General features: G+C 68.4%; 76 protein-coding genes, 2 tRNA genes and 3 pseudogenes. 40 read left to right on the top strand and 41 right to left on the bottom strand.

What is annotated here, in order from left to right; translation table 11 throughout:
* On the top strand, positions 1–1,122 hold a 1,122-nt coding region (locus tag VLJ82_RS07945; protein ID WP_408662791.1), incomplete at its 5' end, for a PQQ-binding-like beta-propeller repeat protein.
* A 3-nt stretch (positions 1,123–1,125) separates the two neighbouring features.
* Here the strand turns inward: VLJ82_RS07945 and VLJ82_RS07940 are convergent.
* From VLJ82_RS07940 to pdhA, 3 genes are read right to left on the bottom strand one after another with little or no spacing between them, the layout of a single operon-like run.
* Positions 1,126–2,451, bottom strand: a complete 1,326-nt coding sequence (locus VLJ82_RS07940; RefSeq protein WP_408662790.1) for a dihydrolipoamide acetyltransferase family protein — start codon at positions 2,449–2,451, stop codon at positions 1,126–1,128.
* Entirely contained in the window at positions 2,444–3,490 is a 1,047-nt protein-coding gene (locus VLJ82_RS07935; RefSeq protein ID WP_408662789.1) for an alpha-ketoacid dehydrogenase subunit beta, read from the bottom strand. Before VLJ82_RS07935 ends, VLJ82_RS07940 begins: the two co-directional genes overlap by 8 nt.
* A complete protein-coding gene (pdhA, locus tag VLJ82_RS07930; RefSeq protein ID WP_408662788.1) occupies positions 3,487–4,578 on the bottom strand; it encodes a pyruvate dehydrogenase (acetyl-transferring) E1 component subunit alpha in 1,092 nt (363 codons plus the stop codon). The genes VLJ82_RS07935 and pdhA overlap by 4 nt, the downstream gene beginning before the upstream one ends.
* 89 nt (positions 4,579–4,667) lie before the next feature.
* Here pdhA and VLJ82_RS07925 point away from each other — a divergent pair, with 89 nt between their 5' ends.
* Complete coding sequence (locus tag VLJ82_RS07925) at positions 4,668–5,159, top strand: Lrp/AsnC family transcriptional regulator (protein WP_408662787.1); 492 nt, start codon at positions 4,668–4,670, stop codon at positions 5,157–5,159.
* A 374-nt stretch (positions 5,160–5,533) separates the two neighbouring features.
* Complete coding sequence (locus tag VLJ82_RS07920; RefSeq protein WP_408662786.1) at positions 5,534–6,364, top strand: aldo/keto reductase; 831 nt, start codon at positions 5,534–5,536, stop codon at positions 6,362–6,364.
* Between the two features lie 114 nt (positions 6,365–6,478).
* Here VLJ82_RS07920 and pgm read toward each other — a convergent pair whose 3' ends face one another.
* Entirely contained in the window at positions 6,479–8,137 is a 1,659-nt protein-coding gene (gene pgm, locus VLJ82_RS07915) for a phosphoglucomutase (alpha-D-glucose-1,6-bisphosphate-dependent) (protein WP_408662785.1), read from the bottom strand.
* Between the two features lie 110 nt (positions 8,138–8,247).
* Here pgm and xylA point away from each other — a divergent pair, with 110 nt between their 5' ends.
* From xylA to VLJ82_RS07900, 3 genes are read left to right on the top strand one after another with little or no spacing between them, the layout of a single operon-like run.
* Positions 8,248–9,465: a xylose isomerase gene (xylA, locus tag VLJ82_RS07910; RefSeq protein WP_408662784.1), complete on the top strand. Its 1,218-nt coding sequence runs from the start codon at positions 8,248–8,250 to the stop codon at positions 9,463–9,465.
* A gap of 10 nt (positions 9,466–9,475) precedes the next feature.
* Positions 9,476–10,906 (top strand): xylulokinase, encoded by a 1,431-nt coding sequence (gene xylB, locus VLJ82_RS07905; RefSeq protein ID WP_408662783.1) that lies wholly within the window; start codon positions 9,476–9,478, stop codon positions 10,904–10,906.
* A complete protein-coding gene (locus tag VLJ82_RS07900) occupies positions 10,903–12,111 on the top strand; it encodes an ROK family protein (RefSeq protein WP_408662782.1) in 1,209 nt (402 codons plus the stop codon). The genes xylB and VLJ82_RS07900 overlap by 4 nt, the downstream gene beginning before the upstream one ends.
* Here the strand turns inward: VLJ82_RS07900 and VLJ82_RS07895 are convergent.
* Positions 12,050–12,700 carry a siderophore-interacting protein gene (locus VLJ82_RS07895; protein ID WP_408662781.1) on the bottom strand — a complete coding sequence of 217 codons (651 nt, stop codon included), beginning with the start codon at positions 12,698–12,700 and terminating at the stop codon, positions 12,050–12,052. The genes VLJ82_RS07900 and VLJ82_RS07895 overlap by 62 nt on opposite strands.
* Before the next feature lie 100 nt (positions 12,701–12,800).
* Here VLJ82_RS07895 and VLJ82_RS07890 point away from each other — a divergent pair, with 100 nt between their 5' ends.
* Both VLJ82_RS07890 and VLJ82_RS07885 read left to right on the top strand, forming a co-directional pair.
* Entirely contained in the window at positions 12,801–13,223 is a 423-nt protein-coding gene (locus tag VLJ82_RS07890; protein WP_408662780.1) for an organic hydroperoxide resistance protein, read from the top strand.
* Positions 13,224–13,297: 74 nt separating this feature from the next.
* A complete protein-coding gene (locus VLJ82_RS07885; protein WP_408662779.1) occupies positions 13,298–14,701 on the top strand; it encodes an L-serine ammonia-lyase in 1,404 nt (467 codons plus the stop codon).
* 67 nt (positions 14,702–14,768) lie between these two features.
* Here the strand turns inward: VLJ82_RS07885 and VLJ82_RS07880 are convergent, their stop codons facing one another.
* Together VLJ82_RS07880 and VLJ82_RS07875 are read right to left on the bottom strand one after the other, a co-directional pair.
* Entirely contained in the window at positions 14,769–17,471 is a 2,703-nt protein-coding gene (locus tag VLJ82_RS07880; RefSeq protein ID WP_408662778.1) for a carboxypeptidase regulatory-like domain-containing protein, read from the bottom strand.
* Between the two features lie 380 nt (positions 17,472–17,851).
* Complete coding sequence (locus tag VLJ82_RS07875) at positions 17,852–19,453, bottom strand: DHA2 family efflux MFS transporter permease subunit (RefSeq protein ID WP_408662777.1); 1,602 nt, start codon at positions 19,451–19,453, stop codon at positions 17,852–17,854.
* Positions 19,454–19,714: 261 nt separating this feature from the next.
* Between VLJ82_RS07875 and VLJ82_RS07870 the strand changes: the two genes are divergently transcribed.
* The 5 genes and pseudogenes from VLJ82_RS07870 to VLJ82_RS07850 form a co-directional block, all read left to right on the top strand.
* Complete coding sequence (locus VLJ82_RS07870) at positions 19,715–20,353, top strand: TetR/AcrR family transcriptional regulator (RefSeq protein WP_408662776.1); 639 nt, start codon at positions 19,715–19,717, stop codon at positions 20,351–20,353.
* Positions 20,354–20,508: 155 nt separating this feature from the next.
* Positions 20,509–20,598, top strand: a tRNA-Ser gene (locus VLJ82_RS07865).
* Positions 20,599–20,796: 198 nt separating this feature from the next.
* Positions 20,797–20,869, top strand: a tRNA-Arg gene (locus tag VLJ82_RS07860).
* A 49-nt stretch (positions 20,870–20,918) separates the two neighbouring features.
* The gene (locus VLJ82_RS07855; protein ID WP_408662775.1) at positions 20,919–21,329 is read left to right on the top strand and encodes a hypothetical protein; all 411 of its coding nucleotides are present in this window, start codon (positions 20,919–20,921) and stop codon (positions 21,327–21,329) included.
* A gap of 2,631 nt (positions 21,330–23,960) precedes the next feature.
* Positions 23,961–24,110, top strand: a pseudogene (locus VLJ82_RS07850) (IS5/IS1182 family transposase); the annotation flags it as partial.
* A gap of 23 nt (positions 24,111–24,133) precedes the next feature.
* On the opposite strand, the gene VLJ82_RS07845 reads toward VLJ82_RS07850, so the two are convergent.
* Positions 24,134–25,045, bottom strand: a complete 912-nt coding sequence (locus VLJ82_RS07845; RefSeq protein ID WP_408662774.1) for a hypothetical protein — start codon at positions 25,043–25,045, stop codon at positions 24,134–24,136.
* 163 nt (positions 25,046–25,208) lie between these two features.
* On the opposite strand from VLJ82_RS07845, the gene VLJ82_RS07840 reads away from it, so the two are divergent.
* The 5 genes and pseudogenes from VLJ82_RS07840 to VLJ82_RS07820 all read left to right on the top strand — a co-directional run bounded on the left by VLJ82_RS07840 (position 25,209) and on the right by VLJ82_RS07820 (position 28,970).
* A complete protein-coding gene (locus VLJ82_RS07840) occupies positions 25,209–25,553 on the top strand; it encodes an effector-associated constant component EACC1 (RefSeq protein ID WP_408662773.1) in 345 nt (114 codons plus the stop codon).
* Positions 25,550–26,200, top strand: a pseudogene (locus VLJ82_RS07835) (caspase family protein); the annotation flags it as partial. The gene VLJ82_RS07840 and the pseudogene VLJ82_RS07835, both read left to right, overlap by 4 nt.
* A 483-nt stretch (positions 26,201–26,683) precedes the next feature.
* Positions 26,684–27,553 (top strand): YncE family protein, encoded by an 870-nt coding sequence (locus VLJ82_RS07830; protein ID WP_408662796.1) that lies wholly within the window; start codon positions 26,684–26,686, stop codon positions 27,551–27,553.
* A 324-nt stretch (positions 27,554–27,877) separates the two neighbouring features.
* Entirely contained in the window at positions 27,878–28,252 is a 375-nt protein-coding gene (locus tag VLJ82_RS07825; RefSeq protein WP_408662772.1) for a hypothetical protein, read from the top strand.
* A 409-nt stretch (positions 28,253–28,661) separates the two neighbouring features.
* A complete protein-coding gene (locus VLJ82_RS07820) occupies positions 28,662–28,970 on the top strand; it encodes a hypothetical protein (protein ID WP_408662771.1) in 309 nt (102 codons plus the stop codon).
* A gap of 43 nt (positions 28,971–29,013) precedes the next feature.
* Here VLJ82_RS07820 and VLJ82_RS07815 read toward each other — a convergent pair whose 3' ends face one another.
* The 4 genes and pseudogenes from VLJ82_RS07815 to VLJ82_RS07800 all read right to left on the bottom strand — a co-directional run.
* Positions 29,014–29,277, bottom strand: a complete 264-nt coding sequence (locus tag VLJ82_RS07815; RefSeq protein WP_408662770.1) for a hypothetical protein — start codon at positions 29,275–29,277, stop codon at positions 29,014–29,016.
* Positions 29,278–29,436: 159 nt separating this feature from the next.
* Positions 29,437–30,288: a hypothetical protein gene (locus tag VLJ82_RS07810; RefSeq protein WP_408662769.1), complete on the bottom strand. Its 852-nt coding sequence runs from the start codon at positions 30,286–30,288 to the stop codon at positions 29,437–29,439.
* A 59-nt stretch (positions 30,289–30,347) separates the two neighbouring features.
* Complete coding sequence (locus VLJ82_RS07805; RefSeq protein ID WP_408662795.1) at positions 30,348–30,812, bottom strand: hypothetical protein; 465 nt, start codon at positions 30,810–30,812, stop codon at positions 30,348–30,350.
* A gap of 105 nt (positions 30,813–30,917) precedes the next feature.
* A pseudogene (locus VLJ82_RS07800) lies at positions 30,918–31,124 on the bottom strand (helix-turn-helix domain-containing protein); the annotation flags it as partial.
* Positions 31,125–31,691: 567 nt separating this feature from the next.
* On the opposite strand from VLJ82_RS07800, the gene VLJ82_RS07795 reads away from it, so the two are divergent.
* Positions 31,692–31,988, top strand: a complete 297-nt coding sequence (locus VLJ82_RS07795) for a hypothetical protein (RefSeq protein WP_408662768.1) — start codon at positions 31,692–31,694, stop codon at positions 31,986–31,988.
* Positions 31,989–32,042: 54 nt separating this feature from the next.
* On the opposite strand, the gene VLJ82_RS07790 is transcribed toward VLJ82_RS07795, so the two are convergent.
* Entirely contained in the window at positions 32,043–32,645 is a 603-nt protein-coding gene (locus tag VLJ82_RS07790) for a hypothetical protein (protein WP_408662767.1), read from the bottom strand.
* Positions 32,646–33,818: 1,173 nt separating this feature from the next.
* Here VLJ82_RS07790 and VLJ82_RS07785 point away from each other — a divergent pair.
* Both VLJ82_RS07785 and VLJ82_RS07780 read left to right on the top strand, forming a co-directional pair.
* Positions 33,819–34,205 carry a lasso peptide biosynthesis B2 protein gene (locus VLJ82_RS07785; RefSeq protein ID WP_408662794.1) on the top strand — a complete coding sequence of 129 codons (387 nt, stop codon included), beginning with the start codon at positions 33,819–33,821 and terminating at the stop codon, positions 34,203–34,205.
* Between the two features lie 254 nt (positions 34,206–34,459).
* Positions 34,460–35,917: an asparagine synthase-related protein gene (locus VLJ82_RS07780; protein ID WP_408662766.1), complete on the top strand. Its 1,458-nt coding sequence runs from the start codon at positions 34,460–34,462 to the stop codon at positions 35,915–35,917.
* On the opposite strand, the gene VLJ82_RS07775 is transcribed toward VLJ82_RS07780, so the two are convergent.
* Positions 35,876–36,739, bottom strand: coding sequence for a putative RNA methyltransferase (locus VLJ82_RS07775; protein WP_408662765.1), 864 nt, complete (start codon positions 36,737–36,739; stop codon positions 35,876–35,878). The genes VLJ82_RS07780 and VLJ82_RS07775 overlap by 42 nt on opposite strands.
* A gap of 323 nt (positions 36,740–37,062) precedes the next feature.
* Complete coding sequence (locus VLJ82_RS07770; RefSeq protein ID WP_408662764.1) at positions 37,063–40,014, bottom strand: TrlF family AAA-like ATPase; 2,952 nt, start codon at positions 40,012–40,014, stop codon at positions 37,063–37,065.
* 138 nt (positions 40,015–40,152) lie between these two features.
* Here VLJ82_RS07770 and VLJ82_RS07765 point away from each other — a divergent pair, with 138 nt between their 5' ends.
* Both VLJ82_RS07765 and VLJ82_RS07760 read left to right on the top strand, forming a co-directional pair.
* Positions 40,153–40,467 (top strand): DEAD/DEAH box helicase family protein, encoded by a 315-nt coding sequence (locus VLJ82_RS07765; RefSeq protein WP_408662763.1) that lies wholly within the window; start codon positions 40,153–40,155, stop codon positions 40,465–40,467.
* A 247-nt stretch (positions 40,468–40,714) separates the two neighbouring features.
* Entirely contained in the window at positions 40,715–42,223 is a 1,509-nt protein-coding gene (locus VLJ82_RS07760; protein WP_408662762.1) for a helicase C-terminal domain-containing protein, read from the top strand.
* Between the two features lie 120 nt (positions 42,224–42,343).
* Here the strand turns inward: VLJ82_RS07760 and VLJ82_RS07755 are convergent, their stop codons facing one another.
* From VLJ82_RS07755 to VLJ82_RS07725, 7 genes are all read right to left on the bottom strand, one after another.
* Positions 42,344–43,246, bottom strand: a complete 903-nt coding sequence (locus VLJ82_RS07755; RefSeq protein ID WP_408662761.1) for a DUF6615 family protein — start codon at positions 43,244–43,246, stop codon at positions 42,344–42,346.
* A gap of 117 nt (positions 43,247–43,363) precedes the next feature.
* Positions 43,364–44,203: an AbiV family abortive infection protein gene (locus VLJ82_RS07750; protein ID WP_408662760.1), complete on the bottom strand. Its 840-nt coding sequence runs from the start codon at positions 44,201–44,203 to the stop codon at positions 43,364–43,366.
* Between the two features lie 105 nt (positions 44,204–44,308).
* Positions 44,309–44,575 carry a hypothetical protein gene (locus VLJ82_RS07745; RefSeq protein WP_408662759.1) on the bottom strand — a complete coding sequence of 89 codons (267 nt, stop codon included), beginning with the start codon at positions 44,573–44,575 and terminating at the stop codon, positions 44,309–44,311.
* A gap of 16 nt (positions 44,576–44,591) precedes the next feature.
* Positions 44,592–46,130 (bottom strand): hypothetical protein, encoded by a 1,539-nt coding sequence (locus tag VLJ82_RS07740; protein WP_408662758.1) that lies wholly within the window; start codon positions 46,128–46,130, stop codon positions 44,592–44,594.
* A 58-nt stretch (positions 46,131–46,188) separates the two neighbouring features.
* On the bottom strand, positions 46,189–46,698 hold the full coding sequence (locus tag VLJ82_RS07735; RefSeq protein WP_408662757.1) for a hypothetical protein: 510 nt from the start codon (positions 46,696–46,698) through the stop codon (positions 46,189–46,191).
* A 172-nt stretch (positions 46,699–46,870) separates the two neighbouring features.
* On the bottom strand, positions 46,871–47,134 hold the full coding sequence (locus VLJ82_RS07730) for a hypothetical protein (RefSeq protein ID WP_408662756.1): 264 nt from the start codon (positions 47,132–47,134) through the stop codon (positions 46,871–46,873).
* A gap of 482 nt (positions 47,135–47,616) precedes the next feature.
* Positions 47,617–48,225 (bottom strand): sulfotransferase family protein, encoded by a 609-nt coding sequence (locus tag VLJ82_RS07725; protein ID WP_408662755.1) that lies wholly within the window; start codon positions 48,223–48,225, stop codon positions 47,617–47,619.
* 74 nt (positions 48,226–48,299) lie between these two features.
* On the opposite strand from VLJ82_RS07725, the gene VLJ82_RS07720 reads away from it, so the two are divergent.
* Positions 48,300–48,851, top strand: a complete 552-nt coding sequence (locus VLJ82_RS07720; RefSeq protein ID WP_408662754.1) for a dihydrofolate reductase family protein — start codon at positions 48,300–48,302, stop codon at positions 48,849–48,851.
* Positions 48,852–48,861: 10 nt separating this feature from the next.
* Here VLJ82_RS07720 and VLJ82_RS07715 read toward each other — a convergent pair whose 3' ends face one another.
* Together VLJ82_RS07715 and VLJ82_RS07710 are read right to left on the bottom strand one after the other, a co-directional pair.
* Entirely contained in the window at positions 48,862–49,470 is a 609-nt protein-coding gene (locus VLJ82_RS07715) for an NUDIX hydrolase (protein ID WP_408662753.1), read from the bottom strand.
* A 95-nt stretch (positions 49,471–49,565) separates the two neighbouring features.
* Positions 49,566–50,111, bottom strand: coding sequence for a deoxycytidylate deaminase (locus VLJ82_RS07710; RefSeq protein WP_408662752.1), 546 nt, complete (start codon positions 50,109–50,111; stop codon positions 49,566–49,568).
* A 450-nt stretch (positions 50,112–50,561) separates the two neighbouring features.
* Between VLJ82_RS07710 and VLJ82_RS07705 the strand changes: the two genes are divergently transcribed.
* Genes VLJ82_RS07705 through VLJ82_RS07695 form a run of 3 tightly spaced genes read left to right on the top strand, consistent with a single transcriptional unit; the run spans position 50,562 to position 61,432 of the window.
* Positions 50,562–56,297, top strand: coding sequence for a LamG-like jellyroll fold domain-containing protein (locus VLJ82_RS07705; protein ID WP_408662751.1), 5,736 nt, complete (start codon positions 50,562–50,564; stop codon positions 56,295–56,297).
* 42 nt (positions 56,298–56,339) lie between these two features.
* Positions 56,340–60,977, top strand: coding sequence for an RHS repeat-associated core domain-containing protein (locus VLJ82_RS07700; RefSeq protein ID WP_408662750.1), 4,638 nt, complete (start codon positions 56,340–56,342; stop codon positions 60,975–60,977).
* Positions 60,977–61,432: a hypothetical protein gene (locus VLJ82_RS07695; protein WP_408662749.1), complete on the top strand. Its 456-nt coding sequence runs from the start codon at positions 60,977–60,979 to the stop codon at positions 61,430–61,432. Before VLJ82_RS07700 ends, VLJ82_RS07695 begins: the two co-directional genes overlap by 1 nt.
* 44 nt (positions 61,433–61,476) lie before the next feature.
* Here VLJ82_RS07695 and VLJ82_RS07690 read toward each other — a convergent pair whose 3' ends face one another.
* The 3 genes from VLJ82_RS07690 to VLJ82_RS07680 all read right to left on the bottom strand — a co-directional run bounded on the left by VLJ82_RS07690 (position 61,477) and on the right by VLJ82_RS07680 (position 64,690).
* Positions 61,477–62,238: a class I SAM-dependent methyltransferase gene (locus tag VLJ82_RS07690; RefSeq protein WP_408662748.1), complete on the bottom strand. Its 762-nt coding sequence runs from the start codon at positions 62,236–62,238 to the stop codon at positions 61,477–61,479.
* Between the two features lie 70 nt (positions 62,239–62,308).
* Positions 62,309–62,914 carry a DivIVA domain-containing protein gene (locus VLJ82_RS07685; RefSeq protein WP_408662747.1) on the bottom strand — a complete coding sequence of 202 codons (606 nt, stop codon included), beginning with the start codon at positions 62,912–62,914 and terminating at the stop codon, positions 62,309–62,311.
* Between the two features lie 102 nt (positions 62,915–63,016).
* Positions 63,017–64,690, bottom strand: coding sequence for a M28 family peptidase (locus tag VLJ82_RS07680; RefSeq protein ID WP_408662746.1), 1,674 nt, complete (start codon positions 64,688–64,690; stop codon positions 63,017–63,019).
* Positions 64,691–64,884: 194 nt separating this feature from the next.
* On the opposite strand from VLJ82_RS07680, the gene VLJ82_RS07675 reads away from it, so the two are divergent.
* On the top strand, positions 64,885–65,649 hold the full coding sequence (locus tag VLJ82_RS07675; protein ID WP_408662745.1) for a hypothetical protein: 765 nt from the start codon (positions 64,885–64,887) through the stop codon (positions 65,647–65,649).
* 361 nt (positions 65,650–66,010) lie between these two features.
* Here the strand turns inward: VLJ82_RS07675 and VLJ82_RS07670 are convergent, their stop codons facing one another.
* Together VLJ82_RS07670 and VLJ82_RS07665 are read right to left on the bottom strand one after the other, a co-directional pair.
* Entirely contained in the window at positions 66,011–66,604 is a 594-nt protein-coding gene (locus tag VLJ82_RS07670) for a helix-turn-helix transcriptional regulator (protein ID WP_408662744.1), read from the bottom strand.
* Positions 66,605–66,787: 183 nt separating this feature from the next.
* Positions 66,788–69,124, bottom strand: coding sequence for a lantibiotic dehydratase (locus VLJ82_RS07665; RefSeq protein ID WP_408662743.1), 2,337 nt, complete (start codon positions 69,122–69,124; stop codon positions 66,788–66,790).
* Positions 69,125–69,232: 108 nt separating this feature from the next.
* Here VLJ82_RS07665 and VLJ82_RS07660 point away from each other — a divergent pair, with 108 nt between their 5' ends.
* Together VLJ82_RS07660 and VLJ82_RS07655 are read left to right on the top strand one after the other, a co-directional pair.
* Entirely contained in the window at positions 69,233–70,027 is a 795-nt protein-coding gene (locus VLJ82_RS07660) for a SpcZ (protein ID WP_408662742.1), read from the top strand.
* Between the two features lie 182 nt (positions 70,028–70,209).
* On the top strand, positions 70,210–72,213 hold the full coding sequence (locus VLJ82_RS07655) for a carbamoyltransferase family protein (protein ID WP_408662741.1): 2,004 nt from the start codon (positions 70,210–70,212) through the stop codon (positions 72,211–72,213).
* 924 nt (positions 72,214–73,137) lie between these two features.
* Here the strand turns inward: VLJ82_RS07655 and VLJ82_RS07650 are convergent.
* The 9 genes from VLJ82_RS07650 to VLJ82_RS07610 all read right to left on the bottom strand — a co-directional run bounded on the left by VLJ82_RS07650 (position 73,138) and on the right by VLJ82_RS07610 (position 100,477).
* Positions 73,138–74,055, bottom strand: a complete 918-nt coding sequence (locus tag VLJ82_RS07650) for a methylenetetrahydrofolate reductase (protein WP_408662740.1) — start codon at positions 74,053–74,055, stop codon at positions 73,138–73,140.
* A gap of 29 nt (positions 74,056–74,084) precedes the next feature.
* Complete coding sequence (locus VLJ82_RS07645; RefSeq protein ID WP_408662739.1) at positions 74,085–74,960, bottom strand: TauD/TfdA dioxygenase family protein; 876 nt, start codon at positions 74,958–74,960, stop codon at positions 74,085–74,087.
* Positions 74,961–75,000: 40 nt separating this feature from the next.
* Entirely contained in the window at positions 75,001–75,741 is a 741-nt protein-coding gene (locus tag VLJ82_RS07640) for a hypothetical protein (protein ID WP_408662793.1), read from the bottom strand.
* Positions 75,704–76,762 carry a GSCFA domain-containing protein gene (locus VLJ82_RS07635; protein WP_408662738.1) on the bottom strand — a complete coding sequence of 353 codons (1,059 nt, stop codon included), beginning with the start codon at positions 76,760–76,762 and terminating at the stop codon, positions 75,704–75,706. Before VLJ82_RS07635 ends, VLJ82_RS07640 begins: the two co-directional genes overlap by 38 nt.
* Positions 76,759–77,529, bottom strand: coding sequence for a thioesterase II family protein (locus tag VLJ82_RS07630; RefSeq protein WP_408662737.1), 771 nt, complete (start codon positions 77,527–77,529; stop codon positions 76,759–76,761). Before VLJ82_RS07630 ends, VLJ82_RS07635 begins: the two co-directional genes overlap by 4 nt.
* Positions 77,530–77,556: 27 nt before the next feature.
* Positions 77,557–87,003 carry an amino acid adenylation domain-containing protein gene (locus tag VLJ82_RS07625; protein WP_408662736.1) on the bottom strand — a complete coding sequence of 3,149 codons (9,447 nt, stop codon included), beginning with the start codon at positions 87,001–87,003 and terminating at the stop codon, positions 77,557–77,559.
* Positions 87,000–91,115, bottom strand: coding sequence for an amino acid adenylation domain-containing protein (locus VLJ82_RS07620; protein ID WP_408662735.1), 4,116 nt, complete (start codon positions 91,113–91,115; stop codon positions 87,000–87,002). The genes VLJ82_RS07625 and VLJ82_RS07620 overlap by 4 nt, the downstream gene beginning before the upstream one ends.
* Entirely contained in the window at positions 91,112–100,153 is a 9,042-nt protein-coding gene (locus VLJ82_RS07615) for an amino acid adenylation domain-containing protein (protein WP_408662734.1), read from the bottom strand. Before VLJ82_RS07615 ends, VLJ82_RS07620 begins: the two co-directional genes overlap by 4 nt.
* Positions 100,154–100,264: 111 nt before the next feature.
* Positions 100,265–100,477 carry an MbtH family protein gene (locus tag VLJ82_RS07610; protein ID WP_408662733.1) on the bottom strand — a complete coding sequence of 71 codons (213 nt, stop codon included), beginning with the start codon at positions 100,475–100,477 and terminating at the stop codon, positions 100,265–100,267.
* A 306-nt stretch (positions 100,478–100,783) separates the two neighbouring features.
* Here VLJ82_RS07610 and VLJ82_RS07605 point away from each other — a divergent pair, with 306 nt between their 5' ends.
* From VLJ82_RS07605 to VLJ82_RS07565, 9 genes are all read left to right on the top strand, one after another.
* On the top strand, positions 100,784–102,031 hold the full coding sequence (locus VLJ82_RS07605) for a cytochrome P450 (RefSeq protein WP_408662732.1): 1,248 nt from the start codon (positions 100,784–100,786) through the stop codon (positions 102,029–102,031).
* Between the two features lie 160 nt (positions 102,032–102,191).
* A complete protein-coding gene (locus tag VLJ82_RS07600) occupies positions 102,192–103,070 on the top strand; it encodes a sulfotransferase family protein (protein ID WP_408662731.1) in 879 nt (292 codons plus the stop codon).
* The gene (locus VLJ82_RS07595) at positions 103,070–104,014 is read left to right on the top strand and encodes a glycosyltransferase (protein ID WP_408662730.1); all 945 of its coding nucleotides are present in this window, start codon (positions 103,070–103,072) and stop codon (positions 104,012–104,014) included. The genes VLJ82_RS07600 and VLJ82_RS07595 overlap by 1 nt, the downstream gene beginning before the upstream one ends.
* 147 nt (positions 104,015–104,161) lie before the next feature.
* Positions 104,162–104,422 (top strand): phosphopantetheine-binding protein, encoded by a 261-nt coding sequence (locus VLJ82_RS07590; protein ID WP_408662729.1) that lies wholly within the window; start codon positions 104,162–104,164, stop codon positions 104,420–104,422.
* 48 nt (positions 104,423–104,470) lie between these two features.
* Positions 104,471–105,799: a beta-ketoacyl-[acyl-carrier-protein] synthase family protein gene (locus VLJ82_RS07585; RefSeq protein ID WP_408662792.1), complete on the top strand. Its 1,329-nt coding sequence runs from the start codon at positions 104,471–104,473 to the stop codon at positions 105,797–105,799.
* Positions 105,799–106,764 carry a thiamine pyrophosphate-dependent dehydrogenase E1 component subunit alpha gene (locus VLJ82_RS07580; protein ID WP_408662728.1) on the top strand — a complete coding sequence of 322 codons (966 nt, stop codon included), beginning with the start codon at positions 105,799–105,801 and terminating at the stop codon, positions 106,762–106,764. The genes VLJ82_RS07585 and VLJ82_RS07580 overlap by 1 nt, the downstream gene beginning before the upstream one ends.
* Positions 106,764–107,735: an alpha-ketoacid dehydrogenase subunit beta gene (locus VLJ82_RS07575; protein ID WP_408662727.1), complete on the top strand. Its 972-nt coding sequence runs from the start codon at positions 106,764–106,766 to the stop codon at positions 107,733–107,735. The genes VLJ82_RS07580 and VLJ82_RS07575 overlap by 1 nt, the downstream gene beginning before the upstream one ends.
* A 125-nt stretch (positions 107,736–107,860) precedes the next feature.
* Complete coding sequence (locus tag VLJ82_RS07570; protein ID WP_408662726.1) at positions 107,861–109,252, top strand: condensation domain-containing protein; 1,392 nt, start codon at positions 107,861–107,863, stop codon at positions 109,250–109,252.
* An 87-nt stretch (positions 109,253–109,339) separates the two neighbouring features.
* On the top strand, positions 109,340–110,716 hold the full coding sequence (locus VLJ82_RS07565) for a condensation domain-containing protein (RefSeq protein WP_408662725.1): 1,377 nt from the start codon (positions 109,340–109,342) through the stop codon (positions 110,714–110,716).
* 17 nt (positions 110,717–110,733) lie between these two features.
* Here the strand turns inward: VLJ82_RS07565 and VLJ82_RS07560 are convergent, their stop codons facing one another.
* The gene (locus tag VLJ82_RS07560) at positions 110,734–111,033 is read right to left on the bottom strand and encodes a hypothetical protein (RefSeq protein WP_408662724.1); all 300 of its coding nucleotides are present in this window, start codon (positions 111,031–111,033) and stop codon (positions 110,734–110,736) included.
* On the bottom strand, positions 111,030–111,590 hold the full coding sequence (locus tag VLJ82_RS07555) for a Panacea domain-containing protein (RefSeq protein WP_408662723.1): 561 nt from the start codon (positions 111,588–111,590) through the stop codon (positions 111,030–111,032). The genes VLJ82_RS07560 and VLJ82_RS07555 overlap by 4 nt, the downstream gene beginning before the upstream one ends.
* 236 nt (positions 111,591–111,826) lie before the next feature.
* On the opposite strand from VLJ82_RS07555, the gene VLJ82_RS07550 reads away from it, so the two are divergent.
* Positions 111,827–113,002 (top strand): cytochrome P450, encoded by a 1,176-nt coding sequence (locus VLJ82_RS07550; RefSeq protein WP_408662722.1) that lies wholly within the window; start codon positions 111,827–111,829, stop codon positions 113,000–113,002.
* Between the two features lie 360 nt (positions 113,003–113,362).
* Here the strand turns inward: VLJ82_RS07550 and VLJ82_RS07545 are convergent.
* A partial coding sequence (locus VLJ82_RS07545; protein ID WP_408662721.1) for a TauD/TfdA dioxygenase family protein occupies positions 113,363–113,976 on the bottom strand: 614 nt, incomplete at its 5' end.

Below are 113,976 nucleotides of genomic sequence, written 5' to 3'. Positions count from 1 at the left end.
CCCGAGCTGCGGTTGCGTGCCCCGGTGCTGAAGGTGCTGGAACCGAACTTCGCCGACAACGTGTCCGTCGACCAGGACCTGGCCGTGCGCTGGAGCGTCGACCTCAAGGGCTCGGGCTACACCAGGGCCAGCGTGCTCGGCGCCGGCAATCGCGTGTACACCGCGTCCAACGGCCACCTCTTCGAGGTGGACGCGCTCACCGGCAGGGTGCGCAACTCCCTGCTGGTCACCGGTGACCTGGCCGAGCTGGGCAGCTACGAGACCCGGCTGGCCATCGCCGGCAACCTGGTGTTCGCCGGCGTGCACGGGCGGGTCTACGCGGTGCCGGTAGGCGGTGGGCGGTTCGACAGCGTCTGGAAAACCACCCTGCCCGGTGCCAACGGAACCGTCGTCGAGGTGCTGGCCGTTCACGGCAGGGTGTTCGCCGGCGCCCACGGCTACCTCTACGAGATCGACCCGCACGACGGCGCCGTCCTGCGCTCGGTACAGCTCGGCAGCAGGTTCGGCCAGGGCGACTACACCATGCGGCTGGCGGTGGCCGGCCCGACGCTGGTCGCCGGCACGCACGGTCGGGTGTACGGAATCGCCCTGGCCGACTTCAGCACGGCGTGGGAGCTCGGCCTGCCGGACGCCGGCTACCAGCGGGTCGACGTGCTGGCCGGCGCCGGGCGGCTCTTCGCCGCCAGCAACGGGCTGGCCTACCGGATCGATCCGGCCACCGGCGCGCTGCGGAACCAGCTGCGGGTCGCCGGGCTGCTCGGCACCGGGGACTACACCACCTCGCTGGCGGCCAACGCCCGGCAGCTGTTCGTGGGCACCCACGGCCACGTCTACGCGATCGACCTCACCGACTGGGCGCAGCCGGCCTGGACGGCCGAGCTGGCCGGCGACCGGCACTCGCTGCCCAGCCTGGTGGCCACCGACGACCAGCTGCTGGCGGGCTCCTACGGTCACGTGTTCCGGATCGATCCGGCCACCGGCGTGGTCCAGCGTTCGACCATGGTGACCCCGGGCGTGGGGGTCGGCGACTACGAGACCCGGCTGGCGTTCGACACCGCCGCCGACGAGGTGTACGCCGGAACGCACGGGTACGCCTACAAGCTGGCCTCGGTCAGCGTCTGATCCTCACAGCTCGCCGAGCGCGGTCACCGGGTTCTCGATGCAGTCGGCCACGAATCGCAGGAACCCACCGGCCACCCCGCCGTCGCAGGCGCGGTGGTCGAAGGACAGGGTGAGCTGGCTGACCTGCCGGACGGTGAGCGTGCCGTCGTGCACCCAGGGCCGGTCGATGATCCGGCCCAGGCCCAGGATGGCCACCTCGGGATGGTTGATGATGGCGGCCGAGCCGTCCACCCCGAACACGCCGTAGTTGTTCACGGTGAAGGTGCCGCCGGTCAGCTCGGCCGGGGTCAGCGAGCCGCCCCGGGCCGCGTCGGTGCGGGCGGTCAGCGCCGCCGACAGCTGCCGGGTGGTCAGGGCCTGTGCCTTCGGCACCACCGGCACCACCAGCCCGCGCGGGGTCTGGGCGGCGAACCCGAGGTTGACGTCGGGCAGGATCTCCACGGCGTCCTCGCCGATCCGGCTGTTCAGCTCGCGGTAGCGCTGCAGGCCCAGCACGCAGAACCGCGCCACCAGCGCCAGCACGCTCACCGGCTCGTCCGGCCGGGCGGCGTTGAGCGCCTGCCGGGCCTCCAGCAGGCCGGTCGCGTCCACGTCGACCCAGACCGTCGCCTCGGGGATCTCGCGGCGGGACCGGCTCAGCTTGTCGGCCATCGCCTTACGCAGGCCCGCCAGCGGCACCCGTTCGATGCCGGCCGCGGCGGGCCGGACAGCTGCTTCGGCCGGTTCCCGCGAAACCGCGGCGGGTGCTTGCACGGGCGAGAATTCCTCGACGTCGCAACGGCGAATGACGCCGGACGGGTCCGACGGCCGAACCGCGGCCAGGTCGATGCCGCGGTCCCGGGCGAGCTTGCGCACCACCGGCGAGATCACCGAGGTGGCCACCGGACCGGAGCCGTTGGACGCCGATGCCGCAGCACCGGGGCGGCGCAACCGGCCGCGGCGGCGGGCCGGCGCCGAGGAGGTGCCGTAACCCACCAGGACGTTGCCGGAGTACTCCGACGATTCGGCGGCTGCCTCGGATGCCGCGGGAGCCGCGGGTGCCTCGGTGGCAGCGGGCTTCGAGCCGGCTGCGCTGCGGGCTCGATCAGCCGCGCCGGCCTCGTCGACCGTGATCAACGGCGAGCCGACCAGGACCCGCTCACCGGGATTGCCGAACAGCGCCGAGACCCGTCCGGCGAACGGGATCGGCACCTCGACCGAGGCTTTGGCGGTCTCGACTTCGACCACCGGCTGGTCGACGCGTACCTCGTCGCCGACCTCGACCAGCCAGGTCAGGATCTCGGCGTCGGTCAGGCCCTCGCCCAGGTCGGGCAGCAGGAAGTCAGGCATCGTTGCCCGGCCCGTCCGGCAGCACCACGGTGTCGTCGAACTGCAGCCGGTCCACCGCGTCCAGGATCCGGTCGACCGAGGGCAGGTGGTACTTCTCCAGCATCGGTGGCGGGTACGGGATGTCGAAGCCGGTGACCCGGCCGATCGGCGCGTGCAACTGGTGGAAGCACTGCTCGGTGAGCCGGGCGGCCACCTCGGCGCCGAAGCCGGCGAACCCGCTGGCCTCGTGCACCACCACGGCCCGCCCGGTCCGGCGCACCGAGGCGACCACCGTCCGGTCGTCGAACGGGCTGAGCGAGCGCAGGTCGACCACCTCGGCCGAGATGCCCTCCTCGGCGGCCGCGTCGGCTGCCTCCAGCAGCGTCGGCACCATCGAGCCGTAGCCGATCAGGGTCACGTCGGTGCCGGTCCGGCGCACCAGCGCCTGGAAGAACGGCGCCGCGGGCTCGGCCGAGATCTCCTCCTTGGCCCAGTACCGCCGCTTGGGTTCGAAGAACAGCACCGGGTCGTCGCTGGCGATCGCCTGGCGCAGCAGCCAGTAGGCGTCCGACGCGGTGCCGGGCGTCACCACCCGCAGGCCCGGAGTGGACACCCAGTACGCCTCGGAGGAGTCGGAGTGGTGCTCCACCCCGCCGATGCCGCCGCCGTACGGAATCCGGATCACCACCGGCAGCCGGACCCGGCCGCGGGTGCGGTTGTGCAGCTTGGCCAGGTGCGAGGTGATCTGCTCGAAGGCCGGGTAGGAGAAGGCATCGAACTGCATCTCGACCACCGGGCGCAGCCCGTGCATGGCCATGCCGATCGCGGTGCCGACGATGCCGGCCTCGGCCAGCGGCGAGTCGAACACCCGCTGCTCGCCGAACTCGGCGGCCAGGCCGTCGGTTACCCGGAAGACGCCGCCGAGCGTGCCGACGTCCTCGCCGTAGACCAGCACCCGCTCGTCGGCGCGCAGCTCGTCGGCCAGTGCCCGGTTCAGGGCACCGGCCATGGTCAGGCTGCCGAGCTGTGCGCCGGCGGCACTGTCGACCAAGGCGGTCATGACTCCTCCGCAAGCTCGTCGGCGAGGCCGGCAGCCTGCTTGCGCAGCGCGGCGGTCGGCTCGGTGTAGACGTGCGTGAACAGCTCCGCCGGGTCGGTGACCGGGTCGGCGTTCATCGCCGCCCGCAGCCGGTCGGCCCGCTCCTCGCCCTCCTGGCCGATCGCGGCGACGGCGGCCTCGTCCAGCACGCCGGCCTCGGTCAGGTAGGTCTGCAACCGGCTGATCGGGTCGCGGGCCAGCCAGCTGGCCACCTCGGCGTCCTGCCGGTAGCGGGTGGCGTCGTCGGCGTTGGTGTGCGCCTCGATCCGGTAGGTCAGCGCCTCGATCAGGGTCGGGCCGCCGCCGGACCGGGCCCGCTCGATCGCCTCGGTCACCGCCACGTGCACCATGGCCGCGTCGTTGCCGTCGATCAGCACCCCCGGCATGCCGTAGCCGATGCCCTTGTGGGCCAGCGACGGGGCGTGGGTCTGCTTGGCCAGCGGCACCGAGATCGCGTAGCCGTTGTTCTGCACCAGGAACACCACCGGGGCCTGCCAGACCGCGGCGATGTTGAACGCCTCGTGGGTGTCGCCCTCGCTGGTGGCCCCGTCGCCCAGCATCACCACGGCCACCGTGTCCTCGCCGGCGAGCTTGGCCGCGTGCGCCAGGCCCACCCCGTGCAGGGTGTTGGTGGCCAGCGGCGTGCACTGCGGTGCGGTGCGGTGCAGGTAGGGGTCGTAGCCGCAGTGCCAGTCACCGCGCAGCAGGGTCAGCGCCTCGACCGGGTTGATGCCGCGGCTGACCAGCGCCATGGTGTCCCGGTAGGTCGGGAACAGCCAGTCCCGCTCGGCCATGGCGGCCACCGCACCCACCTGGCAGGCTTCCTGGCCGCGGGCCGAGGGGTAGACCGCCAGCCGGCCCTGCTTGGTGAGCGCGGTGGCCTGGCTGTCGAAGCGCCGGCCCAGCGACATCAGCCGGAACAGCTCGAGCAGCACCTCGGAGCCGGGGAGCGCCGCCGGGTCGGCCGGGTTCGGCCTCCCGTCGGCATCGATCAGGTAGCGCGGCGCCGCGGCGGGCAGCAGCGCGTCGGACGGAGTGACCACGGTCATGGGCCAAGTGTGGTCTGTCCAGAGCCGTTGATCCAGAAAACGGGTGCAGATTCAGACGATCGGCTAGCTCAGTCTTGATATCGTGCAGTATGTCGAATTCAAGGCGCCCACAGGCGGTCGACGTCAGACAACCGGTCCAGCTTGACGACACCGACCGGGCGATCGTCGCCGAGTTGCGCGAGGACGGCCGGCTGTCGATGCGAGCCCTCGCCGAGAAGCTGCACATCTCCCGCGCCAGCGCCTACACCCGGGTCGAACGGCTGGTGTCGGAAGGCGTGATCACCGGCTACACCGCCACCATCGACCCGGAACGCTACGGCTTCGGGATCTCGGCCTACGTCTATCTCAAGATCAGCCAGCATTCCTGGAAGGCGGTCCGCCGGCAGGTGCTGCAGATTCCCGAGGTCTGGCACGGCGCGCTGGTCTCCGGCGAGAACGACCTGGTGCTCCTGGTCCGCACCTCGGATGCTGCCAGCATGCGCGAGCTGGTGCTCAACACGTTCCAGACCATGCCGGACGTGCTGGCCACCCAGACCGTGCTGATCCTGGACGAGCTGAGCGGCCCGGAGAAGAGCCTGTAGCGCGCGGCGATTGTTGCGGATCCTGGGGGAGGTTTGCGATCATGTGGGGGCAGGCCCCGGCCTCCTTCCAGGGCCTGCCCCGAGTGGGCCGGTTACCGTCCCGCAAGGGTCCGGATCAGTTCAGCAGTGGCCAGGATCGTCGGTGCGATCGTCGCAAGCGCAACGCACCAGATCCTGGCTTTCTGCTTCCCTGACATCTTCGGCATTCCATCTCACCTCCTCCTCCAGCAGGGCCGCGTACCGGATTGCCGCGGTCCTGCCGAAGGAGCAGGCCCCGACGATCCTGGCAGGCCCCACCGCCGCGTCAGCTGGTTGTCCACAGGCCGTGCGTAAACGTTTCCGCATGGTTCACCGGGTTGCCTAGACTCGACGGCATGACGGTTCCCGCTCTGACTCTGAACAATGGCGTGCAGATTCCCCAGCTGGGCTTCGGGGTGTTCCTGGTGCCCGACACCGAGACCCAGGCCGCCGTCCGCGCGGCGCTGCAAGCCGGTTACCGGCACATCGACACCGCCAAGCTGTACCAGAACGAGGCCGGCGTCGGTGCGGCCATCGCCGAGGCGGGCATCCCCCGCGACGAGCTGTTCGTGACCACCAAGGTGTGGAACTCCGAGCAGGGCTTCGACCCGGCGATCGCGTCCTTCGAGGCCTCGATGGAGCGCCTCGGCCTGGACGTGCTGGACCTGCTGCTGATCCACTGGCCGGCTCCCGACCTCGACCGCTACGTCGACACCTGGCGCGCCTTCGAGAAGCTCTACGCCGACGGGCGGGTGCGCGCCATCGGGGTGTCTAACTTCCAGCCCGCCCACCTGCAACGGTTGCTCGACGAGACCGACGTGGTGCCGGCGATCAACCAGATCGAGCTGCACCCGCTGCTGCCGCAGAACGAACTGCGGGCCTTCCACGCCGAGCACGGCATCCTCACCGAGGCGTGGTCGCCGCTGGCCCGCGGCGGTTCGGTGCTCACCGACCCGGTGATCACCTCGATCGCCGGCCGGGTCGGCAGGACGCCGGCCCAGGTGATCCTGCGCTGGCATCTGGAGCTCGGCAACGTGGTGATCCCCAAGTCGGTGACGCCGGCCCGGATCGCCGAGAACATCGACGTCTTCGACTTCAGCCTCACCTCCGATGACCACCAGGCCATCGCCGGCCTGGAGACCGGCGAACGGATCGGTCCGGATCCGGACACCTTCAGCCGCGGCTGAGCAGGTAGCCGGCCGGCCTGACTCCCGGTTTCGTATCCGATTCGTGCGCCAGGGCATGCGAAACGGATACGAAACCGGTGGGATGCCGGCCTGCCGCTGAGGCCGCCGGGGGTCTCAGGACGCCAGCGCGGCGGCCACGATCTGGCGGGCCTCGTCCTGGATCCGGGCCAGGTGGCCGGGCCCGTCGAAGGACTCGGCGTAGAGCTTGTAGACGTCCTCGGTGCCGGACGGCCGGGCGGCGAACCAGCCGCGCTCGGTGGTCACCTTCAGCCCGCCGATCGGGGCCCCGTTGCCCGGTGCGGTGGTCAGCCGGTCGGTGATCGGGTCGCCGGCCAGCGTGTCGGCCGTCACCTGCGCCGGCGACAGCTTGCCCAGCACCGCCTTCTGCTCCCGGGTGGCCGGCGAGTCGATCCGGGCGTAGGCCGGATCGCCGAACCGGGCGGTCAGCTCCCGGTATTGCTCGGACGGGGACGTGCCGGTCACCGCCAGCATCTCCGAGGCGAGCAGGCACAGGATGATGCCGTCCTTGTCGGTGGTCCAGACGCTGCCGTCGCGCTGCAGGAATGACGCACCGGCCGACTCCTCGCCGCCGAAACCGACCGAGCCGTCCAGGAGGCCGGGCACGAACCATTTGAACCCGACCGGCACCTCGATCAGCTTGCGTCCGAGGTCGGCGGCCACCCGGTCGATCATCGACGAGCTGACCAGGGTCTTGCCCACCGCGGCATCGGCGCGCCAGCCGGGCCGGTGCGAGTAGAGATAGGCAATCGCTGCCGACAGGAAGTGGTTCGGGTTCATCAGGCCGTCCGGGGTGACGATGCCGTGCCGGTCGGAGTCGGTGTCGTTGCCGGTGGCGATGTCAAAACGGGTGGCGCCGCTCGAGTCGCGCTGCATCCGGCCGATCAGCGAGGCCATCGCCGACGGCGACGAGCAGTCCATCCGGATCTTGCCGTCCCAGTCCAGGGTCATGAAGCCGAACTGCGGGTCCACCTCGGGATTCACCACGGTCAGGTCCAGGCCGTAGCGCGAGCCGATCTCACCCCAGTAGGCCACCGACGCACCGCCGAGCGGGTCGGCACCGATCCGGACGCCGGCCGAGCGGATCGCGTCCAGGTCGAGCACGCCGGCCAGCGCGCTGACGTATTCATCTAGGAAGTCGAAGCCCTGCACGTAGTCCGAGCTCACCGCGCGCTCGTAGGGAATGCGCTTGACCGTGGCCACCCCGTCGGCCAGCAGCTCGTTGGCCCGGTTCTGGATCCAGCCGGTGATCTCGGTGCCGGCCGGGCCGCCGTCCGGCGGGTTGTACTTGAAGCCGCCGTCGGCCGGCGGGTTGTGCGACGGGGTGACCACCACGCCGTCGGCCCGGCCGGAGCCGCGGCCGGCGTTGTGAGCAATGATGGCGCGCGACACCGCCGGGGTCGGGGTGAGGCCCTGCCGGGAGTCGACCAGGGTGGTCACCTCGTGCGCGGCGAGCACCTCCAGCGCGGTGCGGGTCGCGGGCTCGGACAGCGCGTGGCTGTCGGCGCCGAGATAGAGCGGCCCGTCGATGCCCTGCGCGGCCCGGTACTCGCAGATCGCCTGGCTGGTAGCCGCGATGTGGTCTTCATTGAAGGTGGTGTGCAGCGAGGAGCCGCGGTGCCCGGAGGTGCCGAAGCTGACCCGTTGCTCGGCAACCGAGACGTCCGGGTGCAGCTGGTAGTAGGCCTCGACCAGGCGACCGACGTCGACGAGGTCTTCGGCGGTGGCAGGCGTTCCGGCGCGGGGATTCGACATCTTCCGATCAAACCACTTCCGGGGCCGGGCGAGCAGGGGTGCGGCAGCGGGCCTGAGCGGGTATCGTGACCGAATAAGTTCAACTACTGAACAAATGGCGGGACGAGACCATGACGCTTACCTCCACCACGCTCACCCCGACGAAGGCCGACCGGTTCTCCTTCGGCCTCTGGACCATCGGCTGGCAGGCCCGCGACCAGTTCGGCGACGCCAGCCGCGCGCCGCTGGACCCGATCGAGGCGGTGCACCGGCTGGCCGAGCTGGGCGCCTACGGCATCACCTTCCACGACGACGACCTGGTGCCGTTCGGCGCCTCGCCCGCCGACCGCGACAAGCGGCTGGCCGAGTTCCGGCAGGCGCTGGACGAGACCGGCCTGGTGGTGCCGATGGTGACCACCAACCTGTTCACCCACCCGGTGTTCAAGGACGGCGGCTTCACCAGCAACGACCGCTCGGTGCGCCGGTACGCGCTGCGCAAGGTGCTGCGCAATCTCGAGCTCGCCGCCGAGCTCGGCGCGCAGACCTTCGTGCTGTGGGGCGGCCGCGAGGGCAGCGAGTACGACAGCGCCAAGGACGTCCGGGCCGCGCTGGACCGCTACCGCGAGGCGATGAACCTGCTGACCGGGTTCGTCACCGACCGGGGCTACGGCATCCGGTTCGCGCTGGAGCCCAAGCCCAACGAGCCGCGCGGCGACATCCTGCTGCCCACGGTCGGCAACGCGCTGGCCTTCATCGCCACCCTGGACCGTCCCGACCTGGTCGGCGTCAACCCCGAGGTCGGCCACGAGCAGATGGCCGGGCTGAACTTCGTGCACAGCGTCGCCCAGGCGCTCTGGCACGGCAAGCTGTTCCACATCGACCTCAACGGCCAGCGCAGCATCAAGTTCGACCAGGACCTGGTGTTCGGCCACGGCGACCTGCTCAACGCCTTCGGGCTGGTGGACCTGCTGGAGTTCGGCGGTCCCGCCGGTTCTGACGGCGTTGCCGGTCCCGCTTACACCGGGCCGCGGCACTTCGACTACAAGCCGTCCCGGACCGAGGACTATGACGGCGTCTGGGACTCGGTGCGCGCCAACATGCGCACCTACCTGATCCTCAAGGAGCGGGCCGCGGCGTTCCGCGCCGACCCGGAGGTGCGGCAGGCGCTGGCCGACGCCCGGGTGGCCGAGCTCTCCCGGCCCACCCTGGCCGACGGCGAGGGCCATGCCGAGCTGCTGGCCGACCGGAGCGCGTTCGAGGACTTCGACGCCGGCCAGGTCGCCGAGCGCGGCTACGGCTTCGTCCGGCTCAACCAGCTCGCGCTGGAACACCTGACCGGCGCCCGCTGATCGGGCTGACATGAGTAGTGCGCTGGTCGCCGGGGTGGATTCCTCCACCCAGTCGTGCAAGGTGGTGATCCGCGACGCCACGACCGGCCGGTTGGTGCGTTCCGGCCGGGCCGATCACCCGGACGGCACCGAGGTGCACCCGGACGCCTGGTGGCAGGCGCTGACCACCGCGCTGGCCCGGGCCGGCGGCCTGGACGACGTCCGGGCGTTGAGCGTGGCCGGCCAGCAGCACGGCATGGTCTGCCTGGACGAGACGGGCCGGGTGGTCCGTCCGGCGCTGTTGTGGAACGACACCCGCTCGGCGGCCGCGGCGGCCGGCCTGGTCGCCGAGCTCGGCGCGCCGTACTGGGCCGCGGCGGTCGGCAGCGTCCCGGTGGCCTCCTTCACGGTCAGCAAGCTGCGCTGGCTGGCCGAGCACGAGCCGGACAACGCCGCCCGGACCGCCGCGGTGTGCCTGCCGCACGACTGGCTGAGCTGGCGGCTGGCCGGCGCCGACCGCGGGCCGGACCCGCTCGCCCGGCTGGTCACCGACCGCTCGGACGCCTCGGGCACTGGTTACTTCGACGGCCGCAGCGATTCCTACCGCACCGATCTGCTGGTCCGGGCGCTGGGCCACCAGCCGGCACTGCCCCGGGTGGCCGGGCCGGCCGAGGCAACGGCCGAACTGGATGGCGCAGATGCGCTGCTCGGCCCCGGCGCCGGTGACAACGCGGCCGCCGCGCTCGGCACCCAGCTGGGCCCGAATGTGCTGGTCTCGCTGGGGACGTCCGGAGTGGCCTGTGCCCGCAGCGAGATCCCGCCGGCCGACGAGAGCGGGCTGGTGGCCGGCTTCTGCGACGCGACGGGGGAGTTCCTGCCGCTGGCCTGCACCCTGAACGCGGCCCGGGTGCTGGACGCGGCGGCCGGCCTGCTCGGGGTGAGCCTGGCCGAGCTGAGCGCGCTGGCGCTGTCCGCCGAACCCGGGGCCGGCGGGGTGACCGTGGTGCCGTACCTGGAAGGCGAGCGCACCCCCAACCTGCCGGACGCCACCGGCGCGGTGCACGGGCTGACGCTGGCCAACGCGCAGCCGGCCAACCTGGCCCGGGCGGCGGTGGAGGGCATGCTGTGCGGGTTGGCCGCCGGCCTGGACGCCCTGGTCGCCCAGGGGGTGTCGGTGGCCGGCGTGCACCTGGTCGGCGGCGCCGCCCGGTCCGAGGCGGTGCGGCGGATCGCGCCGGCGGTGTTCGGAGTGCCGGTGACGGTGCCCGAGCCCGGCGAGTACGTGGCCGACGGGGCGGCCCGGCAGGCTGCCTGGGTGCTGGCCGGCTCCGCCGAGCCGCCGGTCTGGGAGCTGGGCCGGCCGGTGGTCTTCGAGGCGGCTGCCACGCCGGGACTGCGGGAGCGCTACGCCGAGGCGGCCGACCGGTACCTGGACCGGCAAGCAGGGTTCCCGGACCGATGACCGCGCCGGGCGGCCCGGCCGGCCAGCAGACCGTCCGGCGGCACAACCTGGGCCTGATCAGTACGGCGCTGGCCGCCGGCCCCAGCTCCCGGGCCGAGCTGGCGCAGCGCACCGGGCTGACCAAGGCCACCGTGTCTAGCCTGGTGGACCAGCTGATCGCCCGCCGGATCGTGGTCGAGGGGGAGCCCGCCGCCACCGGGGTGGGCCGGCCGGCGCGGCCGGTGCAGCTCGATCCGGACGGGCCGGTGGCACTCGGCGTGGAGATCAACGTCGACTACCTGGCCGCCTGCGTGCTGGACCTGACCGGTGCGCTGCGCTGCTACCGGCACCGGACGGTGGCCAACCGGAGTGCAGCCCCGGCCGGCATCCTGGCGCAGGTGGTGGCGCTGGCCGAGGAGGTGGCCGACGAGCTCGGCCAGCCGCTGCTCGGCGGCGGGTTGGCGCTGCCCGGGGTGGTGGGCGCCGACGGCACGGTGCTGCGGGCGCCGAACCTGCCGAGCCTGACCGGCACGATGCCCGGCCGGGAGCTGGCCGCCGCGCTCGGCCTGCCGGAGCTGCTGGTCGACAACGAGGCCAACCTGGGGGCGCTGGCGAGCCTGCGTACGGAGCCCGCGGTGGGCCCGGACTTCGTCTATGTCTCCGGCGAGATCGGGGTGGGCGCCGGCCTGGTGGTGGCCGGTGAGCTGTTCCGCGGGGTGCACGGCTTCGCCGGCGAGCTCGGCCACGTGGTGGTCACCCGGGACGGGCCGGCCTGCGGGTGCGGCGGCCAGGGCTGCGTGGAGCAGTACGCCGGCCAGGAGGTGCTGCTGCGCGCTGCTGGGCAGCCGGACCTGGAACGGCTGGAGGCCGCGGTGGCGGCCGGTGACCCGGCGGCGCTGGCCGCGGTCGAGCAGGCCGGCAGCGCCCTGGGGGTGGGCCTGGCCTCGCTGCTCAACGTGCTGGACCTGCCCACCGTGGTGCTCGGCGGCGGCTACGCCCGGCTGTTCGACGCCATCACCCCGGCCCTGGCCGAGCAGCTGGACCGGCGGGCGCTGGCGCCGCGCGGCGCCGGGCGGCTGAGCCGGTCCCCGCTGGGCACCGACGCGGCGGTCCGCGGAGCGGCCGGCGCGGTGCTGGACCGCGCGCTGCGCGATCCGGCCGGCCTCACCGGGTCGGGCGCGAGTTCAGGTTCCAGTACCCCTTGGCGTACACCTCGGACCGGCTGAGCCCGAGCCGGGCCAGCGCGTCGCGCACCGCGACGATCACCCGGGACTCGCCCAGCAGGTAGCCGAAGCCGGCACCGGTGCCAGGCTGCACCCCGTCGAGCGCCCCGATCAGCAGGTCCGGCCGGCCGGCCGGCTGGCCGTCGCGGGTCAGCCAGCGCACCTCGGCGTTGCCGGGCAGCGGGTAGCGCTCGCCGTCGTCGGCGATCTCGGCCAGCACCCGCAGCCGCCGACCGGCCGCCTCGGCCGCTTCAGCCAGTGCGCCGATCGCCGGCAGGCCGGACTCGTCGGTGAGCGCCAGCAGCCAGTCCGCCGGCGGCAGCGGCAGCTCACCGCGCGGCCCGAAGAAGGTCACCTGCTCGCCGGCCCGCAGCGAGGCCGCCCAGCTGGAACCGGGGCCGTGCCCGTGCAGCAGCGCGTCCAGCACCAGCCGGTCGCCGTCGGAGGACCGGACGGTGTAGCGCCGCCGCACCTCCCGGCCGTCCGGGCCGGCCAGCACCACCGCGATGTCGCAGCCCAGCGGCCAGTCCCGCTCGGCGATCTCCGGCGCGGTCAGCACGATCCGGCGCATATGGGGCGAGAGGGAGCCCACCTCGGCGACTGTGGTGAGGAATTGACCGGTACGCGTTATGTGTTGGACCCCAGGCATAGTGGTTTCAGGATGCCATTGCGGCACGTCGAGAAGGAGTTCCATGCCCACCGAACTGACCAAGGTCACCTACGTCACCTCGGCCACCGCGACCGGCGGCCGGGCCGGCCACGTCACCAGCACCGACGGCCTCGTCGACTTCGACCTCGCCCAGCCGGGCAGCACGCCCGAGCCCGCGGTCAATCCCGAGACGCTGTTCGCCGCCGGCTACGCCGCCTGCTTCCAGGGGGCGCTGGCCAACCGGGCCAAGACCAAGGGCGTCGACACCTCCGACTCCAAGGTGACCGCGCACGTCTCGTTCGGGCCGTCGGAGGACGGCGGGTTCGGCCTGGCGGTCGAGCTGGAGGTGAGCATCCCCGGCGTGGAGCAGGCGCAGGCCCAGGAGCTGCTGGAGCTGGCGCATCAGTTCTGCCCGTACTCCAAGGCCACCCGCGGCAACATCGTGGTCACCCTGACGGCGGTCTGAGCCGCCTTCTCCGGCGGCTCGCTGCTAGGCACGATCCGGTCCGGCGGCCGTGCTCCGGGGTGCAGAATGGTCCTATGGCCATCAGCGTGTTCGACCTCTTCTCGATCGGGATCGGACCGTCCTCCTCGCACACGGTGGGCCCGATGCGGGCCGCCCGGACGTTCGCGCTGGGCCTGGAGGCCGACGGGCTGCTGGACAAGGTCGCCCGGGTGCGGGTCGAGCTGTTCGGCTCGCTCGGCGCCACTGGACGCGGGCACGGCTCGGACCGGGCGGTGGTGCTGGGCCTGGAGGGCGAGACTCCCGAGGAGGTCGACACCGACTCGGTGCTCGACCGGGTCGCCGAGGTGCGCCGGACCGAGACGGTGCGGCTGCTGGGCCGCCACCCGGTGCAGCTGACTGCCACCGACCTGGTGCTGCACCGGCGCTCGACGCTGCCGTTCCATCCCAACGGAATGCGGTTCACCGCCTACGCCGAGCCGGCACCGGCAGTGAGCGCCGAGGGGCCGGAGGCCGACCCGCCGCTGCGCGAGCGGACCTACTACTCGGTCGGCGGCGGGTTCGTGGTCGACGAGGACGCCACCGGCGCCGACCGGATCAAGCCGGACGACATCGTGCTGCCCTATCCGTTCACCACCGCCGCCGAGCTGTGCGCGCACGCCGCGGCCAGCGGGCTGCCGATCTCGGATGTGATGCTGGCCAACGAGTGCGTCTGGCGTCCGGAGGCCGAGGTGCGGGCCGGCCTGCTGCGGATCTGGCAGGCGATGCAGGACTGCGTGACGGCCGGCTGCGGGCACGGCGGGGTGCTGCCGGGTGGGCTGAAGGTGCGCCGGCGGGCGCCGGAGCTGTACCAGAAGCTGAACTCCGACCCGTTCTCCACCGACCCGCTGCGAGTGATGGACTGGGTGAACCTGTTCGCGCTGGCGGTCAACGAGGAGAACGCGGCCGGCGGCCGGGTGGTCACCGCCCCGACCAACGGCGCGGCCGGCATCATCCCGGCCGTGCTGCTCTACTACCGGCGGTTCGTGCCGGGCGCCTCCGACGACGGGGTGGTCCGGTTCCTGCTGACCGCGGGGGCCATCGGGGTGCTGTACAAGGAGAACGCCTCGATCTCCGGCGCCGAGGTGGGCTGCCAGGGCGAGGTCGGCTCGGCCTGCTCGATGGCTGCCGGGGCGCTGTGCGAGGTGCTCGGCGGCACCCCGCTGCAGGCGGAGAACGCCGCCGAGATCGGCATGGAGCACAACCTGGGACTGACCTGCGACCCGATCGGCGGCCTGGTCCAGGTGCCGTGCATCGAGCGCAACGCGATGGCCGCGGTGAAGGCGATCAACGCCGCCCGGATCGCGATGCAGGGCGACGGCCAGCACATCGTCAGCCTGGACAAGGTGATCCGGACGATGCGCCAGACCGGGGCCGACATGCAGGTCAAGTACAAGGAGACCTCGCGCGGGGGCCTCGCGGTCAACATCATCGAATGCTGAGCCGCTGCGGCCAGAGCCTGACGGGGCACCCGGCCGTCGGGTTGTCCGGCCGCTGAGCCGCTGACGGTCAGGCCGGCGGCGGGTCGGTGAGTTCGGCGTCGATGCCGGTTTGTACCTCACCGGCGGTGGTGTCGACCGGATTGGCGGTGCTCCTGTCCGGCTTGTTGTCGTAGCACTCGTGCAGGTAGCCCGCCTGGAAGCACACCACCACGGCGGCGGCCGGCAGGCGGTTGATCTGGTAGTGGCCGGTGTCGTCGGCTTGGTCGCTACCGAGGTATGAGCCGTCGACCCCCGTGGCTTCGGCGAAGGCGTATGGGATGCCGTTGCCCGCCGTGTCGGTGATCTGGCCGCTGATGCCGGCGCCGTCGGCGAGTTGGGCGTCGATGCCGGTCCGCATCTGTCCGGCGGTGGTGTCGACCGGGTTTGCGGTGTTCATGTCCGGCTTGTTGTCGTAGCACTCGTACGGGTAGCCGGTGTCGTTGGGGCCTGCGTAGCTGTCGAAGCAGAGCACCGCCGCGGTCGCCGGCAGGCCGGTGAGCTGGTAGCGGCCCGTGTCGTCGGTGAAGCCGCCACTGGCGAGGTACGAGCCGTCGACCCGGTAGACCTCTACGGAGATGGACGGGAGCCCGTGGCCGGCCGAGTCGGTGACCCGGCCGCTGATGCCGGCGCCCACGGCGAGTTCGGCGTCGATGCCGGTGGTCACCGTGCCGCCGGTTACGTGTACCAGGGCGTAGCTGTTGTTGTCGTAACACTCGTTGACATATCCGGTGGGGGCCGGTTGACGGACGTTCACCGCGTCGAAGCAGACGGCGTAGTCGCCCGGCGCCAGTCCGGGCAGCCGGTAGCTGCCGTCGGAGTAGTCGGAGCTGGCGCCGGTGGCGTACTGGCCGGACTCGGGATCGAAGGCGTAGATGTAGACACCGCCGAGCGCGGCGCCGTCGGAGCCGGTGATCCGGCCGGTGATGGCGGCGCCCGCCCGCAGCACCGCGTTCACCGTGACGGAGCCGGCGGCCCCCACCGTAACCGGGTCCGCGGTGTCCATCGAGGGCTGGTTGTCGTAGCACTGCATGGCGTAGCCACCGGCAGCCGGACCTTGGGCGTAGGAGGGGTCGAAGCAGACCCGGTAGTCATCGGCGGCCAGGCCGCTCAGGGTGTAGTTGCCGGACTCGTCGGTCTGGGAGAAGTAGCCCTCCCAGGTGTTCCAGCTGTAGGCGCTGACCAGAACGCCGCTGATCGGGGCGCCCGAGGCATCGGTGATGGTGCCGGTGATCGAGGCGCCCTTCGACAGTTGCACGTCGGCGGTGCTCAGCTGCCCGGCGGTCACGGCGATCGGCGAGCCGGTGCCGTCGGCCTGGGCTCCGTAGCAGGTGCGCCGGTAGCCGCCGGCGGTGTAGGTCGGGTCGAAGCAGACCGTCACGTCGCCGGGCGCCACGCCGTTGAACAGGTAACGGCCGGACTCGTCGGTGTTGGTCGAGTTCAGCTGGTTGCCCGAGCTGTCGAACACGCTCACCCAGACACCGGGCACCGGACCGCTGTCGCCGGTGACGGTGCCACCGACCCCGCCGGCCTTCTCGACGGTCCCGTTCACCGTGGTGGCCTGGCCCGCCTCCACGTCCACGTTCAGCCAGTGGTCACCGGCGCAACTGTTGGTGTAGCCGTAGGGCGCGGCGTCCGAGACGGTGTACGAGCCGTCGAAGCACAGGGTGTAGTTGCCGGTCGGCAACCCGGTGAGTGCGTAGGCGCCGGTGCTGTCGCTGAAGCCATAAGAGCCGTAGTCAGCGCTGAATGCTGAAGCCGAGATGGCCGGCAGCAGGACGCCGCTGGTGTCGGTGATGTGGCCGGTGATCGCGCCGCCGGTGGCTAGCGCCGCGTCGATGCCCGAGCTGGTGTGCCCGAGGGTCACCGGGACGGGGGTGCCGGAGTTGTACGGCGGCTGGTCGTCGTAACACTCGTCGAGGTAGCCGGTGGTCGATGCTCCGGTGGCGCCCTGGCTGGAGAAGCACACCTGGTACGAGCCGGCGGGCAGGCCGGTCACGGTGTAGCTGCCGTCAGAGCGGGTGACGGCGCCGGAGCTGTACTGGCTGGGATCGTCGAGGTCGTACACGGACACCGACACGTCGGAGATGGCGCGATTGGCGGAATCGGTGACCCGGCCGGAAATCGCCCCGGCGACCAGCAGGTAGTCGACCAGACCGGAGGTCATCTTGCCGGCGCGCACGGTCACCGGCGTGCCGATGTTGCCGTAGCCGTAGGGCTGCTGGCGGTAGCAGCCGGGCAGGTACCCGGTGACGGAGTGGCCGGTGGTCTCGTTGTTGGCATGGAAGCAGAGCAGATAGGAGCCCGAGGCCAGCCCGGTGACCGAGAACTGGCCGTTGGTTGCGGTGGCCGTACCTGCCACGTAGTCGCCGGAACCCGCCACGCGGATCTCGACCGCCGCCTGGACGATGGGGTGACCCTGCTGGTCGGTCAGCTGGCCGCGCAGGCCCGTTGCGGTGCTGGTCGAGCGGGTCGCGGTGGTCAGGGTTGCAGCGACCCCGACGTTGCGACTCTTGTCCCGGGGGAACACCGCGTAGCTGTAGGTACTGGTGCCGGTGAGGTGCTTGTCGGTGAATGCCGTCTTACGGCCGTCCAGGGCCGCGACCAGCGTGCCCTCCGAGGCGGTGACCGGCGGGGTGTCGCTCGCCGCTCGCCGGATCAGCACTCCGGCGAAGTCCGGATCGGTGGGATTGGTCCAGGTCAGGCTGATCGAGCGGACGTCGTTGCCGGCCATCCGGAGGTCAGTGACCGGTGCGGGTGGGGTGCTGTCCCGAGGCGGCTTGAGGGCCGGGCCCGGGTGAGGTGACCCGGGGCCGACCGGGCCGGGGGTCGGCCCGGTGGCATAGGACGGCGAGCTGGTCGCCAATCCCGCTGCCAGTGACCCCGCGACGAGCAGAACAAGGACAGACCGACGTGCGGTCATATTAACCCCCCGTTAAGGCACAACCGGGGCGACCCTAGCCCTCGCGGGACCAATTAGTCCAGCAAAACGGGCGGAAATGTCTCCATGGGGGTCAAGTGGCCTCAAGCCGGCAGCGTGAGCCAACGGCAAGGGCCGCCCGATCCCGGTGGATCGAGCGGCCCTGTGCCATATGTCGCGATACCCAAGAGGCGTTAGTGGACGCCCACCGTGGCCGGGTCGATCTCGGCTACCTCGTCCTTGCCGGTGGTGATCATGGTGGCGGTGACGATCACGCCCACCACGGCGAACAGCGCCGCGGCGAAGAAGCCCCGGGACGAGCCGTGCGCCAGCACCTCGTGGTAGGCACGGACCGCGGTGGCGTCCTGCAGCGCCTCGGCTGACGCGCGCAGCGCGCCGGAGGCCTGCTGGGCGATCTCGCCGAAGTGCTGCAGCACGGTCGGCTTGGCCTGGCCGCTCTGCACCAGCCCGCCGAGTACCTCGCCCTGGTGCTTGCCCTCGTTCTTGGCGGCGGTGGCGAACACCGTGGTCAGCACCGACAGGCCGATCGAGCCGCCGACCTGCTGGCCGACGTTCAGCAGCGCGGACGCCAGACCCGCCTCGTGCGGCGCGACGCCGGCCACCGCGACCGTAGTCAGCGGCACGAAGATGCAGCCGATGCCGAAGGCCATCACCAGCAGCGAGGGCAGCAGGTGCCCGGCGTAGCTGGAGTCGGCGGAGATGGTGGACAGCCAGAACAGGCCGCCGGACATCACCACGGAGCCGAACAGGATCAGGTTGCGCGGGCCGATCCGCGGCAGCAGCTTCGCCGACAGCTGCGCGGCGATGCCGATCGTGAAGGCCACCGGCAGGAACGCCAGGCCCGCCTGCAGCGAGGAGTAGCCCAGCACCAGCTGCACGAAGTAGGTGACGAAGAAGAACATGCCGAACATGGCCGCGCCGATGATCAGCATGACGATGTAGGCGCCGGAGCGGTTCTTGTCGCGCAGGGTGCGCAGCGGCATCATCGCGTACGACAGCCTTGCCTGGAGTGCGACGAAGCTCGCCAGCAGCACCACGGCGATCACGAACGCGGCGATGGTGGTGCCGTCCCGCCAGCCCTTGGACGCGGCGTGGATGAAGCCGTACACCAGCGAGGCCATGCCGACGGTGGACAGCGCCCCGCCAAGCCAGTCGAAGCGTCCGGTGAGCCGGTCGGACTCGTGCACGAAGATGTAGGCGCCGGCGATCAGGGCGATACCGATCGGGACATTGACGAACAGCACCCAGCGCCAGGTGAGGTACTCGGTCAGCAGGCCGCCGAGCAGCAGGCCGAGGGCGGCGCCAGCGCCGGCCACCGCGGCGAACACCGCGAAGGCCCTTGTCCGTTCGGGGCCTTCGTCGAACTCGGTGGTGATCAGCGACAGGGCGGTGGGCGAGGAGATCGCGCCGCCGACGCCCTGGATGATCCGGCCGATGATCAGGAACTCGAAGCTGTGGGCCAGGCCGCCCAGGAAGCTGCCGAGGGTGAACAGGGCCAGGCCCACCATGAACATCCGGCGGCGGCCGAGGATGTCGCCGGCCCGGCCGCCGAGCAGCAGCAGGCCGCCGAAGGCGAGGGTGTAGGCGTTGATCGCCCAGGTCATGTCGGTCTGGTTCTTGCCGAAGTACTCGCCCATCTTGGGCAGCGCGATGTTCACGATGGTGCCATCGAGAACGATCATCAGCTGCGCGCCGGCGATGATCAGCAGGGTGAGGCCGGGGTGCTTGGCCTTGCCGTGCCTTTCGGCAGCGGCCGGCTGGTTCGTCGTGGTCACGACTCTCCTCGAATGCTGGAGCTGATGCCGGGCGGTCTGCCGCGCGGCGGTTTCAGTGTGGCCGGGCTGGTGCGGGTACGGCCTCGGCGGTTTCTCGGGTGTTGCCCGCTTCACATCGTGATAAGGAACGTCGGCGTTTCTTGGGGTAGGCTAGCGGGTACCAGATAAGAAACGCAAACGTGCACTACGGCGAGTTTCGTCGGTTCGCTCACAGCTCAATCGCCTCCCCCGGCCCACGATCAGGAAGAAAGCGTCCCCACCATGACCTCGGCAGCGACCTCGGCACCGGACTCCTCGGTAGAGGAGCCCGGACGGCAGCGTAAGCGTGGCGCGGAGCTCGAGCGAGCGATTAAGGACGCCACCATCGCCGAACTCGCCGACGGCGGCTACGGCAGCGTCACCATCGAGTCGGTGGCCGCCCGGGCCCAGACCGGCAAGGCTTCGATCTACCGCCGCTGGCCCACCAAGCAGGAACTGGTGCTGGACGCGCTGGGGGACCTGCTGGCCGGCCCGCTGCTGGGCGCGGTGGAGATGCAGCTGGACGACAAGATCAGCACCCGGGACGCGCTGCTGACCCTGGTCCGCCGGATCACCCGGCTGATGACCGGCATGGGCGGGGACGCGATGCGCTCGATCATGGGCGAGTCGCTGCGGGACGCGACGTTCTGCGGGACGTTCGAGTGCGACTTCTTCGATCCGCGCAAGCAGGTGCTGCTCGGCCTGCTGGAGCGTGGCGTGCGCCGGGGCGAGGTGCGCCCGGAGGCGGTGTCGGTGCTGGTGCCCGAGATGCTGGCCGGCACCCTGATCCACCGGGTGGTGGTCCGCCGCCGGCCGATCAGCGACGCCGAGCTGGTGGAGCTGGTGGACGAGTTCGTGATGCCGGCCATCAGCCCGCGCTGAGGTCGGCTGCTCGTAGCTGGTTGCCGGGTGTGCCCGGGTCGCGTTGGTGCGGGTCGCATTGGGCCGTGTTGCACGGGGCTGGGTCGCGTTGGCCCGGCTGCGGGCGGCCCAGTAAGGTGTGCGGCTGTACGGTCGTGCTCGTCCAGGCGGCCGAGGGAGGCTTCGCCTAGTCCGGTCTATGGCGCCGCACTGCTAATGCGGTTTGGGTTAATCACCCATCCGGGGTTCAAATCCCCGAGCCTCCGCCCTCGTTCGTAGCCCCGTCCCTCGTGGCGGGGCTTCGTGCTGTCCGGAGGCGTGAGCTGTCCGAATCGGGCGTGGGCCTGTTCGGTGCCGGCAGTCCTGGGTGTCGCCGGCTGGTGTCCCTCGCTGCGGGTTGCGCGGTCCGATACCGCTTTGGTCGCCCTCCCGGCCACCCGCTAGACTCGACCCTCGGTTCCAACGCGCCCGTAGCTCAACGGATAGAGCACTTGACTACGGATCAAGAGGTTAGGGGTTCGAATCCCTTCGGGCGCACCTGAGAGAGCGGCTTTCAAACGTAACGCCTCTCTTACAGCGGGCCCTGGTGGTAGCCAGCGAAGCTCGTGATTCCGCGGCCAGCCGGATTAAGGTCCAAGATCAGGTTCAGTTTCGACCCAACCGCAAGCTCCAGCCCACCGAGGTCGCCGCCTTGGTGAAGTCCTATCGCGCCGGCATCGCGATCAAGGCGCTGAGCCGCCAGTTCGGACTGCATGAGCAGACGGTGCGCGCTCACTTGGAACGGGCAGCAGTCGAGCTACGACCGCAGCAGGTCCTCACAGCGGCGCAAGCGGCCGAGATCGCGGAGCTCTACCGAGCTGGGGTCTCCCTGCGGCAGCTGGGGCTGCAGTACAACGTCGCCGACAACAGCATCAGGAACTACTTGCTTCGGGCTAACGTGGAGCTGCGGGCGGCACGGAGGTTGCCTCGTCAGTACGGATATTCGAGAAGCGTGTGATGGTGGGGTCGCGGGTCGAGCGTGCAACTCCCGTCCAGCTTTCCACTACGCTCCACCGCATCCATACCATCCGGTGACGGCTAAGCCTGGATCAAGCCGGCGGCCTCGGCGAATCGCAAATGCGTTGACGCGCTCTACGTAACCAGGCGGGGTCATTAGCCCTGGTAAGGATGATGCATACGACGTCTAAGTACCGGGCATAATTGATCTTGCTGTGTTCGAACACACTTGCCGCGGTACAGCACAGCTCGTATGCGTCGGTCGGAGCGAGACGGTCTAGTAATACTGCGGTGTCAAGCTTGGCAGCCACCGCCTGTTCGAGGAGGTGGTTGTGTTGACGTATCACATGGTATTCACGAATCATCGCGGTTCCATCTGAGCGGGTTTGGAATGCCCATAAACTGTTCGCGTCGAGGAATCTGGTCCATATCGCGGCTTGCACGATCTCATTCAATAGAGGCTCGCCGGTTTGTGCCGCATGAACAGTCTCGTGGACCTGCTGCATAAAGCAATAGAAGTCAACAGGCGCTCCCGAACCGTAAGTTGCAATAAGCCTACGACGACGTTCATCAGGCAGGCGATCCCAATATGTAGCCCCCCGAAACACCGGCGGGCGTGGATAGAACACGGAGGCATCGAAAATATCCCTCCAGGTCAGCTCCCGGACATCCGGTATGCGGGTAACCGAGCCGACCAGGCCTACTCGATAGCACTGCGCTAACCAGAGGCTACGGAGCTCGTCGTATAAGTCCCCCACGCCGGTCGCCATACTCGGAATCGGCATCCATCCGCCAAGCGCAGTGCTGGGTAACAGATACCGGCGCAGATACTCATCGCGTGTCCGGCCCAACGCGCGTCGGTTAAACTTCGGAGGTCTCGGACGGTATCCGAATCTTTCTATAGGCTTCGCGAGCCAAAACGCGTAACGATCTATGAAATATCCGGGTATTGAGCGGGGCAGCCATCGGTCATGGTGAAATTTGGGAGCGTGCAAGTTCCACCACCAGGCCGCAGTTAATCGCCGGCTCATAATGCGCTGGGTCGAACGAGACCGAATAGGTGTGTCGGAAGTCATCGCGAGCGCTCACGTAGAGCGCAAGCATCGCGAACTGCTACCCGCGACCTGCTACCGGTAGCGTCGATTTCGGCGCCACCGGAAGTGATCAGCATGCGAAGTGCCTCTATCAGCAGAGGATCCTCCCATTGGACGGGCTTAGCGATGGTGCACCCGTAGTCAGCTAACTGGCTGACTAGGTCAGTCACCGAGAGCCGTCGGATACCGCGCCACTCGGCCGGTGTACCTGCCCGAGAGCGCAGGAACAGTCGGGCAGCCAACTCCACGAACGCCGATGCCTCAGGCGCGCCGACCACCGCAAGAATCTCGGCACGCGAGATGACAGCCCGAGCCTCGGCCGCGGCGCGCGCTTGGTAGGCGTCTTGGTGGACGGCTGCCATAGGAGAGTCGATAGCGTCAGGCAGTTGCGGCAGTTGGCCAACAACCGCAAGTCCTTGCGCAGCATTCCATTGACAGGCCCGCCGAATACAAGGGGCAAGCCTTGCCGGTGCAACTACGTCGAAGGGTAAGCCTCGAAGCCCCCCGAGGTGCCTGAGTTCTGTGAACGCCACGTTGACATCCGCTGCCTCGCCGTCCAGCCACACATCAATATCGCCCGGAGACGACACTGATTCGTCAAGCCACGACCCGAACAAAACAATGTTCAAGCGATGAGAACAATCCCTTAAAGGGGAAAAGTGGAAAATATCGGTGGCCACTGCCTGCAATGCAGCAACAATATCGGCGGTATGGCATCGTTGTTTTCGTGCGAGCACAGTTAGCTACCTATTTGAGATAATCGACAATAGCTTGGAGAACCCGGTCGAGTTCATCGTCTGCATCTACTACTATGGTGGAGTCCGATGTAGACCCGAATCCTGGAGAGACGTAGGAGACTGAACCCCGGCGGGCGAACTCCTCTAGGGAAAAGCTATTTTGCCTAATATTGACAACAGGTGCACCAGCGAGCGGCACGAAGACGTAATTATGGATCCACCAGCCTTGACGGCCGGATCCTGCGAAAAGCCGGCGAACCAGGCCGCTCCCATGCGCCGGCCCATCGGAAAAGCGTACCGGTCCACTGGCATACCGTGCCGGCCTGGTGGCCTGCTGCTGCAGCGCCACTACCGCCTCTCGTACCGCTGGCACTAGCGCGAGAGCACGCTGCACTTGAGCGGCCCGACGTTGCCGTTCAACGGCTGAGGCTCGATCGACAGCCGCTTGATGTGCCTGTTGCTGTGCCTGCTTCTCGGCGCGAGCTTGGGCTAACCGCTTCTCGAATTCGCTCATGGTAGGGCTATTGTACCGGCATGACCTCTCGTGCAGATATAACCTCGTGTGGCGCCGCGCATGGCAACCGCCTTCGAAGAGCAAGTGACGAATCACCGCGCGCCATATGGTCTCGCATCGGTCCGAAGCAGCGTATGCACGGTAAAACTGATCCCAGAACCGCGCGCCGTGAGATTGATGACGCCGTCCGTCTGTGTGCGTCGAACTTAATCACATAGCCCACGCGACCTCGTTCGCCCGGGTCGAGGGCCCGGCCGGACGCCGCCCTCGACACCGACCGCTACAAGAACCGCAACATCATCGAGCGTGGCTTCAACATCACCAACCAATGGCGCGGCCTTGCCACCCGCTACGACCGACTCGCCACCATCTACCGCGGAGCCGCCGTCCTCAGAGCCATCACCCTCTGGCTCAAACGGTTAGGAGACGCGCCCTAGCTGACGATCGGCAGCTAGGCCGCCTAGCCACTGTCTCGTGCAGGGCGGTCTGGAATCCATCTGTGGCGACCTGTCGTGGCGAGGTCGTTGTATCGGTCTCGGGGCGACGTCTTTGTACTCGCCATCACGAGCCGCGGTATTTCCTGCTCTGGCTGCATCTCAAGGACAATCGTGTACTCGAGGTCTGGGCCCACAAAGGTGTGGGTCCAGGTGGTGTGCTCCCGCCGCCACACCCGTCGGCTCGGACGCTCGTAAGTCGTCGTTCGCTCCTGAGACACCAGAATCAGGTTATCCGTTGAGAGGTTGGACGCGTACCTCTTGGCGAACGATTCAGCCTCGTCGGAAGTGAGCTGGAAGGTTAGGGCAGGTTTCGCCGAAACTCTCAGCCGATGAAGGGCAGCGACGACGTAGGCAGCAAGGACGCCGTCCGCCACCCCAGCGAGGTTAAGCGCTATCTCTTCTACTGCGCCGCTTGCACCTTTGATACCGCTGATGCTTCGTGACCTCCTGAGACGTTCAAACTCCTGGAGCAGGTCGTCGTCCTCATCCTCAAGTACCTGCCGTCTGGCAAGTTGGTCTTCAATGACTCCGTCCGACTCAATGTCATAAAAGTGAGGATCCAGCACTCCAAGCTCAAGGAGCTTGTCCACTAGACGCTTGACCGACTCTTTCCAAGCTTTCTCGGCAAGTTCGCTGCAAGCCAGGAAGAGTTCCAGTTCTGTCTGCCTGGGGGAGGTCCACATCATGGAGTAGACGGCGTTCAGCCACACGCCAGCATCATCCCAACCTGTAGGGCGGTCAGGACGTGATACGTGGTCAGGCCATGCGTGATCAGAAGTTCTTTCGTTGAAGGCGTGCTCCATTTTCTGAGCCCATGCCTCGAAGTTCGATCCGATCTCGAGGCGTAGAGCCTCGATAGCGCGATCGTCTGACATTCTGCCTCCTGTTTCGGTATGGACTGGCGGAGTGGCGCACTAAACCTACGACGTAACGCTGGAATCGATGATCAGGCGGCCAATGCTAAGGCTTTCTCGTTCTAACCTCGTTAAGATATACTCCCCATCCACCTTCCCGTGCACTGACAAGGACTAGTGGGATATGGGTATGACCGTACCGTTGACTGTTAACCTCCTAGCTGACACGGATGAGATCTTCTCATTGCTGACGTGGCTCAGGGAAGATTCCGCTGTGTCCCCGCACGTTAAGACTCATTCATCCTCAGGGCTTCGCCGCGGCGAACTGGGATCTCCGATCAACCAAATTGTGGTGTCGCTCTCTGCAAGTGGAACACTTGCAGCCTTCTCAGCATGTCTAAAGGCTTGGTTCAAGACTCGCAAATCGGATGTTCAAGTTACGATCACGCATGAGACCACGTCCATAAGTCTGAATGCTACTAATATCAGCAACGTCACAGCCTGGCTTGAAAACCTTACCCGTAAATGACAACACCTTGGTCAGGCTTCACTAATTCTCGCGCTATACTTCTGGGCGTCAGCAAGTATGCTGACCCCCTTTTTGAGGATATACCAGCAGCAGCGAATAGTATCGAAACGTTCCAAACCACGCTTGAAAATGGAGCAATCTGCGCCTGGCCCTCAAGCGCAGTGCTTACTGTAAATAATCCAGCAAATGTAGATGCCGCTACAAGAGCGGTCAAGACTCAAGCTGAGCTAGCGACCGATACGTTCCTCTTTTATTTCGTCGGTCACGGTATACTTTCCGAACGCGGCGAGCTAGGACTGGTACTTCGGAATACAAGCGCGGATAGGCCATACTACACAGCTCTGCCTTGGAGTTGGGTTGCCGAGATCATCCGCAGTAGTCCTGCAGTGCGGAAGGTCGTAATACTGGACTGTTGCTATGCGGGTCAGGCCATTGAGGCATTGAACGGCCCAGAACTAGCCGATCTCACCTATATCCGAGGGGCTTATACACTAACAGCGACCCATCGGAACATTACTGCTCATGCACCCGTAGGGCGCACAGATAAGTGCACGACCTTTACTGGCGAATTAGTTGATTTGCTGCGCACAGGCATCCCAGGCGCAGGAGCATACCTCACATTAGGAGATATTTTCCCTGTGCTGACTAGGCAGATGCGTAGCCTGGGTATGCCACTGCCAAACCAGCGGAGTGTCGAATCCGCCGATCGGCTTATCTTCGCTAAAAATGCGGCGGTTGACGAACACGGTGCCGCAACTATTAACCTCCTCCGCCATAGAGCCGAGGATTCTAAAGCGAGGGTGTCGCCCCATTCAGTAAAGGCCCATAGTCTCCCTACGAGAAAAGCCTTAGTTGCACGTATTTCAAATACTAGGAGGATATTCCGTAGGCCCGCCATCTATACGCCGCGGCTGAAATGGCCACTGCTCCCCATCGCCTTAGGACTTGTTTCAGTACTGACTGCAGGAAGTGTAGGGAGAGCACCTATAGATCTCCGCCGGCTTCAGCCTAGCCCTTTTACCAGTGATCATAAGATGACTTCACCGAATGCTGACCAGCGATCACCGACTCTCTCGTCGTCGAGTTCTAAGCCCGTGGGCGACCCTATATACGAGGCATCCTCGATCGGTATGGCAGCATCACCGCGTGATATGACCCTATCTCGCCGAAATACTGAAGCATACATAGAGACTATTGATGATAGAGGGAGATGCCATGTTGCGATTGTCGATCTCGAAAGCGCCACTGTTGTTAAGGATATTCCCTTAGATTTCCCAGCCATAGGCAACCTAGTACTTTCATCTGACGAAAGACGACTGTACGCGCCTACTGCTTCCGGAGTAAAGGTGATCGATACTGCCCGCAGAACGATCGTAAAGACGCTTAAAGCAGACGGCGACTACGGCTTTACCGCCTTTTTGACACCGAGAGGCGATTTGCTTTGGGTGGCTTACGCTGACCATATCGCGGCCATCCAGCTCTCGACCGGATCGATCGCCTACCGCATTACCCTTACTGGTGCTACCTCCGATAGTCCCGATATTACATTCTCAGCTGATGGAAGAACCGCTTATGCTTTGCAAATTGACACCATCAACATTATTGATGTCGCAACACATAAGGTGAGTCGACATTTTAAGTACCTGGCGGGCCTCTCAATTATGGCAAATGGACCTGTCATCTACGTTGCTGGCGACAAAGATATGAGGTCGCATGACGCTCGGGTGGCCACTGTTGACCCAAACACTGGCAAGATACTGCACTCGGAGACGTTCTACGGTAGGGGCCGTCACCTAGCCCTCAGTCCCGATAAGCGGCGTCTTTACGTCACTAATCCTGATGGATATTCAATCGAGGTTTTCGATACTGCTACAGGGCGGCCTGTGCATACTATTGCGGTTGACGGAGGCTTTCCCTGGGATCTCGCGATTTCAGCTGATGGATCGACACTTTATGTCACGGAAGCCGCAGCGAACGCCCTAACAGTGTTCAAAGCGTAACTATAGAGTGTCCTTGCGCCAATACGGGGGTTCGCCCGGTCGCCGAAGTTGACGGCGCAGCAACGGTCAAGCTGGTCGCGCGGCTGCACAGGCAGCTGTCCGGGACGTCGCCTTCACCACAACCCCTCCAGCACTCTCCACCGGCTGGCCAGGCCGCAACAAAACGGGCCCGGTCACCAGACAGAACCCGTCAAGATCACCAGGTTGCGGCTGGTTGAAGCGCGACCGGACGCTACGCCACCGGGTCCTCTGTGGTCCGGGCCATGTGTAGCCATCCTCGTCTAACGGGTTCTCCTAGGGCCGCAAACCGTTAGGGTCTTCTTCATGACCGATCAGGAGAAGTCACACGACACGCCCATCCTTCTGAACCTCGCACCGAGCGATCAGAACAGGGAGAGTGTCGCTGTCCATATACACACGAAACACGGTCGGACGGTAGGCCGTCAGCTTATGGACGAGTTCGAAACGCAACAAGTTGAGGTGCAGTTTGGAGGTTACGCGCAGGATGTCACGCACACGGTCATCACCGTCGTGTCGGCGGCAGGTGGATTAGCCGGCGCAGCAGCCGCGCTAAACAGCTTCTTTCAGCGGAATAGCCACCGACGGATCACCGTGAAAACTCCGAACCGAGAAGTATCGATCGAAGGCTTCTCACTAGCAGATACCGAAACGCTCCTCAAGGAAGCGCTGATGGACTAGGCGCAACAACTGGACCGCCCATCGTCGTGACTCGTGGTGTCGGCACGGTATCTTGGCTCAAGCGAGGCGCGCGCAGAGCGCTGCTTAATCGGGACATTGCCTACCCGAGATCCTTCCATCTGCTCCACCTATGGCGGCCGAGCGCCTGCGCGTAACGACCGGTTAAGGCGCGGGATCGGCCACAGGTCAAGCTGGAGCAGGAGCTCGCGGGGCTGGCAAGTTTGAAAGAGCCATCTTGGCTCTCCCAGATGTGCACCTGAGAGAGCTACTTTCAAACATAACACCAATTATACACCAGGCCTTAGCGGCCAGCGAAGCCCGGCCTTCCCGCACTGAATGGGTTGGGAGTCGAGGGCCGGTTCAGTTTCGGCCCAACCGCAAGCTGCAGCCCACTGAGATCGCTGCCCTGGTGAAGTCCTACCGCACTGGCACCTCGATCAAGGCGCTCGGCCGGCGGTTCGGGCTACATGAGCAGACGGTGCGGGCCCACTTGGAGCGGGCCGGCGCCGAGCTGCGGCCGCAGCTGGTGCTGACGGCAGACCAAGTGGAGGAGATCGCCGAGTGCTACCGGGCCGGTGCCTCGCTGCGGCAACTGGGCCTGCAGTACCACGTCGCCAACAACAGCATCCGGAACTATCTGCTCCGCGTCGGCGTAGAGCTGCGGCCTGCCCGCCGGCTGCCACAGCGAGTTGCAATGGGTGAGCAACCGGGCAGCTAGGCCGCCTGGTCAGCGGATGGGTCCGCCCTGCTCATCCGAAGTGCTATCGGTCGGTGATCGGCACCTCCTCAAACATGAGGTTGAGCAGCTCAGCACGCGCCTCATCTTCTGTGTCACCGTCAGCCTGGAACTTCTGGGTTGTTCCCTGCTTCCATGCCTGTGCGAGGAATTGCCGCTTAAAACGAGGGTCAGGTGGGCCTGCAGGGACAGGCCGGTGAACCTGGAAAGTCCAGTTGCGCTGCTCGAAGGCAGCCTGCTCTGCATCGAGGTCGTGCTCGATGCCACTTCCATCTATGAAATTCGTCACGGCTGAGAGACTAGTTCGATCTGCTAGGTCCGGCCACTCTTAGCAAGGGGAATGCTGCGTAGAGCCAGCAGCAATTCATAACACCCAAAAGGTTTTCAACCATAAAGATGACCAGCCTATTGATCTCATGTCGCCGACTTGTATCGTTGACACCCCCGCTCAAACTTGTTTGGCAGCGGCCGTGAAGTCTTCATGAAGAATCATGACTACTGGTGCGTCGATGACCGATCGAGCCACGGAATATGCTTGGCTCATTGGTAGACCGCTTGCCAAGAGCGTATAAAAAATTTTGCTCCAGCCCTCCCAATCACGTGTGGACAGCGTTTCGGTAGCCGCAACCATATTCGTTCGACCGGCGATTTCCGCCGCCATACTGGCAGAACTACAGGAGGCGAGAACTATTAAGCTGAGGTTGGACTGGCGTGCCAGTTCAGCAAGTCCGGCAGCTGACAGCTCCCGATCAGGAAAAGTGATATCGCCGGTTCGCCCGACAGGAGAAGACAGCTGCAAGACGTCAAAGCGAGATGCGAGGAGGGTGTCTGTCAGTTCGGCAGCGGTGGGGCTATGCAATTTTGTCACAAGTGCTGCGGGCCAAACCCCTTCAATGATTTCTGCGTCCAAGTCATCCCCGGGACCGCAGCCAAGCGTAACAAGTACTTTAGGTCGTTCCAGAGATTTTAATGGTACATCTCCTGTATTGGGCTCAACGAGAGCACGGCTGTCACCCCTTCTAATGTCAACGCTCACCACCGTGTGCGCTTCGCCGTAGAGCGCGCGCGGGCGCCAGAGGGAGATACCAGCCACTAGGAGGATGAGTCCAATCAGAGCCGCGACCATACCGATGACTAGAATTGTCCGGTCGATCCCATCTGTGGCTGCAGTTGCGACACTCAGGATGGCTTCAGCCACTAGAACCACCAGTGCGTAGAAGCCAAGTGGCGTCTTGACTGCCTCGATGATGGAAGCGCGACGGACAGCTCCTTCACTGCCCTCGCCCGTGGCGTCACCCATGTGACCCTCGAAACGACCTCATTGCCGTCAACATAGGCACATTCTCCTCCAAGCGGGCGCTATAGTGGGCCAAATATCCGTCTTAGTGGGTACTCATCGGTGAGCCTGATTTCCAACCTGAACCCGTTGTCGCGAAGTGCCTGGCGACCCAAGACTCCGACATCGCTTACCTCTGCGAACGGAGATTCGCTCCAGTTAAGAATCAGATATACCTGAAAGAAACACCGCGCGGTGGTTGAGTCGTCAATTGAGATGATCCAGTCTCTCGCGAGCGGCAACACCGTGACATCTGTCCGCCCGCCCCCAGTGGCGATCCTCATGCTCAGAAGGGGTGTTTCATCTGCACCCTTTACTAGGTCATGACTCTCGAACCATTCATAGCTTGCAAACGAAAGCTGGCTCCCCGTATCAAGAATCATGGGCACGTTCACGCCCTCGGCGAAAAGTGTTAACCCGAACGCTTCGTCCGGCCCTGCAGCTGCAGATTCCTCAACACTACCTGCGGTGGTGGCTCCGACCTTCATCCGATCAGCCTGGTCCGACGCCAACATGGTTTCTACGCGCGCTCGGTCTGCCATCCAGGCGCTCACCGCAGCGGCCCCCTCGGGCGCCCAGCCTCTAACAATAGCGCGAAGAGTCCTGGGTGACGGCAGGCGTTCTCCCTTGAACGCGGCATATAGCGTTGCGCGGCTGACGTTGTACCTCTTCGCAACTTGATCCATCGTTAGTGGTTCGCGTTGAGATTCTTCTTGATCTGCAGGCGGAATCACTGCGCTATCGCGCAAGTTCCGAAGCCGCACCGCAAACTGCACGACCAGATCAGGGTCACTCGCCATAGGCCCCTCTGCATCCATCATTTCCGAGGCTTAGTCCAATCGAGTCCAAGTTCGTCTAGATGAGTCTAAGTCGGTTGGTTTTGACGTGCCGGTCACGTTCGCTTAGGTAAACCGCGAAGAAAGGGAGCAAGTCATGCCATGGGATAAGCAGGGGGAAGGCCGCCTTGAGCGATGGATACCGCTCATCTCCATCCTCGTCAACGTGCTGCGTCTGATCGTCGAGTTGCTCGATGGCAGTAATCGCTGGTAACTCTGGTACGAAGGAGCGTCTGTTAGCACGGGCCCTCCAGGCTGAAACAGTGTTGATCACGCACGTGGACTGCAGGCATGTACACACGTATGACGCTGTGGAGTGCAGCCGAGGAGAGCGCACTTGCTTGGTTCGAAAGAGCAACCTCGGGTCTATCAAATGTGCACCTGAGAGAGCTGCTTTCAAACGTAACGCCTCTCTTACAGCGGGCCATGGCAGCCAGTGGAGCCAGGCCTTCCCAGGCTAGGCCTGCCGAGGTTCGACACCTAATCCAGTTCCGACCGAACCACAAGCTGCAACCAGCCGAGGTCACCGCGTTGGTGAAGTCCTACCGCTCGGGCGCCTCGATCAAGGCGCTGGGCCGACAGTTCGAACTGCACGAGCAGACGGTGCGAGCGCACCTAGAGCATGCAGGCGTTGAGCTGCGGCCGCAGCAGGTACTCACGGCTAGCCAAGTGGTGGAGATCGTAGAGCTGTACCAGGCCGGCGCCTCGCTGCGGCAGCTGGGGCTGCAGTACAACGTCGCCAACAACAGCATCCGGAACTACTTGCTCCGTGTTGGGATGGAGCTGCGGCCTGCCCGTCGGCTACCACGCCATATCGCAGCTGGCTGAAGTAATTTAGCCCGTGGGTTAGTGGGCTGAAAGCTAGCTAATTGCTTCAGGCTTTTATTCATCGTCCCTCCGCGGGGGAAGGTCATTGAGCTCGGCTCTGATCAGAGTGGTCAGGTTTGCCGCAAGTTGGGCTAAAGTCATGAGCGTGGCATCCACTCCCTGTTTGTTGGACTCGTATAATTCTCTCAACGCGTCGAGGAAGTCTTTGATTTCCGGCCCCGCTTGCTGCTGATTCGACCACACAACGTGGAGGAAACTGATCGTAGCCTGCAGGTTCATATTGAGCTGGTTGGCTGCTTCCATGACTGCGGGTGATGCGTGAGCGACAACCTCATCTTCCATGTCTATGAGTGGCTGTAGCAATTCGACGAACACCTGAGGCTGCGGCACATCCTTATAAGCATGGGAGCTTGCTTGTCGCGTGACCTTGCGTGCAATCGCGAGGAGCCGCACGTAGATTTCTCGGCGCGCATTCCATAAACGATCATCGCTCGCCAGCTGCCGCTGGGTCTGGAAACCCTCGATCGCAATTTCACGCTGAGTCCTGAGCGTTGCCTCGTTAATTCGCTCTTGGCTCTTGAGTGTTTCCTTGGTACTCCTGTCCTGCGCCTCTAGCTGCTTCCGGGTCACTCTTGCCTGCCCGATCAGAGCGACCACTGCAGCAATAATCACTCCTATCGGCACCGCGAACGCAACTTCGGTTGTGGTCAGGTGGAAGTCCGAATGATGACCCCCTGGGATCGCGCTCGTTCCCGAAGGGGAAGGAGGCGGGACCAACAACGAGAGAAGGTGGTGAAGCACGGCGAAAGTTTAGAGCTGAACCACGGACAGCGCCCGCTAGATCAGGACCCGTGGTTTTGTCAGCGCGGACGGCACGCAGCTTCTACTGAGAGCGCTAGCGGGACGAGACAGTGCGGCGCCGGCTTCTCCTCTGCTGTGTGATGGCCATCTTCCGGCTGAGGCGCTGGGGTGCGTGCTCAGCCCCCTGTTTCATGGTTACTTCTTGGTCTCCGGCGGGGATCGGTTGCTTGGCCGAGTCGACGGCTGGCAGAGGTCGCGACCGGAGCTCATAGCTTGCGGTTGGTTTACTTCGGTATGTAGACGCCCATGTTTGCACCAACGCGCGGTAATCAGTTGCAAGTTAAGTGGAGTAGACAGCATCTCCGTAGATCGCATCATGCTGTGCCTTCCGGCAGGAAAGCCGGAAGGATGGCTGACAGACAGCAGCGGCAGCCTAGACCGCGACGCTTCCCAACGCTAAGTCGAACGCTTGTAGTTGCGGCGGTGAGGACGTACTGTCGAAGGGTTCAGGCCTAAGGGAGGAAGACACACATGAATGACGAAATGACCTCAGATGTGAAGCCGTCCGACGTCTCAACTCAACTTGAGCCGATGGACTCAGACCTCGGCCCAGCAGCCGAGCGCACCCTCGGTTCAGGGGGCCGGAACGGCGAGGCTAGTTACCCAAAACCCTAATGGGCCGCAATACATTAAAGGGTGACGTTCGCCGCGCCTTCGGCTATAAGCGCCTTCGCCTCAGTCGGCGATCTCATCATATACGTCGACTTCAGGACGGGACACTTCTTAACTCTCAGCCCAAGCCGGAGTGAGGCCGTCCGGAAGGCAATTCTTCAGGGCTTGGACGAAGACGTCAGAGCACCCATTCGGGATCTATTTGCGGAAGGTCTCCTCTGTGTCTCCGAGCAACAGACTCCGCTAGCGCAAGCCCTGGGCCTAGGTCCGCCTTCGGAGACCAAATGGCGTCCTGCTCTTTCTCTCTGTACCGAAGTGAAGCCTTGCAAGGTCGCCGTTTTGCATGCTTTTTGGTTTATGCGTCACGCAGACAAATTACGGTCCAGCACCTTCGCCTCCACAGTCAGCACTCTACGCGACCCTTCCCGGGGCCAGAGGGCACCTAGGGCGCTAGGTCCGGACGCTGCGCTGACAAAACTATCGGAGCTAGCTGCGGCCCACGTGACGGCCCGGCGTTGGTACCCGCGTCGAGTAGATTGCTTTGTTGGTTCAATCGCCCTGTACTTACACAGCTACCATATCGGTATTCCAGTAAGGCTCGTAATTGGTATACAGAATTACCCCTTTTTTTCCCATGCCTGGGTAGAGATAATCAACGGCACGGGTTCAGAAATAAATGCTGGCGGGGTAGATGTAAGCAATCTAGCGCGGATCCTAGAGGTGCAGGCCGATAGGATATGCTGACACTGCGAGTTTTTGGCCATGTAGGATCACCGTTATCGACGAAGCAATTCGTCAGTAAAGTGCATTCACAGCATCCAGAAGCGTCGGTGGAAGCGTTCACTCGAAATGCAGCGCTATTATTTTTAGGTGAGCCTGCTTGGCCTAAGGGGTGCGCGAATCTACTAAGGGCAGATGAAACCCTTACTTGGCAAATAGGTGCCTCCAGCCCACCAAACGTCCAGCTCGGACGGAGTTCTGGACTTATCGTGCATTTTATGAGACGGCAGTCCATTTTTCAAATCGAGACCCCATTAAATGGCGAGTGGCCAATCTACTGGTTACAAAGAAAGGGTGTTGGCATATCATTCTCAACTACAGTTGCCGACCTGATCTTTGCGACGGGGTACGACAAGTTAGAAGTCAACTGGCAGCTGCTATCGGATTGGATCTCTGGCCAAGAGCCAGCAGACAACACTAGTTTCTTTTATGGGATCAATCGTTTGAGCTTTGGTGTACGAGCCGAGATCCGCGACAGTAGCCTGGTGTCCCGCTCGCCGGGACGTCAGGACGCTCAAAGTAAAGAGCAACCTGATCTCTGGCGCGCTGCGAACGTGGCGACAGCGCTCCGCGACAGCGTCGCACGTATCACGGCCAACGTCGAGCAGGTTGCTATAGACCTCTCCGGCGGCATCGACTCGGCTGCTATCGCTTGGGCTGCAGTTAGCGCTGGTCATACACCGGTAGCGATGCATCTACATGATTCCCAGCATGCCGCAGCAAATGAACTTTTCTATGCCGAAGAAGTGGCGCAAGCACTGGGCATACAGCTTACGGTAATATCCGCGGCTGATGTAGGAATATTGACGCCTAGTAAGGGAAGTGTTTCGCCGCTCAGTCGGCCTCACTTTACTCTGCTTCAAGCTAGGCTCTGTGAGATTCAGAAAGAGACTGCTGGCCAGTACAGTGTTACATTATCGGGTAACGGGGGAGATCAGATCAGCTACGCCCAGCCCGCGGCTCCTAGCTATCTAGTTGACTTACTCCTAAGCCATAGGCCTAAACAGTGGCACAGGGTCGCCCGTGAAGTCAGTGATATCACGGGACAGAATTACAGCTCATTAGTTCGGAGCGCCTACTCCTGGTCTACAGCGCATGCCCGCATGGACGGGTATCCGACATTTCTACCTTCCCGACGCCCACAGCACCCTAACGATGCAAGGTTTGCTAGCCTAAAAGGTAGAGCGCATGGTACCTTCCTGCTGCCTGGTAAGCGCGCCCAGTACCGTGAGGTTGCCGAGGCTCAACGCATAATCGATTACGAGATGCGTCAAGATGAGCTACACGCATTGGCATATCCCATGCTAGCGGAGCCGTTCCTTAGCACCATGTTGCTAGCGCCTACCAAAAGCCTTATCGGATCGGAAGGTGACCGTCTCCTACTTCGCCGCTCGCTTGGTCGCTTTCTACCGGGGAAAGTAGTTAATCGATACGATAAGGCGGATTATACCGGTTCGCATCTTCGAGCCCTAAGGCGCAATTACGGTACGGCCGTCGAACTAGTGTGTGGCGGCCAGCTCGCCGAGATGCGCCTGATAGACGTTTCCCAAGCGAAAACTGAACTAGATCGTGCAGCACTTGGGGATGGCTCCCAATTTTGGCCAATCGCACGGCTGCTCGCGGCTGAAGCATGGCTACAAGTTTGGAGCAAAGCTGTCAAGGTAGACATCCACTAAAGTAACTATGGCATTTAGCGCATGCAACTTGCTTCTGACATCTTCAATATCAATATGCCGCGCGTTTGGACCCATCGAGAGCACGTCAAGCGCTTGGTCTCGTGTAAGCGTAACTTCGTATCTTAAGCGGTTCGACTCAACGCTATGAAAGTACGGACTGAGGCTATTGAGCAAATGCTCGCGTTTATTGCTTTCTTGGCCTACCACTCCAAAAAGCTTCATAACTCCTGCCAAATGATCTTCAGCCGGTGTTACAACCAAAAGGCGCCCAGTATCGCGCATGACTCGCGCTATTTCTATTGCATTCCTAGGCGCAAATACAATAATCCCAACGTCCACGGAGGAACCGACCAGAGGTATCTGCTGCCAAGTATCCATTCGCACCACTAACGTATCGGTAAGTATACGCGCGGCACGCCTGGCTGCATAAATCGAAACATCTCCTAGAATGCTGCTAGGAGTGATGTTCTGACTCTTGAAGCAAAGCCTGAGCGCATCAAGATAGTATCCCGTTCCACCCCCGAGGTCTAGACACACTGGGGTAGGCACGCTTAACGATCTCAGGTGTGGAATCGCGGTACGGCAAATTAGATCTGCGATTGGAGCGTAGGTGCCGCTCGCCAAAAATCGTGCTCTTGCTTCGACCATGGCCAAGGAGTCGCCTTCGGGTCGCTTTCCTGCTTTCAACAGCAAGTCGATGTAGCCTTGTCTGGCAACGTTGAAGGCGTGACTGTTTACACATTTCACCGCGTTATCGTCACGGCGTAGCCCTTCGGCGTGGCACACCGGGCATTTAAGATATTTCAAAGTGTCAGTGTTCATTACGTTCATCATTGTACGCCACGTATTCTGTCGACAAACCGAATCGCATAGGGCCTCACTCATCCTTGTACTTATCCGCCTCCGATTCCGCGCGGGGGTTTTATACAGCATCACCCGTCACCCCTCCCGCGTCGGCATTGATCCGGCCGGTACCAGTCGGCGGTCGCGGGCCCAGCCATTATCACGGCGCTAACCAAGGGCGATGGCAGGAATGGCGCTACCAACAGTGGAGAATGATCGTCTAAGCACTCTAGGTGCTCGCGTGTCGTGTGCGTCGGCTGGGCCCTCACTCAGTAAGGCGTCGGACTCGTGCCGAATGGCGGTTACCTACCTAGTACGACTCTAAGCCGCTTCGCACGCTGCTTGAAGGCTCTCTCGCCACCTTCCAGGATATTGCAGACATGACCTCGGATCGTCGGATCTTCAAGCCCACCGCTGACGTATGAGAACTCTGGCGGTGAGCCTCCGCCATGCTTAGTGCAGGAGGCAACGATTACCTGATCGACATCAGTATTGACAACCAAGTTGGCGTTGTGCGTCACGATTATCACCTGCCGACGCAGCCGAGCGTCGCGGAACAAGCTCACCAACTCGGTAAAGACCGACCTAGGGTCCAGGTTCTCTTCTGGCTGATCGATGATGAGTGGTCGCGAGTCTTCGAGATCCAGAGCGAGGTACAGCAGAAGTAGGACGATGCCGCGTGTCCCGGGTGACAGTTGGGTGATCGAGACACCCTCGTACTCAATGCTGTAGTGGACGCGAATGTGATCAGTTGAGTAGAGCCAGCGACCGAGGTCTACGACCCACTGCGGGTATTCATCCGAGCCGTGCTCCACCCCTGACTGTTCGAGCAAGCTCTGGTTATATGTCTTCCGGAAGATCTCCATCGCGGTCGCGACGTCTGCGGCTGACCCCTCTTGCCACGCGGGTAGCAGGTCAGTGCGAGCTGCTTCCGCCAGCGCTCCCTTGCCACGGAACTTACCGTTCTTGCGAAGATCAAGTAGAGCCTCTCCGGCCTTGGACCACTCGTCCAAATTAATATCGCGTACCACCGTCAAGCGCAACTTGCTCGCTGAGGTCGATGAACTCTGCAACTTGGCGCTGAGCGGCGTATACAGGTCAATTAAGATCTCGCAGGCATCGGTGATCAGCTCAAAGAATCGCTCATATAGTTTGGCCCGCTCAGCAAAGATTCCTTCTAGCCTGGCAGGGCTTTCCTCTGCCCTAGCAAGCTCTTCCTCTATGCGCTGCCGCTTGGTGTCGAGTGTCGTTTGCATGTTGGCGATCTGCTGGAGACGCTGAGTATTCTTCTGATCAGCGCCGATCTGCTCTCCAACCTTTGCCTGTTCTGCCCGAAGCGGGGCGAGCCCGCAATCTGCGAGCTCCTCAGCAGTCATAATTGGCTTAGGTGTATTCCCCGCTCGCTCGGTCGTCGACTTGATGAGCGTCTCTTGAGCGTCCGTCTTCTGATCGATCACAATCAGAGGGTTACCGACAAATGCCGGCTGCAAGGTCGCCCACTCATCAGCTGTTAGAAGTGATTCACCAAGCGATTGCTTGAGGTCGGTGAGCAGGCGGGGAAACACGTCCTCTGCGTAGCGTACAGCCTCCAGGCGAAGCTTGCGGTAGCTCTGTAGTTGACGACTCAGGCCTTGCAGCGTTTGCTCCCGAGCAGCGATGGCTGTGGACAGGCGAGTATAGTAATCTGACCGTTCCTTCCCGCCAGGCCTAATAAGGGCCTTGCGCGCTGCCTCGGTCTTTAGCAGATCCTCCTTGACTTTCGTCAACTCGCGGCCAAGGTCACTTCGACGAAGGTACCAGTTGCGTTCGGTCAGTACGTCTTGGGATAAGCGGTCGAGCCGTTGATTAAGCGCTTCGACGGCTAACTGCGTCTCGCTACTTCGCAGCTCCACGAGTGCGTCGAAGTTCTCCGCACCAAGACGAGTCTCTGGCGGGTGTGCCAGGAAGACCACGCGCTTGATTTCATCCAGCAGCTCGTCGCTCTCGGCGACCGATGAGCACAGTCGATCGACAAACTGCTGGGTCAGATAGTGAACCTCTGGAAGGCCGGCGGCCTGCTGGTCGAGCCGGCGAATCGACTTGCTGCCATCACTCCACTCGGCTTCAACCTGTCCGCCGCTGAGGAACGGTCGAGCACGCATCAAGAATGATTGAACATCTTCGTGGGGATTTGGACTGTCCCCGGCATGAGCAATCAGATCAGCTAGGGCGGTCTTGCCCGATCCCCGTGCGCCGATGATGGCCACCATGCCCTCATTGATCGGCAGGTCGCCCGGTGTGAGCCATGGCAGCTCCGGCGTCGCCACGGAGGCAATGCTGTACGGAGTCCCCGTGACAGGTGGTGTTGGTCCGATGGCTGACCGCCGCTGAGGCTCTAGGCAAGCTTGTATAAGGCTCTCGAAGCTCGGATCACCCTTTATCCAACAGAACCGGTCCTCAGCCGGCCTCGCCACGGAGCCCAACGTGTGCGCATCCGAACCGTGGAGGCACGGCTTTGGCCCGCCGTACGTCTCCTCTAGCTGCTTCTCGGTCAAGACACCCTCGCCGCGCCAGAACTCGATGTTCTTTGGTGTCGCAGTGAAAATGATGTGAGCGAAAGCCTCGATCTCCTTCCTGAGTGCAGCAAAACCGGCTGACTCATCTTGCAGTCCGGCTGTTCCATCGTTTGAGCTGCCCGCTACTGCGATCAGGATGTTGGAGTGTGCCCATTCCGTGTCTTCGTATAGCGTGCGTAACTGGTAGAAGTCCACCTTGAACTGATTGACACCAGCACGGAGGGCAGCCTCATCATCAGCGATGGAGGTGTCGTGGGCTCGCCCGAGCCGCCGCAGATCATCCTCAGTGCAGCTGTATGTGTCCTTGGAGAAGCGAAACGTCAGCTTCGACAAAAACCTATTAAGCTGCTGCACGTGATCTGCTTTTTCGGGCGAGACGAGTAGATGAATATTAATGCCCTTACTAGCCTTCGTCTCGATGCTGAGGCGCATTTCGATATTGCAGAAAAGTAGTCTTACTTCTGGAAGCCGGCCAGCCGCCTTGGCCGCACACACTTCAACGTAGCGTCGAGTAAGCAGATAATCGGTTATGCCGAGCGCTTCGATAGTGGGCGTAGCGGCCTCAATCGCGGACAGGTATGTAGCAAGGTCCGTCCCGCCGAAACTGTCACTCAGGGCAGTTCCCGGAGAATGGATATGTGGCTCCCAGCGGCGCCAGGCAGCACCGCGGGGGTCGGTGGGGATGCTCGCTTCGCTCACTCCGGGCATGTTACCTCGTTGCCTCCAGAGAGTCGGTTTGCAACCGTCTCTCCGCTCGGTACCAAGACACAGGAGAACTAGGTTGCAGATGTCAGGCTGCGGCGTAGCCTTGACGGTTCGTGATCAGACCGCCTTCCAATGCAAGGACACCGCGTGGACTTTAACAAGCTACTCCAACAGCAGGCCCAGGCTGCTCCAACAGAGCCCCGGGAACTCTACGCATCACTACCGGAGAAGGCCCGAGGTTATGGGTACCTCCGAGACGTGCAGGCCCAAGTATTGGAAGCCTGGCATCTTCGCCGAACAGAGCGCGATCTGGTCATCAAGGTCAATACGGGTGCGGGCAAGACTATAGATGGCTTAATCATCTTGCAGAGTTACCTTAACGCTGGCGAGGGGCCCGCATTGTATGTAGCTCCTGATAAGTACTTGGCGGGGCAGGTTCGCCATTAAGTACGCATGGCCCGCTGTCAGTGAAGTCCTAGAATTATGCCGAGCGGTCTTCACCGGTAATGCAGCTACTATTACACCGGCCTTACCGCCTATTCGACACATCACAAGTTTCGCTGAAGCGACTCATCGAATCTATTTAACCGCCACACTGGCGGACGATAGCGTACTGGTATCTGAGTTCGGCGCTGATGCCGCCAGCGTTTCTAAACCTATCACGCCTTTTACCGCCGGTGACATCGGCGAACGAATGATTATCGCTCCGTTAGAAGTGAATCCAGGGCTAAAGCCCGATCATGTACGTCAAGCCATCGCCGGCTTGGCTCATGAATACAACGTAGTGGTTCTAGTGCCAAGTGGGTCAGCCGCCAAAGCATGGGTAATTTTTACCAACAGGATAGTATATGCGGCTGATGTCGCAGCTACCGTAGATGAGTTGCGGTCGGGAAAGCACATTGGCCTCGTGGTCTTTGTAAATAAATTTGACGGCATTGACTTACCTGAGGACGCCTGCCGAGTTCTGGTTATTGACGGCCTTCCCGAGGCACAGAGCGCCGAAGACCGTGTCGAATCTCAACTGCGCAGGCACGCTCGCTTCGGCGATGATCGCCAGATCCAGCGCATCGAGCAAGGCATGGGTCGAGGCGTCAGGAGCAACGAGGATCACTGTGTAGTACTGCTGCTCGGAGCTCGGCTAAGTCAACTAGTAGTCGGGATTGATTCGCTTGCCCGCTTCAGTCCGGCTACCCGCGCTCAGCTTGAACTCTCCCGTACGGTGGCCGGCGGCCTCCAGGACGCTTCTCTTGAGGAGATCCTTCAGGTGGCCCGGCAGGCCTTGAATCGAGATGAGAATTGGGTACGACTGGCGAAGCTCAAGTTGGCCAATATCGAGCCGCCTATCAGTACTGTTGGCGTGGCTGCTATAGAGCGGCGCAGGGCCTTCGAAGCCGCAGCCGACCACAACTACCACGAGGCTGAGCAGCATATGAGCGCGGCGATCGCCTCTTCATCCGACGAAGCTGAGCAAGGATGGCTGCTCGAGCAGCAAGCAAGCTACATTAATTTGACCGATCCAGTGCGTGCTCAGACGACCTTAGTGAGCGCCCGCAAGAAGAACCGAGCTGTTCTCCGCCCCCTATCTGGAATCTCATACGTCCGCTTGTCTGCTTCGGCTGATCAGGCACAACGAGTGGTTGACTATGTATCAAATAATTACAGCTCGCCAGCTGATCTGCGGCTTGGCTTCCAGGCTGTGTTAGACGATCTAGTATTTGATCCAGAACGAACAGAGCCGTTCGAAGAGGCTCTGCGCGCCCTTGCTGAGCATATCGGTTTGACCGCCGAGCGACCCGAGTCCGATCTTCGCGAAGGGCCGGACGTGCTTTGGGCACTGGGTGCACTCAAATATTGGGTGATTGAGGCTAAGAGCGGCGCCATAGGCAATGTAATTCACAAACGAGACGCTAACCAGCTTAGCGGCTCTTTGAACTGGTTCTCTAAGCGTTACGATCAAACCACAAAAGCTACGCCTGTTATGGTTCACCGCTCGCGCAAATTAGCGCCCGATGCCAGTGCACCCGATGGCATGCTGGTCCTTGACGAAGATGGACTTATCAAACTGAAGAGGTCCGTAATGGGCTTCGCCGAAGCTTTAGCGGCAGCTCCCACTAATAACATTGAAACTGTCAATGGCCTCTTGCAGGGGCACCGCCTCCAATCAGGTAACCTTAGCGGTTACCTCAAGAACGTCCAGAATTAAGCGAAATGTGCACTGGCTAAGGTTTCTCCCTGAGTTGTAGGCAATGATTGCCGTGCAGACAGTCGTGTAGATCGACGCCCTTGGGTGATTATACCGTCCCCTCGAGCTGACCTGATCCGATCAGTTATCCCTACCCTCAACGGCGTCCAGGTCGAGCACCAGAGCGAGACGCGGGAGATAGCCGTCGTCGTACCTAGCCTCACCTTGGCGTACTGCCATCAGCCATGGAGGTAGCCTTACCAGTCGTCCGCCATTATCGGGTATTCCCAACACATAGTCTGGCTCGACCGTCTCTTGACCGTCGGAAGCTGACGCTGCGAACCACGAGTGAAGCGTTGCAGATATCTGTCGAATAACCGTCGACGAGTCCAGCGGGTCAGAGCGATCGGTAATAATTTCGAAAATGTGAGACCAAGGACGACTATGGGCGAGGTAGTCGTCTAGAGCAAGCCGACCGACGCGTGGTGCCGATCGATGTCGTCTTGCGACGTAGCTAGCCGGCGCGAGTGCGCATCCAAAATGCTCGAGCTTGGCGTGCCTGCATCCCTTGCCTATGCCAGTACGGGCGGGTGTGAAACCGTTCGGGCACACCGCGTTGCGGATGCCGTTCGGCCATGCACCACTCCAGCCGTTGTAGAAGCAGTAGAGGGGCCACAGACCGTCTGCAGCAGCTGCTTTCAGCAGGATGTCATATTGACGCTGAGTGCCGACGCGATGCCCAAGCCCAAGGTAGGCCTCATCGTCCAGTTTTTTGGCCTGGAATCGTATGCCGATCCACCCGTCGGCTGCATCACCGATGTACCACTCGAAGTCAGCACCGTTGAGTGCCTCTTCGCGATGATAAAACTTGTAGACTTCTACACCGGTACAGCGCCTGTCGAGTTCGAAGAGGTTGTGATCGGTGATTGATTCTTCCCCAAACGCGAGTCCTCGCCTCGGGCCCACTTCCACCTTGTGCCAGGTGCTTGACGCCAGGCGGTTGAGCTCATCACGCAACTGACGCACCTGAGCAGGTGTCAACATGGATGATCACCACCCAACTGGCTACCGACTTCGACATCAACCGCAACACCGTCAGCTCGATCCTGCGTAGAGCGACCGCAGCGTGACAGCACAGCGAGTTTGTCAAAGCACACGCCGTCATGGGCCTGCGTCTGCATTCGCCGATCCCTCTCCACCTTCTCCTACTTGCCGATCTAGTTCGTCCCGCAGCTGGTCCAATTGGCGATCCTGGGCCTCGTACCCTTGTTTGCCGAGGTTCCTGAACGGGTTGCGGTCTGCATCGGGGGGATTGAATCTGTAAGCAGAATTTCTCAACGGCGTCCCAGGGTGGCCCGCCCTCATGCCTTGCAGGATTGCGATGCTTGTGTCTCTTGTATCTTGCGGCAGGTCCGAGGCGACTTTGTCTAGCCAAGCAAGATCCTCATCGCTCATCGGAGGCGTGCCGGCCTCCTGGCTATCCTGCTGCTTGCCCTCGATGTGCTCTCCTAGCCGGAGTTGCCAGCCAATCTGATGAACGAACTGGATAACGCTGCGAAGAGCGTCTTCATCGGCTACGTCATTAGGTGCCATGACCGCTCCGGTCCTGCTGACATCAACGTAGAAGCCGCGCTGCTTCGATCGATCATGACGACGCGCCCACGCTCTGATCGATCCCAGAGAGGCCGCGTTCGCGGCTGGGTTGCTCGGTTCTGCGCCGAACCAGTAGCGCTCTTCAACTAGGAATCTGTGGACCAATTCCAGCTTTCTCTCGTGGCTGGCCCACAGCTCCTCCAGTTGATCGCACATGAAGGGCTCGCCTTCGGAGACGTAAGCCATCTCGATCCGGCGCTCGTGGATGGCGATGGCCTTGCCAGACTCCTCAAGCCCCAGGATCGCCAGGGAGCGCGCGAGCGCTACATGACCGAGATCAAGCACGGTAAGGGCGGAGACCAGGAGGCGGTCGGCATTCGCCAAAAGGGCATCCTGCAAGTCGACCACCTGTTGAGGCGATAGATTCGGGAGCTTCCTACTGGCCATGACGTCCAGTTTGCAGCAAGCCCGCCCAACCCTCACCCGGCGGATGCAAGCGTCGCGGTGCTGGGGCTACTCATCTGGTACCAGATCGACGATGTCCCCTTCGCTCGGCGAGTAGATACGGATGGTGTTGCACCGTTCACGGGCCCACGCAATAGCTTCCTCGCGGGTGCCCTCGAACTCCCCGAGCTGCTCCCGCCCACCCCAAACCGCCTGCCAGGTGTCATCATCGGCGAAGTACATGATGGTGACGGTCGGGCTGAAGTCAATCGAGTCGATGTCGTCGGGCTCTTTGGCCCATTCTGATCCGGGATGCAGGTAATCTGCGCCGTCCATTGCTACCCCTATTCGCTCAGTAGTGCCAGCCGGCCGACGCACTATCGCCGGGCAGCGCGGTTAGCGAGCCGAAGCGGTAAAGCGCCGAGCTGCCGAGCGTTTTGGTATGCGAGCACAGGCTGCGGGCATACAAGTACCAATAGCCTGGGTAGCCAGGGACGTTCCAGGAAAATTCAGTGACCACATTGTGGTCGTACATCGTGTTGTTGTAGTAGCTGTAGCCATTCGGATACCAGCTGATCGTCGTACCGGGACTGCCGACGGGAGTGCTTGGGCTATAGGACCGCGAGCCCTTGATGTAGCTGCCACCATGCGCCACGCCAGGGGCGCCATTGAACATGGCGGCCTCGAACACCACATTGCGGGTCTGGCCGCTGGCCTTCCAGCGGATTGGCTTGCTGGTACTGCGAGCGCCAACCAGCTTCCAGGTGATTGAAGCCGTGCCGGTGCCCAGACGGGTACTGCCCCACCCGTAGGTGAAGTCAGCGCTCCACGAGGCCTCGAAGTCACTGAGCCGGTTCCAACAGCCTTTTGCCGAGCAGTAGCCCTCCTGCCCAAACATGGCCGGGCTGGGCTGACTAGTCGAGCCGCCGCTGGTGTCGGGGTCGTCGCAGACCCAGCTGCCGACTCGGTCGGCAGGTGCAAGCGCGCATTGCGGGTCCGTCGTCGCCGATGGCCCGGCTGGCGTACTGGCGGTCCCCGCCGGACTGGCGGTCGCCGTTCCACTGTCAGTGCCGCTCAGGTCATAGTTGGCGAACAGCGGATCGGTGTTGACTGGTTGGCTGATGTCTTGGCTAGCGCAGGCGTCGTCACCGGTCGCGCAGCTGATGGCGTCGCCGGCCGCTACAAAATCGCTACTGGTGCTGACCGCGCTCTGGCCGGCGGCGCTGACCGCGGCGACCTGAGCAGCGTAGCTGTGCGTCGGGTCGAGCCCTCGCAGCACGAAGTGCGTGCAGTGCGTGCAGCTGCCGAGGCTCATCGGCGAGCTGACGTTGGTGCGATCCATCACCCAGAAGGTGAAGCCCAGGGTCGGCGCACCGTTGTCCTGACCAGGCACCCAACTGAGATCCGCCGCGGTCGCTCCGGGTATCACCGTCACCCCGCTGGGTGCAGCCGGCGGCGAGCCGATATTGAAGGTGTAGTCAGTCGACGGCGAGCGCAGGCCCAGCCGATCGACGGCAGTCACGGACAGGGTATGAGCGCCGAGGGTGGTCGGCGAGACCAGCGTGAGCGTCGTCGTGGTGCTCGGGATGGTGATGGCCGGTGCCCCATCCAGGCTGTAGCTGAAAGAGCTGGCCGCCGAACCGGTGCCACTGTCCGTGATTGAGAAGCTGGCGCTCGAGCCGCCCGGAGCCGTCCAGCTCAGCTCCGGATAGGCTGCGGAGTCTACGACCGGCGACCCCGGTGGGCTGGTGTACCAGCCTTCGACATCGAGGATGACCTCGATGGGATCGGGTGAGGAATTGACGATCAGTACCGTGCCGTCACCGGCTGGCGGCACCACCACCAGGTCGCTGCGGACGTTGGCACCGGCTGAGAAGTAGACGGAGGCCACCGCGGCCGTCGCCGGTTGGTCACCCGGCGCCAGCGCCAGCGAGCCGGCGTTGGAGCCGCTATGCACAATCTGGGGCGCTGAGGGCGTAGGCGCTCGCACCGGCGGCTGGCACCCCGGCCACGCCACCGACCGGCACCACCCGCGAGCCCCGGGCCGGCACCGTGGTGTTCGGCGCCTGCCGCGAGTCGTACACTCGCGCCGGCGTGTAGGCCCCACCGCTGCCAGGGGTGGCGGTGTAGTAGCCGACGACGTCGACTACCACGTCGATGGCCGTGCCGACCGGACCGATCCAAAGGTCGAACTGGCCGCCGCTGCCCAGATCGACGGCGGCGCCCAAGATGGTGGCGGTGTTGGCCAGGTAGTTCAGTGACACATTGCCGGGACGAGTCGTACCGGTCGGGTACGGAGAGAGGTAGCCAGCTGTCGTGCTGGTGGAGATCGCGGTCAGCATGAGGAACGCTGCCGAGGCATCGGCCGGCACAGCGGCCAGGCCGCCCACCTTGATTGAGGTAGTGGAACCGGTGGCTAGCTTGGCTTGCGGCAACCCGAGGCCGGTGCGGGTGTCCACCAGGCGGCACCAGAGTGACGTCTTCAAACCTGCACCATTCTGATCGGGTGTGGGTTTGTTCTTTGGGGCGTTACCCCGGATGTGTCTGATGTGGCGGCGCGCCACGAAGAGGCTGGGCAATGTGACTGCTGGCACCTACCTCGCTGGAGTTGCCGCCTGCGTTGCCGCCGTTCTAAGCGGCACGAGCTTGATTCTCACAAGGCGGTGGCAACAACGAGACACCGATCAACGTCGGCAGTGGGAAGAGCGCGATCTCGATGAGCAGCGCCGCAGCGCTCAGCGGGCGTGGATTCTCGATGCGCTCAAGCAACCCCTGACTGACCACATCAACATGAGTTTCAAGATCAGTAGAGCATGCAATGACGGTGTAGTTGCCGCTCATAACGGTCAAGCCGACCTTCATGAGGCGGCCTTCGATAGAGCTGTAGGACTCCATAACGAATACATAGACCTTATGCTCTATCTACGTCTGTTGGGCACACCGAGTTTGGTCTTGGCCGCAGAACGGTTACACCGAGATCTCGACATCCTCCTCGATCTGAGCTTTGCGGAGGATTTAACCAGGACAAGACGACGGCCATTCACGCCTGGACGATTTCCTGAAGACGCGACAATTGAATCTATCGGAGTAGCTTGCAGGTCAGACCGCGAGGCGCTCATCAATGAGGCGCGAGGCTACTTAGGTCTTCCAAAAGACGCGGTGATAGGTCGGTCGGTTTAACCGACATCCTAACCTTCCCCATGCTGGGATATTGAACCAAAGCCTGAAGCAGCTAGCTAGCTTCCACCCTACGAACCAGCCGCACGCCAGCCCGGAGCAGGTAGTCCCGAACGCTGTTGTTAGCGACGTTGTACTGCAAGCCAAGCTGACGCAGCGAAGGTGGCGATGCCGCTGGCCGAGGCTGCTGCACCAAGGGATCACGCCGGTCCGGCGTCCAGGTGGTTGTGGGCCCGGAACTCCTCGGTGGTGTTGGTCCAGGGGAACGCCTCGTCCGGAACCGGAACCCTCAGGCGGTCGCACAGAGGTCGCCAGCCGTCGCCGACGGTCCACTCCAGGAGCCGGTCCGGAGGGATGGCCGACCGCACCGCGGCGTTGTGCCGCTCGTAGGCGGCGATCATCGCGGCAGGGTCGTCGAGCCGGTCGCCGAACCGCTCCCGCCACACGTCGCGGAACGGGGACGACCCGTGACCGTCGTCGAGCTGGAAGATGGTCGACGCCGCGCTGCGGTACCAGGCATCGGCGGGGCGGGTCGAGAGGACGACGAGTGCCTCGGGAAACGCCGCGCTGAGCTCCGGCCAGAACGCCGCCCCCGGAAAGTCGACCTGGGCGACGTAGCCGGCGAAGACCTCTTCCCAGTCCACCGCGTCCCCTCGCAGCACCGGGGCCCACAACGCCAACTGGCGTTCGCGGTTGGCGAGCACCTCCGCCATGTGGTGGCAGCGGCCGCCCAGCAGCCTCTCCAGCGCCAGCTTCAGGGAGTAGGTGCCCGTCCGGCCGAGCCCAGGCCCCACCACGCGTAGCGTCACTGCCGCATACTACGGCGGCCCGTTTCCGGGGCCGCTGTCTTGCAGGTCGAAATATCGGGGGTGAAGGGAATCCCATGGGTAAGGTAATCGCCGGTATGACCATGTCCTTGGACGGCTATATCGACGCAGGCGCACTGAATCCAGATTTCCTGGAACTCATGGCGGCCCCGTCCTTCCAGGAAATGACGGACAACACCGGCGCCATCGTCATGGGCAGGAATGTGTACGACATGGCCGACCCGTTCCTGTGGGTCAACGATGACTACGAGTACCAGGTTCCCCTGGTAATCCTTACGCACAACCCGCCGGAGAAGTATCCCGAAGGCAACGGCAAGATCAGCGTGCAGTTCGCCACCGATGTCGAGAGCGCCATTTCCCAGGCCACCGCGGCGGCTGGTGACAAGGTCGTTCAGGTAATAGGTGGCGCCAGCACCATCCAGCAATGCCTCAATTCAGGGCTCTGCGACGAATTGCAGATAGACCTCGTGCCTATTCTCCTCGGCAAGGGACTCCGCCTGCTGGAGAACATCGACACCGACAAGGTCGTTCTCGAGCGAATTTCGGTATTGGAAACCACTTCGCTCAGGACGAGTATTACCTTCAAGGTGTCGCAGGCGAACCAGTAACTCGCGCTGGTCAGGTGCCGGCGAGTGCCAGCGTCTCCAGCCCGCGCTGCGTACCTACGAGGTGCGGCACGGGGCGGCGGAGGGCTGCCTCCATCGACGCCCGCCCCGCCGAGAGCAACTGGCGCAGGTGCGGTTCGGCCACCTTGGCTGGGTCCCGCCAGCACAGCGGGTGGCCCTCCGGCGATCTGGTGTCGGTCCTGGAGGCGCCGGCCGGGGCAAGCACCAGGAACCGAACGTCGAGGTTGCGGCGCGGCTCGGCAGCCGACCGGCACACGTGCAGGTCGATGTCGATGGGGACCGGGCACACTTCCAGGCCGGCCAGGCCCGACTCCTCCTGCGCCTCGCGCAGCGCCACCTTGGCCAGGTTGCGGTCGCCGTCGCAGTGGCCGCCCAGCTGGAGCCACATGTCGTAGTGCCGGTGCCACATCAGCAGCACCCGCCCGGTGGCCGGGTCCATCACGACGGCGGATGCGGTGAAGTGCACTCCCAGGTCGTTGACTCGCTCGACTGCGGTCGGCTCCTCCGCCGCCAGCCGCAGCGCCTGGGCGCGCACCCGGCGACGCCGCGCGCCGCGCACGCGCAGCTCCGACAGCTGCTGGACCATCGGGTCGCCCGACATGGCCGAAGACTACGTTTCCGGTACGCCCGCCAAGCCAGACACGCCGAACCCGCGCCGGCGGGTCTCTCGACCTCGTGGAGAGGCTGAGGGACTGATCAGGTGCGCCGGGACGCGCCCAGCTCCGACGGTCCCTGCCCGGCTCCGGCGGCCGGCTCGGTCGGGGTCTGCAGCGCGTAGGACATCGCGGTGTCGCTCAGCGCGCTGAGCTCGATCCCGGCCCTGGAGAAGATCTCGCGGGTGTCGGCGCCGGCGTGGTACCGGTGCTCGCACACCACCCGCCGGATGCCGGCGCTGACGATGAACATCGCGCAGGTACGGCAGGGCTCCATCGTGCAGTACACCGTCGCCCCCACCACGCTGGTGCCCGTTCGCGCCGCCTGCAGGATGGCGTTCTGCTCCGCATGGATCGTCCGGACGCAGTGCACCCGCGACACGTCGTCCTCGTCTATCACCCGACGCAGCAGGTGGCCGGCCTCGTCGCAGTGCTCGAAGCCGGGCGGTGAGCCGACATACCCGGTGGTCAGGATCTGCTTGTCGCGCACGATGACGCAGCCGCTGCGGCCGCGATCGCACGTCGCCCTGGAGCTGACGTGCCGCGTCAGCTCGAGGAAGTACTCATCCCAGTCCGGACGCTCGGTCATCGGCCCTCCCTGCGCTCGGGTCAGGCTACGCCTTGGCCCGAAGCGTCCGGTGTTCCGCCCGTTGCGGTTACGGGCTGTATCTGATATGGGCGCGCCGTACAGGTATAGCAAGCTCTGTCCGTTATCTAACTGTTGTTAAACCCTGTGGCGCAAACAGGGAAGTAGGCCTCTATATTCACCGATTGTCTGATTTGCTCTAGATCGGTGGGCCGGAAAATGCGTGGAATTGGCTCTAGCTGGCGACGTCGTCAAACCGTGGCAAGCCTCGCGTTGCCGCTACTGGTGGTAACCACCGGAGTGGTGGCAGCACCCGTCGAGGCGGCGCCACCGACTGCGGCAGCTCCGGCAACTGCGCCGCATGCCGCGGCTGCCAAGCCCGCAACGCCGGCCCGGCCCAACCGCCCGATCGACACGAAGCCGGCCCCGGACGACACCGTGCGGCGAGGCGGCATGCCGGCCACCACCGGCCACGCCGGCCGCCGCAATCCCATCCCCGCGCCGGCGCCACACCTGCCGCCGGCACCGCGCGTGGTGACCGCGGCGTGCACGTTGCCGACCGCGCCGGGTGCGGTCACCGCGACCGCTGGCGTGCGGTCGGCCACCGTGAGCTGGACGGCGGCCAACGGCGCGGGGCTGGCGATCACCGGCTACCTGGTCAGCCTGGACACCGGTGGCCCGGCCGTCGCGGTCGGGCCGGCCACCCTGACCGCCACCCTCACCGGGCTGAGCGGTGGCAGCGCCGTCACCCCGGTGGTGAGCGCGGTGACCAGTTGCGGCACCGGCCCGGCCGGCACCGCCACCCCGATCACCCCGACCGGAGTTTCCGGCAGCTACCCGGCCGCGGTGCTCGCCGACTCGCCCGCCGCCTACTACCGCCTCGGCGAGGCGGTCGGCGTCACGCTCGGGGCCGACTCGTCCGGCCACGGGGTGCTCGCCCAGTACGGCACCGGCAGCACCCGGGCCACCACGGGCGCGCTCGGCACGCTCGACCCGGATCCGGGCGTCACCGCCAACGGCGGCTGCTGCGTGGCCACCGCGCGTCCGGTGCTGCCGCTGTTCGACAACCCGCGCAGCGTCGAGGCCTGGGTCAAGCCGAGCGACAACAGCGGGCGCTGGATCGCCGCCTGGGGCCGCAACGAGGGCGAGACCAGCTTCGGCGTCGGCGTCGCCGGTGCCTCGATCATCGTCGACTCCTACAACGACGGATTGACCTTCCCGCTCAGCCGGACGCTGTCCGGTGACGGCAGCTGGCACCAGGTGGTGGTGACCGCGACCGGCAGCCAGGTGACCGCCTACGTCGACGGCGTGCCGGTCGGCACCAAGAACTTCGTCAACCCGATGGACACCGTCAACGACAGCGGCCTGGTCATCGGTGCGTACGAGAACGGCGGCAGCCCGTTCTACGGCGGCCTGGACGAGGTGTCGGTCTACCCGAGCGTGCTGAGCGCGGCAGCGGTGGCCGCCCACTTCGCCGCGACCGGCTTCCAGCGACCGGCCGCGCCCACCCGGGTGGTGGCCAGCGACGGCGCGGACAACGAGGCCGTGGTGAGCTGGGCCGTCGCCCCGCCGACCACGCCCGCGATCAGCCGGTACGTGGTCACCGCGATCGCCGCCGACGGCACCCGCTCGACCAGCGTCGTGGTGGACGGCACCAAGACCGCGGCCCGGGTCACCGGGCTGCCGGGCGATGCCAGCTACACCTTCGCGGTGGCTGCCGGCAACAGTTTCGGGCTCAGTCCCGAGACCATCAGCGGCACCGCGACGATGAGCGGCCCGCCGCTTCCGTATGCCGCGGCCGTGGCAGCGGATTCGCCGATGGCCTACTACCGGCTCGGCGATCCGCTGAACGCCCGGCTGGGTGCCGACTCAGCCGGCAACGGCAACCTGCTCGAGTACTCCCGCACCACCCTCAAGCTCGACGGCGCGCTGCCCACCGACGCCGACACCGCGGCCAGCGCCGACGGCGGCTGCTGCATCGGCACCGGCCACCCGGCCCTGCCGAGCTTCAACTCCCCCCGCACCGTGGAGTTCTGGGTCCGGCCGCTGGACGACTACGGCCGCTGGGTGCTCGGCTGGGGCCGCGGGGAGACCGACCTCGGCTTCAACGTCGGCATCGGCGACAGCGCGATCCTGGTGAGCGGCTGGGGTGACGACCTGACCTTCCCGGTGCAGAAGGCGCTGCGGGACGGCGCGTACCACTACGTCGCGGCCAGCTACGACGGCACCGCGGTGACCGCGTACCTGGACGGCGTCGCCGTCGGGACCAAGGCCTTCGCCCACCCGCTGGACACCGTCAACGACTCCGGCCTGGTAGTAGGTGCCGCCCTCAACGGAGGATCGCCGTACTACGGCTCGCTGGACGAGATCGCGGTCTACGGCAGCGCGCTGTCGGCAGAGCAGATCGGCACCCATTTCGCGGCAACCGGGCATGCGGTGCCGACAGCCGTCAGCGATCTCACCGTGGACGCCGGCGCGAACTCCGCCACCGTCAGCTGGACGCCGCCGGACACCGGCAACGACCCGCTCACCGGCTACCTGGTGTCGGCCTCGGCGGACGGCGTCCGGATGGACTCGACGACGGTGGCTCCCGACGCCAGCACCGCCACCCTGACCGGCCTGCCCGCCGGTGTCGCCGTGACGCTCAGCGTCGCCGCGCTGGATGCCTACGGCGCCGGCGTGGCGGTGGACACCGACCCGGTCACGCCGACCGGCTCGGCGACCACCTACCCCGGCGCGATCGCCGCCGACGTCCCGTCGCTGTACTACCGGCTGGGCGAGGCGAGCGGCCTGCCGGTCGCGGCCAACTCCGCCCCGGACGGCCCGGCGCTGCAGATCCGGCGGGCCGGGTACGGCGCGGCCGGCGCGCTGGTGGGCGACCCGAACACCGCGGCCACCGTCGACGGCGGCTGCTGCCTGAGCGCGGTGCCGACCACGCTGCCCGCGTTCAACGACGCACGCACCGTCGAGGCCTGGGTGAAGCCGCTCGACGGCTACGGCCGGTGGGTGCTCGGCTGGGGGGACACCGTCACCGACCGGTCCTTCAACCTCGGCGTGCAGGACAGCCTGGTGCTGGTCAGCGCCTGGGGCGACGACCTGACCTTCCAGGCACCCCGCTCGCTGGTCGACGGCTTCTGGCACCACGTCGCGGTCACCTACGACGGCAGCCTGGCCCGGGTCTACCTCGACTCGGTGCTGCTCGGCACCAAGTCCTTCGTCAACGCCCTCGACACCGCCGACGTGGCCACCCTCCGGGTCGGCTCGCACGCCAACGGCGGCAGCCCCTTCTACGGCGGCATCGACGAGGTCGCGGTGTACCCGGCTGCGCTGAGCGGTGCCCAGCTGGCCGCGCACTTCGCCGCCAGCGGGCACGGCGTGCCGGCCGGCGTCACCGGACTCACCGCCACCGCCGGTGCGAACGCGATCACCGCCAGCTGGACCGCGACCCCGTCGCCGGATCCCATCAACAGCTATGTGGTCACCGCCTACCGGGCCGGCAGCACCCCGGTGAACGCCGTAGCAGTGGCTCCGACCGCCACCTCGGCCGTGATCAGCGGGCTGCTCGGCGGCACCGCCTACACCGTCAAGGTGGTGGCCTCCAACACCTACGGAACGGGGACCGCGGCCACCTCGGCCAGCGTTACCCCGACCGGCAGCACCGCCAGCTACGCCGGCAGCGTGCTGGCCAACGCGCCGAGCGCCTACTACCGGCTCGGCGACGGCACCGGTTCCAAGGTGGCGGCGGACTCCTCCGGGCGCGGGCATCCGGGCACCTACAACCAGGCCGTGGTCGGCGGAGCCAGCGCGCTGCGGTCCGACCCGGACACCTCGGCCCGCGCCAACGGCGGCTGCTGCATCGCGGCCGCGGTGTCGGCGCTGCCGTCGGGCAACGCCAGCCGCAGCGTGGAGGCCTGGGTGAAGCCGCTGGACGGCTACGGCCGGTGGTTCGCCGGCTGGGGTGCCTCGAGCACCCGGCTGGCCTTCAACGTGGGGGTGCAGGACTCTTACATCCTGGTCGGTTCCTACGGCGACGACCTGAGCTTCCAGACCGGTCGCAGCCTGGTGGACGGCATCTGGCACCACGTGGTGGCCACCTACAACGGGACCACGGTCAGCGCCTACCTCGACAACCGGCTGATCGGCACCAAGAACTTCGCCTCGACCCTGCACACCACGACGGCCGCCCAGCTCCAGATCGGCAGCGGCAACAACGGCGGCAGCCCCTACTACGGCGACCTGGACGAGCTGGCGATCTACCCGACCGCGTTGACCGCGGCACAGGTCAGCGCGCACTTCGGAGCCAGCGGCCACGCCATCCCGACCGCCGCCGGCGCCGTGAGCGCCAGCCCGGCACCGAACGCGCTGTCGGTGAGCTGGACGTCGGCCAGCTCGCCGGACGGGGTGACCGGCTACCTGCTGACCGCGATGGCCGGCAGCACGCCCCGCAACTCGGTGGTGGTGGCGGGCTCGGCGACCTCCGGGACCATCACCGGCCTGCCGTCCGGCGTCGCCTACAGCGCCCGGGTCGTCGCGCTCAACGCCTACGGCCGCGGCCCGGCCGGTACGGCGGCCGCCGTCACCCCGACCGGGTCGGCGACCACCTACCCCGGCACGGTGCTGGCCGCCAACCCGGTGGCCTACTACCGGCTCGGCGACACCGGCGGGACGACCAGCCTGGCCGACTCCTCGGTGACCGGCAACCTGGCGGCCAACAACCGCGGCACCTTCGGCCAGGCCGGCGCGATAGCCGGCGACGCCGACCGCGCGGTGGACCTGGATGCCGGCTGCTGCCTCGGCGCGTCGGCCTCGGCGGTTCCGGTGTTCAACTCCGCCCGCACCGTGGAGGCCTGGGTCAAGCCGCGCGACACCTACCTACGCTGGATCCTCGGCTGGGGCACCGCGGCCACCGACCGGTCCTTCAACGTGGGCACCACCAACGACGCGCTGATGGTCTCCGGTTACGCCGACGACCTGACCTTCCCGACCGGCAAGTCGCTGGAGGACGGCGCCTGGCACCACCTGGTGGCGACCTACGACGGCAGCACCGTAGCGGCCTACGTCGACGGCGTGTCGCTGGGCAGCCGTACCTTCCACGCCGCCCTCAACACCGTGAGCAGCGGGCTGTTCCGGATCGGCAGTGCCATGGACGGCAGCACCCCCTACTACGGCGGCCTGGACGAGATCGCGGTCTACCCGACCGCGCTGAGCGCATCCGAGGTGGCCGGCCACTTCGCGGCCTCCGGCCATGCCGTGCCGGGGACGCCCAGCGCGGTCACCGCCACCGCCCGGGCCAACGGGGTCGACGTCAGCTGGACCGCGCCCGCCGCCGGCAACGACCCGATCGGCGAGTTCCTGATCACCGCCTACCAGGGCAGCACCCCGGTCAACTCGCTCGCGGTGCCGGGCACCCGGACCTCGGCGACGCTGACCGGCCTGCCCGGCGGTGTCCCGGTGACGGTGCGGGTGACCGGCGGCAACCTCTACGGCTTCGGCAACGGTGCCGACTCCGCGGCGGTGACCCCGACCGGGGCGGCAAGCACCTACGCCAGCACGGTGCTTGCCGACGCGCCGGTGGCCTACTACCGGCTCGGCGAGCCGGCAGCCACTCCGGTCGGCGGGGAGTCCTCCGGCCGGGCCGGCCCGCTCACCTACACCGCGACCGCCACCCGCGGGGTGACCGGTGCCCTGGCCAGCGACCCCGACACCGGGCTGACCAACAACGGCGGCTGCTGCGTGGGCTCGGCCCAGGCGCCGCAACTGCCGGAGTTCAACGGGTCCCGGACGGTGGAGGCCTGGGTGAAGCCGCTGGACGCCGCCAGCCGGTGGTTCGCGGGCTGGGGCACCAACAGCACCGACCGGGTCTTCGACGTCGGGGTCGCCGGTTCGTCGGTGATCGTGGCCGGCTATGCCGACGACCTGACCTTCCCCATCGGCCGGAGCCTGGTCGACGGCAGCTGGCACCACATCGCCGTCAGCTACGACGGCAGCGCGGCCACCGCCTACGTGGACGGCGTGTCGATCGGCAGCAAGAGCTTCCTCCGGTCGCTGAACACCGTCACCAACGGCTTCCTGCGGATCGGCGCGGCGGTGGACGGCGGCGCCCCGACCTACGGCGGCCTCGACGAGGTGGCCATCTATCCCACGGCGCTGACGGCAGCGCAGATCAGCGCGCACTACGCGGCCCGGTAAAGCCGCGCGCACCGACCGAGACCGAGAACCAGGAGCACATCCATGACGAAGGCATCCGCACGCGTGCGCTGGGCGGCCTCGGCCGTCGCGGTGCTGGCCCTGACCGCCACCGGTCTCGACTACCGGGCGCCGGCACCAGCCGCGGCGGCGCAGCCGTCGGCCCTGACGGCGGGCACGGTCAGCTACGGCTATGACGCCAACGGCCGGCTGACCTCGGTCACCGACCAGACCGGTGCCACCCGGACGCTGAGCTACGACGCGGTCGGCAACCTGACCGGGGTCGCCGCGGCACCGGCCGGGTTCGCACCGGCCGCGCGGCCGAAAGCCGCCCCGGTCGCCAAGCCGGTGCTGCTGTCGGCCGTCCGATCAGGCACCGGATCGCTGGTGCTGAACGGCAGCAACCTGCCGTCGGCGAGCCTGGCCAAGGTCAAGGTCGGCGGCCTGTTCGCCACGGTGCGCAGCGCCAGCCCGTCCCGGCTGGTGGTCGACCTGCCGCCGGGCCTGTCCGGCGGCCGGCACGCGGTCACCGTCGATTCCGAGGGCGGCCGGGCGAGCACCGAGCTGCGGATGCCCAACGCGCCGACAGCGACGCCTGCCGCCGCCGAGCTGCCGCCGCTGCAGGCGCCGCGGGGTGAGACCGCGGTGGCCGGCTGGGTACGCGACTCCCGGACCGGCGCCGCGCTGCAGGACGTGGAGCTGTCCATCGACGAGATCAGCACCCGCAGCCACGCCGACGGCCGGTTCCTGCTCACCGGCCTGGAGCCCGGCCACCACGAGCTGGAGATCGACGCGGCCGAGCCCACCAAGGGCGGCGACCACGGCCAGTACGAGGTGGGCGTGGACGCGGTCGAAGGCGTCACCACCGCGATGTCCTGGACCACCTGGCTGACCAAGGTGGACACCGCCCACGCGGTGCAACTGCCCGCCGACCCGCAGCACGAGATCGTGGTGACCTCGCCGAAGCTGCCCGGCCTGGAGGTGCACGTCCCGGCCGGCACCCACCTCACCGACTCCGACGGCCACCGGGTCACCCAGCTGTCCGTCACCGAGATGCCGCTGGAGCGCCAGCCCTATCCGGGTGCCCCGGGCATGACGCTGGCCTGGACCATCCAGCCCGGCAACGCCACCGTGTCCGGGCCCGGCCTGCGGGTGGTGTACCCGAACCTGGCCCACCAGCTGCCCGGCGCCGACATCGACTACGTCGACCACGATGCCGACCGGCTCGGCCTCGGCTGGGCGGTGTACGGCCACGGCCGGGTGTCGGCCGACGGCAAGCAGATCGTGCCGGACGCCGACACCCGGCTGCACGAGACCTACCAGCTCGGGGTGTCCTACAACCCGTTCTGCAAGTACCTGGGCATCTTCTGCCCGCGTCCTGGCGACGACCCGAACGCCGGCGACCCGGTCAACCTGCAGACCGGCCTGTTCACCTTCTCCCGCAGCGACCTGGGCCTGCCGGACGTGATCCCGATCGCGCTCACCCGCACCTACCGGCAGAACGACTACGTCATCCGCAGCTTCGGCATGGGCCAGACCGACGCGTTCAACTCCTTCGTCGCACCCGACGGCACCGGCCGTTACCAGGTGCAGCTGCCCGGCGGCACCAGCGTGCCGTTCGCGCCCACGTCGAACACCACCGTCTACACGGCGGTACCCACGCCGTCCGGGCTCACCGGCGCGGTGATGACCACCGACAACCACACCAACTTCACCGTCACCCTGGTCGACGGATCGAAGCTGGTCTTCGGCGGTTACACCGCCTCGCTGATCTCCACCCAGGACCGGTACGGCAACGCCACCACGCTGACCCGGGACAGCAACGGCCGGGTCACCCGGGTCACCTCGCCGAACGGTCGCTGGATCAAGCTGACCTGGGGTACGTGCACCACGAATGCGCTGTGCATCACCTCGGCCACCGACAACATCGCCCGCAAGGTCAGCTACACCTACGACTCGTCCGGCCGGCTGCTCACCGTCACCGACCCGGCCGCCAAGAAGACCACCTACGCCTGGGCCGCCTGCACGAACTCGACCACTTGCACCGAGCTGACCAGCATCACCGACCCGCTCGGCACCGCCTTCGTGCGCAACACCTTCACCCCCGAGGGCCGGGTCGCCACCCAGCTGCAGCCGGACGGCAGCTCCTTCAGCTTCGCCTACACGGTGGCCGCCGACGGGCACGTCAGCTCGACCGTGGTCACCGACCCGCTCGGCCACCAGCAGCAGGTCAGCTTCGACGCGACCGGTTACTCGGTCTCGGGCACCGCGGGCTACGGCACCGCCAACGCCCAGACCATCACGCTGACCCGGGACTCGGCGCACCGGGTGACCTCGTCGACTGACCAGCTCAACCGCCGTACCGACGTTGCCTACGACACCTCCGGCCACGTGCTCAGCCGGACCCGGCTGGCCGGAACGGCGGCCGCGGTGGTCGACACCCTCAGCTACGAGCCCAGCTACGGCCGGGTCGCGTCGGTCACCAACCCCGTCGGCAAGAGCGCCAGCTTCAGCTACGACGACGCCAACCAGGCGATGACGGTGACCGATGCGCTCGGCCACTCCAGCACGGTGCGGACGCAGGGCGGCCTGCCGGCCGCGATCACCGACGGGCTCGGCAACCTCACCACGGTCAGCTACCTGGACGGCCTGCCGGTCACCACCACCGATCCGCTGGGCCGCAGCATCACCAGCTACTACGACGCCGCCGGCAGGTTGGTCAAGAGCACCGATCCGCTGGGCAACCGCACCAGCTACAGCTACGACGTACTCGGCCAGCTGCTGACCGCGACCGACCCGCTCGGCAACGTCGACCGGTACAGCTACGACGTCGACGGCAACCTGCTGACCGCGACCGACCCGCTCGGGCACGTCACCCGGTACAGCTACGACGCCTTCGGGCGGTTGGCCACCAGCAAGGACGCGCTCGGCGCGACGGCCAGCTACGGCTATGACGCCAACAGCAACCTGACCAGCTTCACCAGCCGGGCGGGCGTCAGCACGGTCTACCAGTACGACGTCCTGGGCCGAGCGGTGTTCGCCGGGTACGGGGCAACCGGCTCCGGCTACCAGAGCACCGTCAGCGCCAGCTATGACGCCGCCAACCGGCTGGTCCAGCGGGTGGACTCCGCCGGCGGCACCCTGACCACCGGCTACGACGGCCTGGACCGGCTGGTCTCCGAAGCCACCGGGCAGGGTTCGGTCAGCTACGGCTACGACACTGCCGGGCACCGGACCAGCATGACCGTGGCAGGCCAGCCGGCCACCACCTACAGCTACGACGACGGCAACCGGCTGACCGCCATCTCCAACGGGCTGGGCACGGTGTCGCTCGGTTACGACGCCGACGACCGCCCGATCACGATCACGCTGCCGAACGGGGTGCAGCGGGCGACCAGCTACGACCCGGCCGGGCAGGTCGCCGGATTGACCTTCAGCCAGGGCGGCAGCACGCTCGGCGACCTCAGCTACGGATACGACGACGCCGGCCGGCGCACCAGCGTCGGTGGCAGCTACGCCCGGACCGGCCTGCCGGCGCTGACCAGCAGCCTGACCTACAACGCCGACAACGCGTTGACCGCCCGCGACGGTGCCAGCTTCAGCTACGACCCGGACGGGCAGCTGACTTCCGATGGCAGCAGCACCTACACCTGGAACGCGCGCGGCCAGCTGACCGGCATCGCCGGCGGCGTCACCGCCTCGTTCAGCTACGACCCGTCCGGCCGGCGGTTGACCAGGACAGTGAACGGCAACACCACCGGCTACGTCTATGACGGGCCCAACCTGGTCCAGGAGACCGACGGCTCGGCACCCTCGGCGAACCTGCTCACCGGCTTCGGGATCGACCAGACCTTCGTCCGGTCCGACGGCACCGGCGTCCGCGACCTGCTGACCGATGCGCTGGGCTCCACCATCGCCCTGACCGACGGCCTCGGCGCGGTGGCCACCAGCTACACCTACGACCCGTACGGCGTGGTCAGCAGCACCGGAACCGCCGATGTCAACGACCAGAAGTTCACCGGCCGGCAGGACGACGGCACCGGTCTGGACTATTACCGCGCGCGGTACTACAGCCCGGCGGTGCAGCGCTTCATCTCCCAGGACCCGGCCGGCGCGGCCGGCTCCGGCAACAACCTCTACGCCTACGCCGCGGACTCACCGACCAACTTCACCGACCCGTCCGGTGAGCAGGCGCTGCCCGGCTGCCTCATCGGGGCGGCGGTCAGCGCCGGCACCGGTGCGGTCGGCGCCAAGATCAGCGGAAACAAGTACACCCTCGGAGACGCCGCCAAGGATGCCGCGATCGGCTGCGCACTGGGGGCCACCGGGGCCTGGATCGGCGAGTTCTTCGGACCGGCCGCCATCAACACCGGCGCCAACACCGTCTACCGTTCGCTTGATGCGCTGGGCAACGTGCAGTATGTCGGTATCACCAACAATCTGGAACGCCGAGCTGCCGAGCACCTGGCGGAGAAGGGGATCTCCATCGAAGCCATCCCGGGCCTGGAGAACCTGTCCCGCGCCGACGCCCGGGCGGTGGAGCAGACGCTGATCGATCAGTACGGACTGGGCAAGAACGGTGGGCAGCTGTTGAACAAGATCAACTCGATCGCCTCCACCAACCCGATCTATCAGTCCGCGATCGCGCGGGGCACCCAGCTACTGGGGATGGTCGGGTATTGATGCCGGCTCGGATCGGTGATGTCATCGCCATCCGGACCAGTCGGGGTTACGCGCTGGCCCAGTACACCCATCGGGACAAGCTCTACGGTGCCCTGCTGCGGGTACTGGCCGGCTTCTCAGAAGCATTGCCGGGCGACGGAGAGGCCGCCGCTACCGCCCCAACCGCGTTCCACACGTTCTTCCCGCTCAATGCCGCGCTCAAGCGCGGGCTGGTGACCCGGGTCGGCAACGCCCCGGTTCCGCCGTCGCACCAGTCGTTTCCGCTGATGCGTAGGCGGGGTCGGGTGGAGCCGGGCGGCAGGGTTCTCGACTGGTGGCTCTGGGACGGCACCCGGCAACGGCAGGTGGCACGGCTGGAACCGGCTGAGCGGGATCTCTCGATCGCCGAGGTCGTGAACGACACCTTGCTCATCGAGCGGCTAGAGGCCGGCTGGCAGCCCCGGGATATCAGCTAGCGTTCCTCTAACGGCGGCAGCGTCTTTCGTTGTCGGCCGGCGTTTCAGGGCGCGGTGCCGGTCGCCATGACCCGCCGCACCAGGTCGAACCGGCCGAGCATCTGCACGCCCTCGTCGTGGAAGGACTGCAGGGCCGGGTCATCTCCCGGATCGAGGGCTGCGGCCTCCTCCCACATGCTGCGTTCGGCGGAGCGCCACGCCGGGCGGTCGACGACCACGACGTCATCGAATCCGGCGCCCAGCAAGCCGGCACGCGTGTCCACAGTGCGGAGCCGGTCCGGCAGGCGCGGGTCGGTGCGGTCCGCCGCCTCCCAGCAGGTCAGCACCACCCGCCCGCCGGGTGCCAGCACCCGCCGCAGTTCGGCGTAGGCCGCTACCGGGTCGGTGGCGAACTGGATGGCGTCCACGCAGACCACGCCGTCGACCGAACCGTCCGGCAACCCGGTGGCGGCCAGGTCGCCTACCCGGAACTGCGCCGGCGCACTCTGGGCCCGGGCGTTCTCGGTCGCCTGCCGGATCGCCTCGGCGGAGTAGTCGACGCCGATCAGGCGGGCCCCGGTCCGGGCGGCGATCTCCAGCCTGTAGCCGCCCCGGCCGCACGCCACGTCGAGCAACGTGCCACCCGTCGGCAGCCGCAGCGCCGTCACGACCTCGGCGATGCCGTCCCAGGTGAGCAGGCTGGTCGAGAGCAGGGAGGGCGGCAGCCCGAGATGCCGCTGGGTGATCGCGTCGTTCGGCGCGGTTCCGGCCATGTTGGCGTACCACTGGTCGAAATACGCTGCCGGGATGTCAGGACGTGCGTTCATGCGCCGCAGTATGGCCTAGGAAATGGCTCGGGGGAGGCAGCTGAGTGCCAGCGGGGCGGGCCGGCGGCTGCTACCCGCCGGAGTTCCGCCGGCGCAGTTCCGCCACGATCCGGTCGAGAAGGGCATCGACCTCCAGCTCGTCGTACCCACGGTGCAGCCCGGTGGCTGTCGGGAGCGTCATTCGATGCACCTCCTCCGGAGTCATCCGCGGTCCGGATCCGTCGAGGGCGATGGCCATCTGCTCCAAGAACTCGTCCACCGCCGAAGTGTCGTAACCCCGACCGGGCGATACCTTCCGGAAGGCAGCCTGCCGCAGCTGGTAGCCGCCGATCGGTTCCTGCCGAACCGGCGGAGCAGCTGACCACGGCGGAGTAGCTGACCCCGGCGGTGTTTCGCCACCGGCAGCGCGCCCACGCAGTATCGAGGCAACGACGGCCAGCATGGCATCCACCTCGTCCTGGCGGTAGCCGCGGTTTCCCCAGCGCGACGACGCCAGACTGAACCTCCTGTCGGCCACCTCGTCCGCGGTGACCGAGCCGAACCCGTCGAGAGTGGCCGCGATCTTGTCCATGAACTCGTCGACCTCGTGCGAGTCGTAGCCGTGGCTTCCCAAGGGCGGCTTGGCGAAGACAGCTCCGCGCACCTCGTTGCCGGTAAGCGATCCACCTGATGCCATTCGCGCCTCCTGGCAGCACTCGACGGGCGCGACCCTAACAGGCAGAAACGCCGGGACCGGGCCTCCGCAACGGATGCCCGGTCCCGGTCCGAGAGTGTTCGGCTAGCTCACGTTGAGCGCGGTGTCATCGATCACGAAGGAGGTCTGCAGGGAGGCGTCCTCGGTGCCGGTGAAGCTGATCGAGACGGTCTGGCCGGCGAGGGAGGAGACGTTGAACGAGCGCAGCGTGTACCCGGTGGCCTTGTTCAGGTTGGAGTACGTCGCCAGGGTGGTGGCACCGGCCTTGACGGTCAGCTTGTCGAAGGCCGTCGTGGTGGTGGTCTCGGCGGTGTCGATGTGCAGGTAGAACGACAGGGTCGCCGAGCAGCCGGCCGGGATGGTCACCGTCTGGGACAGCGTGTCGGTGTGGGTGGTGCCGTAGCCGTCCAGCCAGGCGTTCCAGGTGCCGCCGTGGGTGGGCTCACCGGAGCCGCCGTACTGGCCGATCACTCCGGACGAGGCCGACCACACCGTGTTGCCGGACTCGAAGCCGGGGTTGCCCAGCTTCTGGCCCGGGCTGGAGCAGCTGCCGGCGGTGCCGATCGTCCAGGAGAAGGTGGCCGAACCGGCCGTGCCCGCCGACGGGGTCGCGGTGACCGTGGAGCTGTAGGTGCCCGCGGTGGTCGGGGTGCCGGAGATGACGCCGGTCGAGGAGTTGATCGACAGGCCCGGGGGCAGGCCGGTCGCGCTCCAGGTGTACGGCGCGGTGCCGCCACTCGCGGTCATGGTCAGGCTCTTGGCAGTGCCCACCGTGCCGGTCTGGCTGCCCGGGTTGTTCACCGTCACGGTGGTGGAGGCGACCGCGAGGTTCCACAGCGCGTACGCGGCGGCGTCCGCGGCCCGGTTCAGGATGGTGGTGTTGATGTTGCTCGGGTAGGTGTCACAGGAGCGGTGGTAGCAGGAGTCGTACGCGGCGCCGGCGGTGCCACCCCACTTGGTGGCCTGTGCGGAGGTCTTGATCGCGCTGGCGCCCGCGGCGATGCCGCTGGTCTGGATGCCGACGGCGTTGAACGACGCGTCGTCGGAACGTCCGGCGCCCTCGGTGTTCTCCTCGGTCTGCACCCCGATCGAGTCGTAGTAGGCCTTGACGATCAGCCCGGTCGCGCTGGTGATCCGGTTGATGAAGTAGCCGCCGTTGGTGGAGGCGACCATGTCGAAGTTCAGGTAGTTCTTGATCTTGGTTCGCTCGGTGGAGGGCAGCGAGTTCGCGTAGAACTCCGAGCCGTTGAGGCCCTGCTCCTCGTCGGTCCACCAGCCGAACCGGACGTGCTTGGCCAGCGCCGGGTTCTGGGCGGCCAGGGTGAGCGCGAGCTCCAGCAGCATCGACGAGCCCGAACCGTTGTCGTTGATGCCGGGGCCGGCGCTCACGCTGTCCAGGTGCGCGCCCATCATGACCACCTGGTTCGGGTCACCGCCCGGCCAGTCGGCGATCACGTTCGGGCCGGCGCCCACGGTGCAACCGGACGTGCACGACTGCTTGACCACCGAGTAGCCGGCCGCGACCAGCTTGTCGTAGACGTAGTTCACCGAGGCGGTGTAGCCCGCCGTGGTGGACCGCCGGGTGCCGCCGTTGTTGGTGGCGATCGTCTGCAGCTGGGACAGATGGGTCTGGATGTTGGTCACCGAGATGTCCGGTGCGGCCACCGCGGCCTGGGCCGCGGTGGCGGGGAGCGCCAGGACGGTGCTGCCGGCCAGGGCCAGCGCGACCGTCGCGCGCAGGATCGAGGTACGTCTCAACGCCTACTCCTAGGGGGTACCGGGGGATGGGAAGCACAGCGCGCCAGGCGCGAGGTGCCGGGGGAGTTCGGAGAGCGTGTGAAGGATATGTGGATTGACTATGAATTGGGAATAGTGCATTTCCGACCGGTATCCGCCTGCCGCGACTACTATCCGCGGCGTTCGTATCTCTCCTCCGATGCTGGGAGTCCCCGATGTCACGGCCCGCCCCGTCCCGCAAGCACAAGATCGAGGAGAGCGAGAGCGAAAGCGAGGACGAAAGCGAAACCGAGGAACTCGCCCCGGCCCGGTCGGTGGCCCTCAGCGGGCTGGCGGTCAAGAAGCCCCGCAAGAGCGAGTCGGAGCGGCTTGCCGAGAGTTCCGGGCTGGATTTCGACCCGGGGCTGGGCGGGTTCTCGATCGGGTCGGGCGGCCGGTCGGCCAAGGAGAAGAGCGGATTGGCCAACCGGGACCGCCGGACCGAACGGCAGCGGGGCGGCCCCAAGCCGGTCGCGGTCCGGCCGCACTACCAGCCGGTGACCGACAAGTACGGCCGCAAGCTGTGGAAGGGCTCGCGCGCCGGCCTGGACTGGTTCGCCAACGTCAAGTCCGCGATGGACACCGTCGACGACGGCACCTGCAAGATCGTCCGGGATGCCGGCTGCACCGGCGTCTCGGAGGGCATCGACCACGTCAAGGACTTCGCCACCGAGCAGACCGGCCTGGCGACCGAGCTGATCTGCGACGGCAGGCACCACTGGAAGGCGATCCTGCTGTCGGAGGCGAAGCAGCTCTACAACGGCGGCTTCGACGACGAGGAGGACATCGCCGCCGACGGAGACGCGATGACCCGGCTGCAGAAGGCCTTCGTGTGGTCGTGCACCCACTGCAACTCCGGCAAGAGCGGCGGGAAGGGCCGCGACGGTGGCCAGGCGATCTGGCAGGAGGCCTGCCCCGGCGAGGACGACTGCCCGCTGTGAGACCGGCCGCGGACCGGTGCCGGGCGATCTCAGGGCTAGCAACGGCCTTCGGTGCCGGACCAGCAGGCCCGGCGGTGCCGTGAGGAAAGGGGGACGGCCAGGTCGCCGAGGGGAGGTCGACCTGGCCGCCGCGAGTACTCACTGATCGCGCTCGATCAGTAGTACTCGCTCCCGGTGAAGTTGTAGTCACCGTGACCGCACTGGCTCACAACGACCTCCTTCCTTACGGGTGGCCTCGGGCTGGCCAAGATCACTATGCGAAAGGATGGTCCTGCCGGTCCATGACGGCTGGTTGCAGCCCTGTGCCAGAACCCTGGCACCGTCCTGTCGGGCCTGGCGGTTCACGGTGCGCGACGCGGGCTCACACCAGACCCCAGCGCTGCGCTGCCAGCAGCGCTTCGGTCCTGCCGCACACGCCCATCCGGTCGTAGAGCCGGTGCAGGCGGCGGAACATCTCCCGCTCGGAGTACCCGTGCTGGCGAGCGAGCTCGCCGACGGTGCAGCCCTCGGACAGCCAGGCCAGCCAGCGCACCTCCGTGGCGGCAAGGGCGGGATGGTCGCAGGGGGCGAAGGCCGTGGTCAGTGCCTGGGCGACGGGCGTGGGCATGATGACGCGGCCGTCGCATGCCGCTGACAGGCACTCGACGATGTCCTCGGGCGGCGCGTCCCGGCTGACGGCCGCCGTCGCACCGCAGCGCATCGCCCAGGAGTACGCATCGGCTGTCACCTCCGACAGCAACGCCAGTTCCGGTGCCCGGGGCGCGCACGCGCGCAGGCGGCTGAGCCGCTGGGCGTCCAGGTCGGTGAGCAACGCGATCACCACCGCGCAGGAATCACCCGACCGCACCCAGTCCTCCACGTCCGGCGGTTCGAACGGTTCGAAACCGGCCTGCGACAGGGCCGCGGTCAGACCCCGGCGAAAGCACACCAGCGGGTCCAGCACCGCCACCTTCATCGGCGCGCCTGACTGCGCACCTGCCCCGGTATCCCCCGACTGATGCGCAGTCAAAGCCAGGCTGTTTCTCATATGCACGCTCGCCTTCCGCCCCCACGAATTCCGTAGCGAGTCCGTTGTAAAGTACGTGCTAAGGAACGGATTTATAGCACAGGAAGAACCCGGCGCAAGCGAAAAAGCGGATTACTCGTGTGACGCCCGAGCAGCCTGGTACGGTGCCCGGGCGGCGCCGTCGACCGCCACCATCCGGAACTCGCAGCTGTATCGTTCGCCGGCCGCGTCCGGCAGCCACAGCTGGCCCAGGTCGGGCAGCAGCTCGGTGATCCGGACGGTGCCAGCCGGGTCCGCCGCTGCGGTGCGCCGGATCAGCTTGGCCAGCAGGTTCACCAGCACCAGGCTGCCGAAGTCCACCGCGGTCGGCTTGCCCTCCACCGGCACGCTGACGAAGCCGCGCTCCGGCAGGCCGTGCGCCGCCTGCCAGCGCCGGGCCTGCAGGTAGCGGACGCTCTCGTCGGCGATCGACGCCCAGCCCGCGCCGGAGACCGGCAGCCGCCAGGACTCCCGCGACAGCACCAGCCGGTCGATGCTCACCCGCGGCTGGTGACCGGTGCCGGCCACCGGACGGAACGCGTTGATCACCGCGCCGGACAGGAAGTCGCTCAGCATCTCCAGCAGGTCGTAGTGCCTTCCGGTACTGCGGGATCGCACCGCCAGGCCGGCGCCCTCGGCGACCACCACCAGATCGGCGGCGGCCAGCACCGGCGCCGGCGGCCAGACCGAGTCGGGCCCCGCCGACCGCGACCAGTACGTCCAGCCCGGTGACAGCAGCGCCGACGGCGGCGCGCCCCGCGAGGAGACCACCACCGAGTTCTTCGGCGGGATGGCATAGATCCGGCCGGTGTGCGCATGGTCGGCCTCGGCCCAGGCCAGCAGCCGGTCGGGCGCAGGATGCTGCTCGACGAACAGCCTGCCCTCCAGGGTGTTCACCGCCATGTGCAGCTCGCCGAGCACCAGCAGGAAGTCCCCGTCCGCGACCGCCGCGGCACTGCCGGCAGCCAGCATCACGTCCGGGCTGGCGTGGATCGCGGTGCTCCAGGCCGGCTCGTTCTCCGGCACCGCGAAGGCCCGGGCCGCGGCCGCCGAGATACCGGCACAGCTGACCTGGTGGCGCGCCGCCCCGTCCGGCAGGTCGAGCACCTCCCGCCAGCGTTGCTGGAAATCCCGCAGCACCGCCTCGATCGGCACCGGTAGGCCGGGCCCGACCGCGTAGAGCGCGGGGCCGGCCAGTTCCACCAGGCTGGCTAACGGCAACTCGGGCTCGCCGCGCCGAGCCGTCTCGGCGGTGAACAGCCGGCGCAGTTCCTCCCGGTACTGGTGGGCGATCCGGTGCAGCAGCCAGCGGGCGCTGTCCAGCACCAGGCCCAGCGGGCCGCCGAGCGCGGCCAGCACCGCCGAGCCGACCTCGATCCGGACGTCCCGGACGGTGTCCTCATAGACCAGGGTGCGTCCGGCGTAGCTGCTGCCCGAGCGCCGGGTGCCGGCCTGGCCGGTATGCCGGGCGAACACCTCCGCCAGCGCCGCGCCGGCGGCCAGCACCTGCTCGGCGCTGCCGGCCGCCGCGGCCAGCGCGTCCCGCGCGGCGCTCAACTCGGCGACCGGTTGCAGGGCCGAGCCGCGCACGGCCGGGTCGGCGATCCGGCCGAGCCGATCCGCCAGGCCCGCTTCCGGACGGGCCTCGATCGGGCCGGTCGGTGCCAGCGCGAGCAGGCCGAGGTCGTCCAGCTCGGTCAGCTCCGCCAGCGCCCCGGCGTCCTCGGCCTGGTCGCCCAGCAGGTCGGCCACCGTCCGGTCGCCGTCAGCCAGCGCGAACAGCCGGGCCTGCAGCGGCGTCAGGTCGCGGACGGTGCCGTCCGGCTGGCGGAGCCGGTTGCCGTCGAGCTGGCAGGCGACATTGCGGCGCGGCCGCAACTGCGCCAGCACCCCGGGCCGGCCGGCGATCGCCTCGGCCAGTTCGTCGATGCCCCAGGTCTCGAAGTAGGTGGTGCGCCGGCTCACCAGCTCCGGCCCCGGACGGACCGACAGTGCGGGCTCGGCCGGGTTCGCCCGGGCCCAGCCGACCGGGCCGAAGAAGCCGATCGTCTCGTTCTTCAGGGCGTACCGCTGCAGGTAGCTGACGATGACCTGCTGGTGGTCCCGGCCGCGGTGGTTGCGCGGCTCGCCGGCCGCCACCTTGTCCAGGCAGGTGGGCAGCAGCGCGGGGTTCTGCCAGGCCACCGCCTCGCGGAACCGCGGGTCGACGGCCACCGTCCGGAGCGCGGCCGACAGCCGCTGGACCGCGCCGGCGTAGGCCTGCTGGTAGCCCTCCTCGGCGGGGTCGGTGGCCGCGTCCGTGGCGGCGGACAGCTCCGGATCGTGCAGGGCCAGCACCAGCCGCGCCGGAAAGCCGGCACCGCGTACCGCGAGGTCAGGCCAGATGCTCCAGGCCGACGTTCCCAGCCGGATCCGGTCCGGCGCGGTCACCGGGCCCGCGCGAGGAAGCTCGACCCGGCCACGCCGGCAAACCTACCCGGCCGTCCTGCCCGGCGCAGCCGGGTCTGCCCAGCTGCCGTGGCCGGTACGATCCGGCGGATGAGCTCCTCGCCGGCCGCCGCCGGTCCCGTCGAGCAGCCGGCGTCCTCGGAGTCGATGCCGGCGGCCTTCGGGGTGCTGCGGGCCGACCAGCTGCCGGCCTGGCTGCCGCCGGTGCTGGCCACCCTGTACGCCGGCTATGCCGACGGGGACTCCGGGAACTCCGACGCGTCCCGGTGGGCGCACCGGCTCGCCGGCCTGGTGGCCGAGCGGGGTGCGGCGCTCGTGGTGCTGCACGACTGGCAGGCCCGCACCGTGGTCCCGATGATGGCCGAGTCGGCTGCCGCCGCCGGGTTGACAGCGCCCGCCGCGCTCGCGTTGCAACAGCTGCATGCCCGGGCGGCGGCCGGCGAGCGGTTCGGCGAGGCGGGCTGGCGGGCGGTGCTCGAGCCGGCGTTGCGGGAGCTGTACCGGCACGCCTACGGCTACGCCGAGGCCTACACCAGCGCGCATGCCAGTGCCAGCGCCTACGCGCAAGCAAACGACTTCACCGAGCAGGGCGCGGTGTCCTTCGCCGAGTCGTACGCCGCGATGAGCGCCGGCGCCAACCGGGATTCCTTCGCCGAGGCCAACGCGGTCGCCAATGCAGCCGTGCTGGCCGCGGCCTACGCGACGGGCGATCCGCAGGCCTACGCCGAGGCATACCCGTTCGCGCTGGTGCAGGCCTGCGCGCACGCCTGGGCGAACACGGCTGAACCGGAAGGGCAACCCGGCGACCCGGCTCGGCGCCGGCAGCCGGCCTACGCCCGGCTGGCCAAGGGTCTCGCCGACAGCTGCGCCGCTGCCCTCGGCTGAACCCCCGGAGGTCGGCGCGAAGGGCCTGACGGAACGGCCCGGCTCGGTTAGGGTGCTTTTCCACTGCCCAAACCGGAACAGGTGCGATGAGAACCGGCCGGCCGGGGCAGCGCGGACACTCGGCGCCGAAAGGGAAATGCGTTGGGCACCTCGACCTGCACCAGCCGTAGCGGGCAGCCGGCATGACCGACACCATCGTCCTGGGGCTGAACACCTCGCACGACGCGGCTGCCTGCCTGCTGGTCAACGGCGAGCTGGTGACGGCGATCTGCGAGGAGCGGCTGAGCAGGGTCAAGTACCACGAAGGCTTTCCGCACCTGGCCGTCCGGTACTGCCTGGACGCGGCCGGCTTGCCCGATCTGAACGCGGTCGATTGCATCGTGGTCAATCAGTTGGCCGAATGCGATTACGACACCGACCTGCTGGTCGGCGGATACACCGGGCGGCTGATCACCAACCCGTCCCACCACCTGCTGCACGCCTACTACGCCTGGGTGGGCTCGGGCTTCGGCGAGGCGGCGGTGCTGATCCTGGACGGCAGCGGCTACTGCTTCGGCGAGTACTCCCGCCGCGGCCGGTCCGCGGCCGAGCTCGGCGACTCGGTCCCGGAGTTCTCCGAGATGGAGGAGGCCGAGTCGCTGTACCGAATCGGCGCCGGCGATCTGACGGTGGTCTCCAAGCGGTGGGCGCTCTGGCACGCCAACCGGCCGTTCTTCCGGTTCGCCAGCCTCGGGCACATGTACTCGATGGCCTCGCAGTACATCTTCGGCTCGTTCAAGCACGCCGGTAAGACCATGGGGCTGGCCGCCTACGGCGACGCCGGCGCGTTTCCGGATCCGATCGTCGACCTGTCCGGCCCGGAGATGAACCTCGACACCCTCTGGATCACCAAACTGCCGCCCCGCTCGGCGCTGCCGGCCGAGCAGGACGAGACCTGCCGCAACGTCGCCGCCAAGGTGCAGGACGAGCTGGAGCGGGCGATCCTGCACCTGGCCGAGGACCTGCACCGGCGCACCGGCGAGACCCGGCTCGCGGTCAGCGGCGGCGTCGGCCTGAACAGCGTCACCAACGGCCGGCTGCTGCGCGAGTCGTCCTTCACCGAGCTGTTCATCACGCCGGCCGCCAGCGACGCCGGGGTGGCCATCGGCGCCGCGCTGTACGGGCACCGGGAGCTGACCGGTTCGGTGCCGTCCTGGGACTACCGGCACGACTACCACGGCCGGGTGTACTCGCCATCCGAGGTGGATGCCGCCCTGGCCGACCGGGCCGACCTGGTCAGCTGGGAATCGGTCGACGCGCAAGTGGCGGAGCTGGCGGCCGCCGACGTCGCGGCCGGTCAGGTGGTGGGCTGGTTCGACCTGGGCAGCGAGTTCGGGCCGCGCTCACTGGGGCACCGCAGCATCATCTGCGACCCCCGGGTGCCCGGCATGAAGGACTATCTGAACTCAGCTGTGAAGTTCCGCGAGCCGTTCCGGCCGTACGCCGCCTCGGTGCTGTCCGAGCACGCGTCGGAGTACTTCGACCTCGACGTAGACGACCCGTTCATGCTGATCGTGGCCCAGGTCCGGTCGCAGTACACCCAGCTGGTGCCGAGCATCGTGCACGCCGACGGGACCTGCCGGATCCAGTCGGTGCGACCGGACCACCAGGGCCAGTTCCGTGCCCTGATCGAGGCGTTCTATGCCCTGACCGGATTGCCGCTGGTGCTCAACACCTCGTTCAACATCCGCGGCGAGCCGATCGTCGAGACGCCGGCCGATGCGCTGGAATGCTTCCTGGCCAGCAACTTCGACGTGCTGTACCTGCAGGGCCGGCGGGTCAGCAAGGTGCGGGCGGCCGACACCGCCGACCGGGCGGGCCTGGTGCCGGCACTGTCGCCGAGCCTGGTTTTGGAGACCGAGCTGCCGACGCATCGGGGGGCGGTGGGGCAGCTGCGGCAGCTGGTGCGGACCCGGACCGGGCATCGCGCTGCTTTGGACTCTGCGGAGTTCGGCCTGCTGGCGCAGGTGGATCGTTGCCGCAGCGTGGCCGAGATCGCCTCGCTGGCCGGGGTTCCGCTGGCCGAGGCGGTGGTTGCCTTCGAGCGGCTACAGAACCGCGGCCTGGTCGCCTTCCAGCTGCAGGAGGCGCGGCAGGAACAACCGGCCGGAGCAGGTGGGTCAGCTACCGACTCCCAACTGTCCTGATCCGGGTCGGACAGTCGCCTGCTTTCGCGCTCATCCGACACAGGAGACATCGACGAAGATGATGAATCTTTGGAATAGTTCTTCACCCTGGCGTTGACTTATTGCCATCTGCGATTAAGGGCTTCGATTCAAATGCTGGAGTTACTTGGACTTTGGTGCTCTGCCCTGTCATCTACCCGAGCTCGCATGGGAATCGAGACTAAGTCGTCGCGGGACCTCCTGAGGCATGAGTAATTAACCGAAGGAAGATCGATTCCAGTCAGCGCCGGATGTGACGAGACGAGTCGGAGCAGCCCAAGCCATTGGAGCAAGAGAACGACGAGATGCGCAGGCGCATGAGAGCTCAAGAGCGCATTGGCATTCTCGCCCGCATCGCCATCGTCACCCGGCTCGAACGAACCCGCCGCCGACAACTCGCCCTCGCCCCATCTGCCCCGTCGGGTAGACGTGCGGCTATTAAGTATGTTTAGACGGTCTGCCCTATTTACAAATACCTTCGGCGGGTAACAGAATAGGCATCCACTATTACTTGTGACCGAGCCACCTGCGGCGCTTAGCAGAGGATCCATCCATGCATTTAGCGAAGGTTAAAGGCCCTTACTGAAGAAGGGAGGGTGAAATGAAAAGAAGGTTGGGCATTCTCGCGTGTTTAGTCAGCTTGGTCGCTGGGACTGCGGTCGCCACGAGCGCACAAGCCAGCGCCACCACCAGCTCGTGTCGTCCGCCGCACTGCTGGCCGAACTGAGCGCCTGCTCGGACTTAGATGCCTGAGCGACATCCGATGCATGTCCTGGGCGGCTGAGCGGTTTCAGTCGCCCAGGACAATGTGGCAAGACGGCGGATCCACCGGCAGGCTGCGGCTCTCGTCCGGTGACAGCTGCACGATGTGCGAGGTGAACCTGGGAATGACGAACAACAGCGACCTCAGCCCTTGAGCTGCGTCCTGAGTTGCTGTGCCAGTCGAACCGACGCCTCGATCTCCTCCCGCCGAATGGACACGCTCTCGACGTTGATGCCGAACGGAACGCCGAGCGTGCGGCAGTAGGTCATGAGTTCTGTTGCCGTCGTGATGGCCAGTTGGAACGACGCTTCGAGCGTGTCGGCCGCATGCCTGAGGTCGTTCTCGATCCACCGCGGCACGTCGACGCCGAGCCAACGCAGGAAGTCGAGCGTTCGCATGGAGCCACAGACCGAAAATGTGAACACGATCGGAGCCGGCTTTCGTCCGCGCGCGGCGCACTCGTAGTGGTAGTCCGAGACGAGGTTCTTGGCTGCGTTGACGTCGTAGATCACCTGGGTCACGAAGAATCGACACCCCTCGTCCTGCTTCGCCAGCAGTCGCAGGTGTTCGTCCTCCCGGCGGCTGTGGCGCTCTGGAATCGCAACGCCGCCGACCGATAATTCGGGGTTCGCCTCACGCCGCAGCGCGTGAGCTTGCGCGAGCGATGTTCTGCCCTGGGCCTTGCTGGATGAAGCTCCGACGAGAACCGACATCACGCGCGCCGGATCCTGGGAAGCGAGCCAGGTCCGCAGGTCGGACGGCGGATACTTGCCGACCGCCCGGTAGAGAATGACCGGGGTCGGCCAGCTCGCGAAGTGCGCGAGATAGTCCGCGGGGTCGAGTGTCGGCGAGAAGGGGAATGGCCGCTCTGCCGGGTTCCGCGAGGCTTCGTCGTCGATGTCGTAGAGGATCAGGCCGTCGAGGTCCAGCGGGCGCAACCGGGCCATGGTGGCGTCGGCGATCTGTGGCACGCGTTCTGGCGCGGTGGCCGCGCGCGGGGGAGTCAGCGAGAACAGCAGAAACTCACCGGTGCCGCGGTCGATGCGGCGCACGAGATCCATGAACTCAGACCGTAGCCAGCCCGGAGCGGTCAGGCGGTGGGGCGGGTGCCGTTGATCGACACCCGCTGCCCGTACCGCTCGTGCGGGTAATAGTCCCAGATCGCGTGGTGCTGGGTGCAGCGGTTGTCCCAGAACACCAGGGTGTTCGGCGTCCAGCGGACCCGGCAGCTCAGCACCGGACGGGTAGCCACCATGGTGAACAGCATGTCCAGCAGCCCCCGGCTCTCGTCCGGTGACAGCTGCACGATGTGCGAGGTGAACCCCGGGTTGACGAACAGCAGCTTGCGTCCGGTCTCGGGATGGCGCACCACCACCGGGTGCTCGCTCTTCGGGATGGTGTACTCCAGCGGCGGCTGGTAGCCCTGCCACGGGATCAGGCCGTCGTGCACCGCGGTCAGCCCGTCCAGGAAGGCCTGCATCGTGGGCGAGAGCATCTCGTAGGCGAAGTGCATGTTGGCCCACATGGTGTCGCCGCCGCTGCCGATCGCCGGCGGCCGGGTGATGTAGAGCATCGAGCCCAGCGACGGCTCAGCGTCGGCGGTGCCGTCGGTGTGCCAGCCGTTGCCGTCGACGAAGCTGGAGCTGCCGTCCGCCTTGATGTCGAGCACCTCCGGGTCCCGGTCGTCGCCGGCCACCCGCTGCGACCGGCGTAGCTGGCCGAAGTAGCCGGCGAAGCGCTTGTGGTCGTCCGGACTCAGGTGCTGGTCGCGGAACACCAGCACGTGATGGGTCAGGAACGCGTCCTTGACCTCGGCCAGCTGCTCGTCGTCCAGCGGGCGGGACAGGTCCAGGCCGGTCAGCTCCGCTCCGATCACCGGGGTGACCGGCTGGACCGAGAAATGCCGGTAGTCCCGCGCCGGCCGGGTGGTCAGCCGCTCGGCCGCGGCCAGGGTGTAGGAGTCCATGTCTTCTCAGGTCCCTTCGCGGTAATCGGTACGCACTGCTTTACAGCCCCCGGTCCAGCAGGTCGGCCAGGATCAGCCGGCCGAAGGCCAGGTTGCCGTGGATCGGGTCGTTCCCCTCGCACAGCTCGGGGCGCTGGAAACCCGTCGCGTCGGTGACCCGGGCGCGCAGGTCGACCAGCTCCACGCCGAGCGGGACCAGGCTTGCCGCGACCGTGTCCTGGGCAGCGAGGAACACCTGCGGGTCCGACATCGCCGGCACCCGCTGCGGCGGCAGCACCGCCAGCACCCGCAGGCCCAGGCCGCGGGTGTGCCGGTAGAAGGCCAGCGCGTCGCGAGCCATCGCCCGCACGATCTCGTCGAACAGCCGGCTGGTCAGGAAACCGGCCGGGAAACTGCTGTCCGGCAGCCGGTAGCAGGCCCAGTTCTCGGTGGTGGCGAAGGTATGCACATTGAAGCCGAAGGTCGACACCAGCGGGATCTCCAGCTCGGCCAGCGAGGCCACTCCCAGCTCGTCGAGGAACCGGCGGTGGTACGCCTGCGCCTCGGGCTTTCCGAACACCAGGTCGCCGTCGCGCACCTCGAGGAACCCGGCGTTGAAGTCCCGGCCGGCGCCGATCGGCCCGCCGGTGAAGGGAATTCCGGCCGCCTTGGCCGCCCGCCCGATCGGGCCGGCGTGCGAGTCGCCCAGCAGCAGGAACCGGCTCGGCCTGGTGGCAACCGGCTTGGTAGGAGCGGGCGCGGGATCAGCCGGCGTTGTAGTAGTCGAGGACGGCGTCGTCACAGATCTCATCAGCTCCCTTCGCCGGTCGGGAGGAGTCCGGCTGGCCGGCCACAACTTGCCCGCGGTCGGCCGCCTGCCGGCTGAGTGCCGCGGTGAACCGGCCCATCACGAACCGCACCCCCTCGGCCGTCACGTCCCGCAGGTTCGGCTCGAAGAAGGCGCCCCGGAACGGCACCCCGGTGATCAGCTCGTAGGCCGGGAAGTAGTCGACGTGCTCATGCTCGTCGGCCAGCTGCCCCGCCACCGCGCGCAGCACCGACTTGGAGTAGGTGCTGGCGGTCAGCGCATGCCGGCCGGTAGCGGTCGCGGTCAGCGGCACCGGCGAGACGGTGAGCAGCAGCCGCAGGCCCGGGTTGAGGCCGCGGGCCAGCGCCAGAGCGGCCAGCAGGTCCTCGGTCACCCGCGCGAAGCTGTGGTTGACGAACTCGTGCCGGGCGGAGTCGAAGGTGCCCCGCACGGTGCCGGGGCACACCGGGTACACCACGCCGGTGCCGCGCTCGTGCCAGGCCTCGGTCAGACCCAGGGTGAAGATCAGGCAGCTCGCCTCGCCCACCGCCGTCCGGATGGCGGCCAGGGTCTCCTCGCGGGCGGCCAGCATCGCCTCGGCGTCCGGGTAGCCGGCCGGCTCCACCGACGGCCGGAACGGGTCGTAGTGCCGGCCGCCGTCGACCCAGCTCTCGGTGCCTGGGGCATCCGTCCCGGCGGCCCAGCCCAGCCACTGGCGCAGCATCGCGGCGGTGTAGAGATTGCCGGTACGGAAGGAGAACATCCCGTACTGGCGGGCCGCCCGCTCGGCCGCGGTCAGCCCGGGCGGAGCCGGCTCGGCGTCGCGCCAGTTCATGCCGAGCTCCAGCAGCGTCCGGCCGATGTGGCGGGCGAAGCAGGAGCCCGCGGTCAGGATTGGATCGTCCTGGCCCAGTTCGAACTTCGGCGTCCACAACCCGTCGATGTCGGCCGGGTCCGGCTCGGCCACCGCGGTGCGCCAGAACGAGCGGGGCGGAAGCGCCTGGTAGGGGTTCACGGGTGCCGCCCGGGCACCGGTTGCGCGGCGCTGTCGGCGATCAGCGTGGCGATGGCCTGCTGGTGCTCGTTGAGGAAGAAGTGGTCGCCGGGGAAGCGGTGCACGGTGATCGGCCGGCTGGTCTCGGCCGCCCAGCCGGCCGCCCGGTCCGGCTCGACGAACTCGTCGGAGTCGCCCAGCAGCACCGAGATCGGCAGGTCCAGCGGCGGCTCGGGGCGGTAGAGGTACCGCTCGCTCAGCGCGAAGTCGGCGCGTACCCCCGGCAGCACCAGCTGCATCAGCTCCTGGTTGGCCAGCATCTCCGAGTCCGTGCCGTTGTACTCGCGCAGCGCCTCGATCAGCTCGGCCTCCTCGAGCTGGTGCAGGTGGCGGTGCAGCAGCCGGGTCTGCGGGCCCTCCGCCCCGGACACCCAGAGGCGCACCGGGGCCGGCCGACCGGTCCGGCGCAGCCGGCGGGCGGTTTCGAAGGCCAGCAGCGCGCCGACACTGTGGCCGAAGAACAGGAACGGCCGGTCGGCGAGCTCGGCCACCGCCCGGGCCAGCTCGCCGGTCAGCTCGGCGAGATCGGCCACCGGCGCGTCGAACAGCCGGATGCCGCGGCCGGGCAGCTGGGCCACCCGCAGCTCCAGGCCCGGCCCGAACGACGCCTGCCAGGGCAGGAAGGCGCTGGCGTTGCCGCCGGCGAACGGGAACAGGAACACCCGCGTCGCGGCGGCGGGGTTGCTGCCGGCGGTGAACCAGGGGGCTTCGGGTTCGGCGGGATGCACGCGGCTCGTCCTTCCTCTGCTCAGCTCTTAGGAGAACACCGGACGCGAGGCGGCGTTGACCACCGAGGCGATGTCGCGCACCGCCGGCAGCCGGACGATGCCGTCGTGAGTGGTGTCGATCAGGTGGCAACCGGCCAGCCCCGGCAGCAGCGCCTGCCACAGCTGCTGCCGCTCGTCCGGCGAGCCGTGCTGGGGCAGCCCCGGCACCGGCCGGCCGGCCAGCCACAGCTCGGCCGGTGTCTCGGTCAGGCCCGGCAGCTGGTAGCCGACCATGCTGGCCAGGTTGGCCCGGCAGCAGCGGACCAGCCGCTCGGCGTAGGCGGCCGCCTCGTCGTTGCCCGGACGCTGGCCGTTCTGCTGGTTCTGGTCGAGTTCCAGTTCGAACACCGTCCGCAGCTGCTCCTCGTCGTAGGACTGCAGGGCCGGCCCGCTGCCCGGCGGCGGCGGGTCGAGCAGGTAGAGCCCGGCCACCGGCTGGCCGGCCGCCTCGCCCTCGGCGGCCATCGCCAGCGCCACCCAGGCACCGAAGGACCAGCCGGCCAGCCGCCACCGCCACTCCGCGCGCGGGAACCGGGCGTGCAGCGCCTCGGCGTAGTGCCGCGCCCGGTCGGCCAGCGACCAGGGCGGCAGCTCCGGCCGGTACAGCGCCGGGTCGGCGATCAGGCAGACCGTCAGGCCCGGGTCCAGCAGCGACACCAGCGACCGGTAGGCCTGGATGTCACCGCCGACCGGATGGACCAGGCAGAGCAGGTCCGAGCCGGTGCCGTGCTGCCAGACGTCCAGGCGTACCAGCTCGGCGCCGGCCGGGTGTTCGGGGTGGTTGGCTTGGTCGGCGGGTGCGGCTTGTTCGGCCTGGTCGGCCGACGGGTGGGCTGGCGCCGGCTCGGCCACTGAGGTGGTGCCAGTGATTGCCTGGTACTGGGCCAGCACCTCGGCCAGGCTCGCCCGGTGGCTCAGCCGGGCCAGCTCGATGTCGACGCCGAACCGCTGCTTGATCTCGCCGATCAGGTCGAGCAGGACGAGGGAATCGGCGCCCAGGTCGTACAGCGACGCGGCCGGGTCCAGCTCGTCGACGCCCAGCCACCGGCACAGGCAGTCCGCCAGCTGCTCGGCCACCGAACCGACCGGACCGGGGAGTTCCGGGATGTGCCGGGACGCCTCGGCGTGCCGGTGCGCGTCGGCGTTCCGGTGCGCGTCGGGGTGCCGGGAGGCGTCGTCGGCCGGTGGCGCGTAGAAGCTGCCGGCCTGCTCCAGGTCGGTGGTGCTGACCAGCAGCCGCGGCAGCTGCAGCTCCAGCGCCTGGGCGAACACCCGCTGCCCCTCGGCCACCGACAGTCCGACGGCCAGGTGGGCCTGGTGCCGGGCGTCGTCGCGCAACGCCTGCTGAGCTGCCTGTGCCATGCCGACCTCGGCCCAGACGTCCCAGTCGATGCCCAGCCGGACGGTGGTCTCGGCCGGCTGGCCCCGGTAGCAGGCGAAGCCGTCCAGCATGCCGTTGCCGGCGGCATAGTCCAGCTGGCCGATGCCGCCGAACAGCGCCGACATCGAGGAGCAGTAGGCGGCGAAGGCTGGCTGGTAACGCTGGATCAGGCCCTCGACCAGCAGGCAGCCGGTCAGCTTGGCCGCGCCCGCCTGCCGCATCGCGGCCGGATCCCGGCGGGCGATCAGCGACCCGGCCGCGGCGCCGGCGGCGTGCACCACGCCGTCCAGCCGGGACAGCCGGCCGGCCAGCCGGTCCAGCACCGCTTGCACCGGCTCGCTCGCCAGGTCGGCCGGCACCAGCTCGATCCGATCGGCCCACTGCGCCAGCGCCGGCGGCAGCTTCGGCTCGCGGGCCAGCAGCAGCAACCGGCAGCCGGCCTGGGCGAGCAGCCAGCTGGCGATGCTGCTGCCGATGCCGCCGGTGCCGCCCAGCACCAGGTAGCTGCCGCCGTCGACCATCAGGCCACCGGCCGGCTGTTCGGCGGGAGCCGGCTCGGCCTCGGCCACCGGCAGCACCGCCTGCTGCCACCAGTAGCCCTGCCGGAGCGCCAGCCGGCGCGGCACCGCGCCGGCGGCCGAAAGCAGGCCGGCCAGCGGCGCCGCCCAGCCGGCCAGGTCCGCATCGGGCAGGTCCAGCCAGCAGCCGGCCACCGCCTGCTCCTGCGGCCCCACCTCGCAGATGCCGGCCAGCAGGCCGGCCTCCGGACGGCCGACGGCCCCGTCCACCGGTTGCGCCTGACCGGACAGCCACCAGATCCGCAGGCCGGCAACCGGCTGCTCAGCCAGCGCCTGCAGCAACGCGGCCGGCGTGTCCAGGCACGCCCAGCGGGCTTGATCCACCGAGCCCGCGCCGACCGGACCGGTCACCGCCAGCGGCAGCGCATGCACCCAGTCAATGCCGCCGGTGGGGGTGAGCTCGCGCAGCAACCGCGCCAGCGACGCCGGGTCGGCCGGGTCGACCTGGTAGGCATCCTCACCCAGTGCGGCGAAGGCCGGTCCGGCGCTGACCCGGACCACCCGGGCGTGGCTTGCCGACCACGGCCGCACCGCGTCCGGCGGCAACGGCTCGGCGGTCAACACCACCAGCAGCCGGGACGTCCGGACGGCGCGGGCGGCGCCGGCCCGGCGCCACCGGGCCCAGTGCGGCTGGTGCAGCCAGCGGTCGGCCGCCAGCCGCTCGACGGCCGGGACGTCCGGTGCGTGCCGGGGGAGGTCGTAGTCGGCCAGCTCGAAGGACGGCGGCGGGAAGTCCCACGGCGGTTGGGCGGGCCCGGCCGGCCAGCGGATCGCGCTGCCACCGAGCCAGGCCGCCGCCAGCGCGGTGATCCGGTCCGGCGCCGTGCTGCCACCAGCCGGCTGGCTGCCGTCCAGCTCGTCGTCGGTGCCGGCCGGGATCAGCACCGCGGCGGCCGAGGAGAGCCAGCTCACCGCGGCGGCCGGGTCCGGGCAGTACGCCGCCATCCGCCACCGGTACGCCGGGCGACCGGCCTGCAGGTGGCGCAGCACCTGCGGGTAGCGGTCCGGATGCTCGGCGAGGTAGTCGGCGATCCGTTCGGCGTCGGCGCGCAACGCCCCGGCGCTGCTGGACGACAGCATCAGCAGCGAAACGGGTTCGGACCCAGCCGCTGTCAGGTGCGGAATATCCACCGGTCGCCGGGGCGACTGCTCGCTATTCCGCACAGCGACGCTCGACAGCTCGGGCGCCTCCAGCACCAGGTGGCTGTTGGTGCCGCCGATCCCGAAGCTGCTCACCGCGGCCACCCGCGGCCGGCCGGCCGGCCACGGCCGCGCCTCGGTCGGGATGTAGAACGGCGCCGGGTCCGGGCCGAGTTCCGGGTTGAGCCGGGCGAAGTCGACGTTCGGCGGGATCAGGCCATGGTGCACCGCGAAGGTGGCGCGGATCAGCCCCACCACGCCGGCCGCCGCGCCCAGGTGGCCGATCTGGCTCTTCACCGAGGCCAGCGCGCACCGCGCGGAACTGGTCAGGTCGTAGGCCTGGCGCAGCGCGCCGACCTCGACCGGGTCGCCCAGCCGGGTGCCGGTGCCGTGCGCCTCGACGTAGCCCAGCTCGTCGCTGCCGCGCCCGCTGCGCCGCAGCGCCGCCCGGATCACCTCGCGTTGGCCGGCCAGCGCCGGGGCGCCGTAGCTGAGCTTGGCCGAGCCGTCGTTGTTGATCGCCGAGCCGGTGACCACCGAGTAGACGGTGTCGCCGTCGGCCCGGGCCAGCCGCAGCGGCTTGAGCACCACCACGCCCACCCCGCTGCCGCCGATGGTGCCGCCGGCGTCATCGGAGAACGGCCGGCAGTGGCCGTCGGGGGAGAAGATGTGCTGCGGCCGGTACCGGTAGCCCCCGCTCAGCAGCGGGTCGACCAGCACGCCACCGACCAGCATCACCTCGCTGTCGCCCTGGCGCAGCATGCCGGCGGCCAGGTGCACCCCGACCAGCGAGCTGGAGCAGGCGGACTGGACGGTGAGCGCCGGCCCGGTCAGCCCCAGGTGGTAGGCCACCTTGGTGGCCAGGAAGTCCTTGTCGGAGTGCAACGCCAGCTGGAAGCTGTCCGGCAGCTGCGCCGGGTCCGCCTCGCGCAGCATCGACTGGAAGTAGGTGTTCTCCCCGCAGCTGGCCACCAGGCCGACCCGCCGGGCCGGTAGCTCGTCCGGTCGTGCGATGCCGGCGTGGGCCAGCGCCTGGACCGCGCACATCAGCAGGTGCCGCTGCTGCGGGTCCATCAGCCGGGCCTCCTGGCGGCTGATGCCGAAATGGCCGGGGTCGAAGGCCAGCAGCCCGGCCAGCTGGCTGCGGGCGCCGACCCAACCCTCGGTGCCGTCGGCGGCGTCGAAGTGCTCGATGCCGCGCCGGCCGGTGCGCACCAGGTCCCAGAACCCGGCCAGGTCGTCCGCGCCGGGCAGCCGGACCGCCATGCCGATCACCGCGATCGGCTCGTCCATCGTTCGGCTGATGTTGTCTGATGGCGTATCAGACGGTTGACGAAGCTGAGCGGTGACTCCGGTTGGCCCGGCTGGGCCGTCTAGGAACCGGGCCAGCCGGCGGATGGTGACGTGTTCGAACAGGTCCGCGATCGTCAGCGACGCCCTCAGCTCGGCGGTCAGCCGCAGGTGCAGGCGCATCAGCCCGAGGCTGGAGGCGCCGGCGTCGAAGAACCGCTGGTCGACCTCGATCGGGGTGCCGACCACCGCTTCGAACAGCTCGGCCAGCTGCGCCTCCCGGGCGGTCACCCCGGCACCGGCGCCGTGCGGCCGGATCTCCTCGCCGGGAGCGATGAGCATCCGGCGCCGGTCCAGCTTGCCGCTGGCCGTCCGAGGCAGCTCGGCCAGCCGGCGGAACCGACCGATCCGGACGTAGGCCGGCAGCAGCGGCGCCAGGTGCTCGGTCAGCTCGGTCAGCGTCGGGGTGGTCCCCCGGCACTGCAGGCAGGCCACCAGCTGGTTGCCGTCGCGGACCACCACCGCACCGGTGATCGCCGGATGCCGCAGCAGCGCCGCCTCTACTTCGCCGAGCTCCAGCCGGTGGCCGCTCACCTTGACCTGGGAGTCGTCCCGGCCGAGGAAGTGCAGCAGGCCCTGCCGGTCGAAGCGGGCCTGGTCGCCGGTCCGGAAGAACCAGCCCGCTTCGGGCAGTCCGGACGGCTCAGCCAGCTCGACGAACCGGGCCTGGTTGAGGTCGGGGTCGTCGAGGTAGCACGGCGCCACCAGCGGGCCGCCGATCAGCAGCTGGCCCGGGCAGTCCGGCGGCACCGGCTGGTCGGCGGCGTCGACCACCCGCAGCCAGGTGTTGGCCACCGGCTCGCCGATCGCCGGATGCAGCGGCCAGCCGGCCGGGTCGCCGTCCAGGCACAGCGCGCTGACCACGTGAGTCTCGGTCGGGCCGTAGTGGTTGAACAGCCGCGCGCCGGGCAGCCCTGCGAACCAGTCCCGGATCGCCTGGGTGCACAGCAGCTGCTCGCCGGCGGTGATCACCTCGCGCAGCTTGCGCGGGAAGCGGCCCAGCAGCACGGCGTGCTCGGCGAGCAGGTGCAGCGCCACGTACGGCATGAAGATCCGCTCGATGCCGGCCGAGTCGAGCTGCTCCAGCAGCGCGGGCGCGTCCTGCCGCCAGCCGGGCTGCACCAGGTGCAGGCAGCCGCCGCCGCACAGGGTGGAGAAGATCTCCTGGAACGAGACGTCGAAGGACAGCATGGAGAACTGCTGGGTCACCGCGTCCGGCGCCAGCCCGCCGTCGGTGCGCTGCCACTGCAGCAGGTTGCACAGCAGCCGGTCGGAGACCTGCACTCCCTTGGGCGTGCCGGTGGAGCCGGAGGTGAACAGGGTGTAGAGGGGCCGGCGGATGGTGCCGTCCGGTGCCGGTTCGACCGGCACCGGCGTGGCTGGGGTGCGCAGCCGCACCGGGTGCCGGGGCAGGCTGCCGGTGTCGACGGTGGCCCGGGAGTCCGGCGGCAGCAGGACGCACAGCGGGTTGATCTGGCCCAGGATGTGCTGCAGCTGCGCCGGCGGGTACTCCGGGTCCAGCGGCACGATGGTCAGGTTCAGCCGGGCCAGCGCGAGCAGCGCCACCACGTGCTCGACCGAGGCCTCCAGGTGCAGCGCCACGCAGCACGGCCGGCCGTCGGCGGGCACCGGGTAGTTGGCCAGCAGCTCCGCGGCCAGCGCCCCGGCGTAGCCGTCCAGCTGGGCGTAGCTGACCGTCCGGCCGCCGGACCGCAGCGCCGGGGCGTCCGGCGAGCTTCGCACCTGGCGGGCGAATCCCTCGGCCACCGTGGCGTAGTCCAGCGTCGCGGCCGGCCCGCGGCCGGGTTCGGCCAGTCCCGCGCGGTAACCGGCCACCAGCTCGGCCAGGGTGGCGGTCCGGCCCTCGACCAGCCAGGCCAGGCCCTGGTCGAACAGCGCGGCCAGGGCGGCGACGGCCGGCTCGTCGAGGTAGTCCGCGGCGTACTCCCACAGGCAGTCCAGCGCCTCACCGGACTCGACCACGGTCAGGGTCAGCGCGCACTTCGCTCCGGCCGGCGTCAGCCACTCCGGGCGGCTGGTGCAGCCGGGCAGCGCGAGAGTCGAGTAGTCGGTGTTCTCCAACACGAACAGGAAGTCGAACAGCGGCCCGGTCAGCTGGGCCTCGGCGAACCGGTGGTCGGCCAGCACGTCGGCCAGCGCCACCTCCTGCCGGTCCAGCACCGCCTTGCTCGCCCGGCCGTGCCGGCCCAGTTGCGCGCGCAGCTCCTCGGCCGGGTCCAGCCGCAGCGGCAGCAGCACGGTGTTGGCGAACATCCCGACGCTGGCTTCGAATCCGGCCACCGGGCGGTTGGCCACCGGGCTGGCGATCAGCGGCCGGTCCCGGCCGGTCACCCCGTACACGCCGCAGGCGAACACGCCCAGCAGCAGCTGGAACCGGGTCAGTCCCAGCTCGGCGCCGATCCGATCCAGCGCGGCCCGCTGGTCTCCGGTCAGCCGGGTGTGCAGCAGCCGGCCGGACGACTCGGTTCCGGCGGCCGGGATCAGCGGCGCCGAGACCGGCTCCAGCCCGGCGTAGTGCTCCCGCAGCTCGGCGCGCTGGGTGGCGTAGGCGGGCTGGCCGAACCAGTCGGCCTGCCAGGCGGCATAGTCCAGCGGCGTGCGGTTGGCCGCTGGCCCGTCGGCATAGCCGAGGGGGGTGCGGTTTTCTGCCGACCTGTTCGGCTCGGTGCCGGCCAGCGCGGCGGCGTAGGAGTCCGACAGCGCCTGCAGCAGCAGGGTGACCGACCAGCCGTCCACCGCGATGTGGTGCAGCCGCAGCAGCAGCACCCCGCTGCCGGTCCGGTCGCCGGCCTGCTCGTCGGCCTGCTCGTCGGCCAGCCAGCAGGCCTGCAGCATCCGTGGCTCGGCAAGGTCGAACGGCTCGGCGAGCGCCCGCTCGGCCACCGCCCGCCAGTCGCCGTTGCCCACCGGCTCGAACCACGGGTCGTACGGCTCGCCCACCTTCTGGCGCAGGCCCTCGGCCGCCGGGACGAAGCCGGTGCGCAGCGCCGGGTAGCGCACCACCAGCTCGCGCAGCGCCTGCCGCAGCGCCGGCAGCTGGAGGGTGCCGGTCAGCCGGAAGGCCAGCCCGACGTTGTAGGCCACTGACTCCGGATCCTGCTGCTGCAGCAGCCAGAGCCGCTGCTGCTCGGAGGTGGCCGGCGCCGACCGGGCACCCGACGGCGCGGCCGGCACCGGGTAGGGCGAATCGCCGGAGTCGCGGCCGGCGGCGATCGCCTCGGCAAGCTCGCCCAGGGTCGAGGTCAGCACCAACCCGGCGGACAGCTCACTGCCCCACCGCTGGCGGGCCTGGTAGCGCAGCCGCAACGCCTTGAGCGAGTCGCCGCCGGCAGCGATCCAGCTGTCCGACGGTCGCAGCCCCGCCACTCCCAGCACGTCGGCGGCCAGCTCCAGCACCTCGTGCTGCCAGCCGGACGTCTTGGAAGATTCAGTCTCGGACCCGGCATTCCCGCGCCACGGCGGGTCGTCCCGGCCGAGCAGCGCGTCCTGGTCGACCTTGCCGTTCGGGGTCAGCGGCAACGCGTCGAGCAGGTAGGCCTGGTGCGGGCGCATGTAGGACGGCAGGGTGGCCGCCAGGTGCCGCTCGTAGTCGGCGTAGTCCAGCGGGCCGGCCGGCACCAGGTAGGCCAGCAGCTCGGTGGCCGTGCCGGTGCGGCGGGTGCAGACGTAGGCCTGGCTGATCGCCGGATGCTTGGTCAGCTGCCGTTCCAGCTCACCCGGCTCGATCCGGAAACCGCGGACCTTGACCTGCCGGTCGGTGCGGCCGAGGTAGCTGACCAGGCCGCCGGTGCGGCGCACCAGGTCGCCGGTGCGGTAGTAGCGGCCGCCGTCCAGCTCGGGCAGCCGGACGAAACGCTGCTTGGTCTCGGCCGGCAGGTTGCGGTAGCCGGCCGCCACCGCCTCGCCACCTATGAGCAGCTCGGCGGTCTCGCCATCGCCCGCGGGTCGGCCATCCTCGGTGAGCAGCACCGCCTCGGTACCGGGCAGCGGCGTCCCGATCGGCACCAGGTCGGCGTCGAAGTCGCGCGGGATCGGGTAGCTGAGCGCGAACGTCGCGGTTTCGGTCGGCCCGTAGCCGTTGTACAGCTGGGTGGCGGCGTCCGGGTTGTCGCGGTACCAGCGCCGGATCAGCGCGGCATTGAGCTGGTCGCCGCCCACCAGCAGCTGCCGGACGCCGGTGAAGCAGTGCGGCACCTGGTCGACCACCGTGTTGAACAGCGCCACGGTGATGAACATGGTGTCGACGCGGCTGTCCTGCAGCGCCTCGGCCAGCCGGTCCGGCGCCGCGACGGTGGCCTCGTCCAGGATCACGCAGCAGCCACCGGTCAGCAGCGGCACCCACACCTCGAAGCTGATCGCGTCGAACGCCGGGTTGGACAGGCACCCGAACCGCCTGGCCTCGGCCAACCGCAGGTAGCTCGGCCGGGCCAGCCGCAGGATGCCGGCGTCGGGCACCTCGACGCCCTTGGGACGCCCGGTGGTGCCGGAGGTGTAGAACACGAACGCGATCGCCGGCCGGTCCGCAGTCGCATCCCTTTCGATGGGTTCGGCGAGCGGGGGGTTTTCGACGGGTTCGGTGGCCAGCAGGCCGGCCACCGGCAGTGGGCGCACCTGGCCCGGCAACCCGGCCAGCCCGCCGTCGCCGGTGATCACGGCTGCGCAGCCGGCGTCGGTCAGGATGTGCCGGCGGCGCTCGGGCGGGCTCTGGGCGTCCAGCGGCACCACGGTGGCGCCGGCCCGCAGGATGCCGAGCATCGCGCACACCAGCTCGGCCGAGCGGGGCAGGCACACCGCTACCGCGTCGCCCGGGCCGATGCCGTGCCGGCGCAGCCCCTCGGCGAGCGCGGCACTGGCGGCGGTCAGCCCGGCGTAGTCCAGCTGCCGGTTGCCGTCGACGACCGCAATCGCGTCCGGGGTGCGGCCGGCCTGGGCCAGCACCCCCGCGGCCAGTGGTCCTAAGGTCATGACAGCTGCCCCGCCGGTTCGGCCGTCAGCGCGTCGAACTCGGCCTCGATCAGCGCGGCCACCCCGCGTACCTCGTCGGTCTCCAGGATCTCCCAGTGGTCGCACTCGACCACCTCCACCGTCAGCCCGGTGGGTACGCCGGCCCGGCGGGTCCAGAACTCCAGCGCCTCCGCCACGTCGGCCGGATCCCGGTTGGCCACCGCCTGCAGCAGCACCAGCCGGGCCGGCGACGGCGGGGTGAGGTAGTCGCGCATGGTGAGCCGGTTGTTGTTGTAGACCCGGAAGTACTGCTCGATCTGGGCGTCCTCGATCCCCGGGTACATGCCGTTGAACCTGATCAGCTTGTCCCGGAACTCGGCCAGGTCCACCGGTTCGATCTCGGCCCGCTCGGCCGGGTCGTCGGTGCCCTGGGTGTCCAGCAGCAGCACGCTGACCGGTGGGTAGCCGGCCAGGGCCAGCCGGCGTCCCATCTCGTAGGCCACCGAGCCGCCGTAGGACAGGCCCGTCAGCACCACCGGGCCGCCGTCCAGCATCGGCTCGATCAGCTTCAGGTAGGACTCGGCCATCGCCTCCACGGTGGGCAGCAGGCTCTCGCCCGGGTTCACGCCCGGCGACTGGATGCCGTAGACGCCGTAGCTGTCGGGCAGCACCTTGGCCAGCGACAGGTAGCAGAACGCGGTGCCGCCTGCCGGGTGCACGCATACCAACCGCCGGTGGCCGCTGGCACCGTCCGACCGGCCGGGCCGGAACTCGATCAGGTTCCCCGGCGGCCCGTCGGCGCCACTGCGCAGCCGGGCGGCCAGCGCCTCGATGCTCGGGTGCGCCACGATCTCGGCGATCGGCAGCCGCTGCCCGAACTCCTCGGCGATGGCGTGCGCCAGCTTGATGGCCGAGATGGAGCTGCCGCCGACATCGAAGAAGCTGTCCCGGATGCCGATGTCGCGCTGCAGCAGCAGCCGTTCCCAGATCCGGTACAGCGCCAGCTCGACGTGGTCGCGGGGGCTGGCCTGGTTGACCTGCAGCGGGCCGTCCGCCCGGGCCTGGGCCAGCAGCGCCGCCCGGTCCAGCTTGCCGTTGGCGGTCATCGGCAGCTCCGGCAGCTCCAGGAACACCGCCGGGATCATGTAGCCGGGCAGCTGCCGGGACAGCGCCTCCCGCCACTCGGCCGGCTGGTGGGCCGGCGACGTGCCGCACGCCACCGCGGCCACCAGCCGCGGCTCGCCGCCCTGCGCGTCCAGCAGCACGGCCGCCTCGCGTACCCCGGGCTGCTCGCGCAGCACCGCCTCGATCTCGCCGAGCTCGACCCGGAAACCGCGCAGCTTGACCTGGTGGTCGCGCCGGCCGGCGTAGCTGAGGGTGCCGTCCGGCAGCCGGCGGGCCAAGTCGCCGGTGCGGTACATCCGCTCGCCGGGCACGAACGGATCGGGTACGAACCGCTCGGCGGTCTGTCCGGGCCGGCCCAGGTAGCCGCGGGCCACCCCAGCGCCGCCGATGTACATCTCGCCGGCCACCCCGACCGGCACCGGCTGCAGCCGTTCGTCCAGCAGGTAGACGCGGGTATTGGCCAGCGGCCGCCCGATCGGGCACTGCCGGGCCAGCGGCCGCAGCTCGGAGTAGGCGGTGCTGTAGACCGAGGTCTCGGTGGGCCCGTAGCCGTTGAGGATCCGCAGGCCGGGCAGCTCCTCGGTCATCCGGTGCAGCGCCAGCTCGGGCAGCGGTTCCACCCCGACCAGCAGCTGCCGCAGCGCCAGGCCCGCCAGCCGCTCGGCGGGCGCCTCGTCGATCCAGTGCAGGTACGCCGGGGGCAGGTAGGCCTGGGTGATCCGGTGCTCGCGCAGCCAGCCCATCAGCGCGTCCGGGTCGACCCGCACCTCCTCGGGCACCAGGTACAGGGTGCCGCCGGTGGTCAGCGGCAGCAGGATCTCCTGCACCGAGACGTCGAAGCCGATGCTGGACCACAGCGCGGCCCGGGCGCCGTCCAGTGGCCCCATCCGTGCCAGCCAGTGGTCGAGAAGGTTGGCGATGCTGGCGTGGCTGACCGCCACTCCCTTGGGACGTCCGGTGGAGCCTGAGGTGTAGATGGTGTAGGCCAGGTTGGCGGGCCGGATCGCAACGTCCGGCGGAGCCGCCTGCCCTTCGGCCTCGACCTCGGTCAGCTGGAGCCAGCCCAGCGGCGCCGGCCCGTCGGTCAGCACCAGCGCCGGCCGGGCGTCGGCGACCATGCCGGCCAGCCGGTCGGCCGGCAGCGACGGGTCCAGCGGCAGGTAGCCGGCACCCGCCCGCAGGACGGCCAGGATGCCGACCGCGAGCTCGATCGACCGTCCAACGTGCAGCCCCACCAGCTGGTCGGGCCGGACGCCGCGGGCGATCAGCGCCGCCGCCAGCCGGTCCACCCGCCGCAGCAGGACTGCGTAGTCCAGCTGCGTAGTGCCATCCGACACCGCGGCCCGGTCCGGGTGGCGGGCGGCGGCGGCCCGGAACCGTTCCGCCAGGTTCGCGGCCCCCGCGGCGGGCAGCCCGGTGGCGTTGTGGGCGTAGATCTCGGAGTCGCGCTCGGCCGCGGACAGCAGCTGGAGCCCGCCGACTGGCTGGCCCGGGTCGGCCGCCACCTGCTCCAGCAGCCGGACGTAGTGCCGCGCCATCCGGGCCACGGTGGCCGCGTCGAACAGGTCGCTGTCGTATTCGAAGCCCAGCTCCAGCTCGCCGGCGCGCTCGGTGACCTCCACCGACAGGTCGAACCGGGCCGCGCCGGTGCTGGTCTCCAGCGGCCGCAGCGCCAGTCCCGGCAGCTCCAGCTCGCCCAACGGCATGTTCTGCAGCACCAGCATCACCTGGAAGAGCGGGGAGTAGCTGGCGTGCCGCTCCGGGTGCAGCGCCTCGACCAGCTGTTCGAACGGCTGGTCGGCGTGCTCGTAGGCGGCCAGCACCGTCTGGCGGACCGCGCACAGCAGCTCGGCGAAGGACTGCTCGCCGGCCACCCGGGTGCGGATCACCACGGTGTTGATGAAGTGGCCGATCAGGTCCTCGAGCTCGGTGGAGTTGCGGTTGGCGAACGGCGTCCCGACGCAGATGTCGTCGGTGCCGCTGTAGCGCCACAGCAGCACCGACAGGCTGGCGGTCAGCGTCATGAACAGCGTTGCGTCGCCGGCCTGGCTGGCGGCCTGCAGCCCGCGCAGGGTGTCCGCGCCGGCCGTCACCGACAGCCGCTCGCCGCGGAAGCGCTGGGTGGCCGGCCGCGGCCGGTCGGTGGGTAGCGGCAGCAGGGTGGGCGCACCGGCCAGCTCGGCCGTCCAGTACTCCAGCGAGTTGCCGGCGGCCTGGTTGCGCTGCCACAGCGCGTAGTCCGGGTACTGGACGGCCAGCTCCGGCAGCGGGGACGGCCGGCCGGCGGTGTAGGCGGTGTAGAGCCGGCCCACCTCGTCCACCAGGATGCCGGTCGACCAGCCGTCGGCGACGATGTGGTGCACGTTGACCAGCCAGCGGTACTCAGCCTCGCCCAGCTTGAGCAGGCTGGTGCGCAGCAATGGCCCGGTGGTCAGGTCGAATGGCGCCTGGGCGTCGGCCTTGATCAGCTCGTCAGTGCGCTCCGCCCGCTCAGCGTCGGGCAGGCCGGACAGGTCGACCAGCGGCATCGGCACCGGGCCGGGAGGTTGCACCAGCTGGCACGGCTCGCCGTCGTGCAGCCCGAACACGGTGCGCAGCGACTCGTGCCGGCGCACCACCTCCTCCACTGCGCGGCGCAGCGCCGGGACGTCCAGGTCGCCGGAGAACGCGAACGCGGCCGGGTTGTTGTAGAACGGGTTGCCGGGCGAGAGCTGGTCGAGGTACCAGAGCTGGCGCTGCGAGGACGACAGCGGCAGCGGCACGCCGTTGGCCGGCCGGCGTGGGATCCGGTCGCTGCCCGGGGTCGGGACGGCCGGGGCACCGGCGGTCAGGATGGCGATCAGCTCGTCCTTGTGGCGCTGCAGCTCGGCCAGCCGGTCCGGGGTGAGGAAGCCGCGCGGCGCGGTGCACTTCAGCTTGCCCTCGCGCACCTCCAGACCGACGGCATGGCGGGAGAACAGTTCGAGCAGCGCCTGAGCGCTGCCGGCGGCGTTTCCGGCGGTGCTCATAGCTCGATCTGTTCCATCTCGACGCCGTCCAGCTCGATCTCGGTCAGCCGCAGTCCGGCCGGCTCCTCGGTTCGGCTGGCTGGTTCCACGCCGGGCCGCAGGCCGCCCACCATCGAGTAGATCAGCCGGTGGCTCGGGCCCAGCTCCAGCAGCGGGTCCAGCTCGTCCCGCTCCACCGATCCGATGCCGCACAGCCCCACCCCCTGCTCCGGCGCGGCCATGGTGAGCAGCTGTGCCATCGCGCCGGCCTCCACCTGGCAGAAGCCGAGGCTGTCGGAGCCGTAGAGCGGTTCGATGGCGGCGAGGTCGGCGACCAGGAACAGCGCGAACGCGGCCGCTTCGAAGACCGGACGGTTGACGAAGTAGTCGTAGGCGTCCGGGCTGAGCGTGCGTCCGGTGCCGAGCGCGGCCAGCCGGTGCCCGCTCGGGTCGTAGTAGTAGGCCCCGCCGGGCACTCCGGCCACCCGGCCGGGCTTGAGGTAGAGGTAGGTCTGCACCGGGTAGCTGCTGCCGGCCGAGCCGTAGAGGTACTTCGGACGACCGTCCAGCTCGCGCTGCGAGAGCCAGGCCAGCAGCCCGGACAGCGCGGCCAGCGGCATCGGCTCGGGGTCGAACTGGCGCACCGAGCGCAGCCGGGCGTAGTGCCGGCCGAAGGCCGGGTCGGCCGGGGCGGCGAGCGCCACGGTGGGCGAGTCGCTGCCGACCCGGCGCAGGCCGAGCCCGGCGGCCTTGAACTCCTGGCGGGCCTGCGGGTCCTCCACCACCCCGGCATCGGCGGTCGTGGCAGCCGGAACCGCCGGCGCTGGTTCGGCAACCGCCGCCGGCTGGGAGTGCTGGCGGTACATGCCGATCAGGTTGGTCAGGGTGGGCGTGCGCATTAGCTGGGCCAGCTGCGGGCGGAAGCCCAGCTCGCTGGACAGCGCATTGGCGATCCGGACCACGTCGATCGAGGTGGCGCCCAGCTGCAGCAGGTTGGCCCCGGCGGCGATGCCCGGCCGGTCCAGCACCGTCTCGACGATCGCCACCAGCCGGGACTCGGCGGGCGAGCGGAGCTCCGCCTCGTCGGCGGCCGGGGCGCCGGCCGGTCCCGGTTCGGCCAGCCGGCCGCGGTCCACCTTGCCGTTGGCCGACAGCGGCAGCGCGTCCAGGAAAGTGAAGGTGGCCGGCACCATGTAGGCCGGCAGCTTGGCGGCCAGGTGCCGGGCCAGCTCCTCGGCAGTCAGACTGCTGCCGGACGAGCCCGCCCCGGACGCGGCCACTACGTAGCCGGCCAGCCGCTTGTCGCCGTGCGCCTGCCCCCAGACCCGTACCGCCGCGGCCTGCACCAACGGATGCGACTCCAGCGCCGCCTCGATCTCGCCCAGCTCCACCCGGTAGCCGTGCACCTTGACCTGGCCGTCCTCGCGGCCGAGGAACTCGATGGTGCCGTCCGGCAACCAGCGGCCGAGGTCGCCGGTGCGATAGAGCCGCTCCCCGGTGACGGGGTGGGTAATGAAGCTGGCGGCGGTGCGTTCGGGATCCCGCCAGTACCCGCGGGCCAGGCCCAGGCCGCCGATGTAGAGCTGGCCGGGCACCCAGGTCGGCCGGGGCCGCAGCGCGTCGTCCAGGACGTGGAAGTACTGGTTGGCCAGCGCCGTGCCGTACGGAATGCTGCGCCAGCCCTCCTCGACCTTGCCGATCGGGTACGAGATCGACCAGATCGCGGCCTCGGTGGCACCGCCCAGGCTGTGCACCTGCGCGCCCGGCAGCAGCCGGCGGAACCGGTCCGGCAGGCTCAGCGGGATCCAGTCGCCGGACAGCATCGCCAGCCGCAGCGACGCCGGCAGCGGCCGGCCGCCCTCGGCGTACTCCACCAGCATGGCCAGCAGGGTCGGCACCGAGTTCCAGATGCTGACCCGGTGGGCGTGCGCCAGCTCCAGCCAGTGCGCCGGGTCGCCGGCCAGCTCCGGGGCCAGGATCACCACCGCGGCACCGGCCGCCAGGGCGCCGAAGAGATCGAACACCGACAGGTCGAAGCTCAGCGACGACAGCGCCAGCACCCGGTCGGCGGGCCCGAGGGCGTAGCGGGAGTTGATGTCGAGCAGCGTGTTCACCGCCGCCCGGTGGGAGATCATCACGCCCTTCGGGGTGCCGGTCGACCCCGAGGTGAAGATCAGGTAGGCGAGGTCGGTGCCCTCCCGCGGCACCGGCTGCCAGGCCGGTCCACCGGCGCCACAGCTGGCCTCGTCGACCACCAGCCGGGCCGCCCCGGCCGGCAGCGCGCTGCCGCCGCCGGGCTGGATAAGCATCAGCCGGGCCTCGGTGCGCTCCAGCAGGTGCGCGATCCGCTCCGCCGGCAGCGCCGGGTCGATCGGGACGTAGGCCGCCGCGGCGTACAGCACTGCCAGGGTGGCGCTGACCTGCTGCCAGCCGCGTTCCATGCTGACCGCGACCAGGTCGCCGGGCAGCACCCCGGCGGCCTGCAACCGGCCGGCCAGCTGCCGGGCGTGGCAGTCCAGCTCGCGGTAGCTCAGCTGCCGGCCCGGCGCCAGCACCGCCACCGCGTCCGGCTGCTGTTCGGCGCGCCGGGAGAACAGCTCGTGCAACAAAGGCAGTCCGGTCGGTTCGGCGAGAGCCGCCGGCGGCGGTGCCGAGAGCCGGGCTTGCGGCAGCAGCGCGTCCGGCCCGCCCTGCCAGGCGGCGGGGTCGGCCAGCCGGTCCAGCAGCTGGCAGTAGGCGGCGAACATCTCGGCCACCATGCCCTCGCCGAACAGCTCGTCGATGCTGTCCCAGTTGAACCGCAGGCCGCCCTGTACCTCGAAGACGGTGTGGTCGATCCACACCTGCGGGGTCTGGGTGATGCTGTGCACCGTGGCGCCGCCGAGCGCCCGCGCCAGGTCGCCCTCGGTGAACTGGCCGAACTCGTCGGCCTGCCCGACGGTGCTGTTGAACACCACCGGCATGGCGCCGGGCTGGGTGCCGCGGGCCTTGGACACCTCGCGGGCCACCAGCACCCCGCTCATCGCCGAGTGGTCCATGTCCTGCCACAGCCGGTCCTGCACCCGGCGGGCCTGCTCGGCGAACGCAACGCCCGGGTCCACCTCCAGCTCCAGCAGCACCAGCGAGGTGAAGTCGCCGAGCACCGAGTTGATGTCCGGATGCAGCGGCGGCCGGTTGAACAGCGGCAGGCTCAGGCTGAACCGCGGCTGCCGGCTCCACAGCGCCAGCACTTGGGCGAAGGCGGTCAGCAGCAGCGTCGAGGCGGTCACCCGGTGCCGGCCGGCCATCGCCTTCAGGGTCGCCCACTGCTCGGGAGCGAGCGTCCGCTCGTAGCGGGTGAAGTGCGGCCGCCGGACGGTCTCGGGCTGGCGGGCCAGCGGCAGCTCCGGCGCGCCGGCCAGGTCCGCGGCCCGCTGCTGCCAGTACCGGCGGGCCCGTTCGTAGCGCGGCGTCCGGCGCAGCGCCTGCTCGGCCAGCACGCAGTCTCGGAAGGTCACCCGCAGCGGCGGCAGCTCGGTGTCCGGCTCCAGGTAGAGCTGCACCAGCTCGCGCTCCAGCAGGTCGGTGCTGGCGGCGTCCAGGATCAGCGCGTCGGTGCTCATGTGCAGCCGGGTCTCGCCGTCGAGCAGCGTCACCGCGAACTCGAACAGCGGCCAGCGGCCGGCGTCGAGCAGCTCGTGTGACATCCGGTCGCGGATCCCGGCCAGCCGGCGCTCGGCCTCGGCCGGTTCCAGGCCGCGCAGGTCGTGGCGGGGCATCTGATACGCCGGCACCTCGGGCAGCACCCGCTGGGTGCCGTCGGGAGAGAACACCGCGCGCAGCATGTCGTGCCGCTCGATCAGCCGGTTCAACGCCCGGTCGAACCGGTCGGCGTCGAACTCGGCCAGCCGGATCTCCTCGTAGCCGTGCGCGCCGACCCCGCCGAGGGAGATGGTGGCGTCCCGCCCCACCCAGTACGCCTGCTGCAGGTCGGTCAGCCCGAACGGCTGGTACCGGTTGGCGGGGTCGGGCACCAGGGCGGGCGGTGCCGACTCGTCCGCTCCCTCGGCGCCGTCCAGCTGGGCGGCCAGGTCGGACAGCACCGGGTGCCGGAACAGGGTGCGCAGTGATAGCTGTGCTGTCATCTGCTGGTTGACAGCGGCGACCAGCCGGGTGGCCAGCAGCGAGTGCCCGCCCAGGGCGAAGAAGTCGTCGGCGGCGCCGACCTGGCCGCGGTGCAGCACCTCGGCCCAGATGGCGGCCAGCTTCGCCTCGGTCGGGGTGCGCGGAGCCTGGTAACCGGTTGCCCCGTCCGGCTCCGGTGCCGGCAGCGCCCGGCGGTCCAGCTTGCCGTTCACGGTCAGCGGCAGCCGGTCCAGCCGCACCCAGCGGGTCGGCACCAGGTGCTCGGGCAGCCGCTGCCTCAACTGCTCCCGGACCGCCTCGACAGTGCTCGACCCCACCACGTAGCCGACCAGGTGCTTGTCGCCCGGGTCGTCCTCGCGCAGCAGCACGGCGGCCTCGCGCACTCCGGGGACGGCCAGCAGCGCGGTCTCCACCTCGCCGAGCTCCACCCGGAAACCGCGCACCTTCACCTGGCCGTCGGCCCGGCCGGCGTAGTCCAGGCTGCCGTCCGGACGCCGGCGGACCAGGTCGCCGGTGCGGTACATCCGGCTGCCGGCCGGCCCGAACAGGTCGGGCACGAACCGTTCCGAGGTCAGCCCCGGCCGGTCCAGGTAGCCGCGGGCCAGGCTCTCGCCGGCAATGTAGAGCTCGCCGACCACGCCGACCGGCACCGGCTGCAACCGGGTGTCCAGCACGTACAGCCGGGTGTTGTCGATGACGGTCCCGATCGGCGGCAGCGGCGACCAGCCGTCCGCATCGGCGATCTCCAGCGTCTGCTGGCTGGCCACATGGGTCTCGGTGGGGCCGTACTGGTTGTACAGCCGGGCGCCGCCCAGCCGGCGCAGCCAGGAGGTGAGGTCGGCGCTGATCTGCAGCGCCTCGCCGGCGGTGACGATCTCGCAGCCGGACGGCGGCCCGGGCAGGCTCGTGTCGGCAATGCTCGCCACCTGCTGCAGCACCGCGACCGGCAGGAAGGCGCGCTGGACATCCCGCTCGGCGAGGAAGCGGTCCAGCCGGTCCAGTTCCTGATGGCTGCCGCCGGGCAGCAGCACCAGGGTGGCGCCGGAGCACAGGGTGCTCCACACCTCCTGGAAGGACACGTCGAAGCTGATCGAGGCGAACTGCAGCACCCGGGCCGCCGGCCGGCTGGCGGCGGTGGCCTTGCGCAGCTGCCACTGCACCATGTTGTCCGCGCTGCGCCAGGTCTGGGCCACTCCCTTGGGCGTGCCGGTGGAGCCGGAGGTGTAGAGCAGGTAGGCCAGCTGGTCGGGCAACCGGGAAACGTCCGGGTCGTTGGTCGGCGCGCCGGCCCAGTCAGCGGTGTCGGCGTCCAGCCGCAGCACCCGGGTACCGTCCGGCAGGGCGGGGTCGAGGGTGGCCAGGGTGGCGCTGTCGGTGAGCAGCAGGGCGGGTTTCGCCTCGTGCAGCAGGTAGTTCAGCCGGGCGGCGGGGTAGCCGGGGTCCAGCGGCAGGTAGGCGCCGCCGGCCTTGAGCACCGCGACCAGGGCGGTGACCAGGTCCAGGGTGCGGGGCAGGCTGATCGCCACCCGGGTGTCGGGCCGGACACCCAAGCTCCGCAGGTGGTGGGCGAGCTGGTTGGCGCGGCTGTCCAGCTCGGCGTAGCTCAGCTGCTGGTCGCCGCACTCGACCGCGACCGCGTCTGGCCGGGCCCTGACCTGGGCTGCGAACAGCTCGCCGATGCTGTGCTCGACCGGGGTGGCGGTGTCGTTCCAGGTCGAGACCAGCCGCCGGCGCTCGGCGGCGTCCACCAGGGCCAGCGTCTCGGCCGGCCGGCCGGGGTGCGCGGCCAGCTCGGCCAGCGCCTGCCGCAGGTAGCCGGCGATCCGGGCGGCGGACTCCGGCCGGAACAGCGCGCCGGCGTACTCCAGCGTGCCGGCGACCCGGCTGCCGTCGGGCCCGCTGACTTCGCCGAGCGAGAGGGTCAGGTCGAACTTGGCCACCGAGCCGTGCGGCGGCAGCGGCCGCACCTCGACGCCGGGCAGCTCCAGCTCGGCGTTCTCGGTGTTCTGCCAGGCGAACAGCATCTGGAACACCGGGGCGTGCGCGAGGCTGCGGACCGGGTTGACCAGTTCCACCACCTGCTCGAACGGCAGGTCCTGGTGCTCGAGCGCGGCCAGCGTCACCGCCCGCACCCGGTCCAGCAGCTCGGTGCCGGTCGGCCCGCCGGCCAGGTCGATCCGCAGCGGCAGGGTGTTGACGAAGAACCCGACCAGGCCGTCCAGCTCGGGCCGGCGACGGTTGGCGGTGGGACTGCCGATCACCACCTCGGCCTGCCCGGACAGCCGGCTGAGCACCAGCGCCCAGCCGGCCAGCACCGTCATGAACAGGGTGCAGCCGGACTGCCGGCTCAGCTCGTGCAGCGCGGCGGTCAGCTCGGCGTCGAGCTCCACCGCCAGCTGGCCGCCGCGGTAGTCCTGCTCGGCCGGCCGGGGCGCGTCGGTGGGCAGCTCCAGCAGCGCCGGCGCGCCGGCCAGCGTCTCGGCCCAGAACTCCCGCTGGCGGTCGGCGGCGGGGCCGGACAGCCAGTCGCGCTGCCAGGCGGCGTAGTCGGCGTACTGCACCGCCAGCGGCGGCAGCGGGTCCTGCTCGCCCTGCCGCCGGGCGGCGTAGAGCACCCCGAGCTCGCGGGCCAGGACGTCCATCGACCAGCCGTCGGCCAGCACGTGGTGCAGGGTGAGCAGCAGGACGTGCCGGTCTTCGCCGAGCACCACCAGCCGCCCCCGGGCCAGCGGCCCGCGGGCCAGGTCGAACGGCTCGGCAGCCTCCCGCTGCCGCAGCGCGGCCAGCTCCGCCGCCGGGTCGGCGCTGCCGGTCAGGTCGTCGGTGGTCAGTGCGAAGCCGGTGCCGGGCGGGTCGATCTGCTGCACCGGCTGGCCGGCCACGCTGACCAGCCGGGTACGCAGCGCCTCGTGCCGGGTAACGAGCGCGTCCAGCGCGCCGGCCAGCGCCGCCCGGTCCAGCGGTCCGTCCAGGCTGAACGCTTCGGGAATGTGGTAGGCCGCGCTGCCGCCTTCCAGCTGGGCCAGGAACCACAGCCGCTGCTGGGCGAACGAGGCCGGCAACGGCTGATCCCGGTCGGCGTGCGGCAGCGGCGGCAGCACGTCACTGGCACCCCCGGAGTCGGCCGGCTGCCCGGTCACCCGCTCGGCGAGCGCCGCCACGGTCGGGGACTGGAACACCGCGGTGGCCGGCAGCTGCACGCCGAACTGCCGGCCGATCCGGGACGCCACCCGGGCCGCCAGCAGCGAATGCCCGCCGAGGGCGAAGAAGTCGTCGTGCCGGCCGACCCCCTCGATACCGAGCAGGTCGGCGAAGATCGCTGCCAGCGCGGTCTCCACCGGCCCGGACGGCGCCTGCTCGCCGGCCGCCCGGGCGTAGGCGGTGGCGTCCGGCGCCGGCAGCGCCTGCCGGTCGATCTTGCCGTTCGGGGTCAGCGGCCAGCGGGCCAGCCGCATGCAGGCAGCCGGCACCAGGTGCCCGGGCAGCGCCTCGGCCAGCCACGCCCGGGCCTGGTCCGGGGTCGGCCGGCCGGACGGATCGGCCGAGTCGGTGCGGTAGTAGCCGACCAGCTGCCGGCTGCCGCCGACCTCGCGCGGCACCACCACCGCCTCCCGCACCCCGGGACAGGCGGCCAGCCGGGCCTCGATCTCGCCCAGCTCGATCCGCAAGCCCCGCACCTTGACCTGGTGATCGGTGCGGCCCAGGAACTCCAGCTCGCCGTCGGGCAGCCACCGGCCCAGGTCGCCGGTCCGGTACATCCGGCCGCCGGGGACGAACGGGTCGGCCAGGAAGCGCTCGGCGGTCAGCTCGTCGCGCCCGAGATAACCGCGCGCGACCCCGGCGCCGCCGAGGTAGAGCTCACCCACCGCGCCGCCGGTCACCGGTTCGCCGGCGGGGTCGAGCAGGTAGCTGCGCACACCGGGCAGCGGCCGGCCGATCGGCAGCGTGCCGAGCGCCTCGATCTCAGCCACGGAGGTGGGGAGGCGGTAGTGGGTGGAGTCGATACAGGCCTCGGTGACGCCGTAGGCGTGCACGATCGCCACGTCCGGCCCGCACAGCCGGCGCAGCCGGGCGGCGCCGGCCACGCTCCAGGCGTCCGAGCCACAGACCACGGTGCGCAGCTCCGGAAGGCCGGTGCCGGCGTCGGCCCAGTGGTCCAGCAGCCCGTCGAGCACCGCCGGCACGAAGTCGGCGAAGCCGATCCCGGCCCGCCGCAGCAGCGCGAACAGCCCGGCGCCGTCGAGTAGCAGCTCCGGCGGGCAGAGCACCAGCCGGCCACCGAAGCCGAGCGCGCGCACCACGTCGGCGGTGAACACGTCGAAGGAGAAGCCGGCCAGCTGCAGGTGCGCCAGCCCCGGCGTCAGGTCCAGCGTCCGGGCCCAGGCCTCGGCGACGGCCGCGAGCTGATCGTGCTCGACCAGTACCGCCTTGGGCTGCCCGGTGGAGCCGGAGGTGTAGATGGCATAGGCCAGTTGCCGGCCGTCCAGCTCGTCGGGGTCGAGGCCGCCGGCCGGTGCACCGGCCCAGGCGTCGGCGTCCAGCCGCAGCACGGCGGTGCCGTCCGGCACGGCGGGACCGAGGGTGGTCAGGGTGGCGGTGTCGGTCAGCAGCAGCGCGGGGCTGCTGTCGGCGAGCAGGTAGCTCAGCCGGGCGGCCGGATAGCCCGGGTCCAGCGGCAGGTAGCCGCCGCCGGCCTTGAGCACCGCGACCAGGGCGACGATCAGGTCGAGGCCGCGCGGCAGGCTGATCGCCACCAGGGTGTCGGGCCGGACGCCCAGGCCGCGCAGGTGGCCGGCGAGCCGGCCGGCGCGGCTGTCGAGCTCGGCGTAGCTCAGCTGCTCGGTCCCGGCTTCCACCGCGACCGCGTCCGGGCGGGCCTCGACCTGGTCTGCGAGGAGGTGGAGAAAGGTGCGGAACTGCTGACGTGCGTGCAAGACCGAACTCCCCTCTCCGGGTCATCATTATTGCCGTTACTTCGCCAGACGTTTACATGACTTTTGCAGCCCCGGGCGAGGGTGACTGCACGCTGCCGCCGCTTCGGCGGATCAGTCCTCGGCCATCGCCTCGACGAGGCTGGCCGGGCGCATGTCCGTCCAGTGCTGCTCGACGTAGGCCAGGCACTCCGAGCGGCTGGCAGCCGGCAGCGCGACCGTCCAACCGGCCGGGACGTCGGCAAAGATGGGCCACAGCGCATGCTGGCCCTCGGCGTTGACCACGACGAGGTAGCTGGCCTCGGGGTCGTCGAACGGGTTGGTCATGGCCGCGATCCGATCGGGCCGGACCGGTCGGCGGCCGGGCCGACAGCAGTCGGGACAACGGGAATCGGGGCAGCGGAAGCCGGGGCACCGGTGGTCAGTCCGGTGTGGGGTACAGCCATGGCGGGCAGCATAATCGCCCGTTCCCGCCGCCGAAACGCTCTGCCGGAAACGTCGGTGTCTGCGCAATTCGACGTACTGCCGCCCCGCTCCACGTCACCGACATTGCGATGTCAGTTATTACATATGACAATTACCGGACAAGTTCGCCGCTGACACTCGCCGGTGTCACCGAACGAAGGAGTGGTCATGTCCACCGGGGTATCCCTGCGCGAGCTGCTCAGTGAGGACGTCCGGCGGGACCCGTATCCGTACTACGCCAGGTTGCACGAGCAGGGGACGGCGTTCGCGCTCGGCCGGGGGAGCCGGTTCGCGGTGGCGGTGTGCGGCTACGACGCCGCCTGCCAGGTGCTGCGCGACCCGGACTTCGGCGTGCTCGACGCGCGCTACCTGGACCGGGGCAGTCCCGGCTGGCGCGAGCACCCCGTGATGAGCATCCTGCAGGCCTCGGTCTTCAACACCAGCGGCGAGGACCACGTCCGGGTCCGCCGGCTGTTCGGGCGGGCGATGACCGCGGCGCAGGTCGGCGAGCTGGAGCCGATGATCACCCGGATCGCCGACGGCCTGATCGACCGGCTGGCCCGCTCGGCCCGCGACGGCGATCCGGTGGACTTCATGGCCGGCTTCGCGCTGCCGTTCCCCAGCGACGTGATCGGTGAGCTGCTCGGCGTGCCGGCGCCCCACCGGCCCCGGCTGCTGCCGCTGGTGCGGGTCTTCGACTCGGTGCTGGAGCTCGGCCAGCACTCGCTCGCCGAGATCAGGGCCGCCGACGACGCCGGCACCCGGCTGTACGAGTACTTCAGCGCCCTGGTCACCGGCCGGCGGGCCCAGCCGCGCGACGACCTGATCTCGGCGCTGGCCCGGCTGGCCGGGCAGGACGGCGAGGAGCTCACCGAGGAGGAGCTGCTGGCCAACCTGGTGGTGGTGTTCAACGCCGGCTTCCGCACCACCGCCAACCTGCTCGGCAACGGCCTGGCGCTGCTCGCCGGGCACCCGGACGCGCTGGCCGCGCTGCGGGCCGACCCCGCGCTGGCGCCGTCCTACGTCGAGGAGATCCTGCGCTTCGACCCGCCGGTGCACTTCGCGGTGCGGTGCGCCCTCGCCGACGCCGAGATCGCGGGCGTCCCGGTCGAGCGCGGCCGGCTGGTGCTGGTGCTGACCGGCGCGGCCAACCGCGACCCGCGCCGGTTCGACGATCCGGACACCTTCGACCCGAGCAGGGTCGACAACCACCACCTGGCCTTCAGCATCGGACCGCACTACTGCCTCGGTGCGGTGCTGGGCCGGGCCGAGGGCCGGATCGCCTTTCCGCGGCTGCTCGACCGGTTCGCAGACCTGGCGCTGGCCGGGCCGCCACCGGAGCGGCGCGCGCTGATGCTGCGCGGCTACGACCGGCTGCCGGTCCGGCTGCTGCAGCTGACCAGCGCCGGCCGCTGACCGGCGGCCGGGCCTTGTCTGCAGGCTCGGACTGTGGACATACTCCCGGCGACATCTGCCCGGGTTCTCCCGGGTTGGCGCACCGGAACTTCAGGCAGGAGATGGTGGTGGCCGTCGTCTGGACCCGCGACCTCCTGCGGTACGGCCTACCGATCCCCCGATGAGCGCGCCGATCCTGATCCTGGCGGCGGGCCAGCGCTGCGGCAGCACGCTCGTCCAGCGGCTGCTGTCCTCCCATCCCAAGGTGCTGATCTGGGGGGAGCACGCCGGCCAGCTGCGCGAGGTGCTCGCGGTGGGCGAGCGGCTGACCGACTGGACGGCCGAGCACGGCGAGCTCGGCCGGCTCGGCTACGCGCGCTCGGGCCACCAGAGCTTCATGGCCAACCTGACCCCGGAGGCCGGTGCTATCGACGACGCGGTGCGCGCGTTCGTCGAGGTGCTCTTCGCCCAGCCCGCCGCGGATCTGGGCAGGCCGGTCTGGGGGTTCAAGGAGGTCCGGTACGGCCTGGCCGAGGCGAGGGCCTTCCGGCGGCTGTTCCCGGACTGCCGGGTGGTGCATATCACCCGGAACCCGCGCGACATCCTGCGCAGCCTGGAGGTGTGGGAGCGGGGCGAGTGGAAGCGCGCCGACACCGAGATCGCGATCCGGGACTGGACCCGGGTCGGCGCGAGCTTCTGGCCGGCGCCCGACCTGCCGCCCTGGGTGCTCCGGGTGCGCTACGAGGACCTGGTCGCCGACCCCGCGCACTGGTCCGTCCGGTTCGCCGAGCACTGCGGCCTGGAGGAGGAGCTGCTCGACCGGCGGGTGTTCGACCGGCGCATCCACGCGGTCGGGCTGGGCGGCCGGGTCCGCCGGACCATCCTGGACTGGGCCGACCTGCCGGCGTCGCTGCGCGCTCTGCTGGACGACGACGAGGTGCGCCGGGTGGCCCGCGCCTGCGGCTACTCCCTGGACGATGACTCCCTCGACGGTGACTCCCTCGGCGACGATTCCCTCGGCCGCGACAGTGCCCCCGACGGCGACGCGGGGAGCCGCTGATGCCGCCGGCCTGCAGCGTGATCATCCCGACCTACAACCGGGCCGGGCTGCTGCGCCGCACCCTGGACTCGCTGGTGGCCCAGACCCTGCCGCGCGCGGACTTCGAGGTGCTGGTGGTCGACGACGGTTCCAGCGACGACACCGCCGAGCTGGCCCGTAGCTATACCGATCGGTTGGACCTGAAGTACTTCTTCCAGCCGGACGAGGGCTGGCGGGTGGCGCAGGCCCGCAACGTCGGCATCGCGCACGCCGCCGGCGCGGTGTGCGTGATGGTCGACTCCGGGGTGCTGCTGCACTCGGGCTGCCTGGCCGCCCACCTGGACAGCCACCGGCGGGCCGAGGGGCCGGTGGCGGTGGTCGGCTACGTCTACGGCTTCGGCACCGACGGCGACGAGGCGGCCGAGATGGTGCGCGCCCTGGAGTCCGGCGGCTTCGACGACCCGGACGCCTTTCTCGACCGGCTGTGCGAGACCGGGCGCTGGGCCGACGTCCGGGAGTTGTTCTACGCCAAGTACGCCGACGAGTTCGCAGACCTCCCGGCGCCCTGGATCATCTACTGGACCTGCAACGTGTCGGCCCCGACCGACCGGCTGCGGGCGGTCGGCGGGTTCGACGAGCAGATCCGCAGCTGGGGCGGCGAGGACCTGGAACTGGGGTACCGGTTGCACCTGGACGGCGTCCGGTTCCTGCTCAACCGGTCGGCCAGTTCCGTGCACTCCCCGCACGGCTCGAGCCTGGCGTCCCGGATGGCCGAGGCGCGCGGCGTGCACCGCTATGTCGCGCAGAAACACGGCACACCGGTGATGCGGCTGCTGCCGTTGCTCGGCGGCGCGCTGAACTTCCTGACTTTCAACGACGTCGTCAAGGGCCGCGGACTGCCGGACTGCCGGGAGTACCTGCGCCAGCAGGCGACCGCGTCGGCCGCCCAGGGCGCCGGGGAGTAGCCCGGTGCGGTATTCGCGCAGTCACCTGACGGGCCGTTCTGAGCCGATATGCTGGCGGTTGCCAGCCTCCCCGCCACCTGCGACCATCCGTGCCTGCCCTGCCGTCGCACCCTCCGGGCGTCCCGCCCCCGAAAGGACCTGCCGGTCATGAAAGAGAACATCCGCGAATTTCTCCTGCAGTCGCTGAAGGAGATGAATTACAGCACCGACGGAATCGACGACGACACGGTGCTGGGCCCGGCGGGGGCAGACCTGCAGTCACTTGCCCTGGCCGAACTGGCGGTCCGGGTCGAGGACGAGTACGGCGTCCGGTTCGACGACGAGGAGGCCGAGATGCTGGCCGGCATGACGGTCGGCGAGTTCTCCGAGCTGGTGGCCTCGCGCGCTCCGGCCAGCTCGGCTTCCTGAGCAGTCACCAGCGCGCACCGGCCGGAGGGGAACATCGTGGCCACAAGCATGGCGGTCACCGGCATCGGGCTGGTGAGCCCGGTCGGCAGCCGCCCCGCCGAGGTGTTCGCCGCGGCCTGTGACGGCTGGTCCGGCGCCAGCCGGCCACCGGAGGACCACCCGCTGCACGGCCTGCTCGACGTGGCTGCCTTCGCCCCGGACATCGACCCGGCCAGCGTGCTGCCGGCCACCGAGGCCCGGTTCGTGGACCGGGCCATCGTGATGGCGCTGCGGGCCGCCGAGGACGCGCTGGCCGACGCCGGCCTCGAGGTGGGCCGCGACGTGGACCCGTTCCGGATCGCGGTGGTGGTCTCCGGGGTGGGCGGCCTGGCGCTGTTCGAGGAGCAGGCCAACCTGTACGCCCGCAAGGGCCGGCTGGGGGTCAGCCCGTACCTGCTGCCCGGCGTGCTGCCGAACATGGCCGCGGCCCGGATCGCGATCAAGTTCGGCATCCAGGGCTACGCCACCTCGGCCGGCACGGCCTGCGCCGCCGGCGCCCAGTCGGTCGGCGACGCGCTGCGCATCCTGCGCGCCGGTGAGGCCGACGTGGTGCTGGCCGGGTGCAGCGAGGCGCCGCTGTTCCCGACCTTCGCCTCCGCCTTCACCAACGCCCGGGCGCTGGCGCACGGCTGGGCCGATCCGGCCGAGGCCAGCCGGCCGTTCGACCGGCGCCGCAACGGCCTGGTGCTCGGCGAGGGTGCCGGGGTGCTGGTGCTGGAACGGCCCGAGCACGCCCGGGCCCGGGGTGCCGCCCACTACGCCGAGGTGCTCGGCTGGGGCGCCACCACCGACGCCTACCACCCGACCGCACCGCGACCGGACGGCTCGGCCGCGGCCCGGTGCATGCAGCTGGCGCTGCGCGACGCCGGCCTGGAACCGGGCGACATCGGCTACCTCAACGCGCACGGCACTTCCACCAAGGCCGGCGATGCCGCCGAGCTGCGGGCGATCTCCGCGGTCTTCGGTACGGCGAGCCCGCCGGTCAGCTCCACCAAGGGGGTGACCGGCCACATGCTGGGCACCTCGGGCGTGATCGAGGCCGCGATCGGCATGCAGGCGCTGCAGCGCGGGCTGCTGCCGCCGACCGCCAACCTGGACGACCCGGATCCGGACCCCGATGTCGACCACATCCGCAAGGCAGCCCGGACGGCGCGGCCGCGGGCGGTGCTGTCGAACTCCTTCGGCTTCGGCGGCCACAACGTCAGCCTGGTGCTGGCCAGCCCCGGCCCGGCCGGGAACGATCCAGCCGGGAACGATCCGGCCGCGAACGATTCAACCGGAAACGATCCAGGCGGGGACGGCTCAGCCCGGAACAACTCGGCAGGGGGCGAGCGCTGATGGCCGATTCCGCCGAGCTGTACCGGACGGTGCGGCTGATCCGCCGGTTCGAGCAGCGGGCCATCGACCTGGTCCGGCGCGGCGTGATCCCCGGCGGCATCCATCCCTACATCGGGCAGGAGGCGATCGCGGCCGGCGTGTGCGCGGCGCTGCGCGCCGACGACATCATCACCAGCACCCATCGCGGGCACGGCCACGTGCTGGCCAAGGGCAGCGACCCGGTCCGGATGCTGGCCGAGCTCGCCGGTCGCGAGACCGGGCTGAACCGGGGTCGCGGCGGGTCGATGCACGCCGCGGACGTCAGCACCGGCATCTACGGGGCGAACGCCATCGTCGGCGCCTCGGCGGCGATCGCCACCGGGGCGGCCTGGTGGCACCGGCAGGCCGGCCGGGACCTGGTCACGGTGACCTTCTTCGGCGACGGCGCGGTCAACCAGGGCGTGCTGCTGGAGGCGCTGAACCTGGCCTCGCTGTGGCAGGCGCCGGTGCTGTTCATCTGCGAGAACAACGGTTTCGCCACCTCGATGCGGGTGCACGACGCGACCGCGGGCTCCATCCTCGGTCGGGCCGCGGCGTTCGGCATTCCGGCCGAGACGATCGACGGCATGGACGCCGAGGTGGTGTGCGACGCGGCCTCCGCGGCGGTGCGGCGGGCCCGCTCCGGTGGCGGCCCGACCCTGCTGGAATGCCTCACCTACCGCTTCGACGCCCACCACACCTGGGAGTACCAGGCCCGCCCGCGGTACCGGACGCCCGAGGAGGTCGCCGAGGGCAGCGTCCGGGATCCGCTGGAGATCCAGGGCGCCCGGGTTCCCGAGGAGGTCCGCGCCGGCATCGACGCCGAGATCGAGGCGCTGCTGGAGGAGGCTGAGCGGTTCGTGCTGGACAGCCCCGAGCCGGATCCGGCCGGCGCGCTGGACTACCTCTATGCCGACGGCCTGCGCGCCCGGGCGGGGATGAGCTGATGACCATCCTGTCCTACATGAAGGCGCTGAACCGGGCGCTGGGTGCCGAGATGGAACAGGATCCGGCGGTCTGCGTGTTCGGCGAGGACATCCGGGTGGCGGTCAGCAACGTCACCACCGGCCTGCTCAAGCGCTTCGGCCCGGACCGGGTGATCGACATGCCGATCTCGGAGCAGGCGTTCACCAGCGCGGCCACCGGGGCGGCGATGGCAGGCGCCCGGCCGGTGATCGAGTTCCAGATCCCGGCCCTGCTCTACCTGGTGTTCGAGCAGATCGCCAACCAGGCGCACAAGTTCTCGCTGATGACCGGCGGCCAGTTGAAGGTCCCGGTCACCTACCTGCTGCCCAGCTCGGGATCGAGGCCCGGCTGGGCCGGCCAGCATTCCGACCATCCCTACAGCCTGTTCGCCCACGTCGGCATCAAGACGGTGGTGCCGGCCACCCCGACCGACGCCTACGGCCTGCTGCTGAGCGCCATCCGCGACGACGACCCGGTGGTCGTGTTCGCGCCGTCGGGCGCGGTGAGCCAGCGTGAGGACGTCGACTACGCCACGCTCGGGCCGGTGCCGCTCGGGCAGGCCCGGATTCACCGGCCGGGCACCGACGTCACCGTGGTGGCGGTCGGGCACCTCGTGCACGATGCCATCGCGGTCGCCGAGGAGCTGGCCGACTCCGTCTCGGTCGAGGTGTTCGACCCGCGCACCCTGTACCCGTTCGACTGGCCGGCGCTGGCTGCGTCGCTGGAACGCACCGGGCGGCTGGTGGTGATCGACGACTCCAACCGCAGCTGTGGCATGGGGGCCGAGATCCTGGCCACCGCCGCCGAGGAGATGCGACTGGTCGCGCCGCCCAAGCGGATCAGCCGGCCGGACGGCGCGGTGCTGCCGTTCGCCCGCGCGCTGGACCTGGCGGTGCAACCGAGCCGCGAGCAGCTGCGCACCGCGATCGAAGCGGTGCTCAAGCACTCCTGAGGCTGGCCCGCGACCCAGGCGGGAGAGATTGACGTTGTCCCGATGGGCATCGGGCGCACGGGCGGCAGGAACCCGACCCGGCCCGGCGGATTGACCTTCGCGCCGGTGTCTTGTCGAATGCGTCCATGTCGTTGCAGCCGGCCGAGAGCCGCCTCGTGGTGCCCTTCGCCGGAACCGTGTCGGGCCGTGGCCCGCTGACCTGGGGCGAGAAGGCGCTGTTGCAGGACCAGCGCGAGACCGGCTTGGCCCTCAACGCCACCGGTGCCCAGAACCTGGCGGCGGGCACCACGGTGGAGTCCGCGGCGGCCCGGCTGGGCAAGCTGCTCAGCGAGCAGCCGGCGCTGCGGGTGCGGCTCGGCACCGACGAGGACGGCACCCTCTACCAGCAGGTGCACAGCGGTGGCGAGGTGGCCGTCGAGGTGCTGGACTTCGCCGACTCCGACGACCCGGTCGAGGTGGCCCGGTACACCGAGCGGCTCTGGCAGGAGTGGCTGATCGACCCCATCGACCACTTCGACGACTGGCCGGCCCGGATGGGGGTCGTCCGGCATCGCGGCCGGACGCTCTACCAGATCCTGTCGTTCAACCACCTGGTCATCGACGGCACCTCGATGCGGTACCTGATGCCCGAGATGGGGGTGGGCGAGCCGCCCGCGGGGGCCGGCAGAACCACCCCCATCAACATCCTGCAACTGGCCGACTACGAGCATTCCGAGGCGGCCCAGAAGATCAGCCGGCGGGCGATGCGGTTCTGGGAGTCGCACCTGCGCGACATCCCGCCCCGCACCTTCGGCGAGCCGAGCTACCCGGAGGGACGGCTGGGAAAGCGCTACTGGCACGCCACGTTCGGTTCGCCCGCTGCCTACCAGGCGGTGCTGGCGATCGCCCAGCGGTCCGGGGGCGACGTCTCCCGGGTGATGTTCGCCGTCCTCGCCGTCGCCCTCGGCCGGGCCATGGGCCTGGACCGGCTGCGGGCCAAGGTGATTCTCAGCAACCGGTACCGCCCCGGTTTCTCCGAGGTGATCGCCTCGCTCGCGTTGAACGGCATCATCTCCATCGACCTCACCGACGCCACGGTGGACGAGGTGATGGCCCGCGGCCGGCAGGCGCTGCTGGTCAGCGGCATGCACTCCTACTACGACCCGGACCACCTCAACGAGCTGATGGCCCGGCTGGACGACGAGCGCGGCTATCCCGCCGCGGTGACCCTGCGGATGAACGATCGGCGCCGGACCACCCAGAAGTGGATGGCCGAGGAGGCGCGGGCCCGCCAGGTCACCCCGGCCGACATCGAGTCGAGACTGGGCGAGACCTTCTTCTCCTGGGACGGCACGCTGGACACCTGCTACGACGACGCCTTCGTCACCATCGAGGACTACCGCGGCACCTTCCACCTGCAGCTGATCTTCGACATGGCCTGCTTCACCGACAAGCAGATCGAGGACTTCGTCTACGGCGTGGAGCAGGTGGCCATCGAGGCGGCCTTCAACCCGGACGTGCCGGCCGGCTGCGGCTGAGCCCCGCCCGCGCGGGGGGAGCAGCGACACCGTGGCACGGGCACCCCGACGTTGACGTACTGCCGGGGCCTTGTTCGAATACCACCCATGCCTGTGCAGCCAGCCGAAAGCCGGTACGTCACGCCGTACTCCGCCGCGGTCGCGGGTCCGGCGGCGTTGAACTGGGGGATGAAGGCGGTCCTGCAGGACATCCGGGAGAGCGGCTTCTCCCTCAACGCCAGCGGCGCCCAGGCGGTGCCCGAGGGCACCACCGTGGAGAGCCTGGCGGAGCGGCTGGCCACCCTGGTCAGCCGGCACCCGGCGCTGCGGGTCCGGCTGGACACCGACGACCACGGCAGGGACAGCCTGCTGGTGCGGGACTCCGGCGAGATCGTGGTCGAGGTGATGGACTTCGACGGCGCGGACGACCCGGTCGAGGTCGGCAAGTACATCGACCAGCTCTGGCTGGACTGGTTGATGACCCCCTTCGACCACTCCCGTGACCTGCCCATCCGGTTCGGGGTGATCCGGTACGAGGGCGTGCCGATCTACCAGGTGCCCTGCTACAACCACCTGGTCATCGACGGCGCGGCGATCACGATGTTGATGGAGGAGTTCAGCACCGGCAAGCCGGCCGGCGGCACGATGCACCTGCTGGATCTCATCGAACGGGAGCAGACGCCGCAGGCGCTCAAGGCCAACGACCGGTCGCTGAACTACTGGGAGTCGCACCTGCGCGACATCCCGCCGCGCACCTTCGGCGGGCCGGTGCACGCCGACGGCCGGCAGGGCAGGCGGTTCTGGCACGCCCGGTTCAACTCACCGGCCGCCCACCTGGCGGTGCTGGCACTGGCCCGGCGGACCGGCATGGACACCTCCCGGGTGTTGTTCGGCGTCATCGCCACCGCGCTGGGGCGCGCCCGCGAGATGCACACCCTGACTGCCAAGGTGATCTCCAGCAACCGGTTCCGGCCGGGCCTGGCCGAGGTCATCGCGCCGGTCGCCCAGAACTCACTGGTCAGCGTGGAGCTCGCCGACGCCACCGTGGACGAGGTGATCGCCCGCGGCCGGCGGGCCCTGCTGGCCGGTGGCATGCATGCCTACTACGACCCGGACCGGCTCACCGGGCTGATGGCCCGGCTGGACGACCAGCGCGGCTACCAGGCGCAGGTCAGCTGCCGGATCAATGACCGGCGGATGACCAACCGGCAGATCATCGACGAGCTGGCGCGTACCACCGAGGTGACCCCGCGGCAGATCGAGGAGCGGCACCCCGAGACCTGGTTCTCCTGGGACGGCACCCTGGACCACCTGCACGAGCAGGCCTTCATCACCGTCGAGGACCACGGCGACACCCTCCAGCTGCAGTTGATCTTCGACATGAGCTGCTTCACCGAGTCCCAGGTCGAAAACTTCGTGCACGGGGTCGAGCAGGTGGCCGTCGAGGCGGCCTTCGACCCGGAGGCGCCGGCCGGCATCGGCTGAGCCGGCCTTCGCGGCACTCAGCAGCTCAGAGTGCTGATGGAGTCGCAGCGGACCTGACGCAGGTCCTCATCGATCCAGTACGAGCAGAAGACAGCGGTGCCCTTACGCACCGAGCCGGGGATCCGGCCCCACCACAGGTTGCTGGCGATGTCGGTCTGACGCTGCACTCCCCGGTACGGGTCCTGCCTGGTCTGCCGATCGATCCACGTGGCGACCACGGCGATCAGGTCACTGTCCGGTGCCTCGTACTCGATCCAGGCAAGCAGCCGCTCGTGAAAGCCGATCGACTCCCAGAACGGAATATCGCCGAAGGTCACTGCTTCGTTAGGCCGAGGATGGCTCCTCGATCATCATGCGAGAGGGGGTCGCGCAGCCGGTCCTTGGCCCCGGCGAGCCATGCCCGGGTGACCGCTGGGTCGACAGCGAAGTCCTCGTCATCGTCGGATTCATCGGTCGCCTGGTGGTGTGCGAAGTACGCGCCGATCTCGGCCTTGGCCATCACCTGTGACCCACCGGACCGACGGCGGGCATCGGCGACCATCCACGGCTGCTCGTTGTGGGTGAGTGCTTCGAGGTCGGCACCGGTCATGGCGCCGTACCGGCTGATCACATATCCGATCGTGTTGAGGGTGCCCTGGTCGAAGGCGGCTGCCGATACCGGCTCGGCCTGGTCATAGCGCTCGGCTCGCCAGAGCGAAGCGACAACCGGACCGCGGTCCCACGCTTGGAAGTCCTCGGAGAACATCGGCTCCCCGAGCGCGCCCAGATGGTGCCCCTGGCAGTAGTAGAGGAGCTTGTGCAGCTTCTTGGTCCCGACGCCAGGTAGCCGCCGCCGAAGCTCGGCGGCCACGTCCTGAGCGGAGTACGGGGCCATGCGGACATGGTATGGCACACCTACGACAGCGGCCCTCAACCGCTCGTGACGGTGACCGATCGCGCGTATCCGCTGGCCGGTCCAACTGTCCACTGCCTACTGCTTGGGAGTATTGACGCCTGGCTGCGCCGTACCGCAGGCTTACCCCGATTCCGCAGTCACCCGCGGCCGGAGTTCCACCCAGCAGTTTCGAGAATTCAGCCGCACCGCGGCCTGGACAAGATAGGTACCGCCTGATGACCGTTGCAGCCGAGCTGCGGCACTACCCGTTCGAACCGTTTACCGGGGACCTCGACGATGAGCTCCTCGCCATGGTCGAGACGGACCCGGTCACCCGGGTGATCCTGCCCGACGGCCGGCCGTGCTGGCTGGTGCTCGACTATGAGGGCTGCTGCACGGTGCTGGCCGACCCGCGCTTCTCCCGGCTCATCTCGGGCGCGACCGAGGCGCCGGGCGAGGACAGTCCCCGCTCGCTGGTGATGGACGGCGCCCCGCACGCCTGCGTGCGCCGGATCGCCAGCCGGGCCTTCACCGCCCGGCGGATGGACTCCTACCGGCCCCGGGTGCAGCGGCTGGTCGACGAGCTGGTGGACGCCATGATCGCCGGCGGCCAGCCCGCGGACCTGGTGAGCTCGCTGGTGGCGCCGCTGCCGATGCTGGTCGTGTGCGACGTGCTCGGCGTGCCAGCCTCGGACCACGACCGGTTCTACGGCTGGCTGGAGGGGATCAACTCGGTGATCTCTTACGGCCTGGCCGAGGCGGTGGACTCCCAGCAGGCGTTGCGGGACTATCTGGCCGAGCAGCTGGTGGCCAAGCGTGCCGCGCCGGCCGACGACCTGCTCTCGGTGTGGCTCGGCGAGCAGGGCACCAGCGCGCTGACCGACGAGGAACTGGTGGAGCTGGCCGTCGGGGTGCTGATCGGCGGCATCGAGATCAACTCGACCAGCACCGGGCTGCGGGCGCTGTTCCAGCACCCGGAGCAACTGGCCAAGCTGCGCGCGGAGCCGGAGCGGCTGGGTGCCTCGACGGCCGACGAGGTGCTGCGCTACACCACGGTGAGTGCCATGTTCCGGGTGGTGATGATGTCGGACGACATCTCCCTCGGCGGGGTGCACATCCGCGCGGGCGAGTCGGTGATGGCGCTGCCGTGGTACGGCAACCGGGATTCGCGGTTCTTCCCGAACCCCAACGTCTTCGACATCGAGCGGTCCTCGAAGACCCCGCACCTGACCTTCGGGTTCGGCCCGCACTACTGCCTGGGCGCCGCGCTCGGCAAGATGCAGGTCGAGCTGTCGCTGGCCACCCTGCTGCGCCGGCTGCCGAACCTGGCGCCGGCGATCCCGCTGGAGGATCTGCCCTGGCGGCACGACCGGATCAACATGGGGATCGCCAAGTTCCCGGTCACCTGGTAGCCGCTCGGGCCTGAGCAGCCCGGGGCCGGAGCGCTCGACCTCCAGTGGATTCCGTATCCGATTCGTACGCCCTGGCGCTCATAACGGATACGGAATGCAAGCGGATACGGAGATCGGCGGTGGGCTGCCAGTCGGCGGGATCCGGCTACGGCTGTCAGTCAGTAGTTGTCGACGGCGTTGACACGGTCCGGCTTCGAATCATTGTGATCACTGTGAACTGACGCCTACAAGCGCGAAGCCCCGGGCCCTGTCGTCCGGCAGGAAGTCCCGAGGCTCACTTCCGGGTCCACCGCGATGGCCCGGCTACCCCCATCATCCATGCGGCGGAGGTACAGGTCAACCGTCACAGACGCCCTTCGGTCAGTAGTTGTCGACCGCGTTGACCCGGTCCGGCCAGTAGCGGGCGCCGGGCGCGGCCTGGTAGTGCGGCCACCTCGGCTGGTCGCCGGTCGGGTGGTCGCCGAGCACGGTGACCCGCTGGCCGCGCCGGATGTCGCGGTAGTCGTTGACCGCGTAGTGCTGGGTGCAGCGGTTGTCCCAGATCGCGATGTCGCCGGGCCGCCAGCGGTAGCGACAGGTGAACTGCGGCCCCTCGGAGAACCGGAACAGGTACTCCAGGATCGCGTCGCTCTCGTTGCGGGTCAGCTGCGGGATGTGCGAGGTGAACAGCCGGTTGACGTAGAGCGAGCGGCGGCCGGTCTCCGGGTGCACCCGTACCACCGGGTGCTCGGCCCGGCTGGTGAACTCGTTGCCGATCCGGATCACGTGGATCGCGGTCAGCCCGTCCAGGAAGTCCCGCAGCGGCGCGGACAGCTCCTCGTACACCAGGTACTGGTTGGTGAACATGGTGTCGCCGCCGGTCTCGGGCACCTGCAGCAGCTGCAGGATGGAGAACTGCGGCGGGCTCTGGTGGAAGGTCATGTCGGTGTGCCAGACGTCGACCCGGCCGCCGTCCTCGGAGTCGATGATCACGA

Source organism: Jatrophihabitans sp. (assembly GCF_035474675.1).
Lineage (GTDB): Bacteria > Actinomycetota > Actinomycetes > Mycobacteriales > Jatrophihabitantaceae > Jatrophihabitans_A.
This window is presented reverse-complemented; position numbering and strand designations above follow the sequence as displayed.

Coding starts and splice junctions, on each gene's coding strand:
- VLJ82_RS07940 (WP_408662790.1), bottom strand. CDS start 2,451: ATGCCTGACTTCCTGCTGCCCGACCTGGGCGAGGGCCTGACCGACGCC.
- VLJ82_RS07935 (WP_408662789.1), bottom strand. CDS start 3,490: ATGACCGCCTTGGTCGACAGTGCCGCCGGCGCACAGCTCGGCAGCCTG.
- pdhA (WP_408662788.1), bottom strand. CDS start 4,578: ATGACCGTGGTCACTCCGTCCGACGCGCTGCTGCCCGCCGCGGCGCCG.
- VLJ82_RS07925 (WP_408662787.1), top strand. CDS start 4,668: ATGTCGAATTCAAGGCGCCCACAGGCGGTCGACGTCAGACAACCGGTC.
- VLJ82_RS07920 (WP_408662786.1), top strand. CDS start 5,534: ATGACGGTTCCCGCTCTGACTCTGAACAATGGCGTGCAGATTCCCCAG.
- pgm (WP_408662785.1), bottom strand. CDS start 8,137: ATGTCGAATCCCCGCGCCGGAACGCCTGCCACCGCCGAAGACCTCGTC.
- xylA (WP_408662784.1), top strand. CDS start 8,248: ATGACGCTTACCTCCACCACGCTCACCCCGACGAAGGCCGACCGGTTC.
- xylB (WP_408662783.1), top strand. CDS start 9,476: ATGAGTAGTGCGCTGGTCGCCGGGGTGGATTCCTCCACCCAGTCGTGC.
- VLJ82_RS07900 (WP_408662782.1), top strand. CDS start 10,903: ATGACCGCGCCGGGCGGCCCGGCCGGCCAGCAGACCGTCCGGCGGCAC.
- VLJ82_RS07890 (WP_408662780.1), top strand. CDS start 12,801: ATGCCCACCGAACTGACCAAGGTCACCTACGTCACCTCGGCCACCGCG.
- VLJ82_RS07885 (WP_408662779.1), top strand. CDS start 13,298: ATGGCCATCAGCGTGTTCGACCTCTTCTCGATCGGGATCGGACCGTCC.
- VLJ82_RS07880 (WP_408662778.1), bottom strand. CDS start 17,471: ATGGCCGGCAACGACGTCCGCTCGATCAGCCTGACCTGGACCAATCCC.
- VLJ82_RS07870 (WP_408662776.1), top strand. CDS start 19,715: ATGACCTCGGCAGCGACCTCGGCACCGGACTCCTCGGTAGAGGAGCCC.
- VLJ82_RS07845 (WP_408662774.1), bottom strand. CDS start 25,045: ATGTCAGACGATCGCGCTATCGAGGCTCTACGCCTCGAGATCGGATCG.
- VLJ82_RS07840 (WP_408662773.1), top strand. CDS start 25,209: ATGGGTATGACCGTACCGTTGACTGTTAACCTCCTAGCTGACACGGAT.
- VLJ82_RS07830 (WP_408662796.1), top strand. CDS start 26,684: ATGGCAGCATCACCGCGTGATATGACCCTATCTCGCCGAAATACTGAA.
- VLJ82_RS07825 (WP_408662772.1), top strand. CDS start 27,878: ATGACCGATCAGGAGAAGTCACACGACACGCCCATCCTTCTGAACCTC.
- VLJ82_RS07810 (WP_408662769.1), bottom strand. CDS start 30,288: ATGGGTGACGCCACGGGCGAGGGCAGTGAAGGAGCTGTCCGTCGCGCT.
- VLJ82_RS07805 (WP_408662795.1), bottom strand. CDS start 30,812: ATGAAGGTCGGAGCCACCACCGCAGGTAGTGTTGAGGAATCTGCAGCT.
- VLJ82_RS07785 (WP_408662794.1), top strand. CDS start 33,819: ATGCGTCACGCAGACAAATTACGGTCCAGCACCTTCGCCTCCACAGTC.
- VLJ82_RS07780 (WP_408662766.1), top strand. CDS start 34,460: ATGAGACGGCAGTCCATTTTTCAAATCGAGACCCCATTAAATGGCGAG.
- VLJ82_RS07775 (WP_408662765.1), bottom strand. CDS start 36,739: ATGAACACTGACACTTTGAAATATCTTAAATGCCCGGTGTGCCACGCC.
- VLJ82_RS07765 (WP_408662763.1), top strand. CDS start 40,153: ATGCAAGGACACCGCGTGGACTTTAACAAGCTACTCCAACAGCAGGCC.
- VLJ82_RS07760 (WP_408662762.1), top strand. CDS start 40,715: ATGATTATCGCTCCGTTAGAAGTGAATCCAGGGCTAAAGCCCGATCAT.
- VLJ82_RS07755 (WP_408662761.1), bottom strand. CDS start 43,246: ATGTTGACACCTGCTCAGGTGCGTCAGTTGCGTGATGAGCTCAACCGC.
- VLJ82_RS07745 (WP_408662759.1), bottom strand. CDS start 44,575: ATGGACGGCGCAGATTACCTGCATCCCGGATCAGAATGGGCCAAAGAG.
- VLJ82_RS07730 (WP_408662756.1), bottom strand. CDS start 47,134: ATGGAGTCCTACAGCTCTATCGAAGGCCGCCTCATGAAGGTCGGCTTG.
- VLJ82_RS07720 (WP_408662754.1), top strand. CDS start 48,300: ATGGGTAAGGTAATCGCCGGTATGACCATGTCCTTGGACGGCTATATC.
- VLJ82_RS07715 (WP_408662753.1), bottom strand. CDS start 49,470: ATGTCGGGCGACCCGATGGTCCAGCAGCTGTCGGAGCTGCGCGTGCGC.
- VLJ82_RS07710 (WP_408662752.1), bottom strand. CDS start 50,111: ATGACCGAGCGTCCGGACTGGGATGAGTACTTCCTCGAGCTGACGCGG.
- VLJ82_RS07705 (WP_408662751.1), top strand. CDS start 50,562: ATGCCGGCCACCACCGGCCACGCCGGCCGCCGCAATCCCATCCCCGCG.
- VLJ82_RS07700 (WP_408662750.1), top strand. CDS start 56,340: ATGACGAAGGCATCCGCACGCGTGCGCTGGGCGGCCTCGGCCGTCGCG.
- VLJ82_RS07695 (WP_408662749.1), top strand. CDS start 60,977: ATGCCGGCTCGGATCGGTGATGTCATCGCCATCCGGACCAGTCGGGGT.
- VLJ82_RS07690 (WP_408662748.1), bottom strand. CDS start 62,238: ATGAACGCACGTCCTGACATCCCGGCAGCGTATTTCGACCAGTGGTAC.
- VLJ82_RS07685 (WP_408662747.1), bottom strand. CDS start 62,914: ATGGCATCAGGTGGATCGCTTACCGGCAACGAGGTGCGCGGAGCTGTC.
- VLJ82_RS07675 (WP_408662745.1), top strand. CDS start 64,885: ATGTCACGGCCCGCCCCGTCCCGCAAGCACAAGATCGAGGAGAGCGAG.
- VLJ82_RS07670 (WP_408662744.1), bottom strand. CDS start 66,604: ATGAAGGTGGCGGTGCTGGACCCGCTGGTGTGCTTTCGCCGGGGTCTG.
- VLJ82_RS07660 (WP_408662742.1), top strand. CDS start 69,233: ATGAGCTCCTCGCCGGCCGCCGCCGGTCCCGTCGAGCAGCCGGCGTCC.
- VLJ82_RS07655 (WP_408662741.1), top strand. CDS start 70,210: ATGACCGACACCATCGTCCTGGGGCTGAACACCTCGCACGACGCGGCT.
- VLJ82_RS07650 (WP_408662740.1), bottom strand. CDS start 74,055: ATGGATCTCGTGCGCCGCATCGACCGCGGCACCGGTGAGTTTCTGCTG.
- VLJ82_RS07645 (WP_408662739.1), bottom strand. CDS start 74,960: ATGGACTCCTACACCCTGGCCGCGGCCGAGCGGCTGACCACCCGGCCG.
- VLJ82_RS07625 (WP_408662736.1), bottom strand. CDS start 87,003: ATGACCTTAGGACCACTGGCCGCGGGGGTGCTGGCCCAGGCCGGCCGC.
- VLJ82_RS07620 (WP_408662735.1), bottom strand. CDS start 91,115: ATGAGCACCGCCGGAAACGCCGCCGGCAGCGCTCAGGCGCTGCTCGAA.
- VLJ82_RS07610 (WP_408662733.1), bottom strand. CDS start 100,477: ATGACCAACCCGTTCGACGACCCCGAGGCCAGCTACCTCGTCGTGGTC.
- VLJ82_RS07605 (WP_408662732.1), top strand. CDS start 100,784: ATGTCCACCGGGGTATCCCTGCGCGAGCTGCTCAGTGAGGACGTCCGG.
- VLJ82_RS07600 (WP_408662731.1), top strand. CDS start 102,192: ATGAGCGCGCCGATCCTGATCCTGGCGGCGGGCCAGCGCTGCGGCAGC.
- VLJ82_RS07595 (WP_408662730.1), top strand. CDS start 103,070: ATGCCGCCGGCCTGCAGCGTGATCATCCCGACCTACAACCGGGCCGGG.
- VLJ82_RS07590 (WP_408662729.1), top strand. CDS start 104,162: ATGAAAGAGAACATCCGCGAATTTCTCCTGCAGTCGCTGAAGGAGATG.
- VLJ82_RS07585 (WP_408662792.1), top strand. CDS start 104,471: ATGGCGGTCACCGGCATCGGGCTGGTGAGCCCGGTCGGCAGCCGCCCC.
- VLJ82_RS07580 (WP_408662728.1), top strand. CDS start 105,799: ATGGCCGATTCCGCCGAGCTGTACCGGACGGTGCGGCTGATCCGCCGG.
- VLJ82_RS07575 (WP_408662727.1), top strand. CDS start 106,764: ATGACCATCCTGTCCTACATGAAGGCGCTGAACCGGGCGCTGGGTGCC.
- VLJ82_RS07570 (WP_408662726.1), top strand. CDS start 107,861: ATGTCGTTGCAGCCGGCCGAGAGCCGCCTCGTGGTGCCCTTCGCCGGA.
- VLJ82_RS07565 (WP_408662725.1), top strand. CDS start 109,340: ATGCCTGTGCAGCCAGCCGAAAGCCGGTACGTCACGCCGTACTCCGCC.
- VLJ82_RS07555 (WP_408662723.1), bottom strand. CDS start 111,590: ATGGCCCCGTACTCCGCTCAGGACGTGGCCGCCGAGCTTCGGCGGCGG.
- VLJ82_RS07550 (WP_408662722.1), top strand. CDS start 111,827: ATGACCGTTGCAGCCGAGCTGCGGCACTACCCGTTCGAACCGTTTACC.